This is a genomic window from Bacteroides sp. 3_2_5 (assembly GCF_000159855.2).
Taxonomy (GTDB): Bacteria; Bacteroidota; Bacteroidia; order Bacteroidales; family Bacteroidaceae; genus Bacteroides; species Bacteroides fragilis.
On the sequence record NZ_JH636047.1, the window covers coordinates 1 to 115,343 of the forward strand.

Sequence of the window (115,343 nt, forward strand, 5' to 3'; positions counted from 1 at the left end):
AATAAAAAACGTAAAGGGCTGAGGAAGAGGAAGGTTCTGATAATTGATTATGGAAAAGGGAAAGGTCGGGGAAGGAAAGGGACACATTATTATATTATATAGGGGAAATTTATAGGGGAGAGGGAAAAGGGGATTTGCCGAGAAAGGGAGAAGGAGAAGTGTTTGCGGGAGGAAATTGAGGAGAAAATAGGGAATTTAGCGGGAACTTGACGGAAATTAAACGGGGTTTAAGCAAAAAACTCGGTGGGACCTTGGCGGGAATTGAACGGGAATCAGACAGGAGTCAAACAAAAATTGAACGGAAGCCCGCGTTAACATTGTTAATGCGGTTGGGGAGAGATTTATTTCAGGGGCGGAAAGAACAAAGCTTTTGCATCGAAAAGACTTGTTATTTGGAAACAAAAGGCTTGATTTAACAGAGGGTTAAATCAAGTTATAGGAAGAGGAAAAACAAAAGGAGAAAAAGGATTGAAAATGAAGGAAATAGAGAAAAAAGGGGGTATTTTCTGGGAAAAGGGATAAGTGCCGGTCCGAAAGGGATAGTTGTGATTAAAGCAAGTATGGGGGCAGGGAATTTTAAAAAGCAAGGTTGGGAATGGAAGCGAGAGGAGCTTACTATTAAAACCCACAGGACATTGCTTAAAAACTAATCTTAAAAGTGCTCCAGTAGCCACTAAATTGTAGATAGTACCATTTATTTATCACATCTATTATATCCAGATTTTCCGGTGATACAATATAATTCTTTCTTTCAGTTTCAATCAAAATCCAGTTCTTATTTTGAGAAGCATAGATATAAAGGTTCTTGTGTATTTTTGAAGCATAAATACCACAATACCCCCAAACACCTTCAACTGCAAACTTACGCCACAGACCATTTCTGTCCTTTGCAGTGACGCTTCTTGCTTTCAATATATCGCACTTGGGAATTTTTCTTTTAAATCCATGATTATAAAGCACAATATCCGTATCGGTCACAATAATTTTCCGAGGAATACAAAAATAGGTTACAACCATGATAACTAACAGCAGTAATATTATGCTAATTCCTAACCAATATCCTCCACTGGCAAATACTATAATAGCTGCGATAATGAAAAGCATCGCAACAATTATGGTCTTAATAATTGTGGTCGTATTAATCGGACAGTTTGTGCTATAATATTTTTCCATAAGTACAAAGATAAAAAAAAATCAAATAGCGGTTCTTCAATCTAAAGTATTTTTTGAACCGGACCGAATTATAAACTCTCCCACTCGATTATTACTAATCCTGAAAGATGTGTTTCGCCTAGTTTTCATAATCCCCTATGTGTTAAGTGCTATAAACAATAGAACTTAAACGAACTTCAAAAAAGATGCTCCACAATAAACAAAATAAAAATTAAAACTACTCTCTCACATTGCAAACAATTTAGTTATATTTGCATTTTAAACGTATCTTATACTATAGATAAAAGAAACAAGTTCGATAAGCAGAATGCAATCTAATCATCTACTGAAAACACAAAAAAGTTTTTCAGACATATATTCTATATATTATGTGAGAATGCTTCGTTTCTCGCAAACCTATGTTATTGCGGAAGAGGATGCAGAAAACATAGTGCAAGATACCTTCCTTTACCTATGGGAACATCTGGAGTTATTGGAAGATATAGACCATCTGGATGCCTTTCTTTTTACTCTTATCAAAAACAGATGTCTGAACTTTCTGAAACATCAGTCGTATATCCAGGCCAAAACCTGTTCGCTCAAAGCAGACGAAGAACTGGAGTCTCAATTGAACCTATATGCTTTGGAACAATTTGACGAAGCTGTTTCCTCTATTTCGGAAGTAGAAAACCTGTTGAGCCGAACGATGCAAAAGCTGCCCGAACGTTGCAGAGAAATCTTTTTGCTCAGTCGCATAGAAGGATTAAAATATAAAGAAATAGCCGAACGCCTGGATATATCCGTAAACACCGTTGAAAATCAGATATCTATCGCACTTCGCAAACTCAGATCAGAACTCAAAGAATATCTTCCTTTACTGGTTTTTATCATTTAATACTTTTTTTTGTATTTCCTTTGGTGGTAAATGCATTCTCGATTGTCTTTACTATAAAACCACTCAAGGAACCATGAATGATGAATTAGAAAAATATTTCGCAGGCACCCTGTCTGCCACCGAAAAAACAGAATTTCTGAATAAACTCCGAGATAATCCGGAAGCTAAAAAAGAATTCGCACGCATGAAGGCAGTATGGGCTGTCTCCGGACTGATGGCACAGGAAGGAGACCCTCAAAAGACTGTAAGGGGTATAGCAGAGTTCGATAAACGTCTGAAACGCCGTTCTGTACATCGATTCCGTATAGGGTTCTTTAAATATGCGGCTATGATTGTTTTGCTTATTTCCACTACTTGGTTTATCGCTAACTGGTATACACAAAAAGAGCAAAAAAAACAATATACGGAGATCAATGTTCCCAAAGGGCAACGAGTGAACATGACCCTTCCGGATGGTACTTCCGTATGGTTAAGCCCACAGAGCAAAATCAAAATCCCCAATGAATTCAACCGGAAAAACCGTATGGTGGAATTGAACGGTGAAGGATATTTCGAAGTTACCAAGAATGCCAAGAAACCTTTTATCGTGAAGACACAGTTGTTCAATATACAGGTATTAGGTACCCGGTTCAACGTATTCGCCTATGCAGGAAAAGAGAGTAAGTTTGAAACCTGCCTCGTAGAAGGGCGTGTATTGGTTTATAACAAAAATAATAAAAACGAGAAAGTCTATCTGAACCCACACGAAAAAGTATCGTTAGTAAACAACCGCATGGTAGTGTCTACTTCCAACTTCGACAATGAAGAATACCTGAAGAGTGGTATTTTCAGCTTTCGCTCAAAGCCTTTCGGAGAAATCCTGAGCTATCTGACCCTATGGTACAATGTGCAATTCAATTTTACCGGAGACGTGAAACTGGACGAACGAATCTCAGGCAAAATCCGACAAAGCGAAGATGTGGATAATATCCTGATAGCCTTGCAGGGAGTATATCCTTTTAAATTCAAAAAAACAGATGATGAACATTATGAGATTTACTAAATACCCATGTCTAACCTTTTAAAACAGATCAGCGCTATGACTTAAAATATCCCCCATCCAAACAAAATAGATAGTGCGACAAAAAAGGGTGAGCGCTACCAACACTCACCCCCAAAAGAGTCAATACTATCTTTATCCATCTCGAAACAGACCTATAGTATTAATCTTTAAACGTACGACAAAGTTATGAAAAAAAACTTGTTGCAGAAATGGTATGTCCATCAACAACTTGAATTAACACATATTATACGAATTATGAAACTGTCCGTGTTCTTTATATTCGTTTTTCTCTTTCAGCTTCAGGCTGGTAACGTAAAATCGCAAGAGGTCCGTGTGACTCTTTCTAAGAGTAGCCTGACTTTCGGCGAATTGATGCGCGAAATCGAAAAACAGACTAATTATCTGTTCATGTATCGTGATGCAGAAATTGACCTTTCTCAGAAAATAGAGGTAAAAAACACCAGTGCTACGGTAAAGGAAATCCTGACAACGGCGCTCAGAAACAAAAAGTTGACGTATAAATTCTCTAATAACTACATTTCTCTTTACGTAGACAAAGAGAAAGCTCCTGAGACCATGGTCACCCAGCAGGAACGAAAAATTAAAATTAAGGGTGTAGTAATCGATCAGGTCGGTGAGCCGATTATCGGAGCCAATATCTCACTAAAGGGGCAGCCGGGAACAGGAGATATCACGGACATAGAAGGAAACTTCACATTGGAAGTGCCGGAAAAGGCTGTATTAGTAATTTCGTATATCGGATATCTGACTCAGGAAATACCTGTGAATGGAAAAGCATCTTTCAACATTCAGATGAAAGAAGATACTAAAACCCTAGATGAAGTGGTAGTTGTAGGCTACGGTTCTCAGAAAAAGCAAACTGTAACCGCTTCGGCTTCTACACTAAAAGTATCTTCACTTAAAAATGTGCCAACCGCCAACCTGGCTTCTTCACTCGGCGGACGCGTCAGCGGCGTATTGATTCAGCAGACCGGTGGCGAGGCCGGATATGACGATCCGACCATCATCATCCGTGGATCCAGTTCGCCTACTTCCTCTTCTCCCCTGATCGTAGTGGACGGCATCATCGGACGTAGCATGTCGCAACTCGACCCCAGCGAAATAGAAAGTATGACTGTACTGAAGGACGCTTCTGCAGTAGCTCCTTATGGTGCACGAGGAGCCAATGGCGTAATCCTGATCACCACTAAACGTGGTAAAAGCGGTAAAGCACAGGTAGACTATAACTTCAAAATAGGATTTGGTACCCCTACCCGTATGCCCGAAATAGCCAGTTCTTATGACCATGCCCGCTTTATGAACGATGCATGGCGCAACAAAGAAATGGACTTGGGCGAAGATCCGGGTATGTATGGCATTTATACTGAAGAAGAGTTGCAGAAGTTCAGAGACGGTTCCGACCCTTACGGTTATCCCAATACGGACTGGAACAAAGAAGTATTGCTTCCGCGTGCCTGGCAGCAAATGCACAGTCTGACAGCAAGCGGCGGTTCGGATAAGGTGAAATATTTTGCAGGATTCGGCTACGTGAAGCAGGATGCTCTCTATGGCGACACACGCACCAATAAATCAACATCCGGCTTCAACCGATACAATGCACGTGTTAATATAGACGCCAACATTGTAGACAAATATCTGAATTTATCGGCAGACATGGCTTATCGTCAGGAAGACCGGAACAGTATTGCAGGCAGTACTTCGGATGTATTCAACAATATGCACCGTAACCCGCAGACCGACCCGGGACGCTTTCCTGACGGCAACCTGGGTAAAGTGTCACTGGGTGTGAATCCTATCGGACTGGCTACCGAAGGTGGTTGGGTGAAAGACCGTAAAAGTGTATTGAACACACGCTTCATGCTGGACTTCAATGTTCCGGGACTCGAGGGCTTGAACCTGAAAGGTATTTTCTCCTACGATAAAATATTCAATAGCATCAAAAGATGGACTACTCCGGTAGACTTCTATGTATGGAACAAAATTACAGGAGAATATGACGGACATTCACCTAACCGTGAAGGTGCCGAACTAAAACAGACATACTCAACCAGTCAAGCCATGACATTCGAGTTCCAGGCAGCTTACAACAAGACCATTGCACAAGATCACCAATTGGGAGCATTATTCGTGTTCTCACGTTCGGAAGGGGCAGACGAGAATTTCTGGGCTTCACGCACAAAATATCGTATCTATTCTATCCAGCAATTGTTTGCCGGACCGGACAAAGACAAAGACAACAGCGGCAGTGCCTCCGAAACCGGTAAAGTAGGTTCGGTCTTCCGTCTGACTTACAACTACAAAGAGAAATATATGCTGGAGGCTAACGGTCGTCTCGATGGTTCGGAAAAATTCCCGAAAAGCAAGCGCTATGGTTTCTTCCCATCTGTATCGGCAGCTTGGCGCATATCGGCAGAACCTTTCATGGAACCTTTCTCCGGAGTACTCAGCAACCTGAAGTTAAGAACTTCATGGGGACGCGCCGGAACAGACAACATCGGTCAATTCCAGTATATGTCCGCTTATGGTACCGGCGGTGATGCCGTATTTGGTGGTCAGAATCCGGAAATAGCCCCGGGATATACTGAAACCCGTTTCCCGAACCCCAATATCACTTGGGAAACTTCTGAAATGTTCAATATCGGTATAGATGCTTCGTTCTTTAACGGAAAACTTAATCTGGAAGCAGACTGGTTCTATAAAAAGACAAACGACATCCTGCGCGAACGTACGGATATGCCGGCCATCCTGGGATATAAATTGCCGGCAGCCAATGTAGGTAAAGTAGACAACAGAGGTATCGACCTGAATATCACACATCGCAATCACCTGCGCGACTTCAACTATTCTATTGCAGGCAATCTGACTTGGGCTAGAAACAAAGTCATTGACCTGCTGGAGCCGGCCGGTGAGAAAAACAATCCGAGACAGCGCAGCACGGGACACTCTATGAGCCAATATTTCGGTTATGAAGCATTGGGATTATTCCAGTCGGACGAAGAAGCCAACAACTGGCCTCAACCGCAATTCGGCAAAGCAAAGGCGGGTGATATCAAATACAAAGACCAGAACGGCGACGGTATCATCGATGCGGAAGATGAAATAGCTATCGGACGCAGCAACTATCCGGAATTGGTATACGGACTCAATCTGAATGCCGAATGGAAAGGTTTTGACATAACCTTCTTCTTCCAGGGAGCAGCACTGGCAGACTTTTATTACAATGGTTACCTGGCCTTCCCATACATCGAAGGACGCGGAGGAGCCCTGCTCGAACATCACATCGGCAACACGTGGACACCCGAAAATCCGAAAGCTGAATTTCCACGCTTGTACTATGGAGGCAATGCCAATAACCAATTGTTCTCTTCTTTCTGGATGCGTAACGGTTCATACCTCCGTCTGAAAAATGTAGAAATAGGTTATGACTTCAAGAAGTTACTGTTATCCAAGGTATCGGAAATTCAGGGACTGCGCCTCTACTTCAGCGGCTCCAACCTGCTGACCTGGTCGCAGATCAAGTACTTCGACCCAGAATTGCGTTCCACCGACGGAAGCGCTTATCCTCAAATGAAAACCTTTGTGTTTGGTGCTAACATTACATTCTAAACTTAAAAATTGAAACGTGATTATGAAAAAGATAAATACAGCCCTGTTTTGCTTATTTGTATTGCTCTTCTGTTCGTGCGATGTACTGAACAAAGCTCCACTGGACGAAATAGCGGACGACTCCTTCTGGTCGGACGAAACACTGGTGAAATATTACGTAAACGATCTATATAGCGAAATCTCCGTAGACGGACTGCAACTACAAGAAAACCGCAGCGACAATTCCGTCTCGGCACAGCGTGATAAATACCGTGCAAGCTGGTTTAAGTTCAACTATGACATGGTCAGTGCTTCCGATCCGCAAGATGACGACGTATGGGAAGATTATTACGTAAAAGTACGTAAATGCAACCGTTTCTTCGAACGAATCGGTACATCGACCATCGAAGAAAGTGAGAAGTCAAGGCTAACAGGAGAAGTTCATTTCTTGCGCGCCATGTTCTATTTCGAAATGGTAAAGCGCTATGGAGGAGTGATCTTGTTGGATAAAGTGCTCACCATGGAAGATAACTGGGAAATCCCCCGTTCATCTGAGAAAGAATGCTATGACTTCATTCTGGAAGACCTCAAAAAAGCAACAGAAATGTTGCCTGCCTCGTATGGTTCGAGAGAAAAAGGCCGGGCTACCAAAGGTGCCGCTTATGCACTGAAATCAAGAGTAGAGTTGTATGACAAACGATATGAAGACGTTATCAAAAGTTGTGCCGAAGTATATAAATTGGGATATGAACTGGTAGATGGAACCACCCCGGAGAAATATCGCTCTATCTGGTGGACTACCAATAAAGATAACAAGGAAATTATTTTCGATGTACAATACAAAAGCCCGGACGTATACAACAACATGATGGTGTGTAACATGGTGACGTATATCAACGATAAATACGGTGATCGCGGATGGGGTGGACTCGGTCCTACTCAGGAACTGATTGACGCATTTGAAATGGCAGACGGTACTCCCGCTACACAATACTCTCAAGCTCCTGCCGATCAGGTATTCGATATAAACACTTGCGGTATTTACGAGGGACGGGAACCACGATTCTATGCAAACATCGTGTTCCACGGTTCGCAAATTTTCTTTAATGCAGATAAAGGTGCCGTGACAGTAGACCGCTATCTGATGGATACTCCTGACAAGGGAGACGGTTCCCTTACCGGATATAATGTCTGGAAATGGATTGATTATGACAACTATAACTATCCGTACGCAGGTGCCGGCAGCCCGGACTTCAGTACTAACTGGATCATACTCCGTTATGCAGAGATTTATCTGAATGATGCAGAAGCGCGCCTTGAAACAGGCGATGTGGAAGGCGCACGGAAAGCAGTCAATATGATTCGTCAACGAGTGGGATTACCGGACCTCACCGAATCGGATCCGGAAAAATTACGTGAATTGATCCGAAAAGAACGCCGTATCGAATTTGCCTTCGAAGAACAACGCTTCTACGACGTCCGTCGCTGGAAGATCGGCCCCGAGACACAGATCACCCTGCACGGAGTACGTTTTGTTTCTCCTACAGAATTTAAAGTTACCAAGACGGACATTCGTACCTGGAATGACCGGTTATACCTGACACCGGTACCTCATGACGAGATTGTCCGCTCCAGCGTTCTAAAACAAAATCCGGGATATTAACGATTGATTTCATCACACTTTTAAATATAGCATAATTATGAATAAGATAATTTCTATACTGATTTGCTGCTTCATTGCCGGCTGCCTCTTTGTTTCATGTGAACAACCCGACATACCGGACGTACCGAATTATGATAAAACGGAGATATTGACATTTAAAGTTTATAATCAGGATAAAGAAGAAGTCGGTACTCCTGTTATTCTTTCGGATGAAGGAGTCGTTACCATTACGGTAGATGAAGGTACCGATCTGTCTAATGTCTTTGCCACCTGCACCCTCTCTTCCGGAGCTACCTTGTCTCCCGCACTCGGAGGTTATCAGGACTGGAGCGGGCTGAACAAAGAATTTACTGTAACCTCGGCCAGTGGCAAACGTTCGAAACCATGGACCGTAATTTTCAAAACCAAGTAACCGCATAATGAAATATGTAATAATACTTATCCTCTGCATCTGCTCCTCTCTGCAGATGCAGGGTGCACTTTCCGCCTTAAAAGGCGGAAAGTCTAACCTCGCCCTCCACCTCGACGGGAAAGATAATAATGTACGGACAGGTATGGGAATATTGGAACCTTCGTGGACACTGGAATCCTGGATTAAAGGGGATGATTGCCAATGGGATAGTCTCGAAGTAATCATCGGAGGAGGAGAATATAGTGAACTGAACTGGGTGGATTATCTGCCTTTGGTTGTGAAAGAAGGCAAGATTCACTCTAGCCGTGCCAATCTCTCATCACCCCAAACACTGGATGACCAATGGCACCACGTGGCACTGACCTGTGACGGAAAGCAAACCATCCTCTATCTTGACGGTAAACAAGTAGACAAAGCTGACACGGCGACAGCTATTCTTCCCGGAGCCATCGGAGTGCATGACGTATATTATACTTTCGGGGGATTAATCGACGAAGTACGTGTCTGGCGCAGCGCACTTCCGGAGCAAACCATCCGTCGTTGGATGAACCGTCCGGTAGAAGCCACTCACCCGGCATTTAAATCTTTGTGGGGATATTATAACTTCGATGACCTGAAAGATGAAACATCTGTCAATTGGGTAGGTAAAGGACATCAGGCTTATCACATCCGTAACGGACGTAACAAATACAACGAAAAAGCTCCACTGGCACATGCAGTCCCCAACGACAACCCTGCTTTTAAAGAGTTTGACGGAAACCAACAGTTGTTCAATGCCGTGATTATCCAAAGTGAATGGGATGCTGATCAGGGAAGTAAAAACGACCAGGCGCTAAAACTGAGGATTGCCGTACAAGGTTCCAAAAACCCACTGAAACTAACGGAACTGAAACTTGACTTCACCGGAACTACCGACCTTGCAGACATTGAGCAAATCCATATCTATTCTACCGGTAGTGAAGCACGTTCCACACAGCGCAAAGAGCTGTTCGGCAACGGACATACTCCCGAACAGTCATTGACACTCCGTCCCACTCACGGAGAAGAGATTCTGCTGCAACCGGGCATCAACTATTTTCTTCTCACATTCGATGTCCGCTCCAAAGCAACTCCCGGACATACCTTATATGCCTCAGTACCTTTCTTCAAGTTGAACGGGAAAAAAATTATTCCCGAAACATCTGCCGAAGAAGTACGTAAACAAGTGACTTGCAACAACCAAACACAATCCAATATAGTAAAAGTACTCCAATGGAACATCTGGCACGGAGGTATCCATCTGGGTAACGAAGGCCAACAACGAGTACTCGATCTGATTCGAAGCAGTCGTGCAGACGTTATCATGATGCAAGAAGCTTATGGCATCCAACAAATGCTGGCAGATTCGCTAGGATACCACCTCAAGACACATTCTCTCAAAGATAACCTGGCCATGTATAGCCGTTTCCCATTGGAAGCAATCGCCTGGAGAGAACCTTTCAAATCGAATCCTGCCAAAATCACCTTACCGAATGGTAAGCGGATAATGTTTGTTGACTGCTGGTTGCGCTATGCTTACCGCCCGGAATATACTAGCGGCTATGCTGAAAAAGGTCTCGACCCCTCTGTATGGGTTGCAGAAGATTCCATATTGGCATTACCCGATATCCGAAACATCTATACCAAGGATATAGCCCCGAACCTTGAAACGGACATGCCAGTCATTGTCACCGGAGATTTTAACTCGTGCAGCCATCTTGACTGGACCGAACGGGCTAAACCATTACACCACGGATATGGTCCGGTAGCTTTCCCGGCCTCTCGTTATATGCTGGAGAATGGCTTCAAGGACAGCTTCCGCGAGAAGAATCCCGACGAAGTTGTTTATCAGGGAGGTACAGTTGCAGCCATTTACGGGCAAATGCAAATGTCCCGCATTGACTTCATTTATTATAAAGGAGGACTCAAAGTATTATCTTCCAAGATCGTACGTACTGCTCCTGAAATAGACTATGTATGGGCATCAGACCATGCAGCAGTACTGACCGTATTCGAAGTGGAATAAAAATAACAGGCACGGATGTAGCCGAAAAACAGATATTTATAATCTTGTGAAATCCGCATCATCCGTGCCTAATCTATCAGCATAAGAACACCATGCTACAAAATCACGCGTTTATAGGGTTCTTTCTGATAATCTTTTATCTTGATTTTCCACCAGTTCCAACTGCTTCCGTTAGTCGGCGAAATAATTCCCGCATCCGGATACTTGTTATAGAAATCAATCGTTTTTACCCTCTTGGGAAGTTTTGGAAACACAAGTGTCAGTAAAACAGAGCGCCCCTGACAACCTTCCACCCACAGCAATTTATTCATTTCAATGCCATGTGCTTCTTCCTGAACCGGATATTCATCACCAGTCTTGCAATCTACTATACACAATCCTTTATTGATGACTAACCAATTACGATCATAATGAATAGGTACACTCAAAACAACCAACGTCTTATCAGGCAAAGTTTCAATCTTCTGAATCTGCGTTCTTCCACCATTGTGACGAGAAGAAACAGACAGCTGATTCGCATTAAGAGTCACTTCTTCCAATTTATCAGAACGTAGAGGTCGTCCCTCTCTGTCATATTCGGCTTGACGGACAGCTGTCGGCTGAAAATTATCAACTTTCAGATTATCCAACGTCCATGCGCCTCCATTGGGCGGCGTCAATCCTTTCTCTTCCGGAAAACAATCCCGGATACTTACTGTCTTTACTTTCCGGTCAAGGGGAGGAAATACAAGAGTAAATTCCAACATTTGCCCTTCTTGCCCCACAACCCAATAAACCCGGTTTAACTCAATCCCACGGGTAACCGAACGAATACGGTAAACATCCTTCGAATCTTCGTCAACGATGGACAACCCCTTTTCAAATTGCAACCAATGCCTGTCAAAATGTATTGGAATAGCCAAAGTAACACGAGTATCTTCTTTAGACCGTTCAATGAACCGCACATATGCATTATTTTTACGTGGAGCACGAGACAATACAACCTGATCAGCCCGTAAATCGATATCCACAGTATGATTTATGTTTTGCTCCTGTGAAAAAGTTCCATCCGAGCTCTCTGCCGAAAGTGTATCCAGAGCCTTCGGTACAAAAATTGAGACTTGCGCAAGCGGCTGTCCGGCCCCGGATTGAACGATGTGAGCATCCCTTGATTGTACATAGTGAACTATCTTTGGAGTATCCAGCAATAAAAAGTCTTTCTCATTACCGGAACTGTCTACTGTTACTTCGGGTAATACGACTTTCGGAGTTTCTGCCTTTATCGTCACAGATACCATTGGCAATACGGGTTCGACCAGCACCGGACTTTCCGTAAAAGAGAATAAAGCCAATACACCTATACATAAAGGAAGCAACGCTATCTTGCGTACCCCTGCCAAACGTTCTTTATATTGATGTTTCATCATGATAAATCGTTTTTTAATTAATGAATTATGAAAACCATTTGCAACCTTCGGGCTGTATCCCATCAACTCTTCGAATAAGATGCTTTGATATTCAAATAATTCAATCTCGCCGGAAAGCAAACAACGATCCACCTGAAATTCATGGAGGGCTCGCAGTTCACGTTTTACCAGCCAGACAAACGGATTAAACCAACATAAAATAGACAAACCTTCAATAAATAAAGTGTCCCGATAGTGATGATTACGAATATGCGCCTTTTCATGAAGCAGAACTACACGCAACACTTCGCCTTCTAATTTCCGGTTGATAAAAATCATCCGGTAGAACGAGAACGGCGAAACGACCTCATTGTTACGTACGATGCAAATCCCATCGGCATCCGTAGTACAAGTTCCCCAACGCTTTAAACGCCAGATCCGCACCATTTCGACCAATAAATGCACCAAAAGGATAAATACTCCCGAACCGTATACGATCCAGGCTATTTGCCAATAATTCCACGAAACATAAAAAGGTTCTTCGACTATTTCTTCTTCCGTCTGATGCGTGACAGCTTCATTCACATCCGTCAGCATTGCTGTTGCAAGCGTATCCGGTTGTATCCCATTATTATCTATTTGCATCAAAGAAACTTTATCCGTTTGCGCTTCCTGCGCCACCACTATTTGTTCCATTTTTACCGGTTTCACCACCTCTACCGGGTAAACCGGAATACGTAACACCGATACTGCCCCGGCCAACAACACCGAAAACAGCAAATAATTCCGGCATTGGTTGAAGGGTGCTTTACGATCGAACAACAAGTAATAACACAGCCATAACACAAATGAAGCTCCTATGAAACGAAGAATAGCCCATTCGCTATAATCAAAATCGATCATACCTTATTCTTTTTTGTTTTCCTTCAGCATTTCAATCAGTTCGTCGATTTCCTGCACCGACATTTTCTCTTTTTTGGTAAAGAACGAAACCATTGCTTTCACCGAACCGCTAAAAAAGTTATCCACAACCCGATTCATAAAACGATTAGTATAACTCTCTTTTGAAACCAACGGATAATATTGATAATTCTTTCCGAAACTACGATAAGCTACAAAACCTTTGTTTTGCAACACACGCAACACGGTAGAAACTGTATTATACGCCGGACGTGGTTCTTCCAGCTCCTGCAAGATTTCATTCACAAAAGCATTTTCTTTCTGCCAAAGCACCTGCATGATCTGGAGTTCTGCTTTTGTCAATTCTTTCTGTTCATTCATACCAAGTAATTTTAGATTATACTTCTATTCATCAAGTATTTGGGATACAACCTGAATGGAATGACACAAATATATAACTATAAATATAGATATAGAACTATATTTATAGTATTTCACATATAAAAGTCATATTTAATAAAACATTCACATATAAGAAGAGGCCGCCTTTAAATAAGACGACCTCTCAGTTCAAATATACAATATAGTTAAATCATTATTTCTTTGGCAGTTCTTTCAATAAACAATCTACTGCAGCTTTCAATTGTGCATCTTCACCCTTCAACGAAGCGGCAGGCTCGTTATAGATCAACACATCCGGTTCAAGTGTATGGTTTTCCAGATAATTACCCTGCATATCCATACAACCTACCTGCGGAATGCCAAATACAAGACTCGGATCGATCTGACGTTCCCACCACACAGCTGTCATAGTTCCGGCCACCGGAGTACCTACAAGTTTGCCGATACCTAATGTTTTGTAAACATATGGAGTACCATGTGCATTACTATAGTTATCTTCACAAACCAGCATACACGAGGGCTTCAGCCATTTATTGAACGGATCGCTACCAATATACTGTCCGCGGGGAACAAAACGCTGATATTCTTTTCCACTCAGAAGCGTCACCACATCATCGTGCAACCAACCACCTCCATTATGACGGACATCTACGACTACAGCTTCTTTATTACGGTAGCGTCCCAATAATTCAGAATACATCTTACGGAAACTTTGGCTGTCCATACCTTTAATATGCACATATCCCAAACGGCCACCCGACAATTCTTCTACTTTCTTGCGATTACGTTCTACCCAACGTTTATACAATAATTCACGCTGCGCGCCATAACTGATTGCTTTCACAGTCTCTTCAAAACGCTTTTTTGTAGCAGGATCATAGACAGAGAGCAGCACCTTGCGTCCCACTTTCCCCTCAAATAACGGGAAATAGTCTTCACCTTTCTTAATAAGAGTACCGTCCACTTTCTCGATAATGCAACCCGGCTTCACATCCGTCTTTTTCAATGTAAAGGGACCTTGCTCGATAATTTCTTTTATTTTTAACCCATCACCGTTATATGTATCGTCATAGAATACACCCAGTGCTGCTGTTGCTAATGCACCTCCTGCACCGGAATAACGGGCTCCGGTATGTGAAGCGTTCAACTCACCAAGCATCTCACTCAGCAGTTCGGCAAAATCGTAGTTATTATTGATATATGGCAAGAACTTTTCATAGCTCTTCTTATACAAAGGCCAATCTACCCCTTGCAGATCTTTCACATAAAACTTATCATCGACCTGCTGCCACACATGATCGAAAATATAAGCACGTTCGCCACCCGGCTGATAATCAAAGAAAGATTCAAATGCAATCGGTGTTGTTTTACTACCGGCTATCTCAATTTTCTTCATACCCCCACCGGTACACATAAAGATGTTCTCACCTTTTTTATCGGGCAATAACGAACCGCCTCCAACACCTTTCAACAGAATCTTGGTAGAATTCTCTTTCAGATCATGTTCCCACAAATCATAACCGCTTTCAAAAGCTGCCAGATAATAGAGTTTATCACCTTTCGGTGTCAATACAGCATCACCCATGAAAGAAGAATTGACGGTCAGGCGTACAATACGGTCAAACCGATTGTCGAGATCGAACTTCAAAGGTTTCACCTCTTCTTTCTTTTCTTCATCCCCATCTTTCTTGTTTTTCTCTTTGCCGTCTTTTTTCTTATCGTCTTTTTTATTCTCTTTCTTTTTCTTTTCTGCTTTTTCTTTCTCGGCCTTTTCAGCTTTCTCTGCCTCTTCAAGCAAAGCAAGATCTTCCTTATTCATGCGGAAACGGTCGTAAGCATCTACATCGAAGAACATAATGTAAGCATCGTACTGAGCGCCCCAACTACCATGACTGCGATAGCCTGCACGGTCACTGAACCACACCATTGCTTTACCACCCAACACCCATTTTGCATTTCCATCCGAATATCCACTCTCGGTCAGATTGTGCATTTCTCCTTTACCATCGGCATTCAGAAGCACAATGTCTTTATTATTCCAACCACCGATACCTATAAATTCAGAAAGAATCCATTTACTATCGGGACTCCACTCAAACCACTGATCACCATCACTATAAGAATACTGATATTGTGCATCCATCACAGTACGTACCTTCTTAGTCTTAAGATTGATGACGCGGATTGCCGTACGATTTTCAAGAAATGCGATTTCTTTTCCGTCCGGACTATACTTCGGATTGAATGAAGCGACATCCGAATTAGTCAGACGTTCTTCTTTCAATTCCGTAGCATAAGTGAACTGTTTTTCGTCTTTCCGTACGATAGTCGAAGTATAGAGTTGCCAGAGTCCGCCACGTTCCGAAGCATACACCAGAGTGCGCCCATCGGGTGCAAAATCAATACCCCGTTCCTGGCAAGGTGTGTTCGTAACCTGTTTAGTAGTCTTATATTCCACCGAAGTGACATACACATCTCCTCTCAGAATAAAAGCAACTTCCTTACCATCCGGAGAAACAGCCATCTCAGTAGCCCCACTGGTCTTAATCTGGCGAATCAGCTCTTTATCATTTCTATCGGACAGAATCTTTACAGAAACTTTCTGCGGTTTACCGCCGGGAGCCAACGTATAGATCTCACCATCGAAACCATAACAAAGGTTACCGTTGGAAGCCATACTGAGAAAGCGCACCGGATGTTGCTTGTGGTGAGTCACTTGCTTGGATGTATCCGAACCGGGAGTACGCTGGTAAACATTAAACGTTCCATTCTCTTCACTCAGATAGTAAAATGATTTTCCGTCCGGTGCCCACACCGGTTCACGGTCTTCACCAATGAAAGTAGTCTGTTTTTCGTAGCGCGGAGTCTGTCCCGGCCGGAGCATCCAGATATCACGGGCAATCGGTGACTTCTGATGCTTGCGCCAGTAATCTTCGTATCCTTTCTTGTCCTGATAAAGAATTGTTCCTTCTTTATTTATAGAAATACATTCCATCGGCATGGACGAGAACATTACAGGACGTCCGCCCGAAACCGGAATCTGATATATCTGCTGAAATTGTCCGTTTGAAGGGAATCCGGCATCTTCGGTAGAAGGCATGATATCGGCAGTAAATAAAATATGTCCGGCATCAGTAAAAGCAACCGGAGTTTCGCCCCCCGAAAAAGTTGTCAAACGGCGAGGCTCTCCACCGTCTTTCGACACAATAAATACGTCCATACTTCCCATGCGGTCGGAAGCAAAAGCAATCTGCTTACTATCAGGACTCCAAATCGGTGTCGTATCAAAAGCTGGATTGGTAGTGATTTGCGTAGCCTTGCCACCGGATACGGGGACTGTAAAAATGTCACCTTTGTAGGTGAATGCAATGGTAGTTCCATCGGGAGAGATAGCACAATGACGCATCCACAACGGATTCTCTTGTGCCCAAAGTGCTCCGGCAAACAGAAGGGCCACAGCACTCATGAAGAGTTTTTTCATTTTGTATTATTTAAGCATATTAAAAAAAGCAAGACCCCACAGCCCTTGTAAAAAGAGTTGTGAGGCCTGCATATTCTATTTTCAGATTAAAAATCCGGCATTCAGATTAGAGAGCGCCAACTTCTTTCAAAGCAGCATTTGTTTTGTGAACAGCAGCGGCACTGGCAGCAAATTTAGCTTTTTCATCAGCATTCAGTTCCAGTTCAACGATTTTTTCGATACCGTTTTTACCCAGAATTACAGGAACACCGATGCAAAGATCAGATTCGCCATATTCGCCTTCAAGCATTACTGAGCAAGGAACCATCTTTTTCTGGTTGTGGATGATAGATTCTACTACATAAGCTCCTGCTGCACCCGGTGCATACCATGCAGAAGTACCCAGCAACTTAGTCAGAGTAGCACCACCTACCATAGTAGAAGCAACTACTTCGTTCAGTTTTTCTTCGCTCAGCAATGTGCTAACCGGCTGTCCTTTGTAAGTAGCCAGACGAGCCAACGGAATCATAGTAGTATCACCGTGACCACCGATCACCATACCTTCTACTTCGTTTGCGTTGCAACCTAAAGCCTGAGACAAGAAATATTTGAAACGTGAGCTATCCAAAGCACCGCCCATACCGATTACACGGTTTTTCGGCAATCCGAGTGATTTCAATGCCAAGTAAGTCATTGTATCCATCGGGTTAGAGATAACTACGATGATTGCGTTCGGAGAGTATTTCAAAAGATTTTCTGCTACTGATTTTACGATACCAGCATTTACACCGATCAGTTCTTCACGAGTCATGCCCGGTTTACGAGGAATACCAGAAGTGATCACAACCACGTCAGAGTTAGCAGTTTGAGCATAATCATTTGTGCAACCAACGATTGTTGTGTCGAAACCCAACAACTGAGCAGTCTGCATCATATCCATTGCTTTACCTTCTGAAACGCCTTCTTTTACGTCCAGCATTACTACTTCGTCTGCCACTTCATTGAAGGCCAGTACATTTGCACATGTAGCACCTACGTTACCTGCGCCTACTACGGTTACTTTTGACATAATACTTATATTTTAATAAAGTTGATAATTAGTTCGTATCGTTTTCGTGACGACAAAAGTACAACGATAATCGAAATTAAAGAAATTTTTCCATAATAATTTTAGTTAAAGAAAAGTGAATAGACTGTGTTACTCTGTATTGAAATGATTACTTTTGCAGCGTTTTATCATTCAACCTTATAGAATATGAATAAAAAGAATCTGCTGATCATTGCCGTATCTGTTCTGGTGCTTGCACTCATCGGTCTTACCTATCTGTTATTCTCTGAAAAACAGACTAACCGTGAACTGGTTCAGGAATTCCAACTGGATAAAGAAGACCTTGAAAATGAATACACTCGCTTCGCACAGCAATATGACGAATTAAAACTGACCGTATCGAACGACTCTCTGGCAGACTTGCTGGCCCAGGAACAGGTCAAAACGCAACGCCTTCTTGAAGAGCTCCGTACGGTAAAGAGCAGCAATGCCACAGAGATAAGACGCCTGAAAAAAGAATTGGCAACACTAAGAAAAGTAATGATCGGTTACATCAATCAGATTGACTCACTAAACAAACTGACTGCCCAGCAAAAGCAAGTAATAGCCGAAGTAACGCAAAAATACAATGCCGCTTCACGACAGATCAACAATTTGTCTGAAGAAAAGAAAAACCTCAATCAAAAAGTTACGTTAGCCGCCCAACTGGACGCAACTAATATCTGGATTGAACCTCGTAACAAACGTGGCAAAAAGGCTAAAAAAGTAAAGGATATCGTGAAACTGGCCATCGGCTTCACCATCGTAAAGAATATCACAGCCGAAACCGGAGAGCGTACACTTTATATCCGAATCACCAAGCCTGATAATGATGCGCTTACCAAGAGCCCGTCAAACACATTCCCTTACGAAAACCGTACGCTGACCTACTCCATCAAAAAATATATCGAATACAACGGAGAAGAACAGACCATCAACGTATTCTGGGATGTAGAAGAGTTCTTGTATGCCGGTGCCTACCGGGTAGATATTTTTGCTGACGGAACGATGATTGGGTCGCAGAAATTCACATTGGACTAAAATTTTAAAAACATATACTTTAAAGAGGATGTGCCAGAAGCCGGTCACTTAATAACCGGTTTCTGGCACATCCTCTTTATTACTTTAATTCTATCTCATTGAATGCTTTCCATTTCAACAACTCAGGATAGTGGTGATACGACTATTTTATCCCCTTCCACTATGAATCTCGCAATTTGCAAATCATTCAAAACATTTAATATTTCCCCGACAGGAAGGTGACGACTGGCAGAAAAATAAATCCGTTCCTCCAGCAAAGAATGGGAACGGAAAACAATATTTGTGTTATACCAAGCCCCGATTTCCTGCATAACATATCTCAGAGTGACATTATCAAAGATAAACAGACCTTCTGTCCAACTCTTTTGCATACAGATATCAGCCTGAGAAATACAGATATCACCTACTCTATCCAGATAAACCTGTTCACCCGGCTTTATCTTACAGGCTTTCGTATTGGCTTTATCACTGACTTGCACCGAACCTTCATACAGCACAACTTTAGAAGTCGTACCACATCCATAGGAATCAACATCAAATACCGTGCCCAATACACGCGTTTGTAAACTCCCGGTTTCTACAATAAAGGGATGTAAAGTATCTCTTTGAACATTAAATCTCGCAGCACCTTCCAACATTACCCGCCGAAGATCACCGGTAAACGCTTTCGGGTATTCCAAGCGGCTATTGGCGTTCAACAGCACTTCAGTACTGTCAGGCAAATGAATAGTAATAGTGGTAGCGGGTGGCGTTCTGACTGCAATGATCCCTTTATCCTCTGTCATCACCAATTTATCAGGCGAATTTACAGAAGCAAACACTTCGACTTCTTGGGATAGAAAGTTTTCCTGAGAAAAGCCCCAAAACAAAAGTAATGCCACGGAAGCAACTGCTGCAAAGCCGAATACCAAAGTTCGGACTCTTTCCTGCCGTCGGCGAGAGGCAAACGCCTGCCAAGCGGTTTCCGTCTCTTCAACAGAAGACAGGTCACCAAGAGCCTCTCCGAAAAGATTTTTGAGCCTACGGGAGGCTATATCGTTTTTATTATCCTCTCTCTGTTCCATTTGTTTCCTCCTTTCCGTTCATTTCATTACGTAAAATCCGTAAAGCTTTCGAAATATGTTTCTTCACCGTATCCGGACTTATTTCCAACCGTTCTGCAACTTGCCGATAGGTCAGTTTCTCCCAATAACAAAGTCTCAAAATGGTACGCGTCGGTTCCGACAGACTGCAAGCAATCGTTTCCGCTTGCTGCAACTGTGCCTCATGCTGCCGATATCCGGTATTCACATCCATCCGGGTCACCTCACGTAAAGTATCCAAATGCTGCTGTTCCACACGCAGGTGCTTTAACCGATTCAGGCACGTATTACGTGTAGCTGTATAGAAATAAGCGTTCTGCGTTTCCGCCTCCAGTCTATCAAAACATTTCCAAGCCTCTTCCATCACTTCGCCAACAATATCCTTCGCTTCTTCCCGATCGCTCATTAGCTGAATGGCATAACGCAACAGGCGGGGATATATCTCCACAAACAATTGCCTGAAGCGTTCTTCCCGTGAAATATGTCCACGAAACCGGAATATCGTTAATTTTGCCATAAGCCGACAAAATTAGCGATAATTCTTTTATCAGGCAGACTAAAGGCGCTGCTTTTCACTCTGCCCCGCACCGGTACCTTTATACTTACTCTTAGTTGCATTAAATTTATAAGATATCTGAATACCAAAACGTTGATTATCATTATATGAACGGGTCAGTATATGACTTCTGACTCCATATCCATCCATATAATGATAACGGGTATGAAAAATATCATCGGCTGTAAGTGTTATCATCAGAGCATCTTCCAGAAATGATTTCGACAGGCGGGCATTTACCGTACCCTCCCTGTGTATCAAAGAATAACTTTGTTTGGCGGCTGTCGAGATATTCCCGTTCACATTCAAAAACCAACCATCAGGAAAAGTAAAACTATTATCAAGTTCAAAATAAAACTGAGGTTCATTCCAATGCCGGGTTATCCCTAAAGAACGAACATCGGCATCATAAAAATACATGCCTCCATTCAATTGCGGTTGCCAACACCCGATTTTAGGAGAAACATTAAGATTCATCCCATAAGTATCTGTAGTAGGTATGGAAGCCATGGTAAACAACAACACTCCCGGATGGGTTTCATCATTATAAGGTTTGAGGAACCTCGTATATAAATCCAATGTTCTATCAAAAAAGAGATTTACAAATGCCCATCTTGATCCGGCATCCAATATAAAGACATGGTGTTTTTGTGGAACCAGTAAGGGATCTCCGCTACGATACATATATTTACTTGAATATGTAATTGAGCTTGAAAGCATGTGATAGTCGGGATTATTCCTTATTAAGCGATAAGAAAGGGATGCATGCCAACCTTTATCTTCATATCCTACTAAAGCGACAGGAACTATATCATTATACACCGGACTTTGTTCATCTTGGTGAACCCCATATTCATAATAATCCGTTTTTTGATGTTCATAACGCAGCCCCACAGCAACATTGAATTTATCCAAATGCAGCGAATAATCGGCAAACACAGAATAAATAGACTGTTTGATATGATCATCGGCGTTGTCAGAAAAGCCACTTTGAACAAATACGTCGTGCCTGTTCGTAAACGTTTCCTCGGTACCAAACGACAATGTCCCTTTTCTGAAAGATCGTTTTACAACCATACGCATAGCATACAGATAGTTCCGGACTTCATTTTCAGATTGAGCGGCTTTATCATCATTGTTGAAAACTTCATTCGTGGAATTATTCTTTCCCAATAAATAATCAGCATTGAAATCCACATTCCATTGGCCGAACACCCCATTATAGTATCCATTCACCGAATGAGTCCAGGTAGGATAAGTATGTGCATGCTGCAAAGAAGATATTTCTTCTATCTTTTCACCATCCTTATACACAAAATTATTGCCAAGGTTAGTCCGATTCACAGAACCGACATTTGCACCCGGCATATATCGAGCACCCAAAGAATTCTTGTCATCCAACTCATAGTTGAAACCTACCTCACCGGAGAAATAAACAGCTTTATGAAAACTGGCAGCTCCTCCTTTGACCTCCCATCGGGAAGAAGCGTCAGTTTCCTGATTTAAGATTGATTCCTGATAATAATTTCCATGTTTCAAGTCACCTTTCACAAATAAATCCAATCCACCCGTACGGTAATTCAAGTATAGATTCTCACTGGCATTATAGTCATGTCCCTGAGAAAAAACACCTCGAAAACCACTGCTTATCCCTTGTCCTCGCCGACGGATCGTGCGGATACGAATGACTGAAGATACATCCGAACCATATTCCACTCCTGGTGTAGTAATCACTTCCGCCGATAAAATATCATCGGCACGCAAACGTTCCAATTCCCCCTGATCACGTATCTTACGGCCATTGATGTAGATAACAGGGACCCCGTGTCCCAGAACCATGTATTCCCCTATCCCTCCCGTTACAAAAGGAAGATGGGATATCATTTCCGCAGCAGAACCCATTTTAGCTAAAGGAGTACCAACGACATTAGCCAATAAGCCATTATCTTTATGTACTATTAAAGGATGATCGACACTAATAACCACTTCTTTCATTAATTGGGTATCGGAAAACAGACATACTTTATTCATTGCACCGCAAGGTTGGATTTTAGTCTGATAACCGATGTAGGACGTTTTCAAAAGATAATCTCTCCCTTCTTCACCCGGTATCCGGAACGAACCATCCTGATTCGTAACTACTCCATTCACAAAAGCAGAGTCTGCTTTGTCCAGCAATAGCACATTGGCGCAAACTAACGGTTCATTGTTTTCATCAATCACACTTCCTCGAATAGTTGTCAAGCGTTTGTCAATGCTCCCTTTCTGAATGACAAAATAGTTTTCTCGTTCTTTATAAATGAACGGGGTACTTTTCAGAACGATGGAAAGTGCTTCCGATTCGTTTCTTTGATGGATAGAGGCAGTGACATGGTAAGTCTCAGTCTCGTTATAGGAAAAAATGATATGCTTCTCCCCCGCTTTCTCAATCAGTTTCAAAACAGCAGGCAGTGGCTTGTTTCTAAGTTCCAACGTGATTTGACCGGTATTCTGAGCCGAAAAAGGACATGCGCACAATAATAATACCACAGCCATCCAGCCTCTTCTGTCGTGTATTCCCCAATTCATTGTTTTTCTATTTTTTAATTAGTTGTTTATTATACTACAACCAAAGTATGCAATCGGGTACGCAATATTACAAAAAAATAATCCGGAAAGACATGATCAATCCGTAGTTGATAAATAAGCAAGTATACAGGCTTTCAGCCTGCTAAGTCTTATTGGATAGAGAAAAGGCATGATAACACTTAAATGTATGAAAAACAAGATATTCAAAGCACTAAATTCTTGCAGGGAGAAGATTTGCTTTAACACAGTGTTAAAGCTTATGTTTTAAATCTAGACAACAAGTCATTTACATGCAAAAGGTTTGTTATTTACATTCGAAAAAGGAGAGACCTCAAGATGACGTTAACAATGTTAATTGAAAAGCAAGAATACATCACCCGGAATTCAAATACAGCACTATATAACAAAAAAAATTAAATCGTTTTGCTTTTTAAGATTAACCCTTTATATTTGCATCGTTGTTTATGCAATTATTGTTTCTTGTCCTAACAAGGATAACAAGAACAAAACCGGATAAACAAACAGCTCGCAAGCATTGTTCTTTTAAATGAAGTATCACCTTTATAATGTATAAGATGCGATGAAAAAATTACTGTTTCTGTTTTTTCTCCTAACAACTCCCTTTTCCCTGAAATCACAGGGGATTCTATCCTTAGATAGTTGCCGTGCATTGGCCATTGCCAACAATAAAGAGTTGCTGATAAGCGGAGAGAAAATAAATGCTGCACACTACCAAAAGAAAGCAGCCTTTACCAACTACCTGCCTAACTTCTCCGCCACAGGAGCTTACATGCGCAACCAAAAGGAATTCTCATTGCTTAACAATGACCAGAAAGCGGCTCTATCCGGCTTGGGTACAAGTGTGAGCGGTCCGTTGCAACAAGCCGCCCAAGTCATCGGACAGCTGCATCCGGAACTGGCCCCCATGCTTTCACAATTGGGAGGAGCCATTGTCCCGGCGCTCAACGAAGCCGGAACTGCAATTGTAGACGCATTCCGCACCGATACCCGAAATGTATATGCAGGAGCCATCACCCTCACCCAACCGTTATATATGGGTGGCAAGATACGTGCATACAATAAAATCACCAAATACGCCGAAGAACTGGCTCGTCAGCAACATAACTCGGGTATGCAGGAAGTGATTCTCAGCACAGACCAGGCTTACTGGCAGGTTATTTCCTTAGTCAACAAGAAAAAACTTGCGGAAAGTTACCTGAAGCTATTACAAAAACTGGACAGTGATGTAGAAAAGATGATTGCCGAAGGAGTAGCCACCAAAGCGGACGGCCTGTCGGTTCGGGTAAAAGTAAACGAAGCCGAGATGACACTGACAAAGGTAGAAGACGGATTAAGCCTTTCCCGCATGCTGCTGTGTCAACTGTGTGGCATCGACCTAAGCACTCCGATTGTTCTGGCTGACGAACAAGTAGACGATCTTCCGCTGATTCCGGCTACTACCAACTTTGAGATAGAAACAGCCTACGCCAACCGCCCCGAGATCCGCAGTCTGGAACTGGCTGCCAAAATCTATCAACAGAAAATAAACGTGACCCGTTCGGAACATTTGCCTTCCGTGGCACTAATGGGAAATTACATGGTCACCAACCCATCTGTATTCAACAGTTTTGAAAACAAGTTTAAAGGCATGTGGAATGTAGGCGTTATGGTTCAGTTGCCTATCTGGCATTGGGGAGAAGGCATTTACAAAGTGAAAGCGGCCAAAGCCGAAGCACGTATCGCCCAATACCAACTGGAAGATGCCAAAGAGAAAATCGAGTTGCAAGTCAATCAATCGGCTTTCAAAGTAAACGAAGCCGCAAAGAAACTGGCTATGGCCCAAAAGAACCTTGAAAAAGCGGATGAAAATCTGCGTTATGCAACTATCGGATTCGAAGAAGGTGTGATCGCTCCCAGTAATGTACTTGAAGCACATACCGCCTGGCTGTCGGCCCAATCGGAAAAGATAGATGCACAGATTGATGTAAAATTGACAGAAATCTACTTGCAAAAGTCACTGGGAACGCTCAAATAAGGTCAACGACCGAGTGCAAACATTCCTGAAAAGCTAATCTCAATAGTAATTTGTAAATCGTAAAAACCGTAAATAAAATGACATCACAAAAATCACAGAACAGCAATATGCTGCTTGCATTCCTCACCCTGCTGGGAGTTATTGTACTGGTTGCAGTTGTCGGTTTCTTCATGCTCCGCAAAGGTCCGGAAATCATTCAGGGACAAGCTGAGGTAACTGAATACCGCGTCTCAAGCAAAGTGCCGGGACGTATCCTGGAGTTCCGTGTAAAAGAGGGACAAAAAGTCCAGGCAGGAGATACACTCGCCATCCTGGAGGCTCCCGACGTAATAGCCAAAATGGAACAGGCTCGCGCCGCCGAAGCGGCTGCACAGGCACAGAACGAAAAAGCCATCAAAGGAGCGCGTCAGGAACAAATTCAAGCGGCTTATGAAATGTGGCAGAAAGCAATCGCCGGTGTCGATATAGCTGAAAAATCATATAAACGTGTCAAAAATTTATTCGACCAAGGAGTTATGCCGGCACAGAAACTGGACGAAGTCACCGCACAACGTAATGCAGCCATCGCAACCGAAAAAGCGGCAAAGGCCCAATACACGATGGCAAAGAACGGTGCCGAACGTGAAGATAAAATGGCTGCAGCAGCTTTGGTGGACCGTGCCAAGGGAGCTGTTGCCGAAGTGGAGTCGTACCTCAAAGAAACTTATTTGATTGCCCAGGCAGCCGGAGAGGTTTCCGAGATATTTCCCAAAGTGGGCGAATTGGTAGGTACCGGCGCCCCCATTATGAATATCGCCATAATGGACGATATGTGGGTGACTTTCAATGTACGTGAGGATCTGCTAAAAAATTTGACCATGGGATCAGAATTCGATGCTATCGTACCCGCATTGGACAATCAGACCATTCGCCTGAAAGTGCATTATATGAAAGATCTTGGTACATACGCTGCCTGGAAAGCAACCAAGACCACCGGCCAGTTCGACTTGAAAACATTCGAAGTAAAAGCGACTCCGCTTGAAAAAGTAACTAATCTGCGTCCCGGAATGTCAGTCATCATCAAGAAATGAAAGAAAGAGAAAAGAAATATATAGCCCTGTGGTTAGTCATGAAACGCGAATGCCACCGTCTCGTGTCTCGCCCGCTCTATCTCTTCTGCATGGTGATAGCTCCGCTGTTTTGCTATATTTTCTTCACCACGCTGATGGACTCGGGGTTACCGACCAATATGCCCGTTGGCGCTGTAGACCTGGACAATTCTGCCAGCTCACGAAACATTCTCCGCAATCTGGACGCATTCGGGCAAACAGCTGTCGTGGCGCATTATAGCAGTGTTAACGAAGCACGTACAGCTATGCAGGAAGGCAAAATCTACGGATTTTTTTATATACCCAAAGGAATGTCGGCCGATGCCCAGAGTCAACGCCAACCCAAATTATCTTTTTATACCAACAACTCCTACCTGATTGCCGGCTCATTATTGTTCAAGGATATGAAGATGATGTCCGAACTTGCCTCAGGAGCTGCCGCCCGTTCAGTTTTATATGCCAAGGGAGCAACGGAAGATCAGGCGATGGGATATTTACAACCCATTGTCATCGATACACATCCGATACAAAATCCTTGGTTAAATTATTCGGTCTATCTATGCAATACGCTTGTTCCGGGGGTATTGATGTTGTTGATATTCATGGTAACAGTATTTTCCATCGGTGTGGAAATCAAGGACCGCACGGCCCGGGAGTGGCTGCGACTGAGCAACAACTCCATCTACATCGCATTGGCCGGTAAGTTGCTTCCACAAACCGTGGTATTCTTTATCATGGGTATATTTTACAATGTCTATCTGTATGGATATCTGCACTTCCCATGTAACAGCGGAATTCTTCCGATGCTATTGGCAACCCTCTGCCTGGTATTGGCATCGCAATGTTGCGGTATCCTGATGATAGGCACACTGCCTACCCTTCGCCTCGGTCTGAGCTTCGCTTCGTTATGGGGAGTCATTTCTTTCTCCATTTCAGGCTTCTCTTTTCCGGTGATGGCCATGAATCCGGTATTGCAGGCACTCAGTAACCTGTTCCCATTACGCCACTATTTCCTGATCTATGTAGACCAGGCACTCAACGGATACAGCATGGCTTATTCCTGGTCAAACTATATGGCATTACTGATTTTCATGTTACTTCCGTTCTTCGTGGTACATCGGTTGAAGGAAGCTTTGATATATTATAAATACGTGCCCTAATGAAAGATATAAGTTTAAAAGATAAGATAACACAAGGCATCAATGACCTGTTTTATATCTGGAAGCGGGAATTTCGTACTACATTCCGCGACCAGGGGGTATTGATCTTTTTCGTACTCGTTCCATTGGTATATCCATTGATCTACAGTTTTATTTATACCAACGAAGTGGTTCGTGAAGTGCCTGCCGTGGTAGTAGATGACTCGCGTTCATCACTCAGCCGCGAATATCTGCGTAAAGTAGATGCCACCCCCGATATACAGATTGTGGCTTATTGTGCCGATATGGAAGAAGCCAAACAAATGCTCAAAGACCGGCTGGCATATGGCATCATTTACATTCCGAAAGATTTCAGTTCGGACATAGCTCTGGGCAAACAGACACAAGTCAGCATCTACTGTGATATGAGTGGACTGCTGTACTATAAAAGTATGCTTTTGGCCAATACTGCCGTGTCATTGGACATGAACGAAGATATCAAAATAGCCCGCTCGGGCAATACGACCGACCGGCAGGACGAAATCACTGCCTACCCTATCGAATATGAAGACGTAGCGATGTTCAATCCGACCAATGGCTTTGCCGCTTTCCTGATACCCGCCGTGTTGATCCTGATCATTCAGCAAACCTTATTATTGGGTATCGGACTTTCGGCCGGCACGGCACGCGAGAACAACCGCTTTAAAGATTTGGTACCCATTAACCGCCATTATAACGGTACTTTGCGCATTGTATTGGGTAAAGGATTAAGTTATTTCATGGTATATGCCTTGGTATCTGTCTATGTACTATGCGCCGTCCCCCGTATGTTCAGCCTCAACCAGATAGGACAACCCGGCACACTGGCCCTGTTCATACTCCCCTATCTGATGGCCTGCATCTTTTTTGCCATGACTGCATCTATCGCTATCCGTAACCGGGAGACATGCATGCTGATATTCGTATTCACCTCTGTGCCTCTATTATTCATCTCAGGTATTTCCTGGCCGGGAGCTGCCATACCTCCATTCTGGAAATACTTCTCTTACATATTTCCATCAACTTTCGGTATCAACGGATTTGTGAGAATCAACAACATGGGAGCAACACTGAGTGAGATTCCATTTGAATACAAAGCGTTATGGATACAGACCGGCTTCTATTTTCTGACCACTTGCTGGGTATACCGTTGGCAGATTATCAAGAGCCGTAAACACGTCATAGACAAATACAAAGAAATGAAAAATAGAGGGAAAGAATTCTTTTCATAATCACATACGTGTGTATATTTATTCCGGATTTACCCGGAAATGTCTGCTATGACAGTTCTGCATAAAAATATATCGAATAGCTTTTGCTTGAAACAAAGATAATTAGTACATTCGAAGCGTCTATATCTTCATGCAGAAGATGTAAACAGAGCACATACAATAATAAAACACATGTTATGAAAAGAAAAATGATGTCCCTATTACTCGCATTGGCGGTAATAAGCGGAAGTAGCGTGTACGCTAAAGTGATTGACGTAATGTCTCCCAACGGAGCCATTAAAGTATCGGTAGACATCAAGGACCGGATTTATTATTCGGTGTCCTATGATAATGACCAGTTATTAAAAGATTGCTATCTCAACCTGCAACTGCAGAATGAGACGCTAGGTACGAATCCCCACTTACGGAGCACCAAACGTGGAACCATTGACGAAAGTGTAAAACGTGAAATACCTTTCAAGAATGCGATCGTAAGAAATCACTGTAATACCCTGAGAATGAATTTCAGCGGAAATTATGCCGTTGAATTCCGCGTATTCGACAATGGTATCGCTTACCGTTTTGTGACAGATAAAAAAGGAGATAACATCGTAATGGGGGAAGACTTCGCAATTAACTTTCCAACCAATTATAAAGCTCATCTTTCCCAACCGGATGGCTTTAAAACCTCATACGAATGCCCATATACTCATGTAGATACCGAAAAGTATGCTGCTACCGACCGCATGAGTTACCTGCCTGTATTGATAGAAACGGATAAAGCATATAAAATACTGATATCTGAAGCCGACTTATCCGATTATCCCTGTATGTTCCTTAAAAGTACCGGTAAGAACGGAATGCAGTCTATTTTTCCCAAAGCACCTTTAGCCTTCGGAGAAGATGGTGACCGTAGCCTCAAGATTACCGAAGAAGCCGATTACATTGCCAAGACGGACGGCAAACGTTCATTCCCCTGGCGCATGATGGTGATTTCGAAAGAAGACAAAGAACTGATTGAAAACGAAATGGTGTATAACCTGTCTGCCCCTTGTGTTCTTGAAGACTACAGTTGGATCAAACCGGGACAAGTGAGTTGGGAATGGTGGCACGACGCACGCCTCTATGGGGTAGATTTCCGTTCGGGTTTCAATATGGATTCCTATAAGTACTACATTGACTTCGCATCCAAGTTCGGTATTCCTTATATCATCATGGACGAAGGATGGGCGAAAAACACACGTGATCCGTTTACCCCCAATCCCACCATCAATCTTACCGAACTGATAAAATACGGAAAGGACCGCAACGTAAAAATCGTACTTTGGCTACCATGGCTGACTGTCGAGAATCATTTCGACCTCTTTAAAACATTTGCCGATTGGGGCATCGCAGGAGTGAAGATCGACTTCATGGACCGCAGTGACCAGTGGATGGTAAACTATTATGAACGTGTAGCCAAAGAAGCCGCCAAGCATAAACTGTTTGTAGATTTTCATGGTGCTTTTAAACCAGCCGGACTTGAACGCAAATATCCGAATGTGCTTTCCTATGAAGGCGTATTGGGCATGGAACAAGGTGGTAATTGCAAACCTGAAAACAGCATTTATCTGCCCTTTATGCGTAATGCCGTGGGACCGATGGATTTCACTCCGGGTTCAATGATCTCTGCACAGCCGGAAGACAACCGTTCCACCCGGGCCAATGCCATGGGCTCAGGAACACGTGCTTTCCAAATGGCTCTTTTCATCATCTTCGAAAGTGGTCTGCAAATGTTAGCCGACAACCCGGTTTACTATTACAGAGAACTTCCCTGTACCGAATTTATCACAAGTGTTCCCGTCACCTGGGATGAAACCAAGGTCCTCTATGCCAAAGTAGGTGAAGCAGTCGTCGTAGCCAAACGAAAAGGAGAACAGTGGTTCATCGGAGGTATCACCGGCAATCAACCACAAAACATCGAGATCGACCTCGGATTCATTCCGGCAGGACAATCATTCACATTAACCTCATTTGAAGATGGCATTAACGCTGACCGTCAAGCAATGGATTACAAGAAAAAGGAGTCTACCGTGAACAATCAAACCCGCATGACATTGAAAATGGTACGCAACGGGGGATGGGCCGGAACAATTAAAATGAAATAGAATATAAATCAAGTTCATCATAGAACACACAGAGTCTTCATCTCTTGTTAATGGAATATTTATGAAAAAAGTTTCTCTGTGAAACTCTGTGTCACTCTGTGGTGATATGACATATTACAAAAATGAAAAAGCAAATCATACACCGCTGGATGCTGATGGCTGTCTTCTGCCTCGGAGCATCATTGATAGGAATAAATGCCCAAGAAAAAGACTGGGCTAACCTGCAACGTTATGCACAACAAAACGCCGAACTTCCGAAACCGGACAAAAACGAAAAGAGAGTGGTCTTTATGGGCAATTCCATCACAGAAGGATGGGTAAACACTCATCCTGATTTCTTTAAATCCAACGGTTACATCGGCCGGGGCATCGGCGGACAGACTTCTTACCAGTTCCTGGTACGTTTCAGGGAAGATGTCATCAACTTATCTCCTGCACTGGTAGTAATCAATGCAGCCACAAATGATATTGCCGAGAACACAGGAGCATATCATGAAGACCGCACTTTTGGCAATATTGTTTCGATGGTGGAACTGGCAAAAGCCAATCATATAAAAGTGATATTGACCACCACTTTACCGGCTGCCGCTTTCGGTTGGAATCCTGCCATTAAAGATGCTCCTCAAAAGATAGCTTCACTCAATGCACGTCTGAAAGCCTATGCCCAAACAAATAAAATTCCATTCGTCGACTATTACTCTTCTATGGTGAGCGGTAGCAACAAAGCTTTGAATCCGGCCTATACCAAAGATGGTGTGCATCCCACTTCCGAAGGATATGACGTTATGGAGAATCTTATTCAACAGGCTATAAACAAGACTTTACGATAACCATATTCAAAAAGGAAATTATGAAACCGTTTATCTCTTTTTGTCTTTTATTGTGTATTTGCTTAGGTAAACTATATGCGCAAGGCGTAAATATCGTATACATAGGCAACAGTATTACCCAAGGCGCATTATTGAAAACTCCGGTAACGGAGGCGCCTCCGGTACAGGCGAGTCAATACATCGAACAAGCAACCAAGCAATCGGTCGCTTTTCGAAATTGTGGAGTAAGCGGAACGACTACTCTGGATTTTCTTCCAATCGCAGAAAGACAATTTCCGAATGTAAAATCTGCCGCCCAAGAATTGAGTCAACGTAAAGGAACACTGCTTTTTTCCATTATGCTGGGCACGAATGACAGTGCTTGTAACGGTCCATTCGGTTCTCCGGTGGAACCGGTGTCCTACTATACCAACATGAAAGCGATTATCGACGAACTCCTTTCTTTGTATCCGGAATGCAAAGTGGTGATTCATCAACCAATCTGGTATAGCCCGAACACATATAACGGTGCCATGTATCTGGCTGCCGGCCTCAAGCGACTGAAAAGCTACACTCCCATGATCCATAAACTGGTAGACTACTATTCACAGGCAAACCCCAATCAAGTCTTTTGGGGAGATACGGCTGCTTCCGATTTCTTCCGGAACAATTATCAGAGTTATTTCACGCCGGAGAATGGAAATGCAGGTACTTTTTATCTGCACCCGAATAAAGAGGGAGCCGGTATCTTGGGTAAATACTGGGCAGAGGCTATCCTAAAGGCAATATAAACAAATACATCCTCTCAAAGGGGCGCCGCAGATTCGCACAGACAACACCGGTAACTGACCAGTTCTTTATCTTTTAAACCGTGCGGATCTGTGGTGCTACCCTTAAGTAATTCCTTCATTTACATCATTTAACACACTTCACTTTGTTTAGTTACGACCGTTCCGTAGCTTTGTAATATAAACGTAATTAAATATACTCCATGGAAAAGTTGACAATGCAAGAAGAAGAAGTGATGATCTACATTTGGGAACTGGAAAGTTGCTATGTGAAAGACATCGTTGCCAAGTTTGAGCAACCTACTCCTCCCTACACCACGGTGGCTTCCATCGTGAAGAATCTCGAACGGAAAAAATATGTAAAGGCACAGCGTGTAGGAAACACGTATCTGTACACTCCGTCTATTAAAGAAAGCGAATACAAACGAAGTTTCATGAGTGGAGTCGTACGGAACTACTTTGAAAACTCTTACAAAGAGATGGTCTCTTTCTTCGCCAAAGATCAAAAGATATCGACCAACGACCTGAAGGAAATCATCGACATGATTGAGAAAGGACAAGAAAAATAATCGCTAATACCCTGAAAAACATGACTCCCGAACTGGCATATTTTCTGAAAATAAATATAGCAATTGCTTTATTCTACGCCTTCTATCGGTTGTTTTTCTACAGAGACACCTTCTTCCAATGGCGAAGGACAGCTTTGCTTTGCTTCCTTGTCATTTCTCCGCTCTATCCGGTACTGAACATTCAGGAATGGATCAGATCGCACGAACCGATGGTAGCAATGGTCGATTTGTATGCAACAATCGTATTGCCCGAAATCGAAATAACTCCCGAGGTTAGGGCTGCGGACTGGCAAAGTATCATTTTATCTACAGTAAATATCATCTATTGGTCAGGGGTCACTTTACTTTTAGTACGTTTCTTCGCTCAGCTTGCCAGTATTCTACGGTTGCGTCTTCGTTGCCGGAAAGATCAGATAGAAGGAATACCCGTCTATCTGCTGGATAAAGAAAGTGGTCCTTTTTCTTTTTTTCACTGGATTTTCATTTATCCGCAGGCACACCCGCAGAACGAATTAAGTGAAATCCTGACTCACGAAGGAACACATGCCCGCCAAAGACATTCCATAGATGTGATTATCAGTGAGCTAATGTGTATTGCCTGCTGGTTCAATCCTTTCATGTGGTTGATGAAGCGGGAAGTACGAAACAATCTGGAATACATGGCGGATAATCGGGTGTTGGAAGCCGGACATGATTCAAAGTCCTATCAATATCATTTGTTGGGACTGGCACATCAAAAGAGCGCGATCACCCTTTCCAACAGCTTCAATGTGTTGCCGCTGAAGAACCGTATCACGATGATGAACAAAAAGAGAACCAAGGAGATAGGACGAACCAAGTATCTGCTATTTATCCCCTTGGCTCTTGCTTTGATGATAGTGAGCAACATCGAAGCAGTGGCACGTACCACTAAAAGTATTGCACAGGAAGTGATGCAAACCGTAGAAGAACAGATGGAACCCGAAAACGCTGTTGCTGTTAAGGAAAGCACTTCCTCTCCCCAGGCAGCCAATCATATTTCACAACCTCAAGAGAGCGGCATAGCCGAACAGCCCGCCCAAGAAGAAAGCCGGGAGCAAATCGTATTCGAGGTTGTGGAGAAAATGCCGGAGTTTCCGGGCGGCGTAAGGAATATGAATCATTTCATCAACAGCCATCTTCGTTATCCGGTGATCGCCCAGGAAAACGGAACACAAGGCCAAGTCATCGCACAGTTCGTAATTCAGGCAGACGGTACACTCTCTGACCTGAAAATAGTGAAAAGCGTAGACCCGTTGCTGGATGCCGAAGCCATGCGCGTGATAAAAGAGATGCCTAAATGGCAACCCGGGAAACAAAGAGGAATAGCTGTTGCCACCAGGGTCACAGTGCCGATACGATTCCGACTGATGGATTCCGATTCCGCTCCGTCAACAGACAGCAATAAGAATCAGGAGAATACCATATTCGATGTGGTTGAACACGCGCCGGAATTCCCCGGCGGAATGGAAGCCTGCCTGAAATATATGTATAAAAATATAAAATATCCGGCAGTCGCAATGGAAGCGGGAATACAAGGACAAGTTGTCATACAAATAGTCATTGACAAGGACGGGAAAATACATGATCCCAAGATAGTTCGGGGAGTATCGCCGGAACTGAATGCCGAAGCGATCCGCGTGATAAGCAACATGCCTCAGTGGATACCCGGAAAACAAAAGGGAAAGAACGTGGCAACCCGATTCACACTTCCGGTCCGCTTCCGCCTGGCTTAGTTTCTAAGCCTCTAACCTGAAAATCATTTTAATAAAAACAATATGAAGAAAATCACATTTATTGCTATTCTTTTGCTGTGTATCTGTAGCCTCACAAAAGCTAAAGAGAAAGTTATAGAGCAACCCCCATTCATCGCCTGGACCAGTACCTCTATTCAAGTGGACAAAGTTGTTCTCAGCGACACAGCTACGGTGCTTTATATCAAAGCATTCTATCATCCCAAGCAATGGATCAGGATTTCCGGACAAAGTTTCCTGAAGGACAATAACGGAGAAACTTACGCTCTGCGTTCGGGAATCGGTATCAAGCCCGACACGGAATTCTGGATGCCCGAATCCGGAGAAGGAGAATTCCGCCTGGTATTCCCACCGATCCCGGCCTCGGCTACTTCGATCGATTTTTCAGAAGGAGACAATGTTCAAGGTGCTTTCAAGATATGGGGCATTCAGCTGAAAGGCAAAGCCCTCCCGGAACTTTTGTTACCTCAAGAAGCCATCGTACATAAAATCGACATCAACGACGAATTGCCCGAGCCCAAAATTGAATATAAAGACGCTACTATAAAAGGACGGATTCTGGATTATCGCCCGGGACTCGTCAGCAAAATTGTACCGATTATATTCGATCCGGTAAAAGGTGCCTACGAAAGCGAAGAAGTAAAAATAAACAATGACGGTACATTCGTCACGAGAGTGAAAGTGCCGACCACCACATCGGCTGCCATCCGCCTTTTTGGTAAAATGATAACTTTCTATGCCGTACCGGGCGAAGAGAGCAGCATCATTATCAATACCCGTGAACTTTGCCGACAGCAATCCAAGTTTCATAAGGATGACAAACCTTATGGCGAAGCCGTTTATTTCGGCGGAACATTAGCCGGCCTGTCACAGGAATATTCGAACTGCACCCTAAAAACCTCCATTCTAAATGATTACCGCCAATTATTCAAGGATGTAGCAGGAATGGACGCCGGCGCTTACAAAGACTTTATCTATGGAAAGCGGGCCAATCTCCTGGCATCCATAGAGAAAGCTCCAATCAGCAAGGCTCTCAAGGCAGTGTTGGGCAATCAAGTGGATGCCGAGGCTGCCCAAGCCATCTCCCTGACGGAAATGGTTATCAAGCAAGCCTACACCATGGAGCACAAAATGAGCAAAGAAGAGGCCAGGGAATACTTTAACACGGCTCAGATAGAACTGCCTGAAAATTATTATGCGAATGCTTTCAGACCGCTCGCTTCCATCAACACCATGGCAGCACTCTATAACTCCAAGCTCTCCGAACTGATTCCGTATTATCTACGCCGCCGAACCGATGAACTGACCAAAGCCTGGGGAACCGACAAAGGAATCTACTTCGATATCAACAAAGCAGGCGAACTCTATTCGTCCATCAAAGAGTTCACCCCGCTGACTGCCGAACAGGAAGTGATACTTGCCACTCTTCCACCTGCCTGTCAGAATGAAGTGCGGGACGCCAACAACCAACTGCTGAAGACCCTTGAGGCCAATAAAAAGAAGACAGGGTTCACCATCAACGAAGTTGGTGACGTCAGCAATGAAGAGCTGTTTTCATCCATCATCTCTAAGTACCGGGGCAAAGTGATTCTGGTAGACTTCTGGGCAACCTGGTGCGGCCCCTGCCGCATGGCCAATAAAGCAATGTTGCCACTGAAGGAAGAGTTGAAAGGAAAGGACATCGTTTACCTTTACATTACCGGCGAAACCTCCCCCCTGAAAACATGGGAGAACATGATTCCGGATATCCACGGTGAGCATTTCCGTTTAACGGATGCCCAATGGAGTTTCTTAGGTGATAAATTCGACATAAGGGGCGTACCCACCTATCTCATCATCGATCGGGAAGGAAATGTCAAACACCAAAAGACAGGATTCCCGGGTGTAGCCCAAATAAAAGAGGAATTGATGAAAGTATATGATTAACCCTCCGGACAACAAACAATAAACAAAGAACGATCGGCTCCTGCCTATGGGACAAGGAACCGATCGTTCATCATTTAAAAGCGCTTATCGTTACTTATGTAACTCCACAATCTTCGTGGGAGCCATTTCTACATTCCGCTTATCTACCTGACGTACCACGCTGGCAGCCAGTGCGAGGAATGCACGACCTGTAACCGTATTTTCATCCAAAGCAACCGGAGTTCCTTTATCGCCTCCTTCACAGATACTCTGAACAATCGGAATCTGTCCCAACAGCGGAACGTTCATCTCTTCGGCCAACTTCTTGGCACCTTCTTTTCCGAAAAGATAATACTTGTTTTCCGGAAGTTCGGCCGGAGTAAACCAGGACATATTCTCCACCAATCCGAGGATGGGGACGTTCACTTTATCATTAGTGAACATGTTGATCCCCTTGCGGGCATCGGCCAAAGCTACAGCCTGCGGAGTGCTGACAACAACAGCACCTGTCAGTGCCAGTGTCTGGACTACCGTCAGGTGAATATCGCTCGTACCCGGCGGAAGGTCGATCAGGAAATAATCGAGATCTCCCCAGGCGGCATCCCCGATCAACTGTTTCAACGCATTGCTCGCCATACCCCCACGCCATAAAGTGGCCTGGTCGGGATCGACAAAGAAACCGATAGAAAGCAGTTTCACGCCATACTTCTCGACAGGAATAATCATATCGCGTCCGTCTATCTTCTCAGCGTAGGGGCGAGCATCTTCCACTTGAAACATCTTAGGCATGGAAGGACCGAAAACGTCGGCATCCAGTAGACCGACTTTATAACCCAACTTAGCCAACGCTACAGCCAGGTTGGCCGATACGGTAGACTTACCCACTCCTCCCTTACCGGAAGAGATGCCGATGATATTCTTCACATGGGGCAGCAATTTGCCCACTTCGGGACGTGCAGCCTGTACTGTTTTCACACTGATATTTCCAACTATCTCCACCTCTTTGCCCACATGAGTAAGAATAGCTGTTTCGGCAGCTTTTATCACCGACTTCATAAACGGATCGGTCGGTTTTTCAAAAATCAGGGAGAATGAAACCTTCATTCCCTCTATACGGATGTTATCCTCCACCATACCGGCCTCCACAAGATTCTTTCCGGTTCCGGGATAACGCACTGTAGCCAGTGCATCGAGTATTAATTTAGGATAGATTGTCATAGTTTGTATTATTTAGATGTCTGCAATCCGCTCCGCTTGCTACGATTATAGCTCCGGTACGAATCGAGTTCAATTTCAATATCCGGTTCTCTGAGTTCTCCTTCCTGCGGCAACAGGAATTTGATGTACTTAATGCTTAAACCGCGATCGAGCCACTGTTGTTCATAATAGGTCTTGATACCCAGAATATCGTCTACCAAATCAGAATGATAAAGATCTTCGGTGATAAACTCTACCGGCAGTCCGTTCTCCTCAATCATATATTTGGTATAAGTGAACATGAAGTTGCTGTCAGTCTTCAGATGAATGATTCCATTGGATACCAAAAACTTACGGTAGCGTTCCATAAAATAGGTAGAAGTCAGTCGCTTGGTAGCTTTCTTCATTTGCGGATCAGAAAAAGTCAGCCAGATTTCGCTCACTTCTCCTTCTGCAAAAAAGCGGTCGATGATCTCGATGTTGGTACGCAGGAAAGCCACATTCTTCATGCCGGCCTGAAGAGATTCGGTAGCTCCCGTCCACATACGGGCGCCTTTGATATCTACCGCGATAAAATTCTTATCGGGAAACATCCGCCCCAGTCCGACGGTATATTCGCCACGTCCGCAACCCAATTCAAGTACAATCGGGTTATCGTTCTTGAAAAACTCTTTGTGCCATTTTCCCTTCATGTCAAAAGGCACATTGTCCACTGCCGAGTAAGGATACTCAAAGACATGCGGATAACTTGCCATATCGGCAAACTTCTCTAATTTATTTTTTCCCATTCAATAAAGTTAAATCGTTTCTACCCAACCGGTATAGTTATAAAACACCCGGTCGTTAAATTGCTGGCGGAACAACGCATATTTGTCAATGCCGGTACAGTGACAGACTCCCAGACGTTTGGGAAGTTTCATACCCAGAAAGGCCGAAATCACATTGAACTTCTCTTCTTCCGCATTGTGAATATGAAAGCCTCCCATCACCAGTTTGAGTCCCAATCCCGGAAAGGCATTCTGCACGGCACGAATGATATTGGTAATCCCCCGGTGTGAACAGGCACTCAGTACCGAAAGAGACTTTTCGCCCTTCAACACCAATGCCAGTTCATCTTCAAAAGTATCGGGACGCATCTCTCCTTCTATCTCCGTAAAGAAGTGTTCGAAGTGAGTGTCGTTCCTGTCCACCACCTTGACGTCCGGAAACGCAAATACGCCCGGTACAATCTCCGTAGTTTCGTCAACCAGCCAAAAGCGCGACTTATCCAATGCTTCGGGATGAAGCATTCCGTTCTCACGCTCGTTCTTGAACTTTTTCCGGAATACCTCACGCTTGCAAACCACCTTCGCTACACTGTTCATCTTCAGAAAGGCATAAAGCCCCCCTGTATGGTCACGATGTCCGTGAGATAACACCACATATTCCACATCGCTCAGATCGAGTCCCAACAGGCGGGCATTCCGGAGAAACAGATCCGAAGCACCGGTATCGAACAGCACTTTGTGTTCCCCCGCTTCAACAAGCAGGGAAAGCCCATGCTCTCCCTGTAATCCCTTACCGTAAACACTGTTTTCCGCGAGGGTTGTTATTTTGTAGTTCATTTATCGAACGTTTATTCAACAATAGTCACCCATCCGTGAGTATCGGGTTCGTCACCATACTGGATGCCACGCAATTTATTATAAAGCTTCTCACAAACCGGTCCCGGCTTTCCATCTTTCGAAATCACATACGACTTGCCATTCTCAAGGTCGTCAATACGTTCGATCGGGCTGATAACGGCAGCAGTACCACAAGCTCCCGCTTCTTCGAAAGTGCTCAACTCTTCTTCGGGTACCGGACGGCGCTCTACTTTCATGCCCATATCTTCCGCCAACTGCATCAAGCTCTTATTGGTGATGGAAGGAAGGATGGAAGTAGACTTCGGAGTGATGTAGGTATTGTCTTTAATACCAAAGAAGTTGGCCGCACCACATTCGTCAATGTATTTTTTCTCTTTTGCGTCCAGATAGAACTCGCAGGAATAACCCAAGTCGTGAGCCTTCTTATTGGCGCGCAGACTGGCTGCATAGTTTCCACCGACTTTGTAGATACCGGTTCCGTGAGGCGCAGCACGGTCGTACTCGCGGATAATGACATAAGGATTGGTAGAGAAGCCACCCTTGAAATAAGGACCGACCGGTGTGACAAATACAACAAACATATATTCATCTGCCGGATGGACACCCACCTGGGCACTGGTTCCGATAAGCAACGGGCGAATGTAAAGAGAAGCTCCACTCTCGTAAGGAGGAATAAAGCGTTCGTTCAATTTTACCACCTTCAGGATAGCTTCCTTGAAACGTTCCGTCGGCAATTCAGCCATCATGATGCCCTGACAGGTGGACTGCAGACGCGCAGCATTCTCCTCCAGACGGAAAATACGCACTTTGCCGTCTTTACCACGGAAAGCTTTCAAACCCTCGAAGGCTTCCTGACCATAATGCAGGCAAGTGGCAGCCATGTGCAGGTTCAACACCTCGCTACTGCTTATTTCGAGTTCGCCCCATGCGCCATTACGGAAATTGATTCTCACATTGTAGTCTGTCTTCATATAACCGAATGACAGATTAGCCCAGTCTATTTCTTTCATATCGTTAGTTATTAGTTATTTTCGATTGAGCAACAAAAATAACCTTTATTCTTCAGATAGCCTCTTTTCTTGCAGTAATTTTTCAATTTCCTGATCTGCCTTTGTCAGCTTTCCGGTACAGAAAGCTATTATTTCATTGGCTTCTTTTATTTTTTCACTCAGTTCGTCAATCTCCAGTTCGTTACTGTCTATCTGCCGAACAATCTTTTCCAGGCGTTCTATAGCCTGTGAATAGGTCTCTTTCTTCTTGGCTGGCATATTACTATTTTACTATTATACAGGAAACCCCTCCTCCGCAGAGCAGGCAGAGAGGTTACCGGATGATTTGGAAAAACATTTCAAACGGCATGGACTTATTCGACTCTCGACATCACTTCTCCTTCGTAAAGGCGGGTTATCAGCTCGTCTCCCGATTGCAGGCAGGCAGCACTCTTCACCGCCTTCCCGTCTTTCAGAGTGATGCTATACCCTCGTTTCAACAGCTTCTGAGGCGAAGCGTCCGCAATGCGGTTCTGTAAAAGTTCCAGCCGGTGGTGCTGTCGGGCCAATAAAGTTTCGGCAGCATGCGAGAGATTGCTTTTCGCCATCTGCAACTTTATCCGCGATTCCGACAGTTTACGCATCACTTGTGACGGTATGCGTGCCTGTAGCAAAGCAAGCCTCCTGCGTTCTTGCTCCAGGCGGTAGAAAACACGGGCATGCAGTTCTTCGGCCAACGCCCCGAGCCGGTCTGCCGCCTCTTCCATCCGGTCGATCAGCAGTTCGGCCGCTGCTGTCGGAGTTTTCACGCGGGTATGGGCTACAGAATCGAGTACGGTATCGTCCCGCTCGTGTCCGATGCCGGTTATGACAGGCAACGGAAACTGTGCACAGGCAGCAGCCAACAGATAAGTATCAAAGCCGGACAAATCGGAAGTGGCACCTCCACCACGGATGATAACCACCACATCGAACTCGTCCACCCGGGCATTCACTGCATCGAGGGCAGCCAATACAGACTCCTCCACCTGGTTGCCCTGCATCAGGGCGGGAAAAAGTTCCGTACGGAAGTAGAACCCGCGCGGGTTGTGCTGCAACTGATGGCAGAAATCGCCATAACCGGCTGCCGTAGCCGAAGAGATGACCGCAATGCGTTGTGGCAATAACGGCATCTCCAACTCTTTGTTCAGCGTCAACACCCCTTCTTCTTCAAGCTGCCTGAGTATCTCCCGGCGGCGGCGTGCCATATCGCCCAATGTATAGGTAGGGTCGATATCCTGCACGGTCAGGCTGTAACCATACAATTCATGGAAAGCAACCGTCACCTTGACCAGCACCTTTATGCCGGAAGTAAACAACTGTCCGGTGGACTCCTCAAAATAAGGCTTCAGCAGCCGGTAGATGTTAGCCCAGATCGTTCCTCTTGCCTTGGCTATCAGATTATTGCTGCGAGGATCTTTCTGGACAAACTCCAGATAGCAATGCCCGGTACTGTTTGTACGGACATCGCTCAACTCCGCCTGTACCCAGTATTCATCGGGCAGGCACTGCTCCAGACTCCGCCGGACCAAGGCATTCAGTTCATAAAGAGAAAGCGTGTCTTGCATATCTTATTTTTTCTTCGAAACAGATTGATAAGCTTTCCACAGATCGGGCACTCCGTATCCGTAGATATTGTCGGGGAAATCGACCCGATCGCCGGATTGACGCACCAGTTCGATGATTTCCTTTGCAGTCAGTTGCGGACAAGCTTGCCACAGGCAAGTCACCATGCCGCACAGGATCGGTGAAGCAAACGAGGTTCCACTCGCTTTACGCAGATTACCGTTTGTCCCCATCACATCCGAGTTCAGCCCCACGGCAACGACATCGGGTTTCACGCGATTATCGGCTGTGTTGCCGATAGAAGAAAACGAAGCCAACACGCCTCTCCGGTCGATAGCACCTACCGTCAGCACATTCTCCGCATCCCCCGGTGTCGTGATTTTCTTCCATGAAGAGGCACCCGAATTACCGGCACTGCACACCAGTACGATTCCTTTATCCGCCATTTTCGACGCCTGGCGGGACATCAGTGCATGGTGTCCGTCCAGGTCACGATACTTATAGTTCTTGGTAGAATCATCAAAGGTGAAATATCCCAATGAAGTATTCACCACATCTACTCCGACACTATCGGCAAACTCGACAGCCGCCGCCCAGTAGTCCTGCTCCACCAAATGCTCGGACGCTTCGTCTTCACTGCGGAGCAACCAATAAGAGGCTTCGGGAGCCGTACCCACCATTACATAAGGATCATTCATCGCCATGCAGGAGAGGACGGCCATTCCGTGCGATCCTTTGGCGTAGATATCGCTTCCCGGTTCCACGAAATCTTTCGTACCCAGGATGCGGATGTTTTTCATAGCCTCTATCTTGTCCACGTTATGATATCCGGCATCGATCACGGCAATGGTCATGCCTTGTCCCTTAAATCCGGCCTCATGCAATTTTTCGCCGTTACTGATTTCTATCTGCCGGAGGGCAGGACCGTAGTAGTTCTCACTCTTGAGCGGACTGTTCGCCAGGGAGTCCCGTTTATCTTCCGCTGCAGGTTTCGACGGGGCAACCCATACCTTCTCGGTAGCACGCACAAAAGGCAGCGCGGCAATTTCGCCTATCACGGCACTGTCGTTACATGACACGGTGACGAAATTATCCCATTTTCCCATAGCCACAATCTTCACTCCCTTGTCGCGGATGGCATCCACATACCGACGGCAGACCGGCAGATCGGTAGAGTCGACAGGCAACTGCTGACGCTGGCGGCGGGCGATGGCTTTTTCCGACAAGAATTTCTCGGGATGATCCAGTGAATAAGTGGTCGCAGCCTTATCTTTCAGGCTGATGCGATACTTTAACGTATCCTGTTGTGCCGGCGCTCCCAAAGCAACGAAGACCAAGGCAATAAGTGCTAATTTTTTCATCTCGTATTTTTATTTTTGTTTTTGTTTCTATTTCCAGTCTTTGTTCTGTTCAATCACTAACCCGATACCACGTTGCGAAGCGATAAACGCACCACCCAACACCCGCCGGCCTTCATAAAACACGGCCGACTGCCCCGGAGCAATCGCCGACGCCTCCGCCAAAAAACGAACCAGCAGACGCCCGTCTTCAAGCCTCTTCACCCGGCAAGGAATCGGACGGCTTCTGTAACGGATGCGCACCGCCAGGTCCGGACACGCAAACAATTCATCCTCATCCACAATGTTGTCTTGCTCCGCCACCATGTATTCGGCTCTCAACTGCCCGGCATCACCCAGCATGACGGTGTTCTTCTGCGGATTGATTTTCAAGACATAGGCCGGTTTTCCCAGTGCGATCTCCAGTCCTTTACGCTGTCCGATGGTATAATAAGGGAAGCCTTTGTGCTGCCCCAGCTTTACACCTTCTGAACTGACAAACCATCCCGGACCTACCTCAGCATCCAACTCCGGACACTGTTCGCGAAGAAAATCGCGATAGTCTCCTTTAATAAAGCATACCTCCATACTCTCCCCTTCCTTCGACTTGGCTTCATAGCCTTTCTCACGCAGATAGTCACGGACGGTCTGCTTGGTATAGTTACCCAAAGGAAAAATGCAACGCCGCAGCACGTCCTGTCCCAGTCGCCAGAGGAAATAGGACTGGTCTTTCTTGTCATCATCACCGGCAACGATATAGATATGTCCGTTCCGCTCTTCCAACCGGGAGTAATGACCGGTGGCTATCCAGTCGCACCCCAGCTTGTCAGCCCATTCTATCAACATCCGGAACTTAAATAACGGATTGCACATCACGCAAGGGTTCGGCGTACGCCCCTGACGGTACTCGTCTATAAAGTTTTTGACAATGGTATTTTTAAAAGGAACGCGTTCATCGGCCACATAATGCTCTATCCCCATACGTGCCGCCAACTCCCTGGCATCCTGCGGCTCGTCACCCCAGACACGCATGGTGACACCCACTATCTCATATCCCTGCTCTTGCAGCATCAGGCAGGTGGCGGTGCTGTCTATCCCCCCACTCATACCGACAAGAACACGCTTCTTGGATTCTTTCATATTCATTCTCTTTTTACGAAGAATGCAAATGTACAAGATTCCCGGCAGAATACAATCAATTGGACAAGTTAGTATACAAACTTTAAAACTACAGGGGGCATAACAGACCTCATGTCATGGCAATGTCTCCTACATATCCATGAACAGAACACTTGTAGAACGATGCTTTTGTCTTTCTGTCAATTTGATATCAGAACCTCCCTACATTTCGGTTTTTCGGGCCGACGGAAAGCTTCGTAAGAAAAAACGGCCTACACGCAATCAGCCGATTATCCTTTTAGCAGCCAATCGGACAATAACCATACAATAAGAAGCGGAAAGACACAGAAAGAGACCAGTAGAGAAGGCGAATCGTAAAAGGAGGAGCTTTTTATCACCTCCCAAAGCTCTCTTAGCGACTAACAACCGGAGAGGAATCGGGCACTTTAGAAGTAAGATTCCGGAACAATAGGAGATATGAGTGAAAACATTAGGAGATATTTTGAAAACATATAAGTATTTTCGGAAAATGTAACCGTCTTTTGGAGCAAACGCTTCCTTCTTTTTCCCGGAAACAACCGTTCATTTTCCCAAAAGCCCGGCTCTTCTCCCTCCCGACCCCGGCTTTCCGTCCTTAAAAGCACTGTTTTCCCGCTCCATTACATCCGGTTTGCCGATCCGGAGAAAAGGGGCTGTCACCCAAACACCGACTTTAATTACTTTCTGCGCACGAAAAGCCGCCACAAGTAGCAAAAGAACAATAGGAAACCTATGAATGCAGTCGCCGAACTCCTCCCGGCATTTCCGCCGGGACACACAAGTATATATCCAAAATGTTATTACATAGTCCTATCCTTTAACTCAACCACAAAAGGGATAGAGCAGAAAAGAGAAATAAAAAAAATAGCTAAAAGCATTTGCCTTCTTCAAAAAGAATCAGTATATTTGAAGTATAAGAAGACTCAGATATGGCAAACCCCAAATTACCGGGAATACCCGAAGCTGAACAAGCTCTGTTGTATGCCAAACTGAATGAATACAACCGGGGCCGCATGTCTTACAAAGAGGCAGGAGCCTATTTTGTGGTTCTGCCAAGACCGGGACATCCCACTTACTCGGTCTGGATCTATTCGCCTACACTCGAGAAGAACAGACTTCTGTTTATTCATGAACTCTCAGCAGACATCAACGAATCACTGCGGATGGCAAGCACGCTGTTTTTCTTTTCCAGGCGTTGCCTGCTGATCGTGGAATACAACGAGAAGAGGATGCAAAGCAACGGAGACGATATCATATCGTTCGGAAGGTATCGCGGACACTATCTGCACGAAATCCTGAAAGTCGATCCGGCCTACCTGAGCTGGATAGCCTACAAATACACACCCAAAATCCCCAAGCAGGAGCGTTTTGTAGCCATAGCGCAAGTATATCACTCTGTACATCTGGACATCATGCAACGAAAGGCACGGCAGAAACGCGAAGCCGGCCGTTTTCTGGGCAACGAGGGTGAAAAGTTGGAGGGCCTGAATCTAAAAGTGGTAAGAGTGCGGCTTGAAGACGATCCGTATAAAACAAGGGTCATGGGTACTTCCGTTCAGTTCTTTGTACGACAGATAGTAACGTTAACCGATCCGTCCGGAAATCTGGTGGTCCTAAGGATTTCTTCGAAAACACCCAGCCCCGTATCCTGCCAACTTCCGGCACTGGAACATGAGTTCCGCCCCGGCGAGATAGTCCACATCGCCTCGGCACGGATAGCGCGCACGTACGAAAGTTATGGCTCAAAGTATACACGTTTGAGCCATGTGAAGTTTCATCCGGCGGATTAACGCTTTCTCCAGTCATCCTTTACATAGTCAGACGGATAAGAAGTAGAATCCACGACTCCACCTTTCTGACGAATCCAGGTATCAAACGTCCGGGTACCCTCATTAAGTACAATAACACGAGCACCATTGGGTAAATGATTGTACTCCGTATTCCCACCGGTAAAACGGCCGTAAGCCAAAAGAATATTCTTCCACATCACAGCGTAATCATTATCATGATCGTGTCCTACAAAAACGCCCATCACATCTCCTGCCTCTTTCATGGCAGCAAACATACCGGTATTCAACTGTGGCGCACAAGCCTTTTCCATACGGGTACCACGAAGAATGGCATTCTCGTTGGCAGCAGCTTCATTATACTCCGGAAGTGGAATATGGAAGAAAGCTAATGCCGGATAAGGTTTGCCACCATTCCGGGCAGTATAGGCGGCACTTTGAGCACGATACCATGAGACTTGACCGAAAGTCAGCCACGCATATCCGTCTACATCTTTAAGCGAAGAGTAGGAGTGTGAATCCATACAATAAAGCAGTGCAGCATCCTTTGAAGCGTCGGCAGAGGATTTCACTGTCAGTATATAGTCCGGCGAAGGAGAAGTACCACGGTCGGGCAACAGATTTCCGGCTACTCCACGAATCAAATCATAAAGTTCGGCACGGGTCTTTCCCTGTTCATTATCATGATTCCCAAAAGTAACAACGAACGGAAGGTGCCGATGTTCCACTTGCCCAAGCACCTGAAGCATACCTTTATCAGCAGGAGAAGAATAAACGACATCACCGGTAAAAATCACAAGATCGGGATGTTCGGCATCCAATACTTCCCCTATACGTTCAAGAGCTACATCCGAAGCCGGATTACCATACTTGAAATGTACATCGGTGAACTGGACAATTTTGAACTTACCGTCTTTATTAAATCGCAAAACGGTATTTTGGGCAGCACTATCATTTATTGCCATGAAAGAAAACAAAACGGCCAATAAGGTCCCAAGAATCTTTTTCATACTATATATGTTTAGGAGATGAATTCAATCACACGCGATTGATCAGCACGGTTGCATAGGCGGAAATACCTTCTTCCCGCCCGGTAAAACCAAGTTTCTCGGTGGTAGTGGCTTTAATGGAAATATCGTCTGCATCGATCCCCATCACTTCGGCAAGCACTTGCTGCATCGAAGGGATATGGGCTTTCAGTTTAGGGCGCTCCGCACAGATAGTGGCGTCGATATTACCGATCTGATAGCCTTTGGCAGCAATCAGCTCCACTGTTTTCTTTAATAAAATCTTGCTGTCTATATTCTTATATTCACCGGCATTGTCAGGGAAGTGATAACCGATATCACGCATGTTGGCAGCACCCAGCAAGGCATCACAAATAGCATGCACCAATACATCGGCATCCGAATGTCCCAACAATCCTTTTTCATGTTCCAAAAGAATGCCTCCTAACCAAAGTTCACGTCCTTTGACCAATTGGTGGACGTCGAAACCAAAACCTACTTTTATTTTCATAAGAGTTATTTTATAAATGAATAAAGGAGTATCCGGACTTACCGGATATAGAAATCAAGCAACTTCTCGGTTTCAAGGTATCCCTCCAAATGCTGGCCGATACTGACCGGACCGCCCCCTACAGGCGTACCGGTGAAAAGAAGGTCACCGATTTTCAGAGTCACAAAGCGGCTGACATAAGCAATGATATCGTCTACCCGGAACAGCATATCGGCAGTATGCCCCTGCTGTACCGTTTTCCCGTCTATATCCAGGTGGAAATGAAAATTCTGCACATCGGCCAGTCGCTCCACCGGTACAAATGTGCCAATGGCAGCGGAACTATCGAAACCTTTACATAATTCCCAAGGATTGCCGGCTTCACGAAACCTGCGCTGTAAATCGCGTGCAGTGAAGTCGATGCCGACTGTCACCGCATCATAATAACGATGAGCAAAGCGTGAAGCTATATTTTTTCCCAAGCGATTGATGCGCACTACCAGTTCTGTTTCATAATGCACTTCATTCGAAAAATCGGGAATAAAGAAAGGTTTGCCATCTTTAAGGATAGCCGAATCGGGTTTCATGAAAATTACCGGCTCTTTATTCTCCAACGTATGTCCCAGTTCCTCGTTGTGCCGGGCATAATTCATTCCAACAGCTATAATCTTCATGCTCTATTCTATTTCATTAAAGTTCAAACGATTAAACATAACAGCGAGGTGAGCGTAAAGTGATGTGTTCTGCACCACGATATCTTCCGGAACACGAATACGGAAAGGGGTAAAATTCCAGACGGCTTTAATACCACCGGCCACCATCGTATCTGTAATGCATTGGGCAATCTCGATGGGCACGGTCAGTACACCGATGTGCACACCGTACTCCTGCATCTTCTTCTGAAAATCGTCAGAGTGGAAAATGGGAATCCCATTGAGCGTAGTGCCTACCAGCGACGGGTTTACATCAAAAGCAGCTACAATCTCCAAGCCGAAATGGCTAAGTCCGGAATCACGCAATAAAGCTCCTCCCAGACTTCCTACACCGAACAGGAAAGCCTTGTGCATATTTGTAAAGCCAAGAAAATCTTCCAGAACGGCAATCAGCGCATCCACTTCATACCCCACCCGCGTACGACCGGAAATATTAACATACGACAAATCTTTCGCAATCTGCGAAGCATCGATGTTTATTTCTTTGGAGATCTGGGTAGAAGAGACGTAACGTTCACCTTTCTGCTTCAGCAACTTTACATTCGAAAGATACCAAGGCAGCCGACGCAAAGTAGGCTCCGGAACCTTTGTACTGTCTTTATGCTGTATCTGATTGTTCATAGTCACTTCATTCTGCTTTTACATTAGCGATTGACAAAATTACACTATTTTTTCCGAAATGCCATAAGGATGTCATAGAAGCTTAACATAATTTCTACATACAAAAACGCCCGGGGACACTTAATAGTTTGCAAGGTTCGGAACAATATATTATTTTTGAACTTAATTAATAGACTGGAATAATGAAGAACAGCGATTGGAAAGACCGGCTGAACGTGGTTTACTCCACCAACCCGGATTATAATTATGAGATGGATGATGACGAAGAGCAAGTAACCCTGGAACCGTCACAACAGAACTTACGGGTGCAATTGGATCGGAAAAACCGGGGCGGCAAAGTCGTAACCCTAATTACCGGCTTTGTCGGCACCGAGAACGACCTGAAAGATTTGGGAAAACTCCTCAAGACGAAATGTGGAGTAGGCGGATCGGCTAAAGACGGAGAGATTATCGTTCAGGGAGACTTCAAACAAAAAATAGTAGAACTGCTGAAGAAAGAAGGATATACGAAAACAAAAACAGTAGGAGGATAAGGGGAAACAAATCCCACTTGAAACAGGTCCGGCAAAATGTAAACAAGTTCCGGATCCATTCACTTTATACGCAAAAGTTCTTGTTCCGGATTCTGCGTAAACAGATAACCGTAACTTACGGACAGCCACAAAAAAAACGGCCGCTACAGACTTTCTGTGCGGCCGTTTCTATATTCTTGATTCCTTGAGATTATTCAGCTCTCAAAGTGAAACGTTTGAAATCAACAACCTTCAATTCAGGATCAGCTTCTTTCAACACTTCTCTCACTGTCTTCTTGGCATCCATGATGTCTTCCTGATTCAGCAAGCAAACTTCTTTCAAGAACTTAGCCAAACGTCCTTTAGCAATGTTCTGAATCATTTGTTCAGGCATATTTGCAGCCTTCTCAGCTGAAACAGTAGCAATGATTTCTTTTGCCTTTGCAACATCTTCAGCTGTAATCCAGCCTTTAGCCATGTTGCTTTCCATGTGGTCTTCACTGTCCACATGAGCCGGATTGATATTAGCTTTCTTCAAAGCAGCTTCTACAGCTTTCTGCACCTGTTCTACTTTAGTCTTTTCAACAGCCACTTCGATTTCTTTCTGCTTCACTTCTTCAGAAACGCCATCTTCATCAACTGCGATCGGATTCATAGCAGCAACCTGCATAGCTACTTGCTTAGCCAGCTGTTCGTCAACTTTCTTGTTGAAAGCAACCATGGTGCAAAGACCGTTTCTGTTCATATGGTTGTAAGCAGCAATTGTAGCGCCTTCCAAAACCATGTAACCATCCAACTCCATCTTTTCACCAGTGATACCGGTTCTGTCTGTTACAGCCTGAGCTACAGTAGCATCACCCATCGGAAGAGCCAAAACTTCTTCCAGAGTCTTGCACTTGTTAGCTACAGCAGCGTCCAGAATATCCTGAGTCAGTTTCACGAAGTCAGCATTCTGAGCAACAAAGTCAGTTTCGCACTTCAAAGCGATGATAGCACCGAAACCTTCTTCTACTTTTACCAAAACACAACCTTCAGAAGCCTCACGGTCAGAACGTTTTGCAGCAACTGCCTGTCCTTTTTCGCGGATGATCTTCATTGCTTTGTCGAAATCGCCTTCAGCATCAGTCAACGCATTTTTGCAGTCCATCATACCAGCACCGGTCATTTTGCGGAGCTTGGTTATATCAGCCATTGTTACAGCCATAATATCTTTTATATTTTAAAATGAATAATCGTTTTGAATAAACAAAATGTGCCAATCTGCCAATCAAAATGCCCACACCCTTACAGATGCGTCGGCACATTAGCAAATTGGCACATTATTATATTAAGCCTCTTCGTCTTCTTTCAGGAAAGCAGCAGCTTTAGCTGCGTTGATTGCTTCTTCGTCAGATTTATCGAGTCTAGCCTTAGCTGATTTCTTTTTGCCCTTGTTAGCAGGAGCTTCACCGGCAGCTTCCATATCGATCTTTTCAGCTTTTCTTTCTTCCAGACCTTCGATCATTGCAGCACAGCAAGCATCGAGGATAACTTCTACTGATTTAGTAGCGTCATCATTTGCCGGAATTACGAAGTCAATGTTTGTAGGATCCGAGTTAGTATCAACGATACCAAATACAGGAATACCCAAACGGTTAGCTTCGCGAACAGCAATATTTTCTTTCATTACATCGATAACGAACAAAGCAGACGGCAGACGAGTCAGGTCAGCGATAGAACCCAAAGTCTTGTCCAGCTTAGCACGCTGACGAGAAATCTGAAGAATTTCTCTCTTTGACAAGTTTGAGTAAGTACCATCAGCAGTCAACTTGTCGATAGTAGTCATCTTCTTCACTGCCTTACGGATAGTAGGGAAGTTAGTCAACATACCACCCGGCCAACGTTCGATAACATAAGGCATGTTTACAGATGCAGCTTTTTCAGCCACTACCTGTTTAGCTTGTTTTTTAGTAGCAACAAAAAGGACTTTCTTGCCTGATTTTGCAATCTGTTTCAGAGCCTCTGCGGCTTCATCAACTTTTGCAACTGTTTTGTGGAGGTCAATGATATGAATACCATTGCGTTCCATAAAAATATAAGGAGCCATTGCAGGGTTCCACTTTCTTTTAAGGTGTCCGAAGTGGCAACCGGCTTCCAATAATGCATCAAAATTTGTTCTTGACATCTTGTTTTTTCTTTAAATCGTTTACTTTCTTTTTTGTTTTTTCTAAACCAACCGCCGGGTAGCCTGTATAGTAAGAGTCCCGGTAGTTTAGATACTAAACATCTTCCGTCAGGCAGCCCATTAACGCTTGCTGAACTGGAATCTTCTACGAGCTTTCGGCTGACCCGGTTTCTTACGTTCAACAGAACGAGGATCACGTGTCATGAAGCCTTCAGAACGAAGTGCCGGCTTATCTTCAGCGTTGATCTTAACCAGTGCACGGGCAATAGCTAAACGCAAAGCCTGAGACTGACCAGTAAAACCACCACCGCACAAGTTCACTTTGATGTCATACTTCTCAGCAACACCAAGCTTGTTCAATGGTTGTTTAACAACATACTGAAGAATAGTTGATGGAAAGTACTCTGCAAGGTCTCTCTTGTTAATAGTAATCTTTCCTGTACCTTCGCTTACGAATACGCGTGCAATAGCACGTTTACGTCTGCCTAATGCATTTACTACTTCCATTATATCTTATTTAAGTGAGTTTATATCAATTGCTTTCGGGTTCTGAGCATCGTGTTTGTGTTCGCTACCTGCGTAAACATACATATTGCTCAGCAACTTAGCTCCCAGTCTGTTCTTCGGAAGCATGCCCTTCACTACTTTTCTCAGTAATCTGTCTTCACCGTTAGGTTTGGCGATCAAACGAGCAGGAGTCATTTCTCTCTGACCACCCGGGTAGCCAGTATAAGACAAATAAACTCTGTCATTCCATTTGTTACCACTTAATTTAACTTTGTCTGCATTGATGATAATAACGTTATCACCGCAGTCTACATGAGGAGTAAAGTTTGGTTTATACTTTCCTCTCAACAGTTTCGCAACTTTTGCTCCCAGACGACCTAAAGTTTGGTCTGTAGCATCAACGATAACCCATTCTTTGGTTACAGTTGCCTTGTTTGCAGAAATGGTCTTGTAACTTAAAGTATCCACTCTTAATTTGTTTTTTAAATGTTACTACTAAAAATTTTCTTCACCACTTATCAACCTTCCCCGGACAAAGGAAGATTAACTTGCTATGAATTAATCTCTTATCCTTTTGAGATAATAATCGGCTTGCAAAAGTACGGCTTTTCTTTGAATTGGCAAACTATTTCTGTCTTTTTTTGGATTTATCCGGTTGATAACGAGCCACAAGCTATCTGCCGTAAACAGCGCCCAACAAGACAAAAAAAGACTGCAGGCAACAAGCCACACACGATCAATGCTACAATACATAATCGGCAGCTTGCTACCTGCAGTCCGTAAGTCGATCTTATAATCTGAATTATCTTACAATGTCTTCCGGGAATTTATCCGGCATCTCAATACGTTTCCAAGTCTCTTTATACCAGCAATTCAGTTCATTGCCATTCAGATCCTTCTCTATAAAATATTTAAGATGCAATACTTTATCATCAACGAGTTCGAAAGTAAGAACATTATCCTGATTGTCGAGCATCGGCAAATGAATATTCTTTTCAATGCTTTCAGCGTATGTATGATCCGACAACTGCTCGTAACTACCATACCCCGTTATAATAGCATCTGCTCCGGGACGAATCGTGAAATTCACAATTCTTCCATCGTCACTCAGTACTTTGAAAGTATTACTCGGTTTAAGTACACCCGGAGCATCCGGACTTTCTGAAACATAGTGGCACAATTGCCAGATTCCTTTCAGATTAGCTGGCTTAAAGTTAGCCTTTTGTGCCATCACATTTGTTACCGCAAACAGCATCGCCGCCAGCATGGTAAAGAAATAAAGCTTTTTCATATCTGTACGATTTTAGTTAACACTTTAATTCATCTGTCTGTCACAAATATAAAGATTTCTTTTATAAAAATAGCAATCTAAAGACATAAAAAAACTCGCATAATCAAAAGAATATGCGAGTTTCTTATCATTTGTATGAATATTCAGATATGATTCATTAAAAATCGGCATTACGTGGGGTACGCGGGAACGGAATTACATCGCGGATATTAGACATACCCGTCACGAAGAGCAACAAGCGTTCAAATCCCAGTCCGAATCCAGAGTGAGGACAAGTACCGAACTTACGAGTATCCAGATACCACCACATATCCTTCATCGGAATATGCATTTCCTCAATACGCGTCATCAATTTGTTATAATCCGACTCACGTTCCGAACCGCCAATGATCTCTCCGATTTTAGGGAAAAGTACATCCATGGCACGCACAGTCTTACCATCCTCATTCTGTTTCATATAGAAGGCCTTTATTTCCTTCGGATAGTCAGTCAGGATCACCGGACGTTTAAAGTGGTCTTCCACCAGATAACGCTCGTGTTCAGAAGCCAAATCAACTCCCCAGTAAACCGGGAATTCGAATTTATGTCCTTTGGCAACAGCTTCTTCCAGTATTTTAATACCTTCCGTGTATGGCAGACGGACGAAGTCTTCTTTAAGTACACCTTCCAAACGTTCAATTAATCCTTTATCGAACATGTCGTTCAGGAATTTCACATCATCTGCGCAGTTATCCAAAGCCCATCTCACACAATATTTAATGAACTCTTCAGCCAAATCCATATTCTCCTGAATTTCGTTGAAAGCTACCTCCGGTTCAATCATCCAGAACTCGGCCAAGTGGCGCGGAGTGTTAGAATTTTCGGCACGGAAAGTAGGACCAAACGTATAGATTGCACCTAAAGCGGTAGCAGCTAACTCACCTTCCAACTGCCCCGAAACAGTCAAACTGGCTTGTTTGCCAAAGAAGTCATCATCATACACGATAGAACCGTTTTCATCTTTTTTCAGATCATACAGGTTCATGGTAGTCACCTGAAACATCTGTCCGGCACCTTCACAGTCAGACGCTGTAATGATAGGTGTATGAAAATAGAAGAATCCCTTTTCATGGAAGAATTTATGGATAGCAATAGCCATATTGTGACGAATACGGAATACTGCTCCAAAAGTATTGGTACGCGGACGCAAATGGGCTATCTCACGCAAAAACTCCATAGAGTGCCCTTTCTTCTGTAGCGGATACGTATTGTCACAAGTTCCCAGCACTTCGATTTCACGAGCCTGCACTTCAGCCTTCTGTCCGGTGCCTACCGACTCCGTCAACACACCGTTCACGCTCAGACAAGCACCGGTCGTGATTTGCTTCAGCATCTCTTCATCAAAGTTCGCCAGATCGACTACGACCTGCACGTTATTTATTGTAGAACCGTCATTCAGTGCGATAAAGTTAACTTGTTTGCTGCCTCTGCGGGTGCGAACCCATCCTTTCACATTGACCATAGCGCCAAAATCTTCGCGCTTCATCAGGTCGACAATTTTTGTTCTACTAATCTTTTCCATACAACTATTTTATATACATTATTATATATAGTAGCCAGAAGTCAGCAACCGGGAGTGACAAACGCCCGGTTACTGACCACTGACTGCCATCTTCTAAATTCTTTTATTATTCAAAAGATCCCATCCGGAGGAAGTTAACTTCCTGTTCTGTAAGATAACGCCACTCACCACGGCGCAATCCTTTTTTAGTCAGTCCGGCAAAGAATACACGGTCAAGTTTCACCACCTTGTAACCCAACGATTCAAATATACGACGGACGATACGATTCTTTCCGGAGTGGATTTCGATACCCACTTGATCACGTTTCACCTCGTCAGAATAACTGATGGCATCCGCATGGATTTCACCATCTTCCAGCTGAATACCGGCTGCAATCTGGTCCATATCTGCCTTAGTCAGATTCTTATCCAAATATACATGATAGATTTTTTTCTTCAGGTATTTCGGATGTGTCAGTTTAGAAGCTAAATCACCATCATTAGTCAACAGCAATACACCTGTTGTGTTACGGTCCAGACGTCCTACCGGATAAATACGCTCAGCGCAGGCCCCTTTTACCAGATCCATAACAGTCAGACGAGCCTGAGGATCATCCGAAGTAGTTACACAATCTTTCGGCTTGTTCAGCAACACATACACCTTACGCTCAATACTAACGGTTTCATCGTGAAACTTCACCACATCAGCGCGCTTGATCTTTGTACCCAACTCTGTAACAACCTCTCCATTGACAGAAACTACACCTGCCGTGATAAATTCATCAGCTTCACGACGAGAGCAGACTCCTGCATTAGCCAGGAACTTATTCAGACGGATCGGTTCATTCGGATCAACAAATTGTTCTTTGTATTCAATCTGTTTTTTCTTACTGTATTTAGCATTCGGATCGTAATCCCCCGTACGACGTATCGGACGTGAGAATCCCTGCGATCTGTTATCGTTATTGTATCTCGGACGATAGGGACGGTCACCGCCTTCACGATTGTATGAAGGACGTTGCGGACGGTCGCCATAGGAACGCTGAGGACGATCACCACCTTCGCTGTTAAAGCGCGGACGGTAGGGACGGTCGCCACCTTCACGGTTATATGAAGGACGTTGCGGACGGTCGCCATAAGAACGCTGAGGACGGTCACCACCTTCGCTGTTAAAACGCGGACGATAGGGACGGTCACCACCTTCACGATTATATGAAGGACGTTGCGGACGGTCGCCATAGGAACGCTGAGGACGATCACCACCCTCGCTGTTAAAACGCGGACGATAGGGACGGTCGCCACCTTCACGATTATATGAAGGACGTTGCGGACGATCACCATAAGAACGCTGAGGACGATCTTCACTATTACTATTAAATCTCGGACGATAAGGACGGTCGCCACCTTCACGATTGTATGAAGGACGACTGTATCCGCCTTCTCTGTTAAAACTTCTGTTACCATCACGGCCGGCGTCCGTATTCTCACTCTTGGAGTCTTCGCGCCATTCTTCGTTTTCTGTGCTCATTTTCTTATTCGAATAAAAATTAAACTTTTGGCCTCACGGCCTGATTTTAGACACTTATATTATATATAACAATAATCACCCTTAAATTCCCGTATACGAATGGGGAGTAATTACTCTTAATTCTTTTTTGATTTCTTCGTTCACATCCAATCCTTCAATAAACTCCTTGATAGAAGTTTCTGTGATAGCCTGATTCGTACGAGTCAGAGCCTTCAAGGCTTCGTACGGATGCGGGTAAGCCTCACGACGAAGAATAGTCTGGATAGCCTCAGCCACCACACTCCAGCAATTATCCAAATCACGATAGATAGCCGTTTCGTTGAGCAACAACTTGCGCAATCCTTTCAGCGAACTTTGAATAGCAATCACAATATGCCCGAACGGAGTACCTACATTACGCAGCACAGTAGAATCTGTCAGGTCGCGTTGCAAACGTGATACGGGAAGTTTCACTGCGAGGTGTTCCAGAATGGCATTGGCAATTCCGAGATTACCTTCTGCATTCTCAAAATCAATCGGATTTACTTTATGCGGCATCGCACTCGATCCCACCTCTCCGGCTTTTATCTTCTGCTTGAAATATTCCATCGAGATGTATTGCCAGAAATCACGGTTCATATCGATCATCACCGTATTGATACGCTTCATGGCATCGAAGATAGCCGACAGATTGTCGTAGTTCGAAATCTGCGTTGTATATTCCTCGCGTTCCAATCCCAGTTTCTCTGCAACAAACTGATTTCCGAATGCTTTCCAATCATATTCGGGATAAGCCACATGGTGTGCATTATAATTTCCGGTTGCACCGCCGAATTTAGCAGTTACAGGGCAAGCCTTCAAAGTAGCCAGCTGACGTTCCAGGCGATAAACAAAAACCATAATTTCCTTTCCCAAGCGAGTTGGAGATGCCGGCTGACCGTGAGTTTTGGCAAGCATCGGAATGGATTCCCATTCAGTAGCATACGTCTTCAACTGCGCAATCAGTTCTTCAATCAGCGGATAATAAACTTGCTCCAATGCTTCCTTGATAGAAAGAGGGATCGATGTATTGTTAATATCCTGCGAAGTCAGTCCAAAATGAATAAACTCTTTGTACTCTTCCAATCCACCCAACTTATCAAACTCTTCTTTCAGGAAATACTCTACGGCTTTCACATCATGGTTGGTCACACTTTCAATATCCTTGATACGCTGCGCATCGGCTTCCGTAAAATTACGGTAGATATTGCGCAATGACTCGAACACACTCTTATCAATTCCCTTCAGTTGCGGCAACGGCAGTTCGCACAAAGTAATAAAATACTCTACTTCCACCTGCACACGGTATTTAATCAACGCATATTCAGAAAAATATGCAGCTAAAGCTTCAGCCTTGCCTCTATATCGGCCGTCAATCGGAGAGATGGCCGTAAGTAAATCAAGTTTCATATTGTCGTTTAGATAATTATCAGGCTGCAAAATTAACTCTTTTTCCTGAGTTATAAGGCATAAGGGGAGAGAAAGTTTGTATAAAAGAGACTAAAATCACGATGAACGGCCAAAGGTGAACAGTCTTTAAACAATCAACGATGAACTACTTGCATTTTACCATCGTTGCAAGATAGTTCATCGTTGATCATTCATCATTCAAAAACCGTTCATCGTTTCACTCAGCCCTTAAGCTTCATCAACACCGGTGTTTTCACTGTTTTCACTTCTGTTTGAGGGGTTTCATTCAATTGTTCAAAGATAACAATCTTATTTTCACCCTTCTTCAGCCATACACCCGGAACATAGAGTGTTTGCTGAGGACCTACTTTCCAGTAACGTCCGATATTAACACCGTTCACAAAAACGATACCCTTTCCCCAGCTTTCCATATCCATAAATGTATCTCCGACTTTATCTAACGTAAAAGTCCCCTCATAAAGCACCGGACAGCCTTTCAGCTTAGCCACTTCAGACGGTACATTTTTATGTGTATCAGCTTTCAATTTGGTCAAATCGGGCATTTCGTCCATCGGCAACTGATACATATCCCATCCGCCGACAATTTCCTTACCGGCTATCTGAACCGGGCTAATAATTCCCTTGGTATTATGTACGATCTCGCTACCATAATTAATGCGTCCCATATTTTCAACCAGAATCTGCAGAGTAGCATTAAACGGCACCTCTATCTCCATGGAGTAGGTCTTGGTATTCCGATTCAACACTCCTACCTGTTCACCATCCACATAAACAACGGCATAGTCACGCAACCCCGGAATTTCAAGTGTTCCGCTAATCGGCTGATTGAAATGACGAGTATACAATACATATCCATACCCCTGATTCAATTGCTCAAAAGTCAAGGGAGTATCAGACGACACGGGTTTCTGTTTTTCTGCAAAAGCAAGCACATCCGCAACTTTATTCAATTGAATAGAAGGTATTTCGATAACAGGATTAGGAGCCGGAGCTTCAGGAATTGTATATTTAACATATTTCTTGATCACATTGCGAATCGAATCATACTTTGGAGTTACCCAGCCTGCCTCGCTAATAGGAGCATCATAATCATAACTGGTCATATCCGGCTGAATATCACGCTTCTTATCATAATTAGCACCACTCGTAAAACCAAAATTCGTACCTCCATGCACCATATAGAAGTTGAAAGAAACATCATTTTGCAGATACTTCTCGGTTTGACGAGCAATCCCGGAAGCTCCTATCTGCGGGAACGGCTCTGCCCAATGCGACAGCCAACCCGGATAAAATTCTGCAACCATATACGGACCTTTGCCGTCGTGATATTGATCAACCACTTTTTTCAAGTTCTCAATATCACTTTCGCCATTCGCCGTAGGCAAAGCTCCCGGAGTAGCCCCACCCTCAAAAAGCCAACTGCCATCAGAAGTAAACAGAGGTACATTAAATCCTGCATCAGCCAACTGCTGCTTGATTTTAGCATTGTAAGCGCGATGTTCTTCCAAAGGTATATCCTTACGCTGGGCAACGTATGAACCAAATTCATTCTCACACTGCACCATTACAATCGGACCACCCTTTGTACACTGCAAACTACCGACCTCTTTATAAAGACGATCGATATACGCTTTTGTATATTTCAGAAACTCCGGATTATCTCTCCTGATTTCCATTCCTTTCACATTTTGCAACCACCAAGGATAACCACCGAATTCCCACTCGGCACAAACATAAGGACCGGGACGCAAAATAACCATCATCCCCTCTTCACCTGCGGTTTTTATAAATTCAGCCAAATTCTTGTCACCTGTAAAATCCCATTTTCCGGGCTCCGGCTCATGAAGATTCCAGAACACATAGGTAGCCACTGTATTTAACCCCATACCTTTCATCATCTGCAACCGATGACGCCAATATTGATGAGGGATACGGGCATAATGCATCTCACCGGAAAGAACAGGCGTTATCTTTCCGTTACGATAAAAATGTCCATTCTTGATTTCAAACGTAGATTTCGACTGCGAGAACACGCACAATGGCATGACAGCCAACAACAAAAGTAAAAAAATCGATTTTGTTCGCATGGTAGTATTAATAGGTTTATTGATGAAGCAAAGTAAAGAAATAAATCACTTTCCCGCCAAATTTCCCTTTGTTTTCTTTTAAAAAATAACTTGAATTAATACACCATTGTATCAGGTAAAGTACAGAAAAAGAAAATCCTTACAGAAATATTCTGCAAGGATTCCGTATAGAGTGGGCGTTGACGGATTCGAACCGCCGACCCTCTGCTTGTAAGGCAGATGCTCTGAACCAGCTGAGCTAAACGCCCGATGTATCTTTCTTCGAAGAATATATAGCAAAATTGAATCTCTTTTCAATGTGGGCGTTGACGGATTCGAACCGCCGACCCTCTGCTTGTAAGGCAGATGCTCTGAACCAGCTGAGCTAAACGCCCATATATTCTTCATTGAAAGTGTTCGGTTGTGGGCGTTGACGGATTCGAACCGCCGACCCTCTGCTTGTAAGGCAGATGCTCTGAACCAGCTGAGCTAAACGCCCTTACACTTTCTTTTCAAAAGCGATGCAAAGGTATGGCTTTTCTTGAGACCTACAAATTATTTGCGATATTTTTTTTCAAAAAGTTTTCAACTGGTATAATAACAAACTGATTTTCAATTATAAAAAACAAGCATACAGAGTCTCCCCGAACGTATGTCCGGAAATACAATGGAGGCTTGACTTACAGGATTACATCCGACACCTAATAACACGTGCAGGATTACCTACCGCCACACAATCGTCCGGTATATCCTTTGTCACCACACTGCCGGCTCCGATCACACAACGGTCACCTATCGTCACGCCGGGACAAATGACAGCCCCGCCACCAATCCAACAGTCTTCGCCAATAGTTACCGGATAAGCGTACTCTTTGGGGTTACGGCGTTCCAGATAGTCCATTGGATGATGTGGAGTATAGATTTGCACACACGGACCTATCAATGTATGACTTCCGATGGTGATGAATGCTCCGTCAAGGAACGTACAATTGGCATTCACAAATACATGCTCACCCAAACGGATGCCATCGCCATGATCACAATAAAAAGGCGGGCAAATAACGGAAGTAGCCGGAAGATCAGGTATCAATTCTTCAAGTAGTCCCCGATAAGTTTCGTCATACGTACTCAAGCACCGCATTCGTGCCAATAACTTCTTGGCATGTTCAAATCTCACCTGTAATTCAGGTGCCGACATATCCGCCAATTCACCGCTACGCATTTTTTCTATTTCTGTCATCTCGATTCATTCTGTTTTTCCGTTTGTAAATACATATTTTGTCTCGTCCGAAAGCTGTTCGTTAAATTCAAACCCTTCCCAAGCGAATGTCTTCAATTGTTCAACAGATTCTATCCGGTTCTTCAGAATATAACGAGTCATCTCGCCCCGCGACATTTTAGTATAAACCACTACCGTAGCCAATTTTCCGTTTTTCCAGACGTGAAACTCGGGAGTTATCACACGAACCTCCTTCTCAACCCGCTTCCAATCGAAAAGTCCCCGCATTTCGTCACTTGCCAGATTACAAAGCACCCCACCGGCTTTCTTGATATCTGCAATAAACCGGTCTGTAAGGATTGGCTTCCAATAATCAAACATCGTTCTGTTGCCGGGTTCAGGCAACCGTACATCTCCCTCAAGCCGGTAAGGCCTAATCATATCGAGAGGACGCAACAACCCATAGCAGAATGAGGTCAATCTCAGATGATCCTGGGCATAGCAAAAGTCTTCTTCTGAAAAGTCCTGGGGGTGAACTCTTTTAAAAACAATCCCTGTATAAGCCAACAATGCAGGCAATTCCCGTGTACCCTCCGAGTGAAAAGCCTGATAGCGTCTATAATTTTCAACAGCAATCTTAGGATTCACCTTTAACAGCCGTTCCAACTCCTCGACTGAAAATTGTGACATCTGCAGAGCAACCTCCGCTGCCTCCTTCCGGAAGCCGGGAAATGTAGTGAGAGGCGTTTTTGTCTTCGAAACGTCACTCATAGTTTTGGCACAAGATAAAAGTATCAGCATAGGCATTTTTCCTTATTTCAATGTTTCAAAGGAACAAAATTAATAGAAAAACGGCAGTATGCACTTTTTTTCTTATTTTTGTGCAGTCACTAAAACCTGAAAAACTAACATTTTACCTAAAATGAAGATTAAACGACTCTACTTACTGGGAGCCTGGCTCCTTTTGGGCGTCAGTGCTTCGGCCCAAATCACAAGTATTCAACCACAACCACAGCAGGTCCTTTCACAAGCCCGAAACCTGAGCTTACCGGACACCTATCTGATTGTTGGAGATACAGAGGCAAACACACATGCCGTCAGTGCCCTGAAAACCCTGCTTGCCGGAAAGCATTCGGATAAGAACGGGTTTCGCATCTATATCGGTGAAAAAGGGGACAAAGCTATCCGCAAATTCGCCCGACAGATTCCTAATCACAAAGAAGGCTATTATTTGGCCATCAATGATAAAGAGATTGTCTTAGCCGGCCAGGACGAAAGGGGAACTTTCTATGCCTTGCAGACGTTAGCACAGTTACTGAATGACAATCAACTTCCTGTAGTAGAAATCAAAGACTACCCTTCAGTCCGTTTCCGCGGTGTAGTCGAAGGATTTTACGGAACCCCCTGGAGCCACGAAGCCCGTCTCCGTCAGTTGAAGTTCTACGGAGAGAATAAAATGAATACCTATATCTATGGCCCTAAAGATGATCCATACCACAGTTCTCCCAACTGGCGCCTGCCATATCCCGAAAAAGAGGCCCTCCAATTACAGGAGTTGGTAAAAGTAGCCAATGAGAACGAAGTGGACTTTGTATGGGCTATTCATCCGGGACAAGACATCAAATGGAACCAGGAAGACCGCGATCTGCTACTGGCAAAATTCGAAAAAATGTACGATCTGGGAGTCCGTTCGTTCGCTGTATTCTTTGACGATATCTCGGGCGAAGGCACCAATCCGAACAAGCAAGCCGAACTGTTGAACTATATCGACGAGAAATTTGTAAAGGTAAAACCGGATGTCACTCCTTTGGTCATGTGTCCTACAGAATACAATAAAAGCTGGTCGAATCCCAAGGGAAATTATCTGACTACCTTGGGAGAAAAGCTGAACCCTTCTATCCAAATAATGTGGACGGGTGACCGTGTCATTTCTGATATAACCAAAGACGGCATAGCTTGGATCAACGCACGCATCAAACGTCCGGCGTATATTTGGTGGAACTTTCCGGTATCAGATTACGTACGCGACCATCTTTTACTCGGACCGGTCTATGGCAACGACACGCAGATTGCCGATCAGATGTCAGGCTTTGTCACCAATCCCATGGAACATGCCGAAGCATCCAAAATTGCAATTTACAGTGTAGCCGGCTATGCATGGAATCCTGAAAAATACAACAGTGAACAGACATGGAAAGATGCTATCCGTACCATTCTGCCAAGTGCCGCAGACGAATTGGAATTTTTTGCAGCACATAACTCCGACTTGGGACCGAACGGACATAAATACCGCCGGGACGAATCTGTCGAATTGCAGCCGTTATCACAACGTTTTCTCGATAGCTACCTGAAAAACGGTTCATATACCGAAGCTGACTTCAACGCTTTGGAAGCAACTTTCGGAAAGATGGTAGAGTCCGGTGACATTTTGATGACCAACACAGGGAATCGTCCCCTCATTGTTGAAATGATGCCTTGGCTCCGTCAGTTTAAATTATTGGGCGAAACCGGGCAAGAAGTTCTGGCTATGGCCAAAGCTTATAAAGAAGGGGACAACTCACTCTTTATCCGGAAATACCGTCATGTGAAAGCACTGCAACAGCAAATGTTCCAGGTAGATCAAACCTATAACCAGAATCCTTACCAACCGGGTGTAAAAACAGCAACTAAAGTGATCAAGCCACTGATAGATCAAACATTTACCACGGTCACCGAACGCTATAATAAGGAGCACGGTACGCAATTGGATGCCGCAACAGACTATATGCCGCACAAACTGGTAAGTGACGTAGAGCAATTACGTAATCAGCCGTTACAGATCAAAACCAACCGTGTATTGGTATCACCTGCCAACGAAGTAATTAAATGGGGAGCCGGATGCACGCTGACCATCGAACTGGATCAAGCTTATCCGGGAGAAAATCTGGATATAGATTTCGGTAAACCGGACGTGGCTGCCTGGGGACAACTTGAAATTTCGGCTGATGGCAAAGAATGGCAGAAGGTCGATTTCAAACAGGAAAAGAACCGCATCACCTTGAACTTGAAACAAACACCTGTGAAAGCTGTACGTTTCAGTAATGTCGGCAATGCGGAACAAGAAGTTTACCTGCGCCGCTTCATGATTACTCTGGACAAATAGAAATTCATTAAAAACTTATCTGTGCAAAAGCCCCTTCCGATATTTTCGCTAAAATACGGAAGGGGCGCACACAAACAAAACAAACAATAATTCATCAACAGCCTTCACAGGCTATACCGATGAATATCACTAAAGATAGCATATAAAGAATATGCTCGTGAAAAAGCCGCCTTTCCAGGCTGCAGAGGATAAGATTAATCATTCAGCATGTTCATTTATCTTCGTACAAGAGCTTTCTCTTTCCTGTAATACACGAAATTTCATTTGTTGCTGTTCCCGCCAATAATAAAAACCTCCACACGAAATCTTACACAAAACAACATATTCTGTTTTACGCTTCCGCATCAGACGTAACAAAGGAGTACACAAAAACTTATCCGGTTCGGAAACACGTACCCTGATTGTTTTCTGCCCGGAAGAAACTCCATCGGGGCAAGGCAACCAGTCGATATCAAGTATGCCCAGAAGAGAATAACAATAAAAAGCAGAATGTTCATAAGCATACCATGCTCCTTCTTCCTGATACAGAAAAATACAATCAACATTCTGTGCTTCTATTTGCAATATCTCTTCCAGGGTCATACTACCGCAACGTTCTATTGAATAACTACTATCTTACGGGCTACAGTTTCCCCGCCGGAGGCGGAAGTCATCTGTACAGTCCCTCTCCTGCTCGCTCCGAAAGCTACATGCAAATAAGCATGCGAACTGTATTTGCTACTGAGTTCCGACACCATGCCGTCTCCCGGAAGAGCTCCGGGAGATGCGGCGGATGGGTGTAGAAAGAGCCAGCCGGGAGATGTCGGATTCAACACCCGTACCGTCCAGTTACGATCGGTTGAACCGACCAAATCGAGGACAAACGAATCGGTATCTTTCTGATCCGATATGATGGGATTCCAACTGACACGAACCGGCTGAGACAGATTATCACACGTCATAGTCAAGGTTGTAGCTACGGCATCATTGGCCGCTGAGGTAAAATCCCCCGTAATTTTATATTTGTTACTTCCCAAAGCCTGGGCAGACAGATTTGTCAACCAATTACAATCGTCAGGAAGGGTCAGAACCGGCTGAATACCACGACTGGAATATACGGTACAAATATCCACACCAGTTGCCGATGTAGTCACATCTGTTTTTCCATATAGGCTGAATACATTATTAGACGATGCCATACGGTATTGACCGTCGGCCACAATACAGGGCAGATCCGTGTCTTCATCCGTCAACTCCACTTTCAAAGCATTCGAAGGTGCAGAAGCCACAGCAATATCTGGACTTTCATATCCCGGACCATTGACTCCCACCACTGTAACAATATAGCGGTGGTTGCGTACAATGTTCAAAGGACTTCCGTCATTACCGTTCATCACTACTTTATAGTAGCCCTTTTTCCCCTTATACCGGGCTGCAATCACTACTCCCATATAGTCGGAAGCCGAACAATTGCGCTCATAAATGTATAAAGATGGCTCCGCACCATTACCCCAACCCTTACGATAATCCAGATAGATTCCACCGGTAACCGGATTTGCGACAACGGGAGTATTTACTTCTCCTGTGCAATCGGTCGGAGCTAGGAAGCCATGACAGGCTCCCTGATGTACAGTAATTCCCTCAATGACAAAATCACCCAGTCCGGTATTCCCACCTCCATTACCCTTCTTCACTTGTATACATGCTGTGGAACGCAACAGTTTCACACCCTCTGCTTTCGTTACGATATTGATTCCGTTCAATGCAAAACGTCCCCACATGACCAAAGGCATTACATGGTTTAACAATGTGCTCTCTCCTTCATCCACATGTTCGAGCGAGGCTGTCTGCAAGGAAGAGATAGCCGCATTTTCTGTCATACCGGGAGTTATATCACCAAAGTTCAAGCGATCCGAAGTGCCATCAGCACTCCGACCGTTTGCAACCAGATGAATGATACGCCGTTCTGAAGTGGCATCCAAACGGACTGTGAAATTAATCCCCGTTCCGGTGACCACCAACCTGTCACTCTCTACTTTGACGCGTTCCATAAACTTTGCGTCTTTGTCGAATATCAACAAGTCTGCGTTCTTAATATCGGTATCCGTATATGGACCACCGGCACGAGTAAGAGTATTTACTGACTCCGGTTGCGGTAGGGTTACCGAAACAGCAACATCTATCTTTCCATAAGCGGGTTTCTGTTCCTCCTCCTCATGACTGCACGAGGCAAACAGAAAAGCAATCAGTATACCTATTATATATTGTATTTTCATATTATACTCTTCATTTTCATTATACGCATTAAAGCTATTTCCCTTGTCCTCGATAGCTGTTAGAATAAGTATCAACTATAGTAGGAGTCCAATAAGGTTTCTGAGTTTCTTCTACACTTCTCATAGGAACCCGCATCGAACGAGTACCTGTCCACAAAGTTCCTTTCCAATTTATTTTTGCAGTGTGTTTCTTACGGTCATATACAATATCACAAATATGGTCATATTGCTTACTACCGGAAGCCTGCACATTAAACTTATTTGTAGAAGTGTAAACCAGTGTTCCACCTTGATTGACAAAATTCGTACCGACATGACTCATCGTACCACCCAAATAAGCATAGATATTACAAGTCATTGGAATACCGCCTCCTCTATACCATCCGGCATTCACCTGCAAGGTTACTGTACGTGGCAATAATCCTGGAGCATTCGGATCTATACCATGTTGACCGGGATAAGGTGCAGAGTTAATTACCGGAGCATTAAAGAACGCAGTTTCTCCTTGTCCTGAAGTAGCATCACCACCCCATTTCAATAACTCCTTATTATCATAGTTAACCACACCACCTTGGCTCCAGCCAACCCACTGATTCTGGAATGCATCTACCGAACTTGTATTGTAAGTAATACCATTTACCACAACAGATGTAGGATTTCCTGTGAAGCCAACTTTCACATCTACGTCATTCGCACTCCACACAAACTGCACGACAAAATAATTAAACTCTGGGATACGAACAATTATAGCTTGAAGCACCGACACTTTAACTGTATAATCAGGATCATCAATATGTCCAAGGGTTATTTCTCCATAACGTTCTTCCTCATTGGGTTCACGATCACAGACAAAAGTAAAAATACCGGTTGCAGGATTATAATCCGTCTCTGGAGCAGGATGTATCCAACTTGGCTTATTGATAATAGTCAAATCACGGGTATCTCCACCATATACTTTCACATTGTTCACAGTACATGTAGTATCCGGATGCACAGTTGGCTGTGTAACCTCAATTAAATCATCAATAATACCAATAAATAAATTACTTAAATGGACAGTATCCGTATCAAGAGTCATCATATTTTTAAAAACAGCCTGCCCTTCTCCATAATATTCATCATACAATGAGTCATCACTGGTAGAGGTTCTTGTAAAAGTTACAGATGTACTTCCTGCTGTTCCTTGGGTAGTAGCAGCGGTCGCTTTAGAACTTTGAGACAGTAATTTCCAATTTCCCCCAACAGACCGAACATCAAGTGAAGCTGTCGGATGAGGAGGACTAAATTGTAGTTTATGTTCACTAACTTTAATCGTACCTCTATCCGGTCTTTGTGTTACCGGTATTTTCTTGGTCACATTATTGGCCTTAATGGTAATATACGAAGTACGCGGATGATTATCCACATAGCTATCCAAGTCGGCAGTAATTTCCACCGCATTCCCATCCAACTTTTTCACCGAAGTAATCCACGTGGCCTCAGGTGCCTTCTCCACTGTATATTCGCGAGCATTGGTATTTACATGTATTGTATCTTTAAATGCCATCCCCACCGAAGCTTTATCCGTATAAAGTTGGGTCTGTGACAAATCAGCTTCCAACTGTGTATCCTGCCAGTTCAATATCTCAGTGGAGACATCGAGCTTTCCACCAAGGAAAATGCGTACCAACAAAATTCCGTTTACTCGTGGAACCCGAGGGATTACCACATCCGTCTTCTCAAAACGTGTTCCTCCTTCACTGGCCAGATCGACACTCAGTTTAAGATGACTGGTAGTTGTGTCGGTCGGAAGTGCATTCAGATAATCAGTTCCTTTATGAGCCGGCACAATAAACCGAAGCGTATCACTGTACTGATGACCGGCCATTGCAGTATTATTATGTATAGTAAAAGTACCGGTCATAGGCTCCGCACTCACAGTAGGATTGTTTTTATTGGGATATAACCCTCCTTCCCAGTTAAGAGTCGTAGGCACATTAGTCAATTTCATCGTGTGAGTGCCATTAATATCCAGTCCTCCGGCATCGGCTATCACGACTTTGACCAATGCAACGTTCCGTGAAAGCAATGCTGTTTCGGAAGCGACATTATCCTGACCGGCAATAACCTGCTGTCCGGTAATATAAGCCGTACGCAACTCAGGCATAGACGGCAAACTCCCACCGACAGAACGTGTTTCCCACATTTTCAGTGACGAACGTGCCTGTCCACGGACAGGTTGTACCAATCCACTGTTTACATCTCCGTCAGCACTGACCAATGTAATATCCCATGTCCCCGCCGCAACCGGCATAGTGAGGCGGTCTGCAGCGTAAGTCACATCCGGCACTTTCTGCCTGAATTGTCCGGCAGTAGCTCCATCTCCATCAAACAGATAGACTTGCGTATTATTGATAATGTCTGCTGAAGCTCTTGTCATCCTGAAAACCAATGAAGGATTACCATTGGTTCCCCCCGGCGATTCCCTGTCATCCGTACAAGCAAACGCCAGAAAAAGCAGCAAGCCCATCAACCCTGTATATATTCTTTTTCCTGTCATAGTTCTTTTTTCATCCATTTTCTTCTGAGCGGACAAGAATACCTTACACTCGAGATGCAAGGCATTCTTCTCCCCAAGAATCATTTTATTTCCGGATCGTAAACTCTGCCGTACGTTCTGCATCCGATACACTGATCGGCTGTGCACCTGTAGGTTGGTTTACAGATTTGATTTTCAGTTTTACCTGTTTTTCCAAAGTATCCGTACTGAACAATACCACTCCATTCACATTGGCGGAGCTATGGTTACCGTCTCCACTGATACGTAGGTCATGCAGGTTGGTAAAGACAAAGTCTTTTCCTTCTTTTGCCGTAGCATCGGGCAATGTCACACAGTTAACAATGATATCACTACCTGTGGCATTGGTCAATAAAGCTCCGTCTGAAGCACGCAACAGCGAAACAGTGAAGAAGCCCGACACCACATTATTATTCACTCTGTGGTCACCCAGTGAAGCAATGGCCAGACGTGCCGGCTGATCGACGACAATTCCACTGCAACTCAACAGTTCACCATCAAAAGCAACATTAGAACCACTCAGGCTATGTACTTTATTAAAATTCACTACCACGGTTTTAGGAAGTTCATAGCGGGTGTCCTCCAATGTCCTGACATTAAAGGATGATTTTTGCGAACCATTGGCAAATATCACTCTAGGAGTCAATCCCATATCGAAATCGAGCGCATCGGCTGTGCCTTCTCCATATATACCATCTACTATAATATTTGCCCCCGTAGCATTGGTCAAAGGAGTTCCGTCGGTTTTAAATAATCCCAGTTCATATAAAATATCTTTGGATCCCTCTTCTCCACGCTCGGTACGTACCAACTTCACAACTGCCTGCTGATCTTCGATAACCGCTTTCCCTACAGGCTTCACCAGATAACTCTGCTGAACATCCGACAATAGCAGTTCAAAGTCTTTCACGCCTTCGATCAGATCATTCGCTTTTACCGGAACCTCGATATCCTGTTTCACCAGATAGCGATCCGCCGTCCCGCGTGAAGGGGTGAAAGACAGTTTTCCCTTTACCGGAGTAAAATTATTAGCTGTTGTAGCAGATGCTTCACGAGTGGCATATCCTACACTTACAGGAACAGGAGCCCCTTCCTTTGTAGTGGCATATCCTGTCAGCGTGACAGTAAATACCGCAGTAGCCGTTCCGTTTACCGGCTTGGTTATTTTCACATCCGAAACATAGAGTCCATGTCCCAGTTTGACAAGGCGACTACCACTGCCCAGAAAAAGTAACTCACCGGACGATGCAGTCAATGCCTGACGATAAACAGTAGGTTTATTGTCCGTCACATAACGGTCAAACTCTTTTTCACCCGTAGCAGAATACATACAAACCCGACCTTCATCCGAAGACAGCAGTAACACTTCACCGTTATTAGTTACCTTAACCTTATCAAAATTACCATCAATAGTGCGGTCAAACTCAGCTTTACCCGTCGGCAATATACGGACAAACGTTCCTCTGCGTGCATTGACATCATAAGTTGTTACCACCGATTCACCCGTAGTCCGGTTCATACCCACACCCCTCACACCTCCATTCGAGGTACCGGAATATAAAGCTGTTCCGTCATTTCTCAACAAGGCATAGTATCCTTTACTGCCACTTCCACCTACCAATATATTACCATTGCGAGCCACCTGAAGCTGATTAAGCATCACCGATCCCTGGTTGGCGGGTATCAGTGTTTTGGCAAAAACAATATCACCTTCCGGCCGTATTTTATAAATGATGCCTCCATCAGTCGATGAATTACCGGTAACAATCACCGAACCGTCATTGATATTGGCATTCATACCTGTCACGATGAACCGCTTAGCCGGAATAACAGTTACATAATAAGGCTTCCCTTTATCATCTAACCGGACCACTGTTGTCTGTTCTTTCTCCTTGTCTCCGGAGAAAGCCGCACATATATATTCAGTCGTATTGCCCAGCACCTCGAATTGATCACAATAACCACTTCCGGCATTCTTGTACTGATAAATCACTCTACCCGATTTATCCACTTTCAGAAGAATACCTTGCCGGCTATTTCCTCCTTTCGGCTCCATACCGGAAAGTATCAATGACCCGCTACGCAGCAAGGCTCCCTTCATGAGTTCACTCCCTTGTCCTCCTGCATAAATATTGGTAACAATATGACCGCTACGATCCAATATGACCGCCCGTCCGCTTAGTGTCACATTGTCTTTTCTGCCTTTTGTATTCATCACAGCAGATTGCCCGACAAGCAGGATACGGTTATCCTCCAACTCTGTCAACTCGTTAACAGCGGTAAATCCGGCCAGCGGCAATGAAAAGAGCACTTCTCCCTCTCTGCCTATCCAGGTAAGGTTATACTTCTGTCCCTCTTTACCCACCATGGCCACTTCGTCACCGGCTAAGGGACAAACCAGCTGAATCTGATTCTTATCGCCATACTTCTTATCGAAAACCACCGGCATATATTGGGCTCTCACTTGCAGACAGGCCATGATGCCCAGCAGGAACAGTATCCACACTCTATGAATTCTTGTCTTCTTCATATATCGTTTACTTTTTTATATTTCTACCTCTTATTATATATTTCGACACGCCTTGCCCTACGGTTCACCTGTATCCAATCGATACCTCCCTCCGGCCAGCGATGATACTCAATTTCCTCTTTCACCTCTTCCGGAGAAAGCTTTATCCTTCCATGAGCCTCTATGCCGAAACGTACGTTTAAACCATGATTGCGCAGAAACTCCGCAACACTTTCCGCCCTTCGCTCTGACAATGAATAGTTATAACTGTCACTACCTATCTCATCGGCAAAACCATCAAACCTAAGTTCGGAAAATTGGTAAGTACCCATTTCATTGATAAATTGCTCGAGTCTCCGTACAGATTCATCGGTCAACTCATCCGAATCGAAATCAAAATAGAGAGTCATCAGCAATCCTTCCGGCGCATACTGCTTCAGTGTGACAGACTCCGGAGAAACAGTTTCCGTAGTGCCGTTCAACAACAAAGCGCCACCTAAAATTGCATTTTCCTCACTCATCCCGTAAAAAGGCATCCCTTGCTGGGTTCCCAGATCCTCTACTGTACGGAGGTAATAGATATCGTCTCTTGAAGCCATTTCACGATCGGATACAAAATAGGCTGTTCGCAAGTCAAGCGGACACATATAATAATCGTTGAAGACGGAATTTACCGGATAAGGAAAATGGCTGATACTGCCCGGAATCACTCCATCTTTATCATAATAAGCACTGAACAGATCATAACCACCGAATCCCGGCAATCCGTTAGACGAAAAGATAAGACGTCCTTTATAGATTACAGGAAAGATCTCATCGCCTTCCGTGTTGACATCCGGTCCCAGATTAACAGGAGTCCCCCATGCCTGAGCCTCTTCATCCCAATGGACAACATACAGGTCGAACCCACCGTATCCTCCGGGCATGTCAGAGGTGAACAACAATGATTTGCCTTCATTAAACAGGTAAGGGTGGGCATACGAAGACATCTCTTCCTGTGGAAAAGCCGGAACATACTTCGTAAATCGTTTCTTCTTGTTCTTTAGCACAGAGTAAAACAACTTTGTACGGAAAGGACGTAGCTTCCGGTTTGCCATCTCTACGGTTGTCTTCTCTTTATCATACTCGATAACCGTAGCTACCATCGACTTCATATCCGGTGAAAAGGTCACCGGACCATTCTGTAAGTCAGCAGGTATTTTCCGGAAATAACCATAATATCTTGGAGGTTTCTGAGTCTCAACACCGGTTTCACCGGGTTCGTCAAGTGCATAATAGTGAGTACGATGGAAGAATAATTTCCCCGGATCATTGAATTTACTGTAACTAATGGCATAAAACGGTTGTTCCCCATAATTACCAACCCAAAATTCAGCGTTCGATGTATTCAGTAATAAGCGTTTTGCCGAAAACCCGGGATCTTCCTGAACCGAATGGCGCATGGCAAGTGCCTCCAATGTATTCTGATAGCGCTGATAGCGGCTATATATGTCTTTATAGGCATTATCCAGGCAAATGGCTTCTGCTTTGCGGGCTTGTCCCTGAAAACGCAGAGCATCCACATAATCACAGACATCATCTACCCCGAGCAAATCCGGACGCAAGCTCATTGCTTTATCATAATGCTCCGAGGCGCGACCATATTCCCTTACCATGAAATACAAACGCGCTGTTTTGAGATGAAGCGCAGCCTGACCGGCCTCATCTTTTTCACGCCTGATAGCCGTTTCATACTGAGCCATCGCTTTATCAAATTTCTGCCTGATAAAATTACGGTCTGCCCGCCGTTCTACCCGCCCTATCTTCCGCTCCTGCGCAACGGAAGGCATAGTCCCTCCCATCAGAAAAAGGAATGCGGCAGCCGACAGGAGAATCTGTATCTTCTTCTTTCTCATTTCAGCAACTTTTTATCAGTAACATTATCGGAATATATTATAGGTGAGATTTATACCGAACTTAGTCGGACCTATCCACCTCTTCGTCTTTTTACGTTCCAAAGGGAAATTCACATATTCTCCACCCAAATAATATTTATTGTATTGGAGGTGCGCATATCCCAGGCCAATATTCAGATCCAGCCCCCAACGAGAGTTGAAAGCAAATTTATACCCGGTCGAGATACCTCCCGATACTCCCCAACCTTTACGACGATAGCTCTGCAACGGATCGTTATGCTTTAATAAACCGATATTAAAATTACCGTACATAGCATAGGGGCCAATATAAAATCCATCCCATGAGTCGTTAGTATAAAAGTTACGAGGATTCACATAATAGCGCAATTCAACACTGCTCTGGAGTGCCCGAAACACTTCTTCATGTTTCTTGAATAAATACGGCATCCATAGCACTTCACCGTTCACCGTGAGTTGCCTCGTCAATGTATACTCAAAGCCGACGTTAGGCGAACCGGTCAGCCAAAAAGGAATATTCACTTTGACACTTTGTGCCTGTACTCCGCTGATTAAGCAAAATAAAACGGCGACACTCAAAATATGTCGTATAACTGATTTCATTCTAATTCTCTTTTATATGTATATATGTATCATTCCATGTCCGTATCTCCACTCTCGATATCTTCATTCCATCCTACAACCGATATCTTAATAACGGTATAAGATTCGATCTCAATAATTATACGTTTACCATGCAATAACCGTAACGGCAGTCCTGTCTCCCTTTCCGTAACTTCCACGGGCAGATGGTTGATAACTGCTCCATTTTCATCGAGAAATGTATAATTCAACCTCATCGGTTCATTCTCCACAGAAGGAATAAAACGATGATCTACCTCTAATACATCGGCTTTCTCCTGTACGGGTAATGTTCCGAAATGAAACATTTTGTCCTCAGGAGTCAATCGGCCGGTCAGAGTATCATTTTTGAGGTATTGCATCACAGGCGCTCCTTCCGCAAGCAATTGTACCTTCTTTATATGCGATACATTACCGGGAAATTTCTTAAACCGAACCGTTATACGTCCGGTATAGCGTTCCAGTGCTGCGGTATCGGTCTGTAAAATGCCCGGATGTACAATTGCGGGTACGAACTTCTGGAATAATATATCCGAAGGCTGTACATATCTGTTCGGTCCGGTAGAGCTGCTTTTCAGAATAAAAGCAGAAGCATCCAGATGTTGCCCGTCCACAAACGTAAGACTGTCCGTATTGGTATAACAGTATACTTTATATTCGCCGGGAGTTAACCTAAAACTAAACAAGCCCGCCTCCATGCGCGGATCTTTATCCCATGGAGAGGTTGCATAACGTGCACCGACCAATGTTCCGGCATCGTTATAGACCAGCACTCGACAATCACTGACAGTCTTGTTCAGAACTTCGGGTACAAAAACCTGATAATTCGTTTCATCTTCAAAATAATCATATGTACACGACGCAAGCGAAAGTAAGACTGCTACACCAGTAAATAATACTATGAGAAGTCTGTTTTTTCTCATGTTCTATAGTTTATTTCATTAATCACCCCCGAGGTCCTCGGGAGCAGCAAGCATTTCTGCTTATTCTCTGCTCCCGGACCATAATTCCGAGGGGAGTAAAAGAAAGTTTTTACATTATAATATCTGAATTTACAATATTGCTATCCCAAGGTGTAGGAGCACTCACAGTGATTTCTAAACCACCATATTCCGTAGGAGTTACAGGCACAGTCGTGCTTCCGCCAGTACGTAAAGTCAGGTTTACTTCACGAATCACGTTCGGTACAAAATTTTCTTTAACCACTCCGGACCAATAAACAGTAGCATCATTGGGAAGTGCAGTACCATCTCCCAAAATATGTCCGGCTTTACCACGTCCTGATACCACTATAAAATACTGACGCTGTCTGTCAGCCGTACCGGTAGTTGCAGAATCATTGGCACGTCCACCATTATTGGGGAATACAACCACATCTCTCCACATCGTGAAGTTTCCACTCAGAACTTTACCTCCTGCATTATAACCGGATGTAGGATCAGTTGTTTTAAAGACCTCACCACCCGAAATAGACAATATATTAGTAGCAGTCGAGGTAGCACTTACTCCTCCGGCATTCCCTGCCATCACTTTCAGATGATCCGGTAAACGATAAATCATAATAGAAGCATCCTGTGCAAAGTCAACGCCATTCGCAGTATTCTCATTATTCGTATTTCCTTCTTTATCCTTTACGTTCAGACGGACACGCATCAAAGAAACTTCACGTTTCAAAGCAATTGGAGAAGGAGTTACAGGACCATCCGAAGAAACAGTCACCCCTTGAACAGCTCCCATAAAAATTTCGGCTGGCTCGGCATAAGCTGCGTTAGCAGACAAGTCAGCTGCACAAAATGTAGGAAACGTGCCCGGTTTATACTTCATCACCATGTTCTGCGCCTGCTTCTGACGTACATTCCACATGCTCCACTCTACAGGAGTTGTACCTCCATCCAAATAGGTATTGATAGCATCTGTCGAACTCTTCGCATTTGCTATGGCTACCATTGTATAAGTTCCTACAGGTACATCTGTATAAGTAAAGGTTGTATTTCCAGTTGTTGGAGTAACTACATCGGAAAACCGCACGATATTGCTTGCGTCATATAGCAAAATCTGTACCTGGTGGATATTACTCCACGAAGTTTCCGGTACTGCAGTAGATTGTGCGGCTCTCGTCTTACCGCCCTGTTCCATACTTGTTCCTTCAAAGTTCAACTTGACTATAAAGTTAGCCTTCGAGTTCCCTCCGGGAACTTCTCCTGAAGGCAGTTCATTGTGCTCCGAACAAGCACTCATAGTCATTGCAGCAAGCAAAGACCATAAAAACATAGATTTTTTTCTCATAAACAATTCACTTTAGTTTCTACTTAATAGTTGATTCAGACAGAATGTTAGTTTCTGATCCATTTGGCCTGCCCGTTACTTCGTAGGTAACGGGATTACACAAATTCCGAGATAAAGAAGTGTCTTTAAAGGAGTTGTTTTTACTAAAATGAATCTTTACGGTCTTAAAAAAGACAATAAAATCCTTTCCCATCTTTCAACCTGAAAAATGGAAATATCTTTTGTTGCCTTTTCCGAAAGACAACCCGCTAAAAATGTTCAGCTATTTAATATCTATTGCAAAAATAATTGTTTTATTATGCGTAATTCAAAAAATATATTTAAATTTGCCGCCGATATCATCTCCCGTTACCTACGAAGTAACGGATATTTTTTCAATTAGCAATCAAGCTATTAGCTTCTTATTTTTTTATCTGTCCCCCTTTTCTTCTTCGATAAAATATATGTAATAAGAGAGCTATTCATCCGGTTTACCTCATCGTCTCTGTAGGGTTGAAAATAGGTTTCGGTTACTTTAACCGAAGAATGTCCCATAGCGTCACAAATCAAGCTTGAATTATAATTCTGCCGGAGGGCCGTTGTCGCCCAGGTATGACGGGCGGTATAAGTACTGAGTCGGTCTCTGATTCCCAATATGTTTGCCACTTGTGTCAACCGATAGTTCTGAAGGCGTAACATTCGGGCATATTGTCCATATTCATCTTTACCGGGATTCTGTATAATAGGGAAAAGATAAGGTGAGTCCGGAATTGCATACATATATTTCTGTATAATTTCCATGGCTTCCTTACCCACCACCACAGTCAGTTTACGACTGGTCTTGCGCCGGTGATACGTGATCACATTTCCCTGCAAATCACACCTGCGCAAGAAAGCAAGATCCACAAACGGCATCCCTCGAAGCAGGAACAAAAGCACAAACAGATCACGGCTGAAAGCCAATTTTCCAGGCAACGGTTTTCGGTCTGTCATCAGTCTGCATATAACTTCCGGCGAAACAGCTCTTTTCACCGGGCAATCAATACCGGTATGTACTTTATTGAAAAGACGTGGCACGTAAGTTGCCACGCCCCGTTCCAAAGCCTGATTATATACAGATCTCAACATACGCATGTAAGTAGAAATGGTATTCCACTTAAGCTGGTCAGCCAATAGTTTCTGCTCAAACAAAGCCAGCCATTCCGGAGTCAGTTGGCTAAAGGTGATTTCACGTCCATTCATAAAATTTTTCAGTCGATTCAAAGTACTCTGATATACATGGGCAGTACCATTGCGTTGTTCTTTTTTCAGTTCGACTATTCGCTTCTCCATAAATCGAGTCAAAAGTTCTTTTTTCATTTTAAGTCTGTTTAGATTACAAATTAAATTATCGCATGCTTTTGCTTATCATTTCATATATCGGACTGATATTTCAACAAATCGCAAAAAGCGTAGTGCCATAACAAACCAACTGCATGATTATCTCTTTTTTTTAGATAACTTTGCAGCCTTCGAAAAACTTTTAACCACAATTGGAATAGACCGAACCGGCTCTTCTCAAGACACCGCTTCAATCATTTCTCAGTATCCACAGTCTCAGGCTTCACAACCTGACTTGTCACAAGTGTATCTTTCTCAGTAGTATTACAAGTACCATTAAACCTGGCTTTCGATTCTATTTCAAGTTTACATGTATAAACATCACCATTCATTGTACATCCCGATTTCATTATCAAATCTTCTGCCACCTGAATATCTCCCTGTAACATCCCGTGTAACACAGCACCGGTGCACGTCACATTTCCTTTGATCCTTCCTTGAGGACCAATCACCACTTTCCCTCTACAGGAAACATTTCCCTCTATTATTCCATCTAAACGTAAATCCCCTTCTACCGTGATTGTTCCTTTCACCATTGTTCCCAATGCTATTGTAGTCAGTTTATCAACACCGACTTTCACAGTCTTTACAGAATAATCTTCATTCTTCTTTTTTCCAAACATATTAAAATCTGAATTATGTAAATAAAAAAAGGACGAACATTCTTCTGATACCAAATATTAAGTAGATTACAAATATAAGTTAATTATAAGACAGGCAGAAAAAAAGACGGGAAAATGATCGTATATAACCATAAAAAGGGGAAAAACCGTTTATCGGTTTCTCCCCTCTCTCCTATTATTTAATTGTTGCAAATAGAATTATTTATATTCCTGCCAGCTCTTTATCTGAATATCTTCCAGTTTCAGATCGCAGAATGCCTCGATAAACGCACTTGCCAGACGAGCATTAGTGATCAACGGAATATTGTGATCTATCGCACCGCGACGGATACGGTAACCGTTTGTCAATTCACGCTTCGAATGATTCTTCGGAATATTTACGATCAAATCAAATTTATGATCGGCAATCATCTTCATCACATTATTCTCAGCTCCCGGTTTCTCATCCGGCCAGTAAACCGGAGTAGTATCTACCCCATGTGCATTCAGGAAAGCAGCAGTACCGGCTGTTGCATAAATCTTATACCCTTGGTTGAACAACATGCGGCTTGCCTCCAACAAATCGACTTTCGACTTCATTGCACCTGAAGAGAACATAACTCCCTTTCCTGGAATCTTAAAGCCTGTAGCGATCATCGCATTCAGCAATGCTTCCGAAAAATCATCACCGATACAACCCACTTCACCGGTAGACGACATATCTACGCCCAGAACCGGATCGGCCTTATGCAGACGCGAGAAGGAGAACTGAGACGCTTTTACTCCGATCCAATCAATGTCAAATGCGGACTTATCAGGACGACTGTATGGGGCATCAAGCATAATGCGGGTAGCTGTTTCGATAAAGTTGCGTTTCAACACCTTCGAAACAAACGGGAAACTACGTGAAGCACGCAAGTTACATTCAATCACTTTGACTTCGTTGTTACGAGCCAGGAACTGAATATTAAACGGACCCGAAATATTGAGCTCTTTTGCAATCTGACGACTGATTTTCTTAATACGGCGTGCTGTTGCAAAATAGATTTTCTGTGCAGGGAATACCAAAGTAGCATCACCGGAGTGCACACCGGCAAATTCAATATGTTCAGAGATGGCATATTCTACTACTTCTCCGTTCTGAGCTACTGCATCAAACTCGATTTCCTTGGTATTCTCAAGGAATTGAGAAACAACCACCGGATACTCTTTGGATACCTCAGCAGCCATCTTCAAGAAGTTCTCCAATTCTTCGTCGTCATAGCAAACGTTCATTGCAGCACCCGACAACACATAAGACGGGCGAACCAGCACCGGATAACCTACTTTCTCCACAAATCCCTTCACATCTTCCAGACTGGTCAGCTCCTGCCATGCCGGTTGGTCTATCCCCAGTTGATCGAGCATTGCAGAGAACTTATTACGATTCTCGGCGCGGTCGATAGAAATAGGAGAAGTACCCAATACCGGAACAGACTGACGATAGAGTTTCATAGCCAGGTTATTCGGAATTTGTCCACCTACAGATACAATCACACCGCGAGGTTGCTCCAGGTCAATGACATCGAGTACACGTTCGAACGAAAGTTCATCAAAGTACAGACGGTCACACATATCATAGTCAGTAGACACCGTTTCGGGGTTATAATTAATCATAATCGATTTATATCCCAGCTTACGGGCAGTCTGCACAGCATTTACCGAACACCAGTCGAACTCAACCGAACTACCTATACGATAAGCGCCTGAACCCAGAACAACTACTGATTTTTCATTCTTATAATAGTTCACATCATAGCCCTGAACCGCATAAGTCATATACAGATAGTTTGTCAATTCAGGATGTTCGGAAGCGATTGTATTAATGCGTTTCACTGCCGGAAGAATACCCAGTTCTTTACGGCGTGCACGTACCATCAGATTCTCTTTCTCCATATTTCCCACCGGATTCAGCACAAATCGTGCAATCTGGAAGTCGGAGAAGCCCAGAACTTTAGCCTCACGCAACACATCGGCCGGGATATCCTCTACTTTATCATAGGCAGACAGCTTAGCCTTATAGTCAACAATATTTTTAAGTTTACCCAAGAACCACGGATCGATCTTTGTCAGTTCGTGAATACGCTCTATGGTATAACCTTCCTCCATAGCCTGAGCCAATGCGAAGATACGCAGATCTGTCGGGTGAGAAAGTTCCTTATCCAGATCCTCAAAGTGTACGTCATCGTTACCGACAAACCCATGCATGCCTTGTCCGATCATACGAAGCCCTTTCTGGATAATCTCTTCAAACGAACGTCCGATTGACATAATCTCACCTACCGACTTCATGCTCGATCCGATCTCACGGGATACACCGGCAAACTTGGTCAGGTCCCAACGAGGAATCTTGCAAATATAATAATCAAGCTGTGGAGCCACATAAGCGGAATTCGGAGTTCCCATCTCACCGATCTGGTCGAGTGTGTAACCCAATGCCACTTTTGCAGCCACAAATGCCAACGGATAACCGGTAGCCTTCGAAGCCAATGCCGACGAACGGCTCAAACGTGCATTCACCTCGATCACACGATAATCATCCGTATCCGAATTGAACGCATACTGAATGTTACACTCACCGACAATACCCAGGTGACGGATACATTTGGTTGACAGTTCCTGCAACATTTTCAACTCTTTGTCGTCCAATGAACAAGTCGGAGCTACTACGATCGATTCACCGGTATGAATGCCCAGCGGATCAAAATTCTCCATGCTTGCCACTGTAAAGCAGTGATCGTTCGCATCGCGGATCACCTCAAACTCAATCTCTTTCCAGCCCTTCAGCGACTCTTCTACCAAAATCTGTTTAGAGAAAGCAAACGAACTTTCGGCCAGTTTCAGGAACTCTTCTTCATTGGCACAAATACCGCTGCCGAGTCCTCCCAATGCATAAGCCGAACGAACCATCACCGGATAGCCAATGCGTCGCGCAGCAGCGATAGCATCTTCCATGCTCTCCACCGCCTGGCTGATCGGAGTTTTCATCTCGATTTCATCGAGTTTCTTCACAAACAAGTCACGGTCTTCCGTATACATAATAGCCTCAACCGAAGTACCTAATACTTTCACGCCATATTTATCCAGAATCCCCTTTGTATAAAGTTCCGCACCACAATTCAGGGCAGTCTGTCCGCCGAATGCGAGCAGAATACCGTCGGGGCGTTCTTTCTTAATAATCTCTTCTACGAAATAAGTAGTCACGGGCAGGAAATACACCTTATCAGCAATTCCCTCGGAAGTCTGAATGGTTGCGATATTCGGGTTAACCAATACCGAATTGATACCTTCTTCTTTCAAGGCCTTCAATGCCTGTGAACCGGAATAATCAAACTCTCCGGCTTGTCCGATTTTGAGTGCGCCTGAACCCAAAACAAGAACTTTTTTCATTTCCTTTTCCATTTCTTTTATTGTCATTATAAGTTGTTATTTCTAAGTGTCCGCATAAAAAAAATGCGTTGCCCTCAATAAAGGACTAACGCATTACCAAAGAACTAAATATCGTTTTTGGAGAAAAGAGAAGAAGTAGACCGATTCCGGGTGAAATACACTCGAATGGAGATAATACTTACTTCTGATTTCCTGTTGATTCATTGTTGTTTCAAAGTTTGTGCAAAGTAACGACTTATTTCTATAATTACAAAGGAATCTGGTAAGAATATTCGTTTTATTTGTTACTTCTGCCGATTCTGACTATCTTTGCCCTTCGATTAAAAACAAAAGTAATGGGAAAAGAAAAAATCATATTAACAGGCGACCGTCCTACCGGAAAGCTCCACATCGGACACTACGTAGGCTCGCTGAAACGGAGAGTCGAACTGCAAAACTCCGGCTCGTTTGACAAAACTTTCATCTTCATTGCCGATGCACAGGCACTGACCGATAATATCGACAACCCCGAAAAAGTACGTCAGAACGTAATTGAAGTAGCTCTCGATTATCTGGCTTGCGGACTCGACCCGGAAAAATCAACCATCTTCATCCAGTCCCAGATTCCGGAACTGTGCGAACTGACTTTCTATTATATGGATCTCGTCACCGTATCGCGCCTGCAACGTAATCCCACTGTGAAAACAGAAATCCAGATGCGTAACTTTGAAACCAGTATTCCGGTAGGTTTCTTCACTTACCCCATCAGTCAGGCTGCCGACATCACTGCCTTCCGTGCCACAACCGTACCGGTTGGTGAAGACCAGGAGCCCATGATCGAGCAAGCCAGAGAGATTGTCCGCCGTTTCAATTATATCTATGGAGAAACCCTGGTAGAACCGGAGATCCTTTTACCGGATAATGCAGCCTGCCTGCGCCTGCCCGGTACCGATGGAAAAGCCAAGATGAGTAAATCGTTAGGCAACTGCATTTATCTGGCCGAAGAAGCTGATGAAATCCAAAAGAAAGTGATGAGCATGTTCACCGACCCCGATCATCTGCGCGTGCAAGATCCGGGTAAAATCGAGGGTAACACCGTATTTACATACTTGGATGCATTCTGCCGTCCCGAACACTTCGAACGTTACCTGCCCGACTATCCGAATCTGAACGAGTTGAAAGCCCACTATCAGCGCGGCGGTTTGGGTGATGTAAAGGTAAAACGTTTCCTCAACTCCATTATGCAAGAAGAGTTGGAGCCTATCCGCAACCGTCGGAAAGAATTCGAAAAAGATATTCCCGCCATCTATGAAATGCTGAGAAAAGGCTGTGAAGTAGCAAGAGCTGCCGCTGCCGATACCTTGTCGGATGTTCGCAAAGCCATGAAGATAAACTACTTCGATGATGCCGAACTGATCAACGAACAAGTGAAGCGATTCAACAAATAGAAGTTAGATACATAAGTAAGCCCAGATACTTATCTATAAAAAAAGAACGCCCTGTTACCGGATCGATAACAGGGCGATTTCTTTTAAAGAAAGTCAAGTCCGAACTTATTTAACAGACTCTACTAATACAACTCGGTTTAGGTAAATAGGTTTACCGAATTTATCCACACCACCACCGGCATCAACCTTCAAGCGGCTGGAATCTACTCCGTATTTCTTAACCAATGCATTGACAACAGCCTGAGCACGTTTCTGGCTCAACTCCTTATTGAATGCAGGAGTACCGGTTGCTGAGTCAGCATATCCGTATACGGTATATTGTGTATCCGGGAATTCTTTCATCTTGGCAGCAAGATAAGACAAGTTCATCTCTTCACGTGGTGACAGTTCAGAAGATCCGATTGTGAAGAATACGGTACGCGGAGCAATGTTAGCATCCGTAACGACTACCTGTTCGGCAACTTCTGCCACCGGCTGATTCTGTGCGTCAACCAACTGCTGTTGCAGTGACTGGTTAGCAGCAGCCATGTCATTCATTTGACGACGCATATTAGCCAGTTCGATTTCAGAAATAATCTGTGGCATCGGACGGGCAAATCCGCGAGCCGGGAAACGATAAGTCAAACCGGCAGTCAGGCTGGCAACACCGTCATATCCATGTTTTCCGCCAATTTCTCCGTCAAACTTATCTTCGGCCAGCATACCACCGATTTCGATATTGATATCTACCGCACTCGAAACGCGGAAACGGTTGATAATACCTGCGTTCATAGCAAACGCCTCACGATGAGGTTTCGAATATGAATGAGTAAAACCGGCTCCCAAATAAGGGATAATTTCATATACACGGTGAGAGTTGTATCCGCCAAACAGTGCATTCAAGTTGAACATCACGTCCCCGTGAAGATTCATATAGTTGAATTTCTGTTTATAATACCCATTAGCCAGTTTACCACTCTTCACAAAATCAGCTGTTTCCGAACCGGCAAAGCCGCGTCCCTGTAAGCCACTGTACTGCAATCGCAACCCCAATCCCGGAGTAAACCATTTACCGACAGCCACATTCAATGTCGGACTGATACGGTCCCTGAATTTCCCGACATGGTCATTATCGCCGAACAGTGCTTCAGCACCTCCGCCGATAGAGAAAAACCAATTATCCCAGAAAGGGTTAGTGATCACTTGATATTTGTCTTGTACCTGGATAACTTCGTATCCCGTAATTGTAGTCTGCTGCGCAGAAGCAACAGATGTAACGCCGGCTAAGGCCAGCAGCATTAGAATCTTTTTCATATACCTTAATAGTTAAAGTGGTTATTACAAATCTTCCTATTTATTATTGAAACTATTTAAATAACACCAACGAAACTAAAAGGTTTTGGATAAATAGAAATTTCCGAGGCATTTTCTACAAAGTTCGGGGGATACACCTTATTATATATAGTCCTAAAGCTACTTTGACCTATTTTTGTTCCATGAAAATTTTTCGTAACGGCATAATCAATCTTTCCAGCAGGCGAAGATCATCCGTGATAATTTCCGCACTTCCCTTCATCTCACGAGTCAACGGCAAGGTCTTCCCATAATTGGTTGTCAGTCCGTCCGGTAAGGCAATATCGACCACATACATGCCTTCCGCCGTCGGCAGGGGCGATACACTTTTCACCTTCCCCTTTACATAGCCGAACTCCTGATCCGGATAGTTGTTCAAACGCAGATTTACCCGCTGTCCGGCTTTCACTTTACCCGACCCCTGCAAAGGCAGCAACGCCGTCCCCACAGGCAAAGATTCTTCTTCGGGAGCAACCACAAACACTGTAGCCCCCGATTCCACGTACTGATTCACACTCCATACATTCAGGAAAGTAACCTTTCCCCCAACCGGACTTCGAAGCAGATAACGCTGCTCCCAGGCGGTGAGCTGACTCTGCAACTGATCCGTAGCATTTCTCAGATTCACGGCCTGTGTCTGCTTCTCCTCAAACGCCTGTTTCTCCAGATCGAGCAATGTCTCTTCCGATTGTTCTATCTGCATATCCACCTGAGTTAACTGCATGCGGGCCGACTCCCTTGACTGAAGACTTTGCAGGTAGCGACTCCCAGACTGTTCAAACTCCGTAATAATCATCGCCTGGCGATGATAGAGAATTGAATCTCGCGTATACGAAGCATGAGCCAGGGCATACTCTTTCTCTATCAGAAAATACTGGCTCCGAACCTGACCATAATATTTCTTCTGAGTCTCCAAAAGTTCCCTCTGCGACTGTAACTTCTTTGCATAATACCCCAATTCATTCATACGCACCATTTCGGAGAGAGTACTCACAAACGCCGCATAGGCCGACTGTATCTCTCCCAGCCGCCAGCGATCTGTTTCCGAATGTAGAAAAAGCCCTTTACCCGACTCAGGCGTATATCCTTCCTGTTTCCACTTCCGCATCCGCTCTTGCAAGGAGAATACATCCGACGCACAAGCTGTATTCTCTATTGTCCCCAGATTCGTGTCGGGTTCCACCTCCTGACCGTTTTGTACATACAGATTCTCCAGTCTTCCGGCTGCTCGGGCCACTACGTAAGCCGGAGGATCTTGTGTGCTTACCGTCACCTCCGCAGCAATCACATCCGGATATTTAAACCAATAGCTTCCGGCAACCAATGCCACCACTATGACAAACAGCACCGTAATGCCACTGCGAAGAATCCATGCCGGAACACGATTCATCACTTCCTGCACCTCTTCGCTACGAAGCTCGATCTCTTTATATGTGTGCTCCTTTTCCATATCTAACTTCCTAATTCCAACTGATTCTTCACCAACTGATAATACAATCCTTTCTTTTCCGTCAGTTCCCGGTGGGTTCCCTCTTCGGCTACAGCACCCCTATCCAGCACCACGATCTTATCCGCATCACGAACCGTACTCAAACGGTGCGCCACTACCACAACCGTCTTACCACGATAGAACGTGTGCAGATGCTCCATAATCTCGCGTTCATTGTTGGCATCCAATGCATTCGTCGCCTCATCGAAAAACAGGAACTCAGGATTTTTATAAACAGCGCGGGCTATCAGCAGGCGTTGACGCTGTCCCTGGCTGATGCCGTTTCCCTCCATGCCGATCTTCGTATTATACCCCAAAGGAAGAGAATCGATGAAGTCACGAATGTTGGCCACTGTCACCGCATGGCGAAGGCGCTCCACATCCACCTGTTCCTCCCCCACGGCAATATTATTTGCAATCGTGTCAGAGAAGATAAAGCCATCCTGCATCACCGAACCGCTCTTCGCACGCCAGAGGTGCGGATTTACCACATCCAGAGGGGTCTCACCTATCTTGATATCCCCCTTATTCGGAGTATAAAAGCCAAGCATCAGCTTGATCAGCGTAGTCTTGCCGCTACCGCTCGCACCCACAATCGCCGTCACCTTGTGTTCGGGTATGTTCAGGTTCACATCATTCAGCACATAGTCACGATCCGCACCGTCATAACTGAACGAGAGATTCTCGATACGTATATCACGCCGTTCCGGAAGAACCGTCAGCTTAGAGGCAATATCCTGCTCTTCATCCTTCTGCCCATGAATCTCGTTCAGGCGCTCCAGACTGATCTTCGCATCCTGCAACTGCTGTGCAAAACCGATAAAAGAACCGATCGGACCGCTTAACTGACCGATAATATACGTCAGTGACATCATCATACCCAACGTCATATTTCCCTCCACAACCGATTTAGCAGCAATAAAAGAGATGACAATATTCGTAGTCTGATTAAAAAAGACAGAACCCACCTGTTGCACCTGTCCCAGTGCCAGACCTTTTACGCTGATCTTGAAAAGTTTCACCTGAATACGTTCCCACTGCCAGCGTTTTTGTTTTTCACAGTTGTTCAGTTTGATCTCCTGCATGGCAGTCACCAACTGTATCAAACTACTCTGTTCGCCCGCCGCCTGGGCAAAACGGCGGATATCCAATTCGCGCCGGTACTTCATAAACACAAGAATCCAGCAGATATAGAGTGAATTGCCCACCAGAAAGATAGCAAGAATACCCAGATTGTAATAAGCCAGCACAAAAGCAAAGATAAAGAAGTTCACAAAAGAGAAAAGCGTACTGATGGACGATCCCGTCAGAAAACTCTCGATACGTCCGTGATCGCCTATACGTTGCATAATGTCACCAATCATCTTCGTATCGAAATAATGGAGCGGAAGCTTCATCAACTTCGCCAGGAAGTCAGAGATCAGCGAAATATTGATACGCGTATTCATGTGAAGCATAATCCAGCTACGGATAAACTCGACCGAAAGTTGTGAAACGGAAATCACCAGTTGTGAAATCAGGATCAGAGTGATAAAGTTCAGGTTACCGTCGCGAATACCCACATCCACCAATGACTGTGTCAGAAAAGGGAAAATAAGCTGCAACAAGCTCGCTGTCAGCATTCCCAGAATCAGTTGAATCAGTTGTTTACGATAAGGAGACAAATATTTAAGAAAGAAACGAAGACTGCGACTGCCGGATTCTTCTTCGTCGCCCTGCCCTTGGAATTCCGGACCCGGTTCAAGCGCAAGTGCAGCCCCTTTCTCCTCTCCATTCACCTTAGTAGACAACCAGCATTTCTTAAACTCCTCCTCACTGTACGAAATCAACTGACGGGCGGGGTCGGCGATATAGAAACGGTAGCCGCTACGTTTCTTCTTTATATCATAACAGACCACGAAGTGATTCTGGTTCCAATGCAGAATGCAAGGCAACGGTACATCCTTCTTCAGTTGCTCCAAAGAGATGCGCACCCCCGAAGTACGGAAACCGATCGATTCCGCCGCATCGCTGATGCCCAGCATGGAAACTCCTTCACGGGTAATAAAAGAGCGTGCACGGAGAGTTTGCAGGGAGTAGCTCTTACCATAATACTTCGCAATCATGCGAAGGCAGGAAGGACCGCAATCCATAGCATCCAACTGGAGATAGTGAGGAAAAGAATTTAATTTCATTGATTCATAATATTAGTCTACGTAACAAAAATACATCACATATCCGGAATATAATGCGCTTCTCCCGGAATTTGTGAAAAAAACTCCCCGAAAGGATAATTTGCCCTTTTCCCATTCAGAAAATCCAGTAACAGAAGTATCCCCTCATACCGCCCTTTTTTTAAAGCTTTCTCACAAGCACTTTTCAAATCAGACAGATAGTTTTTTTCCCCTATCCTTACACCTTTATCTCCCGAAGAGAGTCTAAGCAATACATACCATGAAATTCCTTCCAACCCTGTAGCTAAAGAGTAATCGCCCAAGCGCCTGACATCATACTCCATCACTTTCTCATCAATCTTATTGCGCCCTTCATTATCATCATCTTCCACAAATCCCTTCCGGACCAGATATTCCACCCCCCAACCTATACCACACCATCCGAAAGACAGACCGACCGGCATCCCTAAGCAGACACTCTCCATCACTTCATCCAGCAATTCTCCGGCCAGTTCCTCAAACGCCCTCAATTCAGTGACACGTGAATAATCAAAAAAGAAAAGGCAACGTCCCATCTTTCCATAAAATAGCCCTATATCAAATTGTTTGCAAGAGAAGTAAAGCGATTTTGCTATTTGTTCTATATGTGCATCCATCTTATTCTTTTTTTAACAACCAACAGGTATTTCATAATCAAGACGATATAGTTCTTTTATCTTTGCTATCTGTTTTTCATCCTTCAGTTCAAACCGGACAGATGTGGCATTTGCCTTTTCTTCCGGCATATCCACTCCCCTCTCGGCTAAAAAACGGTTCAACTTGCTGAGAGGTACAATACAGTCCACATCAGCAGAAGTATAAAAATCAGATTGCCTGCGTATATGTTCATCCTGCCACAACGGATTTGCCTTCCCCAATTCAAACTCAACGAACGAAAGAAAGCGTTCAAAAGAACAATCCTGATACAGATTACACATGTACATGTATTGATTGAAGGTACGTTCAAGTATAAAATATTTATAAGCAGAAACCAGCCTTTCTACCGGATCCCTCCAAACCGCTACCTTCAAATACGATTTATGCTCCCTTTCATAACCAGACATCTCAGAAACCGGTACCAAAAAACGTTCTGGTTTTACCCGGGCGATATAAAAATGAGTCTGATCTTCGGTATCAGGAATCATACCTGCTGACGCATAAATAGCTATGTTTTCCAAAAAAGTAAGTCCACATTTCGAAATAAGGACAAAAGCCATACGATGCTTCTCTACAAGACAAAAGTTGCATCCGAAGAAGTCTAATGGTGGTTTGTTTAGCATTGTAATATCTTTCATGACATACTACGATTTTCAAGGTCTAACATACATAAAATGAAGTTGTTCAGCTCCCTGCCATCCCCCCTCATCCTTCCATCGTTTGGAGCCGGTCATAATACAGTTTCATCCTGTTGAGGATTTCCTCACTATACCATCTCCCAAGAGACTCTTGCCGCCTGAGTTCCTCACAAACACGAAGCATCTCTCCCGCCCTATCGTACAAAGTTGTATAAGTTCCGTCCGGATGCAATGTACAGGCAGTAGAATATATCTGCAACAGCCTTACATAGAGTGCTTCCTTTGCCTCTCTATATTTTTTCTCAAACAAGTGCTTACGGCTATATTCCAGTAACTTCTCAATAATCAATTGAATGGAAGCAATCCGCCTGCCCGCTGCCGTCGCCGTCATAATCGATCCTTCCCGTTGCCGGTAATAATAAAAATCAATATCGGCAACCGTTATTTTTTGAGCGGTTGTCAGCACCTGAGGAGTCCATAATTCATCTTCATGAACCAACCCCGGTTCAAAGCGAAATCCATTCTGTTCAATAAAATCCCTCCTATATAAATAATTGTATACCATGGGGACATAACACCTGCAATCCATCACTCTTGAAAAATATGTACTACCGGACACTACGGTGCCTGTCGCAAACAACTCTCTGCCCCTTCTTTCCCAACTTTGCACCTGTCCATCGGCATGCACCGCCAGTGTGTTTCCCGAAACAATATCAGTACGGGTCTTCGCTGCAATAGCACATAACACCTGCAAAGCATTCTCTGCCAGCCAGTCATCACTGTCCAGAAATGCCAGATAATGCCCGGAAGCATGTTCCATTCCGGTATTTCGTGCAGCAGAGAGCCCTTGATTCTCCTGTTCCACATAAACGAAACGAGCATCCTTACCCGCATACTCCCGCAGCAACCTCCCGGAATTATCCGTCGATCCGTCATTCACCAAAATGATCTCAATATCCGTTAAAGTCTGCTTCTCTAAAGAGTGCAGACATTCCGCCAGAAAAGGTTCCGTATTATAGACCGGAACCACCACCGAAACTACCGGTCTTTTTACCTCTTTCATATCCCTCCCAATTTTAGTTCGTGTATTTTTTGGCAAAGCCTGATTAACGGATTGCTCCGGACTTGCTCTAACTTTTTTGTAAACGACAATAATAAAGGCCGTTTCCTCCATGCATAAAAACGTTCATACAATGCCTCGTCATCATAGCATTGATTCATAAAAGCGGCTACTCCCTCGGGAGAATCGAAAGTACAAATATCCAGAAAACAATTTTCTCCCGGAGCAAATTCCCGAATATTGGGAGCTCCCAGATAGACCGGAACAGTACCGGCCAACAAAGGATTGAAAAACTTTTCTGTCACATAATCCTTCCCTATCGCATTCTCAAAACTTATCACAAACTGATAATCCCCGATCACACTAAGAAGTGTATCCCGTCCCCGATCCTCAACAGGTAATTCACAATTACGGTATAGTTTCCCATACGAATCGATGTCGGTATACTGCATCAATTCCTTAAGATACTCTTGTCGGTGACTCCGGTTCATATCACTCGAAATAAACATACATGCCTTCTTCTTATAAGGCTTTTCCCTCCGTGCCGTAACCAGCATCTTCCCATAATCCGATCCATAATAAGGATACACAATATCATCCTCCTGATGATACCCCATCCATAAGTCAAAACTCTCTCTGAACTCGGGATCCTTCGTCCAACTATAATTCTCTTCACATTCCAGACTCCATCCCACCCAAAGCTGTCCTTCCCGCTTATCGATTTCATCCTCCATCACCGAAGGCAAATCGGGCAAATGGAAAACCACAGCATCCGCCTTTGCAATGAGGTTTCGATCAGTCGTTATCACACAGCCCCCAGGTAAATCTTCCTTTCGGAACTCGAGTGGAAATCCCCACATCGTATTATAAAAAAGAATCAATATATCCATCTACCATCTATCTTTTATCAAGCTGCGAAACACATTTATCTGCCACTATTCATTCTATCTCTTTCAACTTTTTCCACGGAATCCTCCCTTTACCCGTCATGAAGAAATAAGCGAATACCGGTTCCGCCCAACGTACGGCAACAAAAGGTTTATATCTCTGTTGTAAATTTCTATACGACAGCTTCACAAAGGTCCCTAAAGGTATAAACCTCTCCGGATGTTTCCGGTAAGACTGCCGATAGCCCTCTTCATGCTCCTTCATCAGGGCACGCAAATGAAACCAACAAAAGCCGGCATCCAATATTTCATTCGGACAACGCATCACCTCCACCCCCCGATGACGGCCATCCGGCTTCGTTTCCGTCACATACCTGAATATCCGGTCCTCAGACACCTCAAAAAAGAAAGTATCACGCACGCCATTGAACGGAGGGAGTATCTCTTTGCTATCAGGCTCCGGATGTTCCTGCCCCAACCCTACCATCCACTCCCGGTCTTTCCGGAACAAGTTAATGCCCGACATCGAGACAGGCACTTTATACCGGATGATCATCTTCTCCAGATAAGAAGCATACAACGCATGTGTCCACAACGCAATTCGTTCCAGCCACCTGAACGGTCGCATCTCTATACGGTTGAAAGAGTCCACATAAGCCCGATACAGGTTGTAAGAGATACATTCCGCCACGTTGAACCGCACTTTTTTATCAGAACGGTAAGCATCACAGATATGTTTCAGCCGATCCGTAAAATAAACCTGATCGGCATCGATCTTCACTGCGTACCGATAGCTTGCTTTCGACAATGCATAGTTGCAATAACCTGCCAACGTATGGATAGAGTCGGGCGGCAACAGCTTTGCCTTCTCCAACTCCTCCTCATCCAGATCGATCGGATATACAGACGGCTGATACTCAAAGACCCTGATTTTATCCGGATATTGTGCCGCCTTCTGCCTGAGAATCTCCGGCGTACGATCCGTACAATCATGATAGACAGCTATCAACTCATCCAATCCATCGATACACGAATCAATGCACATCTCCAAAAAATCCTCACAATTCTTACAGCGCAATAACCCCGATACCCCGACGGGCCGTTCGCGTGTCAACGTATCCGTATCAACCACATAAATCTCCTTCAACGTAACAGGAGGCATTTTTTCTTTAATAAACCCTACCATATTCCGGAGAGTTTCTCCTCCTGTTGCCTGAAACCACAGAGGTTGTTCCTTCTCTATCCTCTGTTTAAAATCTTCATAATTCCCCAATATCCGGGACAAACCGCCGGTCAACTCCTCTTTCGTTTTCGCTATCATCCCCAGCCCCTCGGCTTCCACATCCGGAGAATACCGCGATCCCTCAGTCGGATCGTACACCAACGGGACAGCACCGTGTGCCACTCCCTCCATCAAAGAAGAAGAATAGTGTGCCACCCCTACCCGTGTGCGGGCAAATACCTCTGCCAGCTTTTCATCCGTTACCATTTCTATATTGGGAATCTGCTCCCATTCCATGCGTACCTCCTCACCTATCCTGAACTCGGGATGTTCACGCACCAGAAACCGCCGGGCGGGAAATTCCGCGGCAACCGTCCCTATCAGACGGATCATCTCTTGAAGATACCTTTTGTCACTCAGAAAAAAAGGTCCCTGCAAGAAAAAAGTAACACACTCCTTTTTCGTTTCATTACGTGGTTCCACCTGATACATATAACCCGTCGGGACAAAGTCCGGCAACGGATTATGCTTCCCCCACAAAGTCCGGAAACCTTCCCCCCACATCAGATAGTACCGGTAAGGCATCCTCCTGAAAGCTGTGTGCATCAATGACGGCCATCCCTGCTGGATACACAAGGTCGGTATTCCATAATCACGCCCTATGGTGGCAAGCAATAACTGTTGGTAATGGCAACCTTCCAGAAAAATCAATCCTTTAGGTTGCAAGATCCTCATCAATATATCAAATGTATTCGCATATTGAAAAATCAAGGGAAACCACTCTTTCAGGAATGGATTAACCAATGGAACTGTTTTGGTAAATTCAAGAGTAATGGCCGTTACAAAGTCCGGCAACTCCGTTTCATCCGGAATCTCATATTCCGACAAGAGCAACACCGGTTCTTCCAGACGTTCAATCAACGGAGTCAGATAAGCCAACTGACGGGCATTATAAATATAGATCACCAACTGCCCGCCATAAGGTGCCAGTGCCTCATACCATTCATGGTCGTAGATTTTGTATTCCTCTTCCTGTCGCTCCCATTCTTCCACCTGCTTATCGGCCAGTATCTCCTTTACGCTACCCAATGCTTCCCCACAGCTCTTTCCTTCTTTACGTAACCGGTCGTACTCCTCTCTATGCCAAGTGAACTGCCAGAATAGTAAATTGATCAAAGGCACGCCCACATCATGCCTCCCAATTTTCAGCCAATACTCTTTCTCCTCCCTCAAATGGTTCACGTAGTCAGACAGCACCCTATCCAGCACCTCATAATACTCCACATAATAGTCCCGTCTATCCATATCTTTTTTATTAAAGCCCGGTTTCAATATAATGTTCAGCCAGCCCCCAATCCGCTTCTTCATCGATATCTATCATCCCTGCAGGACCGACCTCCACCACCTTCACAACTCCCGAAAGAAGCTGCCCGGAGTCCAGTATTCTCCCCACCGTAGAAGCATAGAAAGCTCCCGACTCTATCAGAAAACCTTTGTACTCCTGTCGGCGAGGTTTGGTTTCGAATGAATAGTCCAAAGGTCTCCCCTCATCACTCCAACGAAACTTCTTCAAACGGCAACAGGCAACATAGGAATCCGCTTCCCCCCTTTTCATCTCTTCTACAAGCCCCCTTAGTTCTTGTGCAGTCGTAAAAGGAGAAGTAGCCTGTAACAAAATAAAATCATCATTCCGGTCCGGCTTACGATAATTAAGATATTCCTGTACAACTTCCAGGCTGGAAGCCTCATCCCTTGCACTCCACTCACTGCGCCTGAATATCTGTACAACTTCTTTGTAACGGCCTCGTATCAGACTGTCCATTTCATCACAATTGGTCGCTACACATATCTCGTCCGCTATGCCGGAAGCAAGGACGGTATCGATAATCCAACATACCAGAGGTTTGTCTCCCAGCATACGCAGGTTCTTACCGGGAATACCTCTACTCCCTTTGCGAACCGGAACAAAACAGAAAGTACGATTCATAAGCTATTATCATTTATGGTTTCACATGACAGAGGTTCGGTTTTCCAATAGCCAATTCATAATTAGAGGGCGAAGGACACAGCCATTGGTAAATGCAGTCACAGCAAGGTTTTTGATCGCGGATGCGAAGCCAGGAATGACCTTCGGTCATCTCTTTATACAATACAGATGCTATTGTATCTTTCTCCATAACTCCAATCTCAGCATGGTTAACATTTGCATATATTTTATCATCAGGTAAAACAGTTAATCGCCCAAAATCATTCTTATTTATTTTCTGACTGACATAAAAATCTCTCTTCTCCAAACAAGTATTACAAATATCAGTCTCTTCCAAGTATACAGCATCTTTAAAAAAAGAAAGGTTATCTTCCTTATAAACAGGTCTTATTGATCTACTCTCTAACGAGTACTTGCTTACCAATTGCTCAGCAAGTTCATACTCATTATCCGATGTAATCAGGAATAACCACCGTTTATTCTGTTCTATGCCTTCTACCGTACGGCTCAGAGAAGAAAATAGTTCCTCATCAAATTTCCACATCGGTACCACAAAAGTTAACTGCCCGATTGTAGCATTCAAAAGTTTTTTATGGTTTTCTGTAAAAAGGTCGTATCGATAATAAAGCTGAATACTCATAGATTTTTGCTCCAGCATTCCCCATATTTCATTTAAGTCTTTATACATCAACACATCTCCACCCAATAAATAGACTTGACTTATTTGCTTATCTATACAACCATCTAACCATTGCAGGAGTTTTCTGCTATCCATCTCTTTATCGCTACATAAATATGAAGGGATCTGTTTCCAGATTGAATCGTCCTCTTCCTCACAACCATTCAAATAAAGATATATTTCTTCTAAGTAATTCATAACTTGATTATCCTTCTCTACCCATTCATAAGTATTCAATCTTTCAAAATCCCTCTGATTATTTATGAAAGGAGGAAAGATGGCGGGAGGAACGCTCCCGTCTGAAAATGGAAGAATATCACCATTAAACGTTTCTCTAAGTCTATTCACCCAAAAAGATACCGTTTGAGTTTGAAGATTTTCGTCTGATAATATAGTGTATTTATCTGTTTCCAGTTTATCCAGAATAAAATACATATCATTAGATACATCTATTTTCAATACCTTCTTATTTAAAGTATTATAGAAAAGGCATTCACCCTTTTTTCGAAAAAAAAGAGTATAAGGTTCTATATATAAGTAATAATTCATTGCATTAAATATTAAGTACTAAAAAATAAAAATCTCTTTCATCACTTTTGAATATGCCCAACGATTATGCTCCAAATAATCTACATTCATCGCTAAATATCCGGCAAACATTTCTCGGTTTTTAAAATTCCGGCAAACAACTTTATCTGCCAACACATTGGTATAATACATACACTGAGAACAAGATTCCTGCATATAACATTGTTTACACTGTGACAAAAGCTTAGAACAATATTTTCTGTGATTCTCAGCAACATGGGCAAAATTCAGTTCCACACCTTCATCAGTCACATGCCCAACAGCAAAGTCATGATCAATACGCTCACAAACTAATATTTTCCCATGTACCGTTACATACATTTTACGATTAAAAGGTATGCAAGTCCCCGTAGGCAATAATTTAAAATTCCTTTTCCCATAAAACATCGATCGATAATCTCTGAAGACCTCATTCGATAAATGATGCAAAAAGTAAGTCACAGTAGAAATATCCGGTGCATTATACATCAACTGCTGATCTATTTCCTTCCTACGAGGAGAAAGAGCAATACTTTGAAAAACACTTTTTCTCATTTCGGCATATTTCCCTTCTTGGGCGATACTGGAATTGTTCAACTCTGACAGAGAAGTCTGTTTATCAAATTCCGCCCGAAAAAAATCCACAATTCTTTCAATATTGCTTTCAGAATGAATTACACTGTTAAAGCTTACATACTTTTTAAAGTACTCAGGATAACAAAATTGTAAATTCTTTATTTGATCGAAAACTTGTACAAACGAACTTTTACCATTCACTGTTACCCGATGGCAGTCATCAGCTTTAGTACCATCCAAACTAACCAAAAGATGAAACTTATGCTCAACCAAAAAATCTTGATATACACGCAATAGCATGGCATTGGTTGTCATATTATATGCAAATTTCATACCTTCAGGTTTATGTTCGTCAATATAAGAAACAATCTGCTTTATCAGATCCATATTCATAAGTGGTTCACCACCATAAAAACCAACAGTAAGAGTGCGAGCAACTGATAAGTGAGGTTTTTTCTCCCAAATGCCAAATAAAAAATCAAGTATTTGTTTTGCCTTTGGAAAATCTAAGTTCTCACCTTTCCGCTCATCGTATCCATAATATAAATCACCAAAAGCACAATAGCGGCAACGAAGATTACAACGTTCTGTAACCTCGAAAGTAAGAACCGTCAGGTTCTCAACTTCTCTTCGGACCATAGTTTCAGTGATCTCTCCAAACTCCGTCTTCACTTTTTCACCAATAAATTCGTTTTCCTTCAGAAATTTATATTTTTGTAAATAGTGAAGTATCTGCTCTTTAGGATAACATCTCAGTTCTTCATCTTCCTCAATATTTTTCTTTTCTTCCATAACCGTATAAATCCTTTTCAAGATCGGATGAAGAGGCAAATATTCCTTATGCCGAAACGAATAAACATAAGCATGAAACGGAGTAGAAAATGCAATATCATTTTTCATATATCTATGTATTTACTTGCTTCCTGATTTGCCTCGAAAGCAATAGATCTAACATAATTACAAATACTATTATTTCCTCCACAAAATACATATATCTTGTGATCTGCCAAATTTCTTTAACTAAGGCTATTCAACTTTATTTCGTCTTAATGCTCTCATAATATTTAAAATTTAGTTATTGTTTCAGTTTTCCAATGATAAGAATGTCATTATCATTCTCGTGAAGACTATTTCGTAAATCAGTGGCCCGTTTACATACGTCAGGCTCCAAATCTGTTTGGGTAAGGACTTTATCTAAAGCATCCATCAGTTCAAGAGGATCATAAGAGATACAGACATAACCATTCTTCATAGCTAAAAAAAGATAAGATAAACCTAAAAGAGGATCAGTAAAGCGATCAATGCGCCGTACATTGCCATCCTTTTTCGAAACACAAACATTAAAGGCTGGTAAACGAACAGAAGAAACACATGAGGAAAGATTATTAGGATATAAAGTGACTTGCGCCCAATAACTCCTTGAAGTTTCATATAAAACAGTGCAAGCACTTTGATTTTCAGAAACAACATGATCTATTGTAAAGCATGGAGTTATTATATTCTTTACTGCATCATAGTGATACAAAGTATCAGGACGAGTACGCAACATGGGGTCTTCAAAAATAGAAAAAGAAATCGCATCCACATTCCGATGTGCCACTAAACCATTACTGTAATCTCCAATTAAACCGTAATGATTTACAGGAATCCGATGCACGATATCACCCTCCCTATTTTGCACCCAGCACACATTCTTATTAATTGCAAAGTTCGAGTTCACATTAGCAGAAAAGGGTAAAGTAACCACAGCTACGTTTTTTTTATCATAGTCCACCCATATCTGAGACTTATGTACTATTTCCCCGAAACGAATAACCTCATCCGGCAGATAATTCCCCTTTAAATCATAGACAAGCACCTTGTCAGCTCTTCCCGGGCCTAAATAAATACGGTTTTCTTTCTCATCCACCAACCATGAAAATAAGTATAAATACTCTCCCGGGCCTTGACCTACTCCGCCAATATCAGCCACATATCGTCCTTTACGCGTAAATAGCTTAACAGGAGATACAACGTCATCAGGTTGCAACAAAATATAATTATCCGTCACATAAACACTAGATGGATAGGTTTTAATAAGCGCCTCATCCCTATTGTCCAATCTAATGATTTCGTATGACTCCATTAAATCACCCAAAGACATCACTGTCCCTTTTGTCTTCTCTATTATACGCAAATCAACTGAGTAAAAAGAATTATCCTCACTTTTTACATTAACCTTATCAGCTGAACACGACCATAAAGTTACAAAAACAATAAAGTATAAATATTTTTTCATATACTCTTTTAGCTATTATCAATGACAAGCAATAATCAACCGCTTGTCATTGATAAAATACATTCATGACTCAGCGAATATCAAATTAATCCCTCAAAGAAATTAAAATTTGAATTTAGCCCAATTTGCCTAAGGCATGCCAGGAACTTTACTTCCGCCATAAACGGCCATATCAGAACCACTGCCCCCTACCCAGTTGCAAATAATATTACCTTCAGGAGAATACTTATCATCAGCTACATTAGCACTATAGTTAGTAGCTTTAAATTCTGCTCCTTGCTTACAAGCACATCCACAGGTATGCCCCCCGCGAAGCGCGTTCATTTCACGGTCTGCCAAATCTTCTTGACTTAAACTATTCAATTTAATACGTCTTAATGTTTTCATGATATTTAAAATTTAGTTATTGTTTCAGTTTTCCAATGATAAGAATGTCATTATCATTCTCGTGCAGACTATTTCGTAAATCGGCGACCCGTTTACGTACATCAGGCTCCAAATCTGTTTGGGTAAGGACTTTATCTAAAGCACCCATCAATTCAAGGGGTTCATAAGTAATACAAACATAGCCATTGCGCATAGTTAAGAAAGGATAAGAAAGTCCCAAAAAGTCATTTGTAAAACGATCAATGCGCTTCACACTACCATCTTTTTTAGAAACACGAACATTAAATACAGTCATACGAACAGGAGCTCCATCTGATAGCACTTTAGCTGGTCCAATAGTTACTCTACTCCAATAATATTCCGGAGTCTCATACAATGACGTTACAATATATTTATCCTCCTGCATTACATTATCTAAAGTAAAATAAGGTTTCAATAGATTATTAGCAATATCATAGTGATATAGAGTGTCAGGGCGTGTACGCCCGACAACCTGACAAAGGGAGAAAGAATAGGCATCAACATTCCGGGGAGCCAATACTTCATTACTATAATCCGGCACAATTGCATAATTTATAGCAGATATTTTTTGCAAGATATTCCCCTTAAAATCTTGTACCCAGCATAGATTCTTACTGATCGGTGCTTTTGGATTTCCTATATCAGCAAAGGGAAGAACGACCACTACAGCTTTTTCATTTTCCAAATCTATCCAAATGGAACTCTTCGTTATCGTTTCCGGCAATGAAATACTCTCTTCCGATAAAAATTGGCCTTTGAGATCAAAAAATAACATTTTTTTATTTTCGGCAATAGCCACACGTCCCTGCTTTTCATCAAGAAATCTATTCACAGCATATTTATACTCTCCAGGGCCTTGACCAACTCCACCTATATCAGCCACATATCGTCCCTTACGAGTAAATAATTTCAAAGCAGAAACGCCATCTGGCTCTATTAAGATATAATTGCTTGAAACATCGATACCAAAGGAATAAGTAGCAATCAATGCCTCTTCTCTGTTATCCAACTTAATAATTTCCAATGATTCTATCAAATCAGAAAGCAATATTTCTTCCCCTTTCATTTTCTCCATTTCCAGTAAATCGACAGAATAAAAGGATATATTATTCTGCTTGACTTCTTGTTTACATGAATGAAAAAAAACTCCTATAAATACGATCCATGTACCCCAATATTTATTCATCCGCATATTTATTAAATTGTATACATCAAAGATAAGTGTTGATCAGACATTTATCTTTGATGTAAGATTCATACCTTTAAGTAAAGTACCACAAAGACACACACTATACAACAGGTGTATTTCTACCTAATAGAGAGATAATATCTCAATTAAGGCATACCGGGAGCTTTGCTTCCACCGTATACTGAGATATCAGACCCTGCTCCTCCTACCCAAGTGCAAATGACATTACCTTCTGGAGAATGTAAATCACGATCTTCATTCGATGAATGATTCGTTGCCTTAGAAGTAGACGAACATGCACATCCACAGTTATGTCCTCCACGAAGTGCATTCATTTCACGATCCGCCAAATCTTCCTGAGAAAGATTGGTCAATTTAATCTTACTAAGTTTTTTCATGGTCACAAAATTTTAAATTAATAATTTAATTATATATCTCACTAACTCGAGTTACAAATTCAAATAGATAGAAAACATATTCTCTGACATCTTCCGTAAAGTATATCGTTCCTCAAATCGCCTCCTATACTTCTCCGACCGTAGATGCTCTTGATCTTCGATTAACCACTGCACCAATAAATCAATAGGTAGATCTACACTATCATCTTCTTCTTTCAATGGTAAACAATGCATCCCTTCTACCATTTCTTTTAAACCGGTAGAGCCTGTTCCTATTAAAGGCAGTCCATGCATTAGCATTTCAATGGCTACATAGCTACATTGCTCATGAAAAGAAGGCAAAACTCCAACATCAGCTATCTGATAAAAAGTATACAGCACCTCTTTCTCTACCTTCCCTGTAAGAACGACATAAGACCATATACCAGCACATTGTTTCAGATATTTATCATAATCACCATCCCCAACAATCACTAACCGACTATTCGGATTCTTTCTGATGACTTGCCGAAAAGCTTCAATCAAATATTGAACTCCTTTAATCCGATCTAAGCGCCCTACAAAAAGAATAATCTTATCCGTCTCCCTAAATCCTAATGCAGATCTCTTTTCCAAACGCTCCTCCTTACTCAGTTTAATCGCTTCATCCTTTAAGCCGTTATAAACCACAACCAGTTTTTCTTTTTCCACTCCATAGTCTTCACGCAGCAAATTCTGAGTATATTGACTCAAACATATCACTTTATCCGAATGCTGAAACAATCGTTTGTCCCGCTCATAACTATTCCGTATTTTTTCGCCCCACTCATTCGACTGCTCTTCCTTATGAATGATCGAACGAAATAATCGAGTATTTCCCTTTAACATGAAACACCAATCCAAATAATGAATAGTCACAAGTAAATAGAATTCCACTCCTATCTTCTTCAGCCAGTCTGCTAAAGGGGCATGATGCAAATAATTCAGATGCAACACGTTTTGCTCATCCTTCAAGAAATGCAGCGCAAGCAAATAAGCAATATTCCGATAACAATACGCAACATCTCCTTTTCTTCCCTCACTCTTTTGAGCAGGAATTTTCAAATAGCGCACTTTCCCCGAATTATCACACTCTTCCGTCACCTCTTTTACCTCCGAGTTCAACTCAACAATAGTTAATCTCACAGAAGAAGTCTGCCTAAAAAATTCAAACATTTGCCGAATATAAGTCCCAACTCCATACTGAGCGGCACGGCTTCCATTCCCTATTAAATAAATATGTTTCATAAAGCTATCATCTTTAATCCATATTTCCAGGATACTTCTTCTTCTATATTCCCTGTATCAATCACTCTCACAAATACATCGTCCAATTCTAACCTCATCCTCAGTCCCTTTTGCTGAACAACCATTTCCAATTCGCTTAGGTAGACTTGATCAAAAGGCATCCGATTCCGGACAGTAGATTTTAAACGGGAAGAGGCATAACAAGCGACTCCCTCTAACCCCGACTCAAATGAAAGATCTGTAGCTCTCCGAGGATCCCATTCCATTATTTTTTGATCCAAATCTTCCAATATCTCATCTGAATCCCCTTCTATAAAAGCATTCTGAATCAGGTACTCAACCCCCCAGCCAATCCCACATAAACCATCGGAAAAACGAATCGGCAAATCGCTGTGAAGTTCCTGAATTACTTCCTCCAGCATTTCCCCAGCAAAGTCCTCATAAAGTACACGCCCCGTATAACGGGCATAATGGAAAAAGAACAATACAATTCCCATTTTGCCATTCAGTACTCCCAGATCTCTGCGGAAACTCCCATGCAACATCTGGTGATCGGCTATTCGTTTTAATAATGCTTCGTTCACTTTACCCATTGTTTTTCCAAGCTTTTATATATTCACGCAATTCGTTACGCTCCATGCTACACACTTTTATAAACTCCATCCGGTTTTGAAACGCCAACTCCTCTGTAGCGTACCCGGAGTTTTCTCCTCGAGGATGCCATAAATGATATAAAGGGCCCTCTTTTACCCAATGCACAGGATATCCCAATATCTCTATTCGCCGGATACGTTCGGCATCTTCCGGTCCCCAACTGACAAAACGTTCGTTATCTCCTCCCCAATGCAAATACTTCTCCCGATCAACAACAAATACTCCACCACACGAAGGGCGTCTCATCAAACGGGCGTATGTAGCGGCGAACATTGTCAGATAGTCGCATCCTTGCCCGGAATATTCAAACGCCTCACTCTGAGCCTCCGAAAGCATTTTCACGACTCCGTCATACGGAATGCTTAACAAATAGCCTTGCTCAATAATCGCAAGTACAGAAGCCTCTATTTGCGATAAAGGGAGTAGTATATCAGCATCCCAGATTGCAACAACAGGTGTAGAAGCGGCCTTTAGCAATCGATTGACATACAATGTTTTATGATAAACCAAACTTTCATCTCTTTCGTAAGTATAGGTGTCTTTATTACTGGCAAAGCCGGACAATTCACTTCTTACATCACCGGCTTCCCATACATGTATTTTTATTCCCGACAAAGACAAATGACGAAGTAAGACCTGAAGATTTCTCATTCTTGCCGGACTATCTATCCGCACAGGGATGCCAATTGTTATTTGTTCGGAGTACTTCATAGTCTTTTTATTTATTCATACAATATTTTATCAAGTCAGAAACTTTGGTCTGATAAAACCCTGTAGGATATAGGTCAAATAAAAAATCAAGCAAATCATCAACAGGCTCATCTACACGCTTCAATTCCTCTTCCAGCCAATCTATCAAATAGATAAAATACTCTTTCAGCAAAGCACTGGAAAAAGTATCACCAAATAAGAAGGTTGGAGTGATCCGGATTAAGATGTAGCGCCCCAATCCAACAATTCCATTTCGCAACGAGAGGCCTGACAATCCATAAATATGAATACACCTTATCAGATACAGATCAATATCTCTCAATATCTCATCGCTATCGGCATCTACATAGCCATGCTGTATCAGATATTCAATACCCCAACCGATCCCGCATAATCCATCATTAAAGGAGATCGGCATTGAATAGTTCAAGTTCTGGCAAACATCATCGAGCAACTCACTGGCAACTTCTTCATAAGCTAACTCACCGGAAAGGCGACCATAGCGGAAAAGAGCAATGGCAATCCCCATTTTTCCGTTGGTGAGTCCGAGGCAGGACGTAGAACGTCCTGCCTGAACTAACTCCCTAACCAAGAAATGCTTATTCCCAATTAATAGTGAACCAACCATAGACGTATCCTCCTGCTGGCGTTGTCAACTCCAGCTTATAGTCTCCCTTTTCAAAATCTTCTACAGAAATAGCTAAGGAGTTTTGCTGATCCGAATTTATACAAGAAGAATACAATATCCCCTTCTCTGAAAGAATACGTACAGTAACCTCTCCGGAATGAACTACAAAAGATATATTAAGAAGAGTATTATCTACAAGAGACGCTTCCACAGGTGTCAAAGGGAGTGATTTTGTATGAGTACTACTGAATATTCCTTTCAAGTCCAGATTAATTACACTATTAATTTCATTAGGAGAAGGAAAGGAATAAGATTCAGCATTACCTTTAAGAATGACAGCAAATAGAAAAATAATCGTACTTAATAAGTGTTTCATAGCAATTTTTTTTAGTTAAACATTAATAAACTTATGCTACAAAACTACAGGTTCCGAAAATGAAAAGCAAATTTGAAGATGGACAATATCTCAATATATATCACATAAAATCAGCAACTTACATCAACTCCTTTTTATTTGATGGACAAACTGGTTTGACTACCCGTCCGACAGAAGCCATATCAGGAACTCCAAGTTCAATTTTAAGTCTCTGTTTACGTTTACTCAAAGCTTGAGCTGAAACTCTCAAAATAGCAGCTTGACGAGCATGCTTCACTTTGATATATTCAAAATAACAAATGGCAACCACTCTTCTATCCAACTCTTCATCATGTTGCTTTTGGTACTGATCTATAAATTTTCTCAAAGAATTACCATAGAGCAAATCAATACATTGGAACAATCCTTCCCAATCGTCCACTTTTAAAGTTTTAATTTCTGAAAGATCACATGTTAATATTCTGACCAACAAATTAATTGATGCATATAAGCCAGGAGTATTCTCCATATCAGAATCTTTTAATGACTTTATCTTATAAGACAAATCCTTATTTCGAGCTCTCAAATCAATATTTATAGACAATTGATTTTTCCATTTCTTTTTCAACTCTTCCAGTTGTTGACTAATTTTGCAGGAATGTTCTTTTTCCTGTTCCAAAAGTGCATTTGTCTTTTCTTGCACCTCCAAAGAGCTCTGTTTCTGTTCGCTCTTTAATTGTTCAAGTTTCTCTACATGCAATTTAGAGTCACTCAACTCTGCCAATAACCTTGCTCGCTCTTGTTCATGCGCCTTCATATTTCTATTGAATTCCTCCTTTTCAATCTGTCTTCTACGCCTTTCTTTCATATAGAACACATAGATAACCGAGGTTATACTCAATAATAACAGAATTACCGATAAGTAAGATATGGTGGAATGAAGTCTTTCATTTTCCAATTTAAAAGTGTGGGCTTGCAACGCAGCATTATTATATTTTTCCTGAATCTCTTTCACTGCATAAGCTAAATTCTGTCGCTCCAAAGAATCAAGAGCTTGTTCATATTGATCCCAATAAATCAAATCTAAATTTCGTGTTTCAAGATGCCCCAAATATTTATATGCAGAAACACGAGTATATGGTCGCGAAGAAGCAGCTGCTTTCAACAAATATCCTTCTGCTTTAGAATAGAGTTTATTAGACAAATAATAAATTCCAAGGCTAAGACATACTGGGGTTTTATCTAAGACTAAGTCTGATTCCAAATTTGACAAAAGCATTTGTTCTGCTGAAGGAGACATCTCTAAATACATTGAAATCTGTCCCCACTCAGAAACAATATCCTTGTATATATCCGATTTAGAATAACTGAGAGCATCGTTGATAGCCTGCTGATAATAAAGAGAAGCACTATCTTGCCTACCCTCTAATAAATAAATCCGTCCCATATCACGCTCTGCATACACAAGATTGGCTGTATCAGTTAATTGTTGAAATAAGGAGACCGATTGACTATTCATTATTAAAGCATCTTGGTACAAGTCTAAATTCATATATAGTTGCCCCAAATGATTGCGCACTAATGCCTGATATTTAAGATTGTCTGTTACATCCAATATAGAGAGAGCTTCTAAAAAATATTTCTGTGCATCCTCTAACATGCCCCTTGAAGATTTAACCCTTCCTAAATAGAATGACGCTTTACCCTTTTTTAGCCTATCTTTTCCATTTGAATAATAGCCAACAGCTATTTGTATCAACGAATCCGAGCTCAACGGTAAATCATTCTTATCCATTGCCTGGGTCAACAGTAGGCAATAATCAGCTTGGTTTTCTCCCGTCAACTTTTCCGGATCCGGTATTTGATGAAGATACACTAAAGCACTATCGGGACATTCCTCCATACACATTTCGGCCTGACGTAACAAACGGGCTACTTGCCCCTCAGAACGCCCATCGGTACAACTTACCAAAAACAAAACAAATAACAATACGCAGCAGATATAAGATGATTTCATCTGTCTTCAAATATAATCCAAAATAAAGAATAAAATAAGTTCTATGAACCCATTCCTCAAAAGTACAATTATATTTTTAAATATCAACAATAAGTAAAATAAAGAATAGAACAGACCTATTCTTTTTCCGGAAAAGTATATATCTATCCGGTGGATCATTTAATAATTTTATCGCAAATACCTTGTCGGTTATTACAGCATATTGTTTCTTTAATAAGAAACCCGCCATTGATGTGGACTTTGTCAATGACGGGCAGTTTAGATTATTCTAAGATTGTATCGAATCACGTTAATATTATTATTTCATTCAATCACCTTGAACCTCATTTCTATCAATAACCATCGGTATTTTATAAGATTTACCTTGACCTCGTCGATTTAACTTTGTATTCTCTTCTATAGTGATCATTTTAATAGGAATTTCATTTATAGCAATAATTTCATCACCTTCTAACAAACCGGCTTTTTTAATATAATTACTCTCATAATCGGCAATTTTAGTAATAATAATTTTTCCATGGCTATTCATACGGGATGACATGTGGAATCGTTTCTTCTGAGGATTGACCACTCGTTCGTAATTCTTTATTGGCTGCAAACCTAATCTTTGTGATTTCATGTCGAAAAAAACATTAAATCTTTTAAGAAAAAGCATTAGTTTTTCAGTGGTTCTACCAAAGGCTATACTATAAATATTATTCCTTAAATTTAGCGATAAGCAACACCGGATTATCTTCGTCATTCAATTTTGAAGCAATCTCTTTCAACTCTCCTTTCAACTTTCCTTGCCCGTTAAGTTCGATGAGCTCCTCGGCCGGATAATATTGTATGGCATAGTTTTCAGGCACTACATGATAATTGGCGGACAATCGCATTTGGAATGCCGGAATATTGGTAGCGGACACTACATCCCTGTTTACCAGATCGACCCGGCAATATTCATTAGTGAACCTGTCATACAAATAAGATACCGGATCAGAAACACGGTTGTTCTTCACATCTATATCCTTTACTATCGTGTACCAAAGCAAATAACGGCCGGTCATCACATCAACCGTCGCTAAAATCGGAATATTGTTTTCGCTTGTATGGTTCCGGCGGACAGTCAATGGAATCAAATGGTCATCACGATATACATACGCCGTATCCAATGAATAATCGGCAATCAGAATATCCGAACCAAAACGGGCTACGGGAGACATTAATAAACTTACATAACCAAACGCACCGTCTCCTACTGTATAAGACAGTCCATCCCTTATTCTCTCCTTGACCGTGATGGGAATCGACGTTAATTTCCCGTCTTTCTTGGAAATCTTGTAATAAGGCGTTTTATTAACAGGATACTTCCCAATCTGAGAGTCGACAAGGCGATAATCTTCGCCAAACAGGAAATTTTCATCATACTCAAATATCGAAGAAGCAAACATGCGGTTTTGCGGCAGTTTAAGCGTGCGCCTGTATGCGCCGCCATAACCATACACCTGAATTCTGCTTTGTAACCCGTCATAGATGAATATCTCCCGGGCTTTTTCATCGATGCAATAACCGCTGACAATATCTCCATATTCTTCCCCGCTCATGCCTGTATGGTTAAAAGAATGAAGGTATTTTCCTGACTTGTCAAAGAAGATAACATCACTTTTCTTGTTTACGGTAACAAGAAAGCTGTCCGTCATAAGGATGGGACGGATACCGACCAATGAGCTGTCACCTGTTTCCAACACGACATATCTTACATCTGCGATATCCTGAAGAATGATTTCTTTCTCGGGGTATTGCTCCTGCAAATCAAAAACAGGCAATCCGGTGAACGGCTCGACAGGAGTATTTACACATGCCGGCTTCTCTTTTTGAGAACTACCGGTACAGGCCACCAACGCACTAAGCACTAAAATCAAATATAGGTTTTTCATTATAAATCTGTTTAAAAATGTATAAAATATTTCTCAGATAGAATCTGCATGAACAGCTTTTTCCTCCTTCTCCACCTTCACTCCGACCTGTTACAGATTTGTGCATAAAGCCCAAATATACCAACAAATAGATGACTTACTTTCATTTATATCAAATTATGATTGTATCAACACCATGAACCCATCCTCAAAAATACAATTATATTTTTAAAAATCAACAATAAGTCGAATAATTCCGGTTGGTAAAATTCAAAAAAGGTATCAAATACTTTTATTCAAATTAACACTGTTAACAGTCATTCCAAAATATCTTTTTTGGAGGATGCAAAGAACAAGTCTTTTGCATTTAAAAGAGCTGTTCCTTATCACCAAAAGACCTGCTTTAACAGTGTGTTAAAACAAGTCTTTTACCGACAAACAGCAAATCAACATAAGCATCTAATTTACAGAATGATAATCAAACAAATCAATTCATTTTCCAGAAGTTTCACTGATATATTATATAGGAAGATAATTACTATTTTGACAAGTAGAACACATAGTATCCCCAAATGTCATTTATTAACAAAGAAGAGCTAACTGCTTCCAGCGGTATATACTATACATCAGCTACTTCACGTATTTCAATACATTTCACTGGATAATCACGGGCTTTATCAAAGCCAATCACCGATAGAGAGAAATCTTTATTTCTCAAAAGCCTATTTTAGCCTTTCTTTATCATAACGGCCAAACCATATTCTCTAGCTTTGCATTGATTCTACTTATTTATATTTACATATCATTAATATATCATTATCATCTATACTCAATCGGGATGCAATATCCTTCAGCTCCCCCTTCAACCCGCCTGCTTGATATTGTTCAATAAGCCTTTCCGCTGTAAACATGCTTATACCATAATTTTCTCTATCAGCAGACTGAAGTATCATAGTCGGCACAGGCCTTTCTATATCGGAGGAATAATTAGAATCATACATTTTCCATTCCGCAATCTTGCCTGTATGCCTGTTTAACACAAGCTCAGGAGCATCCGCCATAGGAGACATAGGAGCAGAAGGATTATAGTACATCGGAATTATTCTAAAATGCAAATATGAATCGGTGTATAATTCACAAGCGACAATGACCGGTGGATCTGATGCATATACCGAAGGAGTCTGCACGGCGATAGGAACCAGTTTGTGATGACGATAGCTGTAAATAGTATCCAAAGCATAGTCGGCAATCAAGAAAGCATCGCCATTTTTTATCAGCGCGGTTATGAGAAAGAGGACCTGATCTTTATAAGCCCCTCCGGGAAATTTGACGATCTCTGTATGCACTTTCTCACTGATAGGTTTATCCACAACAATCCCGATGGAAGACATCTCTCCGCTCTGTTTATCGATCAGATAGTAAGGATGCGTATCCACCTTTTTCTTTTTGCGAAAGTCATAAAACCGGTTATAACCTATCAGATAATCTTTATCATAATTATACAGATCGATAAATGTACAATCCTTCATAGGCAAAGCATGGCTACGCTTATACTGTCCACCCAAAGAATAAATATATATCTTTTTCCGGAACGAATCATAGATGTATATTTCTTGCATGCCAAAATCGGCATCCCATGCGGTTATAGAACTGTACTCTTCAGCAGATCCTCCTCTCCGGTTAAAAGTCCACAAGTACCTCCCTTTTCTATTAAAGAAAAAGATATTGCCATTATCAACACCACTTGCGACAGTTATATAATCATCTGAAATCCGAAAAGCGGAACAATCCGACGCAAGTAGTGAATTACGTGTCGTTTCTAAAGGAACATACTCTACATCGGCAACATCATGTATATTCACTTTCTCAACAGGATATTCACAAGTAATATCTATGACACACAAAGAGGAATCCATGTCATTAGAAACCTTTTCTTTAGTATGAGAGCAACTACATGAAATGAGAAGCAGAAACCATAAATAGATTTTATCCATAAACCTAAATTTTACAAGTATTATTATACTTACTGATTACATCCAAAGAATCTCAGGTTACATACCGTTATACCAGGTCTTTCGTCTAAAATATATTCCGTTTCAATCTTTCAATTTATAGAAAGCAATAATCGGATTATCATCCTCTCCCATTTCATCAAGAAGCTTCAGTAGTTCGGCCTGCTTCTCAGGGAACTTGACCTTAGCTTCAGCGACGTTGCGCCTTACCTGATCCAAATTATCCGGTGTGATTGCAAAATAAAAACTATTTTCACCTGTATACCTAATTCCATCGAACGATTGAGAACCGTCAATATCATTCGTTATACCCGGACTTTCGATCGCCATCCAACCGATACCTTTTAAAGGAGTCTGTTCCCAGGAATCTATCTTTTCTGTCTTTTTATCGTACCGGCTGAACCACATCTTTTTATTATAGGAAAATTTAAAGAGCAGACACTCTTTATTTTCACAAACACTCTGCATCATTATAAAATCTTTCAGACCAAGATCCTTAACGTCATATCTTCCCAAAGGCAAACCATATTTACCAAGAGATAAATGATAACGAGGATAAATGGAGTCACAGGTAATGCCATAGATGGTATCGTTGATTTGAGAATAGACATTACTTCTCCCTTGATAGATCCACGAAGCATCAGAGGAAAGAGTCATCTCCGACTTATCAACTCCAGCAGGCAAGTAAGGAATTTGCTCCATCAATGTCTCCCCTTTTCCATTCACAACACAAGCGGTTATAAAGATTCGTTCATTCCCATTAGGAACAGTGCCGGGATAATAAACCAAGTAATCCCCCATCACATCGATCATATTACTATGAAAAGCAGGCCGTTTCAGGGAAATTCTCCTGACGAAACGATTATCACGCATATCATAACCAATTAGGCTGCCATTGTGGCCGAATGGATAAATAAACACTAAACTATCACTGACTGTGAAACAGTGAATATTAGCTATTTCTCCAGGACCCTGACCTACACGACCGATTTTACGGATAAATTTTCCCGAAGTATCAAACATCATGACATGATTCTGATGCCATGAATAAATAAAGACAAACTTCTTCGTCCGCTTTAGCTGATTTATACTACCGACTAATATATTATCCTGCGTTTCCAGCTTCACATACTCCACATCTTTTACGATGTCACTCAGCAATAAAGGCTTGCCGCAATCTTTCAAGTTGTTAGCAAGATCAATATCTTTAAAGGTTTCCTCAGTCGATAAAGTATCATCTTCTATAGGAACAGAAGACGAAGGCTTACTCGTGCACGCACTTAAAAAAAACAGTGCACAGAATAATAAAACGATATTTTTGTTCATACGCATTATCCTAAATAAAAATTCATGAAGAAGATGTTGCCAAAATTTCCTTTAATATGGATCATATAAGATACACAAAAATAGATTCTAATGAATTAATATTTTTAGTTCAACAGTTGATTGGGTGAGTCACTTACTCAACTGATATTTATAGATTCCATAAAGAGAATTCAATCTTTCAATTTATAGAAAGCAATAATCGGATTATCATCCTCTCCCATTTCATCAAGAAGCTTCAGTAGTTCGGCCTGCTTCTCAGGGAACTTGACCTTAGCTTCAGTGACGTTGCGCCTCACCTGATCCAAATTATCCGGAGTGATTGCGAAGTGAAAACAGTTTTCGCCTACATTATCGAAGTCTTTGAACGATTGAGAGCCGTCAATATCATTCGTTATACCCGGTGCATCGAGTATCATCCAATAATGAGCTTTAAAAGGAGTTTGCTCCCAAGAGTCGATCTTCTCCGTTTTTTTATCGTATCGGCTGAACCATAACTTTTTATCAAACCAAAATTTTAAAAAAAGAAACTCTTTAGTTTCATAAACACTTTGCATCAGAACAAAATCTCCCCAACCATAATCATGAGTAGGATCATATCTTCCGGAAGGCAATTTATATTTTCCAAGAGAAAGATGGTAACGGGGAAAGATAGAATCACAAGTTATGCCGTAGATCGTATCATTAATAAACGAATAAACGTTACTTCTTCCACGATAGAGCCAAGAAGGATCAGAAGATAATTGTACTATTTCCTTATCACCAGAAGATAAGTAAGGGATTTGCTCCATCAATGTCTCCCCTTTTCCATTCGCAACACAAGCGCTTATGAATGTCTTACTATTATCAGGCAAATAAACAGTACCGGGATAATAAACCAAACAATCTCCCATTACATCGATGGTCCAACTAAAAAAGACAGGCCATTTTAAAGAAAACTCTTTGACAAAGCTGTTATCCCGCATATCATAGACTGTCAGGCTACCATTACGGCTGAACGGATAAATAAATACCAAACTATCACTGACTGTGAAACAGTGAATATTAGCTATCTCTCCAGGACCCTGACCTACATGACCGATTTTACGGATAAACTTTCCCGAAGTATCAAACATCATGACATGCCTCTGATTTCTTGAATAAATAAAGACAAACTTCTCCGTCCGCTTTAGCTGCTTTATATCACCGACTAATATATTATCCTGCGTTTCCAGTTTCACATACTCCACATCTTTCACGATGTCACTCAGCAGTAAAGGCTTGCCGCAATCTTTCAGGTTGTTAGCAAGATCAATTTCTTTAAAGGTTTCCTCGGTCGGTAAAGCGTTATCATCCACCATATCCGGAGAAGAAGACTTGCTGCCACAAGCAGCAAGAAAAAACAATACCAAAAACAATGCGATATAATCTAACTTCATAGGACGATAATTTATAGGTTATTACTAATAGTTGGATTTAAGTTTCCCAATCATAAGAATGTCATTATCATTTTCGTGCAAACTATTTTTCAAACCAGTGGCTCGCTTACGTATTTCAGGCTTTAAATCAGTTTGGGCAAGAACTTTATCTAAAGCATCCATCAGTTCAAGAGGATCGTAAGAGATGCAGACATAACCGTTGCGCATAGTCAAGAAAGGATAAGAAAGTCCCAAAAAGTCATTTGTAAAACGATCAATACGCTTCACACTACCATCCTTTTTCGAAACGCAAACATTAAATGTAGTCAGACGGACAGGAGAAGAATTTGAAGAAATATCATTAGGATATAATGTAACACGTGCCCAATAACTCCTTGAAGTTTCATATAAAACAGTACAAGCACTTTGATTTTCAGAAACAACATGATCTATTGTAAAGCGTGGAGTTATTATATTCTTTACTGCATCATAGTGATACAAAGTATCAGGGCGAGTACGCAACATGGGGTCTTCAAAAATAGAAAAAGAAATCGCATCCACATTCCGACATGCCACTAAGCCATTACTGTAATCTCCAATTAAACCGTAATGATTTGCAGAAATCCGATGCACGATATCACCCTCCCTATTTTGCACCCAGCACACATTGTTACTAATTTCAAAATTGGAGTTCTCATTCTCAGAAAATGGCAACCCCACTACAGTTACATGCTTTTTATCATGGTCCATCCAAATACAAGGCTTATGTACTATTTCCTTGAAATGGATAGCTTCATCTGACAGATAATTCCCCTTCAGGTCATAAGTAAGTATTTTATTTGCTCTTCCCGGACCTAAGTAAATACGTTTTTGTTTTTCATCTATCATACAGAAATGTATCGTTTTGTACTCTCCAGGGCCCTGTCCTATACCACCAATATCCGCCACGTATTGACCTTTACGCGTAAATAACTTAATAGGAGATATAGCGTCTGGATTCAGCAAGATATAATTATCTGTCACAAAGATCCCAAATGGATAGGTTTTAATAAGTGCCTCATCCCTATTCTCTAATTTAATGACTTCATATGACTCCACTAAATCACTCAAAGACATCACTATCCCTTCTGCTTTCTCTATTATACGCAAATCAACAGAACGAAAGGCGGAATCTTCTATTATATCCCCCTCTTTGGGTACATATGAAGAGCAGGAAGCAAACATTGCAACCGAAAAAAGAGATAGAAGCGGGTAGAAAAAGTGTCTTGCCTTCATATAAAATAGGTTTTAGTTTAAAACAAAAGCATACAGTCCTAAAAGCATGCCGAAATATACGAATAATTCGTAGAATATCATTTTTTAGGAATATGTTTATTAACACTATTAACAAAATTACCAAAAAGCAAATGGTTCTTCAGAAGTATTAACCTCCTACTTGATTATTTTCTAAATAATAGAAGAATATTTTGTTTTTCGGAAAATAAATAATATCTTTGTGTCAAATTAATGTGTTATGAGAATAATATCATTTGCAGCCATAAGAAATTACGCCAAAAAGCACGCTGATGCTGATGTACCTTTGCGTGATTGGTATAAAAAAAACAGAAAAGGCAGATTGGTCGTGTTTGGCTGATACAAAGCAAACATTCAATAGTGTTGACTATGTAGGTAATGATAGATTTGTCTTTAACATCAAAGGCAATGATTACAGGCTGGTTGCTACGATTTTGTTTGCTGCTAAAAAAGTGTTTATCCGTTGGATAGGTACTCATAAAGAATATGATAACAAAGATTGTTCAAATGCTTAAATTTGTTTGGTATGGC

General features: G+C 42.9%; 92 protein-coding genes, 3 tRNA genes and 2 pseudogenes (1 of these 97 running past the window's edge). 25 read left to right on the top strand and 72 right to left on the bottom strand.

From position 1 onward, the window contains the following. Positions 1 to 639 precede the first annotated feature (639 nt). Positions 640 to 1,173: a PH domain-containing protein gene (locus BSHG_RS00580; RefSeq protein ID WP_032497521.1), complete on the bottom strand. Its 534-nt coding sequence runs from the start codon at positions 1,171 to 1,173 to the stop codon at positions 640 to 642. Positions 1,174 to 1,480: 307 nt separating this feature from the next. Between BSHG_RS00580 and BSHG_RS00575 the strand changes: the two genes are divergently transcribed. The 6 genes from BSHG_RS00575 to BSHG_RS00550 all read left to right on the top strand — a co-directional run bounded on the left by BSHG_RS00575 (position 1,481) and on the right by BSHG_RS00550 (position 10,814). Continuing rightward, entirely contained in the window at positions 1,481 to 2,047 is a 567-nt protein-coding gene (locus tag BSHG_RS00575; RefSeq protein ID WP_005799168.1) for an RNA polymerase sigma-70 factor, read from the top strand. A 73-nt stretch (positions 2,048 to 2,120) separates the two neighbouring features. Continuing rightward, the gene (locus BSHG_RS00570) at positions 2,121 to 3,089 is read left to right on the top strand and encodes a FecR family protein (RefSeq protein WP_005791673.1); all 969 of its coding nucleotides are present in this window, start codon (positions 2,121 to 2,123) and stop codon (positions 3,087 to 3,089) included. Between the two features lie 186 nt (positions 3,090 to 3,275). Further along, entirely contained in the window at positions 3,276 to 6,716 is a 3,441-nt protein-coding gene (locus tag BSHG_RS00565) for a TonB-dependent receptor (protein WP_005791675.1), read from the top strand. 22 nt (positions 6,717 to 6,738) lie between these two features. Next, on the top strand, positions 6,739 to 8,358 hold the full coding sequence (locus BSHG_RS00560) for a RagB/SusD family nutrient uptake outer membrane protein (protein WP_008661685.1): 1,620 nt from the start codon (positions 6,739 to 6,741) through the stop codon (positions 8,356 to 8,358). 37 nt (positions 8,359 to 8,395) lie between these two features. After that, complete coding sequence (locus BSHG_RS00555; RefSeq protein WP_005791682.1) at positions 8,396 to 8,770, top strand: hypothetical protein; 375 nt, start codon at positions 8,396 to 8,398, stop codon at positions 8,768 to 8,770. A 7-nt stretch (positions 8,771 to 8,777) separates the two neighbouring features. Further along, entirely contained in the window at positions 8,778 to 10,814 is a 2,037-nt protein-coding gene (locus tag BSHG_RS00550) for a BNR-repeat neuraminidase N-terminal domain-containing protein (RefSeq protein ID WP_008661687.1), read from the top strand. A 95-nt stretch (positions 10,815 to 10,909) separates the two neighbouring features. Here BSHG_RS00550 and BSHG_RS00545 read toward each other — a convergent pair whose 3' ends face one another. The 4 genes from BSHG_RS00545 to mdh form a co-directional block, all read right to left on the bottom strand. Continuing rightward, positions 10,910 to 13,102: a M56 family metallopeptidase gene (locus BSHG_RS00545; protein WP_008661689.1), complete on the bottom strand. Its 2,193-nt coding sequence runs from the start codon at positions 13,100 to 13,102 to the stop codon at positions 10,910 to 10,912. 3 nt (positions 13,103 to 13,105) lie between these two features. Further along, a complete protein-coding gene (locus BSHG_RS00540) occupies positions 13,106 to 13,480 on the bottom strand; it encodes a BlaI/MecI/CopY family transcriptional regulator (protein WP_005791690.1) in 375 nt (124 codons plus the stop codon). A 214-nt stretch (positions 13,481 to 13,694) separates the two neighbouring features. Then, entirely contained in the window at positions 13,695 to 16,982 is a 3,288-nt protein-coding gene (locus BSHG_RS00535; protein WP_008661691.1) for a S41 family peptidase, read from the bottom strand. Between the two features lie 106 nt (positions 16,983 to 17,088). Continuing rightward, positions 17,089 to 18,030, bottom strand: coding sequence for a malate dehydrogenase (mdh, locus tag BSHG_RS00530; protein WP_005791692.1), 942 nt, complete (start codon positions 18,028 to 18,030; stop codon positions 17,089 to 17,091). Positions 18,031 to 18,216: 186 nt separating this feature from the next. On the opposite strand from mdh, the gene BSHG_RS00525 reads away from it, so the two are divergent. Then, positions 18,217 to 19,089 (top strand): hypothetical protein, encoded by an 873-nt coding sequence (locus BSHG_RS00525; protein ID WP_005791694.1) that lies wholly within the window; start codon positions 18,217 to 18,219, stop codon positions 19,087 to 19,089. Between the two features lie 122 nt (positions 19,090 to 19,211). On the opposite strand, the gene BSHG_RS00520 is transcribed toward BSHG_RS00525, so the two are convergent. The 3 genes from BSHG_RS00520 to BSHG_RS00510 are packed head-to-tail and all read right to left on the bottom strand — an operon-like array spanning position 19,212 to position 23,295. Next, the gene (locus BSHG_RS00520; RefSeq protein ID WP_008661692.1) at positions 19,212 to 20,153 is read right to left on the bottom strand and encodes a FecR family protein; all 942 of its coding nucleotides are present in this window, start codon (positions 20,151 to 20,153) and stop codon (positions 19,212 to 19,214) included. Continuing rightward, positions 20,134 to 20,688: an RNA polymerase sigma-70 factor gene (locus tag BSHG_RS00515; RefSeq protein ID WP_005791699.1), complete on the bottom strand. Its 555-nt coding sequence runs from the start codon at positions 20,686 to 20,688 to the stop codon at positions 20,134 to 20,136. Before BSHG_RS00515 ends, BSHG_RS00520 begins: the two co-directional genes overlap by 20 nt. Before the next feature lie 39 nt (positions 20,689 to 20,727). Next, a complete protein-coding gene (locus BSHG_RS00510; RefSeq protein ID WP_008661694.1) occupies positions 20,728 to 23,295 on the bottom strand; it encodes a TonB-dependent receptor family protein in 2,568 nt (855 codons plus the stop codon). A 580-nt stretch (positions 23,296 to 23,875) separates the two neighbouring features. Between BSHG_RS00510 and BSHG_RS00505 the strand changes: the two genes are divergently transcribed. The 10 genes from BSHG_RS00505 to BSHG_RS00460 all read left to right on the top strand — a co-directional run bounded on the left by BSHG_RS00505 (position 23,876) and on the right by BSHG_RS00460 (position 36,818). Next, the gene (locus BSHG_RS00505) at positions 23,876 to 25,330 is read left to right on the top strand and encodes a TolC family protein (protein ID WP_008661696.1); all 1,455 of its coding nucleotides are present in this window, start codon (positions 23,876 to 23,878) and stop codon (positions 25,328 to 25,330) included. 77 nt (positions 25,331 to 25,407) lie between these two features. Then, complete coding sequence (locus tag BSHG_RS00500; RefSeq protein ID WP_005799152.1) at positions 25,408 to 26,400, top strand: HlyD family secretion protein; 993 nt, start codon at positions 25,408 to 25,410, stop codon at positions 26,398 to 26,400. After that, the gene (locus BSHG_RS00495) at positions 26,397 to 27,578 is read left to right on the top strand and encodes an ABC transporter permease (RefSeq protein ID WP_005804173.1); all 1,182 of its coding nucleotides are present in this window, start codon (positions 26,397 to 26,399) and stop codon (positions 27,576 to 27,578) included. The genes BSHG_RS00500 and BSHG_RS00495 overlap by 4 nt, the downstream gene beginning before the upstream one ends. After that, a complete protein-coding gene (locus tag BSHG_RS00490) occupies positions 27,578 to 28,828 on the top strand; it encodes an ABC transporter permease (protein WP_008661699.1) in 1,251 nt (416 codons plus the stop codon). The genes BSHG_RS00495 and BSHG_RS00490 overlap by 1 nt, the downstream gene beginning before the upstream one ends. Before the next feature lie 176 nt (positions 28,829 to 29,004). Beyond that, positions 29,005 to 30,954 (top strand): glycoside hydrolase family 97 protein, encoded by a 1,950-nt coding sequence (locus BSHG_RS00485; RefSeq protein ID WP_005804175.1) that lies wholly within the window; start codon positions 29,005 to 29,007, stop codon positions 30,952 to 30,954. A 149-nt stretch (positions 30,955 to 31,103) separates the two neighbouring features. Beyond that, positions 31,104 to 31,784, top strand: a complete 681-nt coding sequence (locus BSHG_RS00480; RefSeq protein WP_005791713.1) for an SGNH/GDSL hydrolase family protein — start codon at positions 31,104 to 31,106, stop codon at positions 31,782 to 31,784. A gap of 20 nt (positions 31,785 to 31,804) precedes the next feature. Further along, complete coding sequence (locus BSHG_RS00475) at positions 31,805 to 32,554, top strand: SGNH/GDSL hydrolase family protein (protein WP_008661702.1); 750 nt, start codon at positions 31,805 to 31,807, stop codon at positions 32,552 to 32,554. Between the two features lie 200 nt (positions 32,555 to 32,754). After that, positions 32,755 to 33,120, top strand: coding sequence for a BlaI/MecI/CopY family transcriptional regulator (locus BSHG_RS00470; RefSeq protein WP_005791717.1), 366 nt, complete (start codon positions 32,755 to 32,757; stop codon positions 33,118 to 33,120). A 20-nt stretch (positions 33,121 to 33,140) separates the two neighbouring features. Next, entirely contained in the window at positions 33,141 to 34,874 is a 1,734-nt protein-coding gene (locus BSHG_RS00465) for a M56 family metallopeptidase (RefSeq protein ID WP_005791719.1), read from the top strand. A gap of 42 nt (positions 34,875 to 34,916) precedes the next feature. Further along, positions 34,917 to 36,818 carry a TlpA family protein disulfide reductase gene (locus tag BSHG_RS00460; RefSeq protein WP_008661704.1) on the top strand — a complete coding sequence of 634 codons (1,902 nt, stop codon included), beginning with the start codon at positions 34,917 to 34,919 and terminating at the stop codon, positions 36,816 to 36,818. Between the two features lie 90 nt (positions 36,819 to 36,908). Here BSHG_RS00460 and BSHG_RS00455 read toward each other — a convergent pair whose 3' ends face one another. The 8 genes from BSHG_RS00455 to mnmA form a co-directional block, all read right to left on the bottom strand. Then, the gene (locus tag BSHG_RS00455) at positions 36,909 to 38,015 is read right to left on the bottom strand and encodes an Mrp/NBP35 family ATP-binding protein (protein WP_008661706.1); all 1,107 of its coding nucleotides are present in this window, start codon (positions 38,013 to 38,015) and stop codon (positions 36,909 to 36,911) included. Positions 38,016 to 38,023: 8 nt separating this feature from the next. Beyond that, positions 38,024 to 38,782, bottom strand: a complete 759-nt coding sequence (gene trmB / locus BSHG_RS00450) for a tRNA (guanosine(46)-N7)-methyltransferase TrmB (protein WP_005791725.1) — start codon at positions 38,780 to 38,782, stop codon at positions 38,024 to 38,026. Between the two features lie 9 nt (positions 38,783 to 38,791). Beyond that, complete coding sequence (locus BSHG_RS00445) at positions 38,792 to 39,598, bottom strand: MBL fold metallo-hydrolase (protein ID WP_005791727.1); 807 nt, start codon at positions 39,596 to 39,598, stop codon at positions 38,792 to 38,794. Between the two features lie 11 nt (positions 39,599 to 39,609). After that, on the bottom strand, positions 39,610 to 40,629 hold the full coding sequence (locus tag BSHG_RS00440; protein WP_005791729.1) for a branched-chain amino acid aminotransferase: 1,020 nt from the start codon (positions 40,627 to 40,629) through the stop codon (positions 39,610 to 39,612). A 45-nt stretch (positions 40,630 to 40,674) separates the two neighbouring features. After that, the gene (xseB, locus tag BSHG_RS00435; RefSeq protein WP_005791731.1) at positions 40,675 to 40,887 is read right to left on the bottom strand and encodes an exodeoxyribonuclease VII small subunit; all 213 of its coding nucleotides are present in this window, start codon (positions 40,885 to 40,887) and stop codon (positions 40,675 to 40,677) included. Positions 40,888 to 40,982: 95 nt separating this feature from the next. Beyond that, positions 40,983 to 42,215: an exodeoxyribonuclease VII large subunit gene (gene xseA / locus BSHG_RS00430; RefSeq protein ID WP_008661710.1), complete on the bottom strand. Its 1,233-nt coding sequence runs from the start codon at positions 42,213 to 42,215 to the stop codon at positions 40,983 to 40,985. 3 nt (positions 42,216 to 42,218) lie between these two features. After that, a complete protein-coding gene (locus BSHG_RS00425) occupies positions 42,219 to 43,574 on the bottom strand; it encodes a S8 family peptidase (RefSeq protein WP_008661713.1) in 1,356 nt (451 codons plus the stop codon). A 27-nt stretch (positions 43,575 to 43,601) separates the two neighbouring features. After that, positions 43,602 to 44,690 carry a tRNA 2-thiouridine(34) synthase MnmA gene (gene mnmA / locus BSHG_RS00420; RefSeq protein ID WP_008661715.1) on the bottom strand — a complete coding sequence of 363 codons (1,089 nt, stop codon included), beginning with the start codon at positions 44,688 to 44,690 and terminating at the stop codon, positions 43,602 to 43,604. Between the two features lie 947 nt (positions 44,691 to 45,637). On the opposite strand from mnmA, the gene BSHG_RS00415 reads away from it, so the two are divergent. Continuing rightward, positions 45,638 to 46,498 (top strand): hypothetical protein, encoded by an 861-nt coding sequence (locus BSHG_RS00415; protein WP_008661716.1) that lies wholly within the window; start codon positions 45,638 to 45,640, stop codon positions 46,496 to 46,498. Here BSHG_RS00415 and BSHG_RS00410 read toward each other — a convergent pair. The 4 genes from BSHG_RS00410 to BSHG_RS00395 form a co-directional block, all read right to left on the bottom strand. After that, entirely contained in the window at positions 46,495 to 47,460 is a 966-nt protein-coding gene (locus BSHG_RS00410) for a metallophosphoesterase family protein (RefSeq protein ID WP_171031188.1), read from the bottom strand. The genes BSHG_RS00415 and BSHG_RS00410 overlap by 4 nt on opposite strands. A gap of 73 nt (positions 47,461 to 47,533) precedes the next feature. Beyond that, a complete protein-coding gene (ispF, locus tag BSHG_RS00405; protein WP_008661718.1) occupies positions 47,534 to 48,013 on the bottom strand; it encodes a 2-C-methyl-D-erythritol 2,4-cyclodiphosphate synthase in 480 nt (159 codons plus the stop codon). A 38-nt stretch (positions 48,014 to 48,051) separates the two neighbouring features. Next, a complete protein-coding gene (locus BSHG_RS00400; RefSeq protein ID WP_008661719.1) occupies positions 48,052 to 48,666 on the bottom strand; it encodes a fumarylacetoacetate hydrolase family protein in 615 nt (204 codons plus the stop codon). 3 nt (positions 48,667 to 48,669) lie between these two features. Then, positions 48,670 to 49,332 carry a redox-sensing transcriptional repressor Rex gene (locus BSHG_RS00395; protein ID WP_005791743.1) on the bottom strand — a complete coding sequence of 221 codons (663 nt, stop codon included), beginning with the start codon at positions 49,330 to 49,332 and terminating at the stop codon, positions 48,670 to 48,672. 176 nt (positions 49,333 to 49,508) lie between these two features. Here BSHG_RS00395 and BSHG_RS00390 point away from each other — a divergent pair, with 176 nt between their 5' ends. Beyond that, entirely contained in the window at positions 49,509 to 49,859 is a 351-nt protein-coding gene (locus tag BSHG_RS00390; protein ID WP_005791744.1) for a translation initiation factor, read from the top strand. 190 nt (positions 49,860 to 50,049) lie between these two features. On the opposite strand, the gene tsf is transcribed toward BSHG_RS00390, so the two are convergent. The 4 genes from tsf to rplM form a co-directional block, all read right to left on the bottom strand. Then, positions 50,050 to 51,042, bottom strand: coding sequence for a translation elongation factor Ts (gene tsf, locus BSHG_RS00385; protein ID WP_005791746.1), 993 nt, complete (start codon positions 51,040 to 51,042; stop codon positions 50,050 to 50,052). A 123-nt stretch (positions 51,043 to 51,165) separates the two neighbouring features. After that, on the bottom strand, positions 51,166 to 52,002 hold the full coding sequence (gene rpsB, locus BSHG_RS00380) for a 30S ribosomal protein S2 (RefSeq protein ID WP_005814469.1): 837 nt from the start codon (positions 52,000 to 52,002) through the stop codon (positions 51,166 to 51,168). A 120-nt stretch (positions 52,003 to 52,122) separates the two neighbouring features. Next, complete coding sequence (rpsI, locus tag BSHG_RS00375; RefSeq protein WP_005791749.1) at positions 52,123 to 52,509, bottom strand: 30S ribosomal protein S9; 387 nt, start codon at positions 52,507 to 52,509, stop codon at positions 52,123 to 52,125. A gap of 6 nt (positions 52,510 to 52,515) precedes the next feature. Next, on the bottom strand, positions 52,516 to 52,977 hold the full coding sequence (gene rplM, locus BSHG_RS00370) for a 50S ribosomal protein L13 (protein ID WP_005782434.1): 462 nt from the start codon (positions 52,975 to 52,977) through the stop codon (positions 52,516 to 52,518). Between the two features lie 18 nt (positions 52,978 to 52,995). Between rplM and BSHG_RS22805 the strand changes: the two genes are divergently transcribed. Continuing rightward, positions 52,996 to 53,292, top strand: coding sequence for a hypothetical protein (locus BSHG_RS22805; protein WP_005814466.1), 297 nt, complete (start codon positions 52,996 to 52,998; stop codon positions 53,290 to 53,292). 19 nt (positions 53,293 to 53,311) lie between these two features. Here BSHG_RS22805 and BSHG_RS00365 read toward each other — a convergent pair whose 3' ends face one another. The 10 genes from BSHG_RS00365 to yaaA all read right to left on the bottom strand — a co-directional run bounded on the left by BSHG_RS00365 (position 53,312) and on the right by yaaA (position 62,403). Next, entirely contained in the window at positions 53,312 to 53,800 is a 489-nt protein-coding gene (locus BSHG_RS00365; RefSeq protein WP_005791753.1) for a DUF4488 domain-containing protein, read from the bottom strand. A gap of 157 nt (positions 53,801 to 53,957) precedes the next feature. After that, positions 53,958 to 55,361, bottom strand: a complete 1,404-nt coding sequence (gene asnS / locus BSHG_RS00360; RefSeq protein WP_008661722.1) for an asparagine--tRNA ligase — start codon at positions 55,359 to 55,361, stop codon at positions 53,958 to 53,960. Positions 55,362 to 55,467: 106 nt separating this feature from the next. After that, positions 55,468 to 56,868: a pseudouridine synthase gene (locus BSHG_RS00355; RefSeq protein ID WP_005791757.1), complete on the bottom strand. Its 1,401-nt coding sequence runs from the start codon at positions 56,866 to 56,868 to the stop codon at positions 55,468 to 55,470. A gap of 81 nt (positions 56,869 to 56,949) precedes the next feature. Next, positions 56,950 to 58,296 carry an adenylosuccinate lyase gene (purB, locus tag BSHG_RS00350; protein WP_005791759.1) on the bottom strand — a complete coding sequence of 449 codons (1,347 nt, stop codon included), beginning with the start codon at positions 58,294 to 58,296 and terminating at the stop codon, positions 56,950 to 56,952. Positions 58,297 to 58,517: 221 nt separating this feature from the next. Next, complete coding sequence (locus BSHG_RS00345; RefSeq protein ID WP_008661724.1) at positions 58,518 to 60,404, bottom strand: glycoside hydrolase family 35 protein; 1,887 nt, start codon at positions 60,402 to 60,404, stop codon at positions 58,518 to 58,520. Positions 60,405 to 60,577: 173 nt separating this feature from the next. After that, a tRNA-Val gene (locus BSHG_RS00340) sits at positions 60,578 to 60,652 on the bottom strand. A 51-nt stretch (positions 60,653 to 60,703) separates the two neighbouring features. Then, positions 60,704 to 60,778: transfer RNA gene (locus BSHG_RS00335), tRNA-Val, on the bottom strand. A 29-nt stretch (positions 60,779 to 60,807) separates the two neighbouring features. After that, positions 60,808 to 60,882 (bottom strand) — tRNA-Val (locus BSHG_RS00330). 189 nt (positions 60,883 to 61,071) lie between these two features. Then, positions 61,072 to 61,623, bottom strand: a complete 552-nt coding sequence (locus BSHG_RS00325) for a sugar O-acetyltransferase (protein WP_008661725.1) — start codon at positions 61,621 to 61,623, stop codon at positions 61,072 to 61,074. A 6-nt stretch (positions 61,624 to 61,629) separates the two neighbouring features. Next, entirely contained in the window at positions 61,630 to 62,403 is a 774-nt protein-coding gene (gene yaaA / locus BSHG_RS00320) for a peroxide stress protein YaaA (protein ID WP_005804200.1), read from the bottom strand. A gap of 121 nt (positions 62,404 to 62,524) precedes the next feature. Here yaaA and BSHG_RS00315 point away from each other — a divergent pair, with 121 nt between their 5' ends. Then, the gene (locus tag BSHG_RS00315) at positions 62,525 to 64,744 is read left to right on the top strand and encodes a beta-N-acetylglucosaminidase (protein ID WP_005799117.1); all 2,220 of its coding nucleotides are present in this window, start codon (positions 62,525 to 62,527) and stop codon (positions 64,742 to 64,744) included. Between the two features lie 198 nt (positions 64,745 to 64,942). Here the strand turns inward: BSHG_RS00315 and BSHG_RS00310 are convergent, their stop codons facing one another. From BSHG_RS00310 to carB, 11 genes are all read right to left on the bottom strand, one after another. Beyond that, positions 64,943 to 65,326 (bottom strand): hypothetical protein, encoded by a 384-nt coding sequence (locus tag BSHG_RS00310; RefSeq protein WP_005791766.1) that lies wholly within the window; start codon positions 65,324 to 65,326, stop codon positions 64,943 to 64,945. Positions 65,327 to 65,340: 14 nt separating this feature from the next. After that, complete coding sequence (locus tag BSHG_RS00305) at positions 65,341 to 66,999, bottom strand: FimB/Mfa2 family fimbrial subunit (protein WP_008661730.1); 1,659 nt, start codon at positions 66,997 to 66,999, stop codon at positions 65,341 to 65,343. A gap of 34 nt (positions 67,000 to 67,033) precedes the next feature. Continuing rightward, positions 67,034 to 69,685 (bottom strand): BACON domain-containing protein, encoded by a 2,652-nt coding sequence (locus BSHG_RS00300; RefSeq protein WP_008661732.1) that lies wholly within the window; start codon positions 69,683 to 69,685, stop codon positions 67,034 to 67,036. Next, complete coding sequence (locus BSHG_RS00295) at positions 69,624 to 72,086, bottom strand: Calx-beta domain-containing protein (protein WP_008661733.1); 2,463 nt, start codon at positions 72,084 to 72,086, stop codon at positions 69,624 to 69,626. The genes BSHG_RS00300 and BSHG_RS00295 overlap by 62 nt, the downstream gene beginning before the upstream one ends. Positions 72,087 to 72,109: 23 nt before the next feature. Further along, positions 72,110 to 73,960, bottom strand: coding sequence for an OmpA family protein (locus BSHG_RS00290; protein ID WP_005791774.1), 1,851 nt, complete (start codon positions 73,958 to 73,960; stop codon positions 72,110 to 72,112). A gap of 24 nt (positions 73,961 to 73,984) precedes the next feature. Then, the gene (locus BSHG_RS00285; RefSeq protein ID WP_005799113.1) at positions 73,985 to 74,581 is read right to left on the bottom strand and encodes a DUF3575 domain-containing protein; all 597 of its coding nucleotides are present in this window, start codon (positions 74,579 to 74,581) and stop codon (positions 73,985 to 73,987) included. 29 nt (positions 74,582 to 74,610) lie between these two features. Continuing rightward, the gene (locus BSHG_RS00280) at positions 74,611 to 75,522 is read right to left on the bottom strand and encodes a FimB/Mfa2 family fimbrial subunit (protein WP_008661736.1); all 912 of its coding nucleotides are present in this window, start codon (positions 75,520 to 75,522) and stop codon (positions 74,611 to 74,613) included. A 109-nt stretch (positions 75,523 to 75,631) separates the two neighbouring features. Continuing rightward, positions 75,632 to 76,885 carry a FimB/Mfa2 family fimbrial subunit gene (locus BSHG_RS00275; protein WP_008661739.1) on the bottom strand — a complete coding sequence of 418 codons (1,254 nt, stop codon included), beginning with the start codon at positions 76,883 to 76,885 and terminating at the stop codon, positions 75,632 to 75,634. A gap of 393 nt (positions 76,886 to 77,278) precedes the next feature. Continuing rightward, positions 77,279 to 78,223 carry a Tsr15 family tyrosine-type DNA invertase gene (locus BSHG_RS00270; RefSeq protein WP_005799110.1) on the bottom strand — a complete coding sequence of 315 codons (945 nt, stop codon included), beginning with the start codon at positions 78,221 to 78,223 and terminating at the stop codon, positions 77,279 to 77,281. 215 nt (positions 78,224 to 78,438) lie between these two features. Continuing rightward, positions 78,439 to 78,867 (bottom strand): polymer-forming cytoskeletal protein, encoded by a 429-nt coding sequence (locus tag BSHG_RS00265; RefSeq protein WP_005791781.1) that lies wholly within the window; start codon positions 78,865 to 78,867, stop codon positions 78,439 to 78,441. Between the two features lie 198 nt (positions 78,868 to 79,065). Then, positions 79,066 to 82,287: a carbamoyl-phosphate synthase (glutamine-hydrolyzing) large subunit gene (carB, locus tag BSHG_RS00260; RefSeq protein WP_005799108.1), complete on the bottom strand. Its 3,222-nt coding sequence runs from the start codon at positions 82,285 to 82,287 to the stop codon at positions 79,066 to 79,068. A gap of 323 nt (positions 82,288 to 82,610) precedes the next feature. Between carB and trpS the strand changes: the two genes are divergently transcribed. After that, on the top strand, positions 82,611 to 83,702 hold the full coding sequence (gene trpS / locus BSHG_RS00255) for a tryptophan--tRNA ligase (RefSeq protein ID WP_005791788.1): 1,092 nt from the start codon (positions 82,611 to 82,613) through the stop codon (positions 83,700 to 83,702). 105 nt (positions 83,703 to 83,807) lie between these two features. Here the strand turns inward: trpS and BSHG_RS00250 are convergent, their stop codons facing one another. The 21 genes from BSHG_RS00250 to BSHG_RS00155 form a co-directional block, all read right to left on the bottom strand. Further along, positions 83,808 to 84,995 (bottom strand): OmpA family protein, encoded by a 1,188-nt coding sequence (locus BSHG_RS00250; RefSeq protein WP_005791792.1) that lies wholly within the window; start codon positions 84,993 to 84,995, stop codon positions 83,808 to 83,810. A gap of 169 nt (positions 84,996 to 85,164) precedes the next feature. Continuing rightward, complete coding sequence (locus BSHG_RS00245) at positions 85,165 to 86,484, bottom strand: HlyD family secretion protein (RefSeq protein WP_005799106.1); 1,320 nt, start codon at positions 86,482 to 86,484, stop codon at positions 85,165 to 85,167. Positions 86,485 to 86,486: 2 nt separating this feature from the next. Then, complete coding sequence (locus BSHG_RS00240; protein WP_005791796.1) at positions 86,487 to 88,697, bottom strand: peptidase domain-containing ABC transporter; 2,211 nt, start codon at positions 88,695 to 88,697, stop codon at positions 86,487 to 86,489. A 35-nt stretch (positions 88,698 to 88,732) separates the two neighbouring features. After that, on the bottom strand, positions 88,733 to 89,332 hold the full coding sequence (locus tag BSHG_RS00235) for a hypothetical protein (RefSeq protein ID WP_005799104.1): 600 nt from the start codon (positions 89,330 to 89,332) through the stop codon (positions 88,733 to 88,735). A 12-nt stretch (positions 89,333 to 89,344) separates the two neighbouring features. Beyond that, positions 89,345 to 90,010 carry a sulfotransferase family 2 domain-containing protein gene (locus BSHG_RS00230; protein WP_005799102.1) on the bottom strand — a complete coding sequence of 222 codons (666 nt, stop codon included), beginning with the start codon at positions 90,008 to 90,010 and terminating at the stop codon, positions 89,345 to 89,347. Between the two features lie 67 nt (positions 90,011 to 90,077). After that, entirely contained in the window at positions 90,078 to 91,073 is a 996-nt protein-coding gene (locus tag BSHG_RS00225; RefSeq protein ID WP_005804212.1) for a glycosyltransferase, read from the bottom strand. Beyond that, positions 91,070 to 91,960, bottom strand: coding sequence for a glycosyltransferase family 10 domain-containing protein (locus tag BSHG_RS0220850; RefSeq protein WP_032497523.1), 891 nt, complete (start codon positions 91,958 to 91,960; stop codon positions 91,070 to 91,072). Before BSHG_RS0220850 ends, BSHG_RS00225 begins: the two co-directional genes overlap by 4 nt. Positions 91,961 to 92,009: 49 nt before the next feature. Continuing rightward, positions 92,010 to 94,484 carry a hypothetical protein gene (locus BSHG_RS00220; RefSeq protein ID WP_008661752.1) on the bottom strand — a complete coding sequence of 825 codons (2,475 nt, stop codon included), beginning with the start codon at positions 94,482 to 94,484 and terminating at the stop codon, positions 92,010 to 92,012. A 10-nt stretch (positions 94,485 to 94,494) separates the two neighbouring features. Next, positions 94,495 to 95,166, bottom strand: a complete 672-nt coding sequence (locus tag BSHG_RS00215) for an acylneuraminate cytidylyltransferase family protein (protein WP_008661754.1) — start codon at positions 95,164 to 95,166, stop codon at positions 94,495 to 94,497. 13 nt (positions 95,167 to 95,179) lie between these two features. Further along, entirely contained in the window at positions 95,180 to 96,394 is a 1,215-nt protein-coding gene (locus BSHG_RS00210; RefSeq protein WP_005799098.1) for a TIGR04150 pseudo-rSAM protein, read from the bottom strand. Positions 96,395 to 96,412: 18 nt separating this feature from the next. Beyond that, the gene (locus tag BSHG_RS00205) at positions 96,413 to 97,888 is read right to left on the bottom strand and encodes a radical SAM peptide maturase (protein ID WP_008661758.1); all 1,476 of its coding nucleotides are present in this window, start codon (positions 97,886 to 97,888) and stop codon (positions 96,413 to 96,415) included. 175 nt (positions 97,889 to 98,063) lie between these two features. Next, a complete protein-coding gene (locus BSHG_RS00200) occupies positions 98,064 to 99,266 on the bottom strand; it encodes a 6-bladed beta-propeller (protein WP_008661761.1) in 1,203 nt (400 codons plus the stop codon). A gap of 129 nt (positions 99,267 to 99,395) precedes the next feature. Continuing rightward, positions 99,396 to 99,653 carry a TIGR04149 family rSAM-modified RiPP gene (locus BSHG_RS00195; RefSeq protein ID WP_008661762.1) on the bottom strand — a complete coding sequence of 86 codons (258 nt, stop codon included), beginning with the start codon at positions 99,651 to 99,653 and terminating at the stop codon, positions 99,396 to 99,398. A gap of 16 nt (positions 99,654 to 99,669) precedes the next feature. Next, positions 99,670 to 100,860, bottom strand: a complete 1,191-nt coding sequence (locus BSHG_RS00190) for a 6-bladed beta-propeller (protein ID WP_008661765.1) — start codon at positions 100,858 to 100,860, stop codon at positions 99,670 to 99,672. Between the two features lie 149 nt (positions 100,861 to 101,009). Further along, positions 101,010 to 101,261, bottom strand: coding sequence for a TIGR04149 family rSAM-modified RiPP (locus tag BSHG_RS00185; RefSeq protein ID WP_005799093.1), 252 nt, complete (start codon positions 101,259 to 101,261; stop codon positions 101,010 to 101,012). Positions 101,262 to 101,312: 51 nt separating this feature from the next. Next, complete coding sequence (locus BSHG_RS00180) at positions 101,313 to 102,527, bottom strand: TIGR04157 family glycosyltransferase (protein WP_008661768.1); 1,215 nt, start codon at positions 102,525 to 102,527, stop codon at positions 101,313 to 101,315. After that, positions 102,524 to 103,120, bottom strand: a complete 597-nt coding sequence (locus BSHG_RS00175) for a lanthionine synthetase LanC family protein (protein ID WP_008661769.1) — start codon at positions 103,118 to 103,120, stop codon at positions 102,524 to 102,526. The genes BSHG_RS00180 and BSHG_RS00175 overlap by 4 nt, the downstream gene beginning before the upstream one ends. After that, positions 103,113 to 103,892 carry a galactosyltransferase-related protein gene (locus tag BSHG_RS00170; RefSeq protein ID WP_008661770.1) on the bottom strand — a complete coding sequence of 260 codons (780 nt, stop codon included), beginning with the start codon at positions 103,890 to 103,892 and terminating at the stop codon, positions 103,113 to 103,115. Before BSHG_RS00170 ends, BSHG_RS00175 begins: the two co-directional genes overlap by 8 nt. Before the next feature lie 7 nt (positions 103,893 to 103,899). Next, the gene (locus tag BSHG_RS00165) at positions 103,900 to 104,520 is read right to left on the bottom strand and encodes a lanthionine synthetase LanC family protein (RefSeq protein ID WP_008661771.1); all 621 of its coding nucleotides are present in this window, start codon (positions 104,518 to 104,520) and stop codon (positions 103,900 to 103,902) included. Then, positions 104,492 to 104,896 carry a DUF3244 domain-containing protein gene (locus BSHG_RS00160; RefSeq protein ID WP_008661772.1) on the bottom strand — a complete coding sequence of 135 codons (405 nt, stop codon included), beginning with the start codon at positions 104,894 to 104,896 and terminating at the stop codon, positions 104,492 to 104,494. The genes BSHG_RS00165 and BSHG_RS00160 overlap by 29 nt, the downstream gene beginning before the upstream one ends. A 118-nt stretch (positions 104,897 to 105,014) precedes the next feature. After that, positions 105,015 to 106,892: a tetratricopeptide repeat protein gene (locus tag BSHG_RS00155; RefSeq protein ID WP_005799080.1), complete on the bottom strand. Its 1,878-nt coding sequence runs from the start codon at positions 106,890 to 106,892 to the stop codon at positions 105,015 to 105,017. 155 nt (positions 106,893 to 107,047) lie between these two features. On the opposite strand from BSHG_RS00155, the pseudogene BSHG_RS23620 reads away from it, so the two are divergent. Beyond that, a pseudogene (locus BSHG_RS23620) lies at positions 107,048 to 107,164 on the top strand (IS982 family transposase); the annotation flags it as partial. Positions 107,165 to 107,199: 35 nt separating this feature from the next. Here the strand turns inward: BSHG_RS23620 and BSHG_RS00150 are convergent. From BSHG_RS00150 to BSHG_RS00125, 6 genes are all read right to left on the bottom strand, one after another. Beyond that, entirely contained in the window at positions 107,200 to 107,511 is a 312-nt protein-coding gene (locus BSHG_RS00150; protein WP_008661774.1) for a PDZ domain-containing protein, read from the bottom strand. Positions 107,512 to 107,587: 76 nt separating this feature from the next. Next, complete coding sequence (locus BSHG_RS00145) at positions 107,588 to 108,808, bottom strand: 6-bladed beta-propeller (RefSeq protein WP_005814411.1); 1,221 nt, start codon at positions 108,806 to 108,808, stop codon at positions 107,588 to 107,590. Between the two features lie 764 nt (positions 108,809 to 109,572). Then, positions 109,573 to 110,781 (bottom strand): 6-bladed beta-propeller, encoded by a 1,209-nt coding sequence (locus BSHG_RS00140; protein WP_008661779.1) that lies wholly within the window; start codon positions 110,779 to 110,781, stop codon positions 109,573 to 109,575. Between the two features lie 102 nt (positions 110,782 to 110,883). Continuing rightward, entirely contained in the window at positions 110,884 to 112,125 is a 1,242-nt protein-coding gene (locus BSHG_RS00135) for a 6-bladed beta-propeller (RefSeq protein WP_008661780.1), read from the bottom strand. Positions 112,126 to 112,295: 170 nt separating this feature from the next. Continuing rightward, the gene (locus BSHG_RS00130; protein ID WP_008661781.1) at positions 112,296 to 113,540 is read right to left on the bottom strand and encodes a 6-bladed beta-propeller; all 1,245 of its coding nucleotides are present in this window, start codon (positions 113,538 to 113,540) and stop codon (positions 112,296 to 112,298) included. A 24-nt stretch (positions 113,541 to 113,564) separates the two neighbouring features. Then, complete coding sequence (locus BSHG_RS00125; RefSeq protein ID WP_008661782.1) at positions 113,565 to 114,794, bottom strand: 6-bladed beta-propeller; 1,230 nt, start codon at positions 114,792 to 114,794, stop codon at positions 113,565 to 113,567. Between the two features lie 238 nt (positions 114,795 to 115,032). On the opposite strand from BSHG_RS00125, the pseudogene BSHG_RS00120 reads away from it, so the two are divergent. Together BSHG_RS00120 and BSHG_RS00115 are read left to right on the top strand one after the other, a co-directional pair. Then, positions 115,033 to 115,327, top strand: a pseudogene (locus BSHG_RS00120) (type II toxin-antitoxin system HigB family toxin). An 11-nt stretch (positions 115,328 to 115,338) separates the two neighbouring features. Next, positions 115,339 to 115,343 carry the 5' end (the start) of a type II toxin-antitoxin system HigA family antitoxin gene (locus BSHG_RS00115; protein ID WP_005791845.1) on the top strand. 361 nt of this gene lie beyond the right edge of the window, so 5 of the gene's 366 nt are visible here — the first part of the coding sequence; it begins with the start codon at positions 115,339 to 115,341; its stop codon lies off the right edge, out of view.

Excerpts from the sequence above, each read along its gene's own strand:
- BSHG_RS00580 (WP_032497521.1), bottom strand. The coding sequence starts at position 1,173 with ATGGAAAAATATTATAGCACAAACTGTCCGATTAATACGACCACAATT.
- BSHG_RS00575 (WP_005799168.1), top strand. The coding sequence starts at position 1,481 with ATGCAATCTAATCATCTACTGAAAACACAAAAAAGTTTTTCAGACATA.
- BSHG_RS00570 (WP_005791673.1), top strand. The coding sequence starts at position 2,121 with ATGAATGATGAATTAGAAAAATATTTCGCAGGCACCCTGTCTGCCACC.
- BSHG_RS00565 (WP_005791675.1), top strand. The coding sequence starts at position 3,276 with ATGAAAAAAAACTTGTTGCAGAAATGGTATGTCCATCAACAACTTGAA.
- BSHG_RS00560 (WP_008661685.1), top strand. The coding sequence starts at position 6,739 with ATGAAAAAGATAAATACAGCCCTGTTTTGCTTATTTGTATTGCTCTTC.
- BSHG_RS00555 (WP_005791682.1), top strand. The coding sequence starts at position 8,396 with ATGAATAAGATAATTTCTATACTGATTTGCTGCTTCATTGCCGGCTGC.
- BSHG_RS00550 (WP_008661687.1), top strand. The coding sequence starts at position 8,778 with ATGAAATATGTAATAATACTTATCCTCTGCATCTGCTCCTCTCTGCAG.
- BSHG_RS00545 (WP_008661689.1), bottom strand. The coding sequence starts at position 13,102 with ATGATCGATTTTGATTATAGCGAATGGGCTATTCTTCGTTTCATAGGA.
- BSHG_RS00540 (WP_005791690.1), bottom strand. The coding sequence starts at position 13,480 with ATGAATGAACAGAAAGAATTGACAAAAGCAGAACTCCAGATCATGCAG.
- BSHG_RS00535 (WP_008661691.1), bottom strand. The coding sequence starts at position 16,982 with ATGAAAAAACTCTTCATGAGTGCTGTGGCCCTTCTGTTTGCCGGAGCA.
- mdh (WP_005791692.1), bottom strand. The coding sequence starts at position 18,030 with ATGTCAAAAGTAACCGTAGTAGGCGCAGGTAACGTAGGTGCTACATGT.
- BSHG_RS00525 (WP_005791694.1), top strand. The coding sequence starts at position 18,217 with ATGAATAAAAAGAATCTGCTGATCATTGCCGTATCTGTTCTGGTGCTT.
- BSHG_RS00520 (WP_008661692.1), bottom strand. The coding sequence starts at position 20,153 with ATGGAACAGAGAGAGGATAATAAAAACGATATAGCCTCCCGTAGGCTC.
- BSHG_RS00515 (WP_005791699.1), bottom strand. The coding sequence starts at position 20,688 with ATGGCAAAATTAACGATATTCCGGTTTCGTGGACATATTTCACGGGAA.
- BSHG_RS00510 (WP_008661694.1), bottom strand. The coding sequence starts at position 23,295 with ATGAATTGGGGAATACACGACAGAAGAGGCTGGATGGCTGTGGTATTA.
- BSHG_RS00505 (WP_008661696.1), top strand. The coding sequence starts at position 23,876 with ATGAAAAAATTACTGTTTCTGTTTTTTCTCCTAACAACTCCCTTTTCC.
- BSHG_RS00500 (WP_005799152.1), top strand. The coding sequence starts at position 25,408 with ATGACATCACAAAAATCACAGAACAGCAATATGCTGCTTGCATTCCTC.
- BSHG_RS00495 (WP_005804173.1), top strand. The coding sequence starts at position 26,397 with ATGAAAGAAAGAGAAAAGAAATATATAGCCCTGTGGTTAGTCATGAAA.
- BSHG_RS00490 (WP_008661699.1), top strand. The coding sequence starts at position 27,578 with ATGAAAGATATAAGTTTAAAAGATAAGATAACACAAGGCATCAATGAC.
- BSHG_RS00485 (WP_005804175.1), top strand. The coding sequence starts at position 29,005 with ATGAAAAGAAAAATGATGTCCCTATTACTCGCATTGGCGGTAATAAGC.
- BSHG_RS00480 (WP_005791713.1), top strand. The coding sequence starts at position 31,104 with ATGCTGATGGCTGTCTTCTGCCTCGGAGCATCATTGATAGGAATAAAT.
- BSHG_RS00475 (WP_008661702.1), top strand. The coding sequence starts at position 31,805 with ATGAAACCGTTTATCTCTTTTTGTCTTTTATTGTGTATTTGCTTAGGT.
- BSHG_RS00470 (WP_005791717.1), top strand. The coding sequence starts at position 32,755 with ATGGAAAAGTTGACAATGCAAGAAGAAGAAGTGATGATCTACATTTGG.
- BSHG_RS00465 (WP_005791719.1), top strand. The coding sequence starts at position 33,141 with ATGACTCCCGAACTGGCATATTTTCTGAAAATAAATATAGCAATTGCT.
- BSHG_RS00460 (WP_008661704.1), top strand. The coding sequence starts at position 34,917 with ATGAAGAAAATCACATTTATTGCTATTCTTTTGCTGTGTATCTGTAGC.
- BSHG_RS00455 (WP_008661706.1), bottom strand. The coding sequence starts at position 38,015 with ATGACAATCTATCCTAAATTAATACTCGATGCACTGGCTACAGTGCGT.
- trmB (WP_005791725.1), bottom strand. The coding sequence starts at position 38,782 with ATGGGAAAAAATAAATTAGAGAAGTTTGCCGATATGGCAAGTTATCCG.
- BSHG_RS00445 (WP_005791727.1), bottom strand. The coding sequence starts at position 39,598 with ATGAACTACAAAATAACAACCCTCGCGGAAAACAGTGTTTACGGTAAG.
- BSHG_RS00440 (WP_005791729.1), bottom strand. The coding sequence starts at position 40,629 with ATGAAAGAAATAGACTGGGCTAATCTGTCATTCGGTTATATGAAGACA.
- xseB (WP_005791731.1), bottom strand. The coding sequence starts at position 40,887 with ATGCCAGCCAAGAAGAAAGAGACCTATTCACAGGCTATAGAACGCCTG.
- xseA (WP_008661710.1), bottom strand. The coding sequence starts at position 42,215 with ATGCAAGACACGCTTTCTCTTTATGAACTGAATGCCTTGGTCCGGCGG.
- BSHG_RS00425 (WP_008661713.1), bottom strand. The coding sequence starts at position 43,574 with ATGAAAAAATTAGCACTTATTGCCTTGGTCTTCGTTGCTTTGGGAGCG.
- mnmA (WP_008661715.1), bottom strand. The coding sequence starts at position 44,690 with ATGAAAGAATCCAAGAAGCGTGTTCTTGTCGGTATGAGTGGGGGGATA.
- BSHG_RS00415 (WP_008661716.1), top strand. The coding sequence starts at position 45,638 with ATGGCAAACCCCAAATTACCGGGAATACCCGAAGCTGAACAAGCTCTG.
- BSHG_RS00410 (WP_171031188.1), bottom strand. The coding sequence starts at position 47,460 with ATGGCAATAAATGATAGTGCTGCCCAAAATACCGTTTTGCGATTTAAT.
- ispF (WP_008661718.1), bottom strand. The coding sequence starts at position 48,013 with ATGAAAATAAAAGTAGGTTTTGGTTTCGACGTCCACCAATTGGTCAAA.
- BSHG_RS00400 (WP_008661719.1), bottom strand. The coding sequence starts at position 48,666 with ATGAAGATTATAGCTGTTGGAATGAATTATGCCCGGCACAACGAGGAA.
- BSHG_RS00390 (WP_005791744.1), top strand. The coding sequence starts at position 49,509 with ATGAAGAACAGCGATTGGAAAGACCGGCTGAACGTGGTTTACTCCACC.
- tsf (WP_005791746.1), bottom strand. The coding sequence starts at position 51,042 with ATGGCTGTAACAATGGCTGATATAACCAAGCTCCGCAAAATGACCGGT.
- rpsB (WP_005814469.1), bottom strand. The coding sequence starts at position 52,002 with ATGTCAAGAACAAATTTTGATGCATTATTGGAAGCCGGTTGCCACTTC.
- rpsI (WP_005791749.1), bottom strand. The coding sequence starts at position 52,509 with ATGGAAGTAGTAAATGCATTAGGCAGACGTAAACGTGCTATTGCACGC.
- BSHG_RS22805 (WP_005814466.1), top strand. The coding sequence starts at position 52,996 with ATGTTACTACTAAAAATTTTCTTCACCACTTATCAACCTTCCCCGGAC.
- BSHG_RS00365 (WP_005791753.1), bottom strand. The coding sequence starts at position 53,800 with ATGAAAAAGCTTTATTTCTTTACCATGCTGGCGGCGATGCTGTTTGCG.
- asnS (WP_008661722.1), bottom strand. The coding sequence starts at position 55,361 with ATGGAAAAGATTAGTAGAACAAAAATTGTCGACCTGATGAAGCGCGAA.
- BSHG_RS00355 (WP_005791757.1), bottom strand. The coding sequence starts at position 56,868 with ATGAGCACAGAAAACGAAGAATGGCGCGAAGACTCCAAGAGTGAGAAT.
- purB (WP_005791759.1), bottom strand. The coding sequence starts at position 58,296 with ATGAAACTTGATTTACTTACGGCCATCTCTCCGATTGACGGCCGATAT.
- BSHG_RS00345 (WP_008661724.1), bottom strand. The coding sequence starts at position 60,404 with ATGCGAACAAAATCGATTTTTTTACTTTTGTTGTTGGCTGTCATGCCA.
- BSHG_RS00325 (WP_008661725.1), bottom strand. The coding sequence starts at position 61,623 with ATGACAGAAATAGAAAAAATGCGTAGCGGTGAATTGGCGGATATGTCG.
- yaaA (WP_005804200.1), bottom strand. The coding sequence starts at position 62,403 with ATGCTGATACTTTTATCTTGTGCCAAAACTATGAGTGACGTTTCGAAG.
- BSHG_RS00315 (WP_005799117.1), top strand. The coding sequence starts at position 62,525 with ATGAAGATTAAACGACTCTACTTACTGGGAGCCTGGCTCCTTTTGGGC.
- BSHG_RS00310 (WP_005791766.1), bottom strand. The coding sequence starts at position 65,326 with ATGACCCTGGAAGAGATATTGCAAATAGAAGCACAGAATGTTGATTGT.
- BSHG_RS00305 (WP_008661730.1), bottom strand. The coding sequence starts at position 66,999 with ATGAAAATACAATATATAATAGGTATACTGATTGCTTTTCTGTTTGCC.
- BSHG_RS00295 (WP_008661733.1), bottom strand. The coding sequence starts at position 72,086 with ATGAAGAAGACAAGAATTCATAGAGTGTGGATACTGTTCCTGCTGGGC.
- BSHG_RS00290 (WP_005791774.1), bottom strand. The coding sequence starts at position 73,960 with ATGAGAAAGAAGAAGATACAGATTCTCCTGTCGGCTGCCGCATTCCTT.
- BSHG_RS00285 (WP_005799113.1), bottom strand. The coding sequence starts at position 74,581 with ATGAAATCAGTTATACGACATATTTTGAGTGTCGCCGTTTTATTTTGC.
- BSHG_RS00280 (WP_008661736.1), bottom strand. The coding sequence starts at position 75,522 with ATGAGAAAAAACAGACTTCTCATAGTATTATTTACTGGTGTAGCAGTC.
- BSHG_RS00275 (WP_008661739.1), bottom strand. The coding sequence starts at position 76,885 with ATGAGAAAAAAATCTATGTTTTTATGGTCTTTGCTTGCTGCAATGACT.
- BSHG_RS00270 (WP_005799110.1), bottom strand. The coding sequence starts at position 78,223 with ATGAAAAAAGAACTTTTGACTCGATTTATGGAGAAGCGAATAGTCGAA.
- BSHG_RS00265 (WP_005791781.1), bottom strand. The coding sequence starts at position 78,867 with ATGTTTGGAAAAAAGAAGAATGAAGATTATTCTGTAAAGACTGTGAAA.
- carB (WP_005799108.1), bottom strand. The coding sequence starts at position 82,287 with ATGGAAAAGGAAATGAAAAAAGTTCTTGTTTTGGGTTCAGGCGCACTC.
- trpS (WP_005791788.1), top strand. The coding sequence starts at position 82,611 with ATGGGAAAAGAAAAAATCATATTAACAGGCGACCGTCCTACCGGAAAG.
- BSHG_RS00250 (WP_005791792.1), bottom strand. The coding sequence starts at position 84,995 with ATGAAAAAGATTCTAATGCTGCTGGCCTTAGCCGGCGTTACATCTGTT.
- BSHG_RS00245 (WP_005799106.1), bottom strand. The coding sequence starts at position 86,484 with ATGGAAAAGGAGCACACATATAAAGAGATCGAGCTTCGTAGCGAAGAG.
- BSHG_RS00240 (WP_005791796.1), bottom strand. The coding sequence starts at position 88,697 with ATGAAATTAAATTCTTTTCCTCACTATCTCCAGTTGGATGCTATGGAT.
- BSHG_RS00235 (WP_005799104.1), bottom strand. The coding sequence starts at position 89,332 with ATGGATGCACATATAGAACAAATAGCAAAATCGCTTTACTTCTCTTGC.
- BSHG_RS00230 (WP_005799102.1), bottom strand. The coding sequence starts at position 90,010 with ATGAAAGATATTACAATGCTAAACAAACCACCATTAGACTTCTTCGGA.
- BSHG_RS00225 (WP_005804212.1), bottom strand. The coding sequence starts at position 91,073 with ATGAAAGAGGTAAAAAGACCGGTAGTTTCGGTGGTGGTTCCGGTCTAT.
- BSHG_RS0220850 (WP_032497523.1), bottom strand. The coding sequence starts at position 91,960 with ATGGATATATTGATTCTTTTTTATAATACGATGTGGGGATTTCCACTC.
- BSHG_RS00220 (WP_008661752.1), bottom strand. The coding sequence starts at position 94,484 with ATGGATAGACGGGACTATTATGTGGAGTATTATGAGGTGCTGGATAGG.
- BSHG_RS00215 (WP_008661754.1), bottom strand. The coding sequence starts at position 95,166 with ATGAATCGTACTTTCTGTTTTGTTCCGGTTCGCAAAGGGAGTAGAGGT.
- BSHG_RS00210 (WP_005799098.1), bottom strand. The coding sequence starts at position 96,394 with ATGAATTATTACTTATATATAGAACCTTATACTCTTTTTTTTCGAAAA.
- BSHG_RS00205 (WP_008661758.1), bottom strand. The coding sequence starts at position 97,888 with ATGAAAAATGATATTGCATTTTCTACTCCGTTTCATGCTTATGTTTAT.
- BSHG_RS00200 (WP_008661761.1), bottom strand. The coding sequence starts at position 99,266 with ATGAAAAAATATTTATACTTTATTGTTTTTGTAACTTTATGGTCGTGT.
- BSHG_RS00195 (WP_008661762.1), bottom strand. The coding sequence starts at position 99,653 with ATGAAAACATTAAGACGTATTAAATTGAATAGTTTAAGTCAAGAAGAT.
- BSHG_RS00190 (WP_008661765.1), bottom strand. The coding sequence starts at position 100,860 with ATGAATAAATATTGGGGTACATGGATCGTATTTATAGGAGTTTTTTTT.
- BSHG_RS00185 (WP_005799093.1), bottom strand. The coding sequence starts at position 101,261 with ATGAAAAAACTTAGTAAGATTAAATTGACCAATCTTTCTCAGGAAGAT.
- BSHG_RS00180 (WP_008661768.1), bottom strand. The coding sequence starts at position 102,527 with ATGAAACATATTTATTTAATAGGGAATGGAAGCCGTGCCGCTCAGTAT.
- BSHG_RS00175 (WP_008661769.1), bottom strand. The coding sequence starts at position 103,120 with ATGGGTAAAGTGAACGAAGCATTATTAAAACGAATAGCCGATCACCAG.
- BSHG_RS00170 (WP_008661770.1), bottom strand. The coding sequence starts at position 103,892 with ATGAAGTACTCCGAACAAATAACAATTGGCATCCCTGTGCGGATAGAT.
- BSHG_RS00165 (WP_008661771.1), bottom strand. The coding sequence starts at position 104,520 with ATGGTTGGTTCACTATTAATTGGGAATAAGCATTTCTTGGTTAGGGAG.
- BSHG_RS00160 (WP_008661772.1), bottom strand. The coding sequence starts at position 104,896 with ATGAAACACTTATTAAGTACGATTATTTTTCTATTTGCTGTCATTCTT.
- BSHG_RS00155 (WP_005799080.1), bottom strand. The coding sequence starts at position 106,892 with ATGAAATCATCTTATATCTGCTGCGTATTGTTATTTGTTTTGTTTTTG.
- BSHG_RS00150 (WP_008661774.1), bottom strand. The coding sequence starts at position 107,511 with ATGAAATCACAAAGATTAGGTTTGCAGCCAATAAAGAATTACGAACGA.
- BSHG_RS00145 (WP_005814411.1), bottom strand. The coding sequence starts at position 108,808 with ATGAAAAACCTATATTTGATTTTAGTGCTTAGTGCGTTGGTGGCCTGT.
- BSHG_RS00140 (WP_008661779.1), bottom strand. The coding sequence starts at position 110,781 with ATGGATAAAATCTATTTATGGTTTCTGCTTCTCATTTCATGTAGTTGC.
- BSHG_RS00135 (WP_008661780.1), bottom strand. The coding sequence starts at position 112,125 with ATGAACAAAAATATCGTTTTATTATTCTGTGCACTGTTTTTTTTAAGT.
- BSHG_RS00130 (WP_008661781.1), bottom strand. The coding sequence starts at position 113,540 with ATGAAGTTAGATTATATCGCATTGTTTTTGGTATTGTTTTTTCTTGCT.
- BSHG_RS00125 (WP_008661782.1), bottom strand. The coding sequence starts at position 114,794 with ATGAAGGCAAGACACTTTTTCTACCCGCTTCTATCTCTTTTTTCGGTT.